General features: G+C 61.4%; 79 protein-coding genes and 4 pseudogenes. 32 read left to right on the plus strand and 51 right to left on the minus strand.

All coding sequences use genetic code 11. From position 1 onward, the window contains the following. The 3 genes from Q1B16_RS20095 to Q1B16_RS20105 all read left to right on the plus strand — a co-directional run. A partial coding sequence (locus tag Q1B16_RS20095) for a hypothetical protein (RefSeq protein WP_299793428.1) occupies positions 1 to 641 on the plus strand: 641 nt, incomplete at its 5' end. Between the two features lie 393 nt (positions 642 to 1034). After that, positions 1035 to 2189, plus strand: coding sequence for a dsDNA nuclease domain-containing protein (locus Q1B16_RS20100; RefSeq protein ID WP_299793430.1), 1155 nt, complete (start codon positions 1035 to 1037; stop codon positions 2187 to 2189). Positions 2190 to 2236: 47 nt separating this feature from the next. After that, the gene (locus Q1B16_RS20105) at positions 2237 to 3931 is read left to right on the plus strand and encodes a hypothetical protein (RefSeq protein WP_299793431.1); all 1695 of its coding nucleotides are present in this window, start codon (positions 2237 to 2239) and stop codon (positions 3929 to 3931) included. Positions 3932 to 4191: 260 nt separating this feature from the next. Here the strand turns inward: Q1B16_RS20105 and Q1B16_RS20110 are convergent, their stop codons facing one another. From Q1B16_RS20110 to Q1B16_RS20130, 5 genes are all read right to left on the minus strand, one after another. Continuing rightward, positions 4192 to 6192, minus strand: a complete 2001-nt coding sequence (locus tag Q1B16_RS20110) for a type IV secretory system conjugative DNA transfer family protein (protein WP_299793434.1) — start codon at positions 6190 to 6192, stop codon at positions 4192 to 4194. Between the two features lie 8 nt (positions 6193 to 6200). Continuing rightward, entirely contained in the window at positions 6201 to 8534 is a 2334-nt protein-coding gene (locus Q1B16_RS20115) for a relaxase/mobilization nuclease domain-containing protein (RefSeq protein WP_299793436.1), read from the minus strand. Further along, complete coding sequence (locus Q1B16_RS20120) at positions 8521 to 9114, minus strand: helix-turn-helix domain-containing protein (protein WP_050672728.1); 594 nt, start codon at positions 9112 to 9114, stop codon at positions 8521 to 8523. Before Q1B16_RS20120 ends, Q1B16_RS20115 begins: the two co-directional genes overlap by 14 nt. 515 nt (positions 9115 to 9629) lie before the next feature. Continuing rightward, positions 9630 to 9836 (minus strand): hypothetical protein, encoded by a 207-nt coding sequence (locus Q1B16_RS20125; protein WP_007120662.1) that lies wholly within the window; start codon positions 9834 to 9836, stop codon positions 9630 to 9632. Between the two features lie 534 nt (positions 9837 to 10370). After that, on the minus strand, positions 10371 to 11300 hold the full coding sequence (locus Q1B16_RS20130; RefSeq protein WP_299793441.1) for a DUF2493 domain-containing protein: 930 nt from the start codon (positions 11298 to 11300) through the stop codon (positions 10371 to 10373). Between the two features lie 837 nt (positions 11301 to 12137). Here Q1B16_RS20130 and Q1B16_RS20135 point away from each other — a divergent pair. Beyond that, positions 12138 to 13106 (plus strand): AAA family ATPase, encoded by a 969-nt coding sequence (locus Q1B16_RS20135; protein WP_299793443.1) that lies wholly within the window; start codon positions 12138 to 12140, stop codon positions 13104 to 13106. 8 nt (positions 13107 to 13114) lie between these two features. Then, the gene (locus Q1B16_RS20140; protein WP_299793445.1) at positions 13115 to 15445 is read left to right on the plus strand and encodes a S8 family peptidase; all 2331 of its coding nucleotides are present in this window, start codon (positions 13115 to 13117) and stop codon (positions 15443 to 15445) included. A 134-nt stretch (positions 15446 to 15579) separates the two neighbouring features. Here Q1B16_RS20140 and Q1B16_RS20145 read toward each other — a convergent pair whose 3' ends face one another. The 18 genes from Q1B16_RS20145 to Q1B16_RS20230 form a co-directional block, all read right to left on the minus strand. Continuing rightward, positions 15580 to 15933, minus strand: a complete 354-nt coding sequence (locus Q1B16_RS20145) for a rhomboid family intramembrane serine protease (protein WP_299793447.1) — start codon at positions 15931 to 15933, stop codon at positions 15580 to 15582. A 377-nt stretch (positions 15934 to 16310) separates the two neighbouring features. Further along, positions 16311 to 16847, minus strand: a complete 537-nt coding sequence (locus Q1B16_RS20150; RefSeq protein WP_299793449.1) for a hypothetical protein — start codon at positions 16845 to 16847, stop codon at positions 16311 to 16313. Between the two features lie 155 nt (positions 16848 to 17002). Next, positions 17003 to 17731 carry a DUF736 family protein gene (locus Q1B16_RS20155; RefSeq protein WP_299793451.1) on the minus strand — a complete coding sequence of 243 codons (729 nt, stop codon included), beginning with the start codon at positions 17729 to 17731 and terminating at the stop codon, positions 17003 to 17005. A gap of 124 nt (positions 17732 to 17855) precedes the next feature. Further along, the gene (locus Q1B16_RS20160) at positions 17856 to 18158 is read right to left on the minus strand and encodes a hypothetical protein (protein ID WP_299793454.1); all 303 of its coding nucleotides are present in this window, start codon (positions 18156 to 18158) and stop codon (positions 17856 to 17858) included. 99 nt (positions 18159 to 18257) lie between these two features. Further along, positions 18258 to 18719: a hypothetical protein gene (locus tag Q1B16_RS20165; RefSeq protein ID WP_299793457.1), complete on the minus strand. Its 462-nt coding sequence runs from the start codon at positions 18717 to 18719 to the stop codon at positions 18258 to 18260. 1 nt (position 18720) lies between these two features. Further along, positions 18721 to 19107: a DUF6878 family protein gene (locus Q1B16_RS20170; protein WP_299793460.1), complete on the minus strand. Its 387-nt coding sequence runs from the start codon at positions 19105 to 19107 to the stop codon at positions 18721 to 18723. Positions 19108 to 19228: 121 nt separating this feature from the next. Next, positions 19229 to 23491, minus strand: coding sequence for a bifunctional class I SAM-dependent methyltransferase/DEAD/DEAH box helicase (locus Q1B16_RS20175; protein WP_299793463.1), 4263 nt, complete (start codon positions 23489 to 23491; stop codon positions 19229 to 19231). 102 nt (positions 23492 to 23593) lie between these two features. Continuing rightward, a complete protein-coding gene (locus Q1B16_RS20180) occupies positions 23594 to 23746 on the minus strand; it encodes a StaA (RefSeq protein ID WP_299793466.1) in 153 nt (50 codons plus the stop codon). Further along, complete coding sequence (locus Q1B16_RS20185) at positions 23736 to 23900, minus strand: hypothetical protein (RefSeq protein ID WP_299793469.1); 165 nt, start codon at positions 23898 to 23900, stop codon at positions 23736 to 23738. Before Q1B16_RS20185 ends, Q1B16_RS20180 begins: the two co-directional genes overlap by 11 nt. A gap of 95 nt (positions 23901 to 23995) precedes the next feature. Then, positions 23996 to 24514, minus strand: coding sequence for a type II toxin-antitoxin system YhaV family toxin (locus Q1B16_RS20190; RefSeq protein ID WP_299793472.1), 519 nt, complete (start codon positions 24512 to 24514; stop codon positions 23996 to 23998). Further along, positions 24511 to 24837: a type II toxin-antitoxin system PrlF family antitoxin gene (locus Q1B16_RS20195; protein WP_299793475.1), complete on the minus strand. Its 327-nt coding sequence runs from the start codon at positions 24835 to 24837 to the stop codon at positions 24511 to 24513. The genes Q1B16_RS20190 and Q1B16_RS20195 overlap by 4 nt, the downstream gene beginning before the upstream one ends. Before the next feature lie 124 nt (positions 24838 to 24961). Next, the gene (locus tag Q1B16_RS20200) at positions 24962 to 25615 is read right to left on the minus strand and encodes a hypothetical protein (RefSeq protein ID WP_299793478.1); all 654 of its coding nucleotides are present in this window, start codon (positions 25613 to 25615) and stop codon (positions 24962 to 24964) included. Next, positions 25615 to 26208 carry a regulator gene (locus Q1B16_RS20205; protein ID WP_299793481.1) on the minus strand — a complete coding sequence of 198 codons (594 nt, stop codon included), beginning with the start codon at positions 26206 to 26208 and terminating at the stop codon, positions 25615 to 25617. Before Q1B16_RS20205 ends, Q1B16_RS20200 begins: the two co-directional genes overlap by 1 nt. A 74-nt stretch (positions 26209 to 26282) precedes the next feature. Continuing rightward, on the minus strand, positions 26283 to 28265 hold the full coding sequence (locus Q1B16_RS20210; RefSeq protein ID WP_299793484.1) for a ParB/RepB/Spo0J family partition protein: 1983 nt from the start codon (positions 28263 to 28265) through the stop codon (positions 26283 to 26285). A gap of 155 nt (positions 28266 to 28420) precedes the next feature. After that, entirely contained in the window at positions 28421 to 28810 is a 390-nt protein-coding gene (locus Q1B16_RS20215; RefSeq protein ID WP_299793487.1) for a DUF3768 domain-containing protein, read from the minus strand. 87 nt (positions 28811 to 28897) lie between these two features. Continuing rightward, complete coding sequence (locus Q1B16_RS20220; protein WP_281843974.1) at positions 28898 to 29107, minus strand: DUF6330 family protein; 210 nt, start codon at positions 29105 to 29107, stop codon at positions 28898 to 28900. A 23-nt stretch (positions 29108 to 29130) separates the two neighbouring features. Beyond that, a complete protein-coding gene (locus Q1B16_RS20225) occupies positions 29131 to 30069 on the minus strand; it encodes a zincin-like metallopeptidase domain-containing protein (RefSeq protein ID WP_299793493.1) in 939 nt (312 codons plus the stop codon). A 40-nt stretch (positions 30070 to 30109) separates the two neighbouring features. Continuing rightward, positions 30110 to 30505, minus strand: a complete 396-nt coding sequence (locus tag Q1B16_RS20230; RefSeq protein WP_299793496.1) for a hypothetical protein — start codon at positions 30503 to 30505, stop codon at positions 30110 to 30112. A gap of 468 nt (positions 30506 to 30973) precedes the next feature. On the opposite strand from Q1B16_RS20230, the gene Q1B16_RS20235 reads away from it, so the two are divergent. Then, entirely contained in the window at positions 30974 to 31324 is a 351-nt protein-coding gene (locus tag Q1B16_RS20235) for an MbcA/ParS/Xre antitoxin family protein (protein ID WP_073037527.1), read from the plus strand. Next, positions 31324 to 31836, plus strand: coding sequence for an RES family NAD+ phosphorylase (locus tag Q1B16_RS20240; protein ID WP_299793505.1), 513 nt, complete (start codon positions 31324 to 31326; stop codon positions 31834 to 31836). The genes Q1B16_RS20235 and Q1B16_RS20240 overlap by 1 nt, the downstream gene beginning before the upstream one ends. Positions 31837 to 32009: 173 nt before the next feature. On the opposite strand, the gene repC is transcribed toward Q1B16_RS20240, so the two are convergent. The 4 genes from repC to Q1B16_RS20260 all read right to left on the minus strand — a co-directional run bounded on the left by repC (position 32010) and on the right by Q1B16_RS20260 (position 36721). Then, positions 32010 to 33065: a plasmid replication protein RepC gene (gene repC, locus Q1B16_RS20245; RefSeq protein ID WP_299793507.1), complete on the minus strand. Its 1056-nt coding sequence runs from the start codon at positions 33063 to 33065 to the stop codon at positions 32010 to 32012. A 237-nt stretch (positions 33066 to 33302) separates the two neighbouring features. Further along, a complete protein-coding gene (gene repB / locus Q1B16_RS20250) occupies positions 33303 to 34271 on the minus strand; it encodes a plasmid partitioning protein RepB (protein ID WP_299793510.1) in 969 nt (322 codons plus the stop codon). Next, positions 34271 to 35470 (minus strand): plasmid partitioning protein RepA, encoded by a 1200-nt coding sequence (repA, locus tag Q1B16_RS20255; RefSeq protein WP_203212424.1) that lies wholly within the window; start codon positions 35468 to 35470, stop codon positions 34271 to 34273. Before repA ends, repB begins: the two co-directional genes overlap by 1 nt. Before the next feature lie 342 nt (positions 35471 to 35812). Beyond that, complete coding sequence (locus Q1B16_RS20260) at positions 35813 to 36721, minus strand: recombinase family protein (protein ID WP_299793524.1); 909 nt, start codon at positions 36719 to 36721, stop codon at positions 35813 to 35815. Between the two features lie 126 nt (positions 36722 to 36847). On the opposite strand from Q1B16_RS20260, the gene Q1B16_RS20265 reads away from it, so the two are divergent. Both Q1B16_RS20265 and Q1B16_RS20270 read left to right on the plus strand, forming a co-directional pair. Beyond that, a complete protein-coding gene (locus Q1B16_RS20265; protein WP_299793527.1) occupies positions 36848 to 37105 on the plus strand; it encodes a type II toxin-antitoxin system ParD family antitoxin in 258 nt (85 codons plus the stop codon). Continuing rightward, complete coding sequence (locus Q1B16_RS20270) at positions 37102 to 37437, plus strand: type II toxin-antitoxin system RelE/ParE family toxin (protein ID WP_299793530.1); 336 nt, start codon at positions 37102 to 37104, stop codon at positions 37435 to 37437. Before Q1B16_RS20265 ends, Q1B16_RS20270 begins: the two co-directional genes overlap by 4 nt. Before the next feature lie 6 nt (positions 37438 to 37443). Here Q1B16_RS20270 and Q1B16_RS20275 read toward each other — a convergent pair whose 3' ends face one another. Then, positions 37444 to 38541 (minus strand): tyrosine-type recombinase/integrase, encoded by a 1098-nt coding sequence (locus Q1B16_RS20275; protein WP_299793533.1) that lies wholly within the window; start codon positions 38539 to 38541, stop codon positions 37444 to 37446. 125 nt (positions 38542 to 38666) lie between these two features. Here Q1B16_RS20275 and Q1B16_RS20280 point away from each other — a divergent pair, with 125 nt between their 5' ends. The 3 genes from Q1B16_RS20280 to Q1B16_RS20290 all read left to right on the plus strand — a co-directional run bounded on the left by Q1B16_RS20280 (position 38667) and on the right by Q1B16_RS20290 (position 41542). Then, entirely contained in the window at positions 38667 to 39620 is a 954-nt protein-coding gene (locus Q1B16_RS20280) for a DUF1403 family protein (RefSeq protein ID WP_299793536.1), read from the plus strand. After that, the gene (locus Q1B16_RS20285) at positions 39617 to 40216 is read left to right on the plus strand and encodes an SMC-Scp complex subunit ScpB (protein ID WP_299793539.1); all 600 of its coding nucleotides are present in this window, start codon (positions 39617 to 39619) and stop codon (positions 40214 to 40216) included. Before Q1B16_RS20280 ends, Q1B16_RS20285 begins: the two co-directional genes overlap by 4 nt. A 210-nt stretch (positions 40217 to 40426) precedes the next feature. Next, positions 40427 to 41542: a Fic family protein gene (locus tag Q1B16_RS20290; RefSeq protein WP_299793545.1), complete on the plus strand. Its 1116-nt coding sequence runs from the start codon at positions 40427 to 40429 to the stop codon at positions 41540 to 41542. A gap of 201 nt (positions 41543 to 41743) precedes the next feature. Here the strand turns inward: Q1B16_RS20290 and Q1B16_RS20295 are convergent, their stop codons facing one another. The 4 genes from Q1B16_RS20295 to Q1B16_RS20310 are packed head-to-tail and all read right to left on the minus strand — an operon-like array spanning position 41744 to position 44638. Beyond that, positions 41744 to 42682, minus strand: a complete 939-nt coding sequence (locus Q1B16_RS20295; RefSeq protein WP_299793552.1) for a glutathione S-transferase family protein — start codon at positions 42680 to 42682, stop codon at positions 41744 to 41746. Between the two features lie 12 nt (positions 42683 to 42694). Beyond that, positions 42695 to 43558: a VOC family protein gene (locus Q1B16_RS20300; RefSeq protein ID WP_299793559.1), complete on the minus strand. Its 864-nt coding sequence runs from the start codon at positions 43556 to 43558 to the stop codon at positions 42695 to 42697. A 60-nt stretch (positions 43559 to 43618) separates the two neighbouring features. Beyond that, positions 43619 to 44041, minus strand: a complete 423-nt coding sequence (locus tag Q1B16_RS20305) for a DoxX family protein (RefSeq protein ID WP_299793562.1) — start codon at positions 44039 to 44041, stop codon at positions 43619 to 43621. A 21-nt stretch (positions 44042 to 44062) separates the two neighbouring features. Beyond that, positions 44063 to 44638: an NADPH-dependent F420 reductase gene (locus tag Q1B16_RS20310; RefSeq protein ID WP_299793566.1), complete on the minus strand. Its 576-nt coding sequence runs from the start codon at positions 44636 to 44638 to the stop codon at positions 44063 to 44065. Positions 44639 to 44770: 132 nt separating this feature from the next. On the opposite strand from Q1B16_RS20310, the gene Q1B16_RS20315 reads away from it, so the two are divergent. The 7 genes from Q1B16_RS20315 to Q1B16_RS20345 all read left to right on the plus strand — a co-directional run bounded on the left by Q1B16_RS20315 (position 44771) and on the right by Q1B16_RS20345 (position 52326). Further along, positions 44771 to 45661: a LysR family transcriptional regulator gene (locus Q1B16_RS20315; RefSeq protein ID WP_299793569.1), complete on the plus strand. Its 891-nt coding sequence runs from the start codon at positions 44771 to 44773 to the stop codon at positions 45659 to 45661. Between the two features lie 273 nt (positions 45662 to 45934). After that, positions 45935 to 46771: a MurR/RpiR family transcriptional regulator gene (locus Q1B16_RS20320; protein ID WP_299793572.1), complete on the plus strand. Its 837-nt coding sequence runs from the start codon at positions 45935 to 45937 to the stop codon at positions 46769 to 46771. A 23-nt stretch (positions 46772 to 46794) separates the two neighbouring features. Then, a complete protein-coding gene (locus Q1B16_RS20325) occupies positions 46795 to 47916 on the plus strand; it encodes a hypothetical protein (protein WP_299793576.1) in 1122 nt (373 codons plus the stop codon). Between the two features lie 83 nt (positions 47917 to 47999). Then, positions 48000 to 49745: an iron ABC transporter permease gene (locus tag Q1B16_RS20330; protein ID WP_299793622.1), complete on the plus strand. Its 1746-nt coding sequence runs from the start codon at positions 48000 to 48002 to the stop codon at positions 49743 to 49745. Positions 49746 to 49754: 9 nt separating this feature from the next. After that, entirely contained in the window at positions 49755 to 50813 is a 1059-nt protein-coding gene (locus Q1B16_RS20335) for an ABC transporter ATP-binding protein (protein WP_299793625.1), read from the plus strand. Beyond that, positions 50813 to 51412 carry a histidine phosphatase family protein gene (locus Q1B16_RS20340; protein ID WP_299793628.1) on the plus strand — a complete coding sequence of 200 codons (600 nt, stop codon included), beginning with the start codon at positions 50813 to 50815 and terminating at the stop codon, positions 51410 to 51412. Before Q1B16_RS20335 ends, Q1B16_RS20340 begins: the two co-directional genes overlap by 1 nt. Continuing rightward, the gene (locus tag Q1B16_RS20345) at positions 51412 to 52326 is read left to right on the plus strand and encodes a calcium/sodium antiporter (protein WP_299793630.1); all 915 of its coding nucleotides are present in this window, start codon (positions 51412 to 51414) and stop codon (positions 52324 to 52326) included. The genes Q1B16_RS20340 and Q1B16_RS20345 overlap by 1 nt, the downstream gene beginning before the upstream one ends. Positions 52327 to 52802: 476 nt before the next feature. Here the strand turns inward: Q1B16_RS20345 and Q1B16_RS20350 are convergent, their stop codons facing one another. The 4 genes from Q1B16_RS20350 to Q1B16_RS20365 all read right to left on the minus strand — a co-directional run bounded on the left by Q1B16_RS20350 (position 52803) and on the right by Q1B16_RS20365 (position 56473). Then, positions 52803 to 54107: a TRAP transporter large permease subunit gene (locus Q1B16_RS20350; protein ID WP_299793714.1), complete on the minus strand. Its 1305-nt coding sequence runs from the start codon at positions 54105 to 54107 to the stop codon at positions 52803 to 52805. Positions 54108 to 54169: 62 nt separating this feature from the next. After that, on the minus strand, positions 54170 to 54724 hold the full coding sequence (locus Q1B16_RS20355; RefSeq protein WP_299793633.1) for a TRAP transporter small permease: 555 nt from the start codon (positions 54722 to 54724) through the stop codon (positions 54170 to 54172). Positions 54725 to 54911: 187 nt separating this feature from the next. After that, positions 54912 to 55925, minus strand: coding sequence for a TRAP transporter substrate-binding protein (locus Q1B16_RS20360; protein WP_299793636.1), 1014 nt, complete (start codon positions 55923 to 55925; stop codon positions 54912 to 54914). Between the two features lie 17 nt (positions 55926 to 55942). Next, positions 55943 to 56473, minus strand: coding sequence for a gluconokinase (locus tag Q1B16_RS20365; RefSeq protein ID WP_299793639.1), 531 nt, complete (start codon positions 56471 to 56473; stop codon positions 55943 to 55945). Positions 56474 to 56581: 108 nt separating this feature from the next. On the opposite strand from Q1B16_RS20365, the gene Q1B16_RS20370 reads away from it, so the two are divergent. Then, positions 56582 to 57601 (plus strand): LacI family DNA-binding transcriptional regulator, encoded by a 1020-nt coding sequence (locus Q1B16_RS20370; protein WP_299793641.1) that lies wholly within the window; start codon positions 56582 to 56584, stop codon positions 57599 to 57601. A gap of 216 nt (positions 57602 to 57817) precedes the next feature. Here Q1B16_RS20370 and Q1B16_RS20375 read toward each other — a convergent pair. The 5 genes from Q1B16_RS20375 to Q1B16_RS20395 form a co-directional block, all read right to left on the minus strand. Then, a protein-coding gene (locus Q1B16_RS20375) for an IS630 family transposase (RefSeq protein ID WP_299793644.1) occupies positions 57818 to 58776 on the minus strand; the annotation gives its coding sequence in 2 pieces (ribosomal slippage) (positions 57818 to 58432 and positions 58435 to 58776; 957 coding nt in all). A 199-nt stretch (positions 58777 to 58975) separates the two neighbouring features. After that, positions 58976 to 59329, minus strand: a complete 354-nt coding sequence (locus Q1B16_RS20380) for an RbsD/FucU domain-containing protein (RefSeq protein ID WP_299793647.1) — start codon at positions 59327 to 59329, stop codon at positions 58976 to 58978. 59 nt (positions 59330 to 59388) lie between these two features. Further along, entirely contained in the window at positions 59389 to 60429 is a 1041-nt protein-coding gene (locus Q1B16_RS20385) for a substrate-binding domain-containing protein (protein WP_299793650.1), read from the minus strand. Positions 60430 to 60454: 25 nt separating this feature from the next. Beyond that, entirely contained in the window at positions 60455 to 61465 is a 1011-nt protein-coding gene (locus Q1B16_RS20390; protein ID WP_299793653.1) for an ABC transporter permease, read from the minus strand. After that, positions 61462 to 62979, minus strand: coding sequence for a sugar ABC transporter ATP-binding protein (locus Q1B16_RS20395; protein WP_299793656.1), 1518 nt, complete (start codon positions 62977 to 62979; stop codon positions 61462 to 61464). Before Q1B16_RS20395 ends, Q1B16_RS20390 begins: the two co-directional genes overlap by 4 nt. Positions 62980 to 63109: 130 nt before the next feature. Between Q1B16_RS20395 and mtnK the strand changes: the two genes are divergently transcribed. Genes mtnK through Q1B16_RS20420 form a run of 5 tightly spaced genes read left to right on the plus strand, consistent with a single transcriptional unit; the run spans position 63110 to position 68245 of the window. Beyond that, positions 63110 to 64369 (plus strand): S-methyl-5-thioribose kinase, encoded by a 1260-nt coding sequence (gene mtnK, locus Q1B16_RS20400; protein ID WP_299793659.1) that lies wholly within the window; start codon positions 63110 to 63112, stop codon positions 64367 to 64369. Beyond that, a complete protein-coding gene (mtnA, locus tag Q1B16_RS20405) occupies positions 64366 to 65469 on the plus strand; it encodes an S-methyl-5-thioribose-1-phosphate isomerase (protein ID WP_299793662.1) in 1104 nt (367 codons plus the stop codon). The genes mtnK and mtnA overlap by 4 nt, the downstream gene beginning before the upstream one ends. A 3-nt stretch (positions 65470 to 65472) precedes the next feature. Then, entirely contained in the window at positions 65473 to 66477 is a 1005-nt protein-coding gene (locus tag Q1B16_RS20410; protein WP_299793666.1) for a sugar-binding transcriptional regulator, read from the plus strand. Further along, positions 66474 to 67166: a class II aldolase/adducin family protein gene (locus tag Q1B16_RS20415; RefSeq protein ID WP_299793669.1), complete on the plus strand. Its 693-nt coding sequence runs from the start codon at positions 66474 to 66476 to the stop codon at positions 67164 to 67166. The genes Q1B16_RS20410 and Q1B16_RS20415 overlap by 4 nt, the downstream gene beginning before the upstream one ends. Next, complete coding sequence (locus tag Q1B16_RS20420) at positions 67166 to 68245, plus strand: aldo/keto reductase (RefSeq protein WP_299793672.1); 1080 nt, start codon at positions 67166 to 67168, stop codon at positions 68243 to 68245. Before Q1B16_RS20415 ends, Q1B16_RS20420 begins: the two co-directional genes overlap by 1 nt. Here the strand turns inward: Q1B16_RS20420 and Q1B16_RS20425 are convergent. The 6 genes from Q1B16_RS20425 to Q1B16_RS20450 all read right to left on the minus strand — a co-directional run bounded on the left by Q1B16_RS20425 (position 68242) and on the right by Q1B16_RS20450 (position 74443). Then, complete coding sequence (locus tag Q1B16_RS20425; protein ID WP_299793675.1) at positions 68242 to 68841, minus strand: dihydroxyacetone kinase subunit L; 600 nt, start codon at positions 68839 to 68841, stop codon at positions 68242 to 68244. The two genes, Q1B16_RS20420 and Q1B16_RS20425, sit on opposite strands and share 4 nt — an antisense overlap. After that, entirely contained in the window at positions 68838 to 69839 is a 1002-nt protein-coding gene (locus Q1B16_RS20430) for a dihydroxyacetone kinase subunit DhaK (RefSeq protein WP_366140177.1), read from the minus strand. Before Q1B16_RS20430 ends, Q1B16_RS20425 begins: the two co-directional genes overlap by 4 nt. Positions 69840 to 69868: 29 nt before the next feature. After that, positions 69869 to 70879, minus strand: a complete 1011-nt coding sequence (locus Q1B16_RS20435) for an ABC transporter permease (RefSeq protein WP_299793681.1) — start codon at positions 70877 to 70879, stop codon at positions 69869 to 69871. 7 nt (positions 70880 to 70886) lie between these two features. Next, a complete protein-coding gene (locus Q1B16_RS20440) occupies positions 70887 to 71888 on the minus strand; it encodes an ABC transporter permease (protein WP_299793684.1) in 1002 nt (333 codons plus the stop codon). After that, positions 71885 to 73381, minus strand: a complete 1497-nt coding sequence (locus Q1B16_RS20445; RefSeq protein WP_299793687.1) for a sugar ABC transporter ATP-binding protein — start codon at positions 73379 to 73381, stop codon at positions 71885 to 71887. The genes Q1B16_RS20440 and Q1B16_RS20445 overlap by 4 nt, the downstream gene beginning before the upstream one ends. A 72-nt stretch (positions 73382 to 73453) precedes the next feature. Continuing rightward, entirely contained in the window at positions 73454 to 74443 is a 990-nt protein-coding gene (locus Q1B16_RS20450) for an autoinducer 2 ABC transporter substrate-binding protein (RefSeq protein ID WP_299793690.1), read from the minus strand. A gap of 224 nt (positions 74444 to 74667) precedes the next feature. On the opposite strand from Q1B16_RS20450, the gene Q1B16_RS20455 reads away from it, so the two are divergent. The 6 genes from Q1B16_RS20455 to Q1B16_RS20480 are packed head-to-tail and all read left to right on the plus strand — an operon-like array spanning position 74668 to position 81259. After that, positions 74668 to 75642, plus strand: coding sequence for a sugar-binding domain-containing protein (locus Q1B16_RS20455; RefSeq protein WP_299793693.1), 975 nt, complete (start codon positions 74668 to 74670; stop codon positions 75640 to 75642). Further along, positions 75642 to 76490, plus strand: coding sequence for a sugar phosphate isomerase/epimerase (locus Q1B16_RS20460; protein WP_299793696.1), 849 nt, complete (start codon positions 75642 to 75644; stop codon positions 76488 to 76490). The genes Q1B16_RS20455 and Q1B16_RS20460 overlap by 1 nt, the downstream gene beginning before the upstream one ends. A 20-nt stretch (positions 76491 to 76510) precedes the next feature. Beyond that, the gene (locus Q1B16_RS20465) at positions 76511 to 77524 is read left to right on the plus strand and encodes a thiamine pyrophosphate-dependent dehydrogenase E1 component subunit alpha (protein ID WP_299793699.1); all 1014 of its coding nucleotides are present in this window, start codon (positions 76511 to 76513) and stop codon (positions 77522 to 77524) included. 5 nt (positions 77525 to 77529) lie between these two features. Next, positions 77530 to 78510, plus strand: a complete 981-nt coding sequence (locus Q1B16_RS20470) for an alpha-ketoacid dehydrogenase subunit beta (RefSeq protein ID WP_299793702.1) — start codon at positions 77530 to 77532, stop codon at positions 78508 to 78510. Further along, on the plus strand, positions 78507 to 79730 hold the full coding sequence (locus Q1B16_RS20475; protein WP_299793705.1) for an acetoin dehydrogenase dihydrolipoyllysine-residue acetyltransferase subunit: 1224 nt from the start codon (positions 78507 to 78509) through the stop codon (positions 79728 to 79730). Before Q1B16_RS20470 ends, Q1B16_RS20475 begins: the two co-directional genes overlap by 4 nt. Before the next feature lie 29 nt (positions 79731 to 79759). Then, entirely contained in the window at positions 79760 to 81259 is a 1500-nt protein-coding gene (locus Q1B16_RS20480; RefSeq protein WP_299793708.1) for an FGGY-family carbohydrate kinase, read from the plus strand. Positions 81260 to 81318: 59 nt separating this feature from the next. On the opposite strand, the pseudogene Q1B16_RS20485 reads toward Q1B16_RS20480, so the two are convergent. The 4 genes and pseudogenes from Q1B16_RS20485 to Q1B16_RS20500 form a co-directional block, all read right to left on the minus strand. After that, positions 81319 to 81888, minus strand: a pseudogene (locus Q1B16_RS20485) (IS30 family transposase); the annotation flags it as partial. Positions 81889 to 81903: 15 nt separating this feature from the next. Beyond that, a protein-coding gene (locus Q1B16_RS20490) for an IS3 family transposase (RefSeq protein ID WP_299793711.1) occupies positions 81904 to 83051 on the minus strand; the annotation gives its coding sequence in 2 pieces (ribosomal slippage) (positions 81904 to 82776 and positions 82779 to 83051; 1146 coding nt in all). Positions 83052 to 83104: 53 nt separating this feature from the next. Next, positions 83105 to 83431, minus strand: a pseudogene (locus Q1B16_RS20495) (helix-turn-helix domain-containing protein); the annotation flags it as partial. Positions 83432 to 83496: 65 nt separating this feature from the next. Further along, positions 83497 to 84309, minus strand: a pseudogene (locus tag Q1B16_RS20500) (IS30 family transposase); the annotation flags it as partial. A 91-nt stretch (positions 84310 to 84400) separates the two neighbouring features. Here Q1B16_RS20500 and Q1B16_RS20505 point away from each other — a divergent pair. Next, positions 84401 to 84787: pseudogene (locus Q1B16_RS20505) on the plus strand (transposase); the annotation flags it as partial. Positions 84788 to 85116: the final 329 nt, after the last annotated feature.

Consider the following 85116-nt stretch of genomic DNA (forward strand, 5'->3'; position numbering starts at 1 on the left):
TATTTGTTCGTCGTCTTGCTCATGATGCTCCATCCTACTCAAGAGTTGGAGCCTCCGGCAAACCCGGAGCGGTTCAGATCAACGCCATCACCGCAGACTGGGCACGCACGGATGTAATCATCCTGAAGCCGGAACAGTTCGCAGCACACAATCAGTCAAGCCTTCGACCTCTCTTCGATCATGACGGTCTTTACGACCAGCTACCGAAAGAGCGACCACAACCACAGGCTTCACCGGCACGCCTGTTCCGTCAGATCGAGGAGTTCATTCGCATACTGGGGCTTCTGCATCTTGCAGCGGGCCGCGAAGAATACATCAACGGTGTCGCGGGTATCTTCCACCTGCGCACCAAACTGATCGACCTCATGGTTGAAGAAACCGCTGCGCCGGATCGAAGCGGAGCGCTTCACTTGAACCGCCTGCTGACCGAAGAGCAGAAGGCGTTGATTACCGCCTTGCCCGCGCCTGTCGCAGAACGGGAGGCGATGATTACAACACACCTTGCCTATGCGAAGGCCTATTTGCCGCGCGCGCGGCAGCTCGCGAAACAGCGCGATGTGGAATGGCCTGAACGGTTCGAAGCCGCAACCTGGGGCAAGCTGAACGAGGCTTTGGGTGTTGAGCGGCCCTATGAATCGTAATGTTGGGTTCGTGAGTAGATTACTTTGTAAGGTACATCGCGCGCAGCACGACCCTAAAGCTGACATTCGCCGCGATGCGGAAACCGAGAAATATGGGCTCTTCGCGGTCATTAGATCGGTCGCAGCATGTTCGATGGCCAGGCCATCCATCCCTAGCAGGTACGGCCCAGAGCCGCCTTCTACCCACCGGCCAATGCCGCGCCGCAGCTTCACCAGACCGGCCATTCGTCCATGGCGCAGCATTTTCGAAGGATGAAGAATGGCCATCGGACTTTCGAGTCGTGCTTGTTATCGTAGGTAAACACTGATCACGGCCTAAGGCGGTCTGTGAAATTGCACTCGACACATCATGTGCGATTTTGGTTGGCGGACTAAATGTAGCAGGTTGCCTCAATGGGCCTTCTAGATGAAGTGAGGCTCTTGTCAGGGTTGAAATTTTCGGCAATGGTTCGTGTAGCTATTTTGATGTGCGAAGGAAGCATTTTTTTGCCCAACCTTAAGCAAAAGCTGGCAGCCACCCAGCCGCGAGAAGATAGCGGTGCGCCAACCAATGCCCGTTATCACTTTCAGGCGCTGTGTGGTCTTGTATTGGTTTTGGAGCGCCATAGGCTAGATGGCGACTACGCTTTAGTCTTTGAATTCCACGATGACATTGCGCTGTTTGACGATTCAATTGATCCGCGGAGCGTCAAATTTTATCAGGTTAAGTCTAAGAAGAGTGGACATTGGACTCCTGCCGCTTTGACAAAACGCGATACTAAAAAGGGCGAAGAATCTTCTTCGTTTCTAGGCAAAATGTATCAAAATTTTGTCGCGTTTGACGGTGATGTTGAGTCGAGCACATTCCTCAGCAATGCTCCCACAAACTTTGCTCCAACAGATAAACAAAAGTTCTGCCTTAAAGAGTGCGATAAGGCTGACTTGCAAAAGATAGTTGAGAAACTGGAGAAAGAGTTTGGCGGTGAAGATACAATAAAGAGTGAGCTTCTTTGGATTGAGAAATCTGACTTAAGCCTTGAAGATGCAGACAACCATGCCAAAGGTAAGCTTGAAGCATTTGTTGTCGACAGCCTTGGGGAGGTTGAGTTTTCTCTGTCTGCGCTCTTCAAGGCCGTTTCAGACGAATGTACCACCAAAGCACGCGCCACAAAAATCGATTTAGCTGACTACGACAACGTCGTTGCTCAGCGCGGAATCACCCGTAGAGATACAGACAACTGGCTTAAAACAGTGTCTGCAACCGTTGCGTGTCCCAAATGGGAAGAGATTGCACCAGAGATCAACTTGCCAGCGCCAAAAAAGCTACGTTTAAGGCGTGAGTGGAACAGTTACCGCGTTGCTGTGCTAAACCCAAACAAAGCTGTGCGGAAGGTGAGGAGGTTGATCGCAGTCCACCTTCAGGAGCAAAGTGGAACGGACATGGACTTGAACGCAATGCTGGCAAGTGTTTTCGACGCACTTGGAGGCAAAGTGCGTGCAGAGCTCAAAATGGCATCAGACGAACGCATAAAGGCGATGATCTTATATGAAGCGTATTCAATCGAATAAGTTAGAAAACTACAAATCTTTGATCAGGAATTTGAGGACCAAGCGGCATGAAAAAGCTGAAATTCAAAAGACTTTGGCTGCTATCAAATCAAGAAAAGAAGGCCAGAGTTGAAGATTTTAGCCAAGCTGCAACAGCTGTCGTAGCGGACAACGATTTTGGCAAGTCTAGCTTGATCAAATCGCTCTACTCTTCTCTTGGAGCGGATCCATCACGCACGCCAGAAGCTTGGAAAAACGCAAAGGTTGAATCACTTCTGGAATTTGAGATCGACGGCAATTACTACTTTATCCTGAGGCAGGCGGGCCGCTTTGCGTTGTTTGAGCAAGATGGATCGCTGATCTGGACTGCAAGTTCGATAGTTAAGGAGTTAGGCGCAAAAATTGGTGAGCTACTTGATTTTGAGATTGTGACAAAGCTCAAAGGAGGCAGTAATGCGGTGCCTCCTCCAGCTTTCTGCTTCCTTCCCTTTTATCTTGATCAAGAGAAGGGCTGGGTAGACACATGGGCGTCATTTTCAGGTTTGGACATGGTGAGCAGTTATAAGGATGACATTGCTCGCTATCACACTGGAATACGCCCCAAGGAATACTACCGTGCGAAGGCACTAAGAGATGAATCTGCGGCTGCACGAAATGAGCTAGCCCAAGAGCGTACCGCTTTGTCTAAAGCGAAGAAGCGCTTTAGCGATAAGCGTAAAAAGATGGGTATCGCACTGGACGTTGGAGCGTTTGAAGACAGAATCAAAGCATTACTGAAAGAGCAAAACGGCCTTCAGAGCAGCTATGATGAAATACGTGGTGAAATTGGGCAATTACAGTCGCAGAGAGCCGCCTATCAAGAGGAGGTAGAAATAGCCGCGAAAGTGCTGTCTGAGTTGGAAGCAGATATCAAGTTCTCTCAAAAACTAAGCGAGGCTGAAATCGTTTGTCCAGTGTGCAGCACGGTGCATGAAAACGACTTTGCCAACAGGTTTGGGCTTCACAATGACGCTGAAGCTTGTCGAATTGTTCTCGTCGAAGCGAGAGCTAGGGTTCAAAGGCTTGACAAAGATATAGACGCAAAGCTCAAAGCTATACCCACGCTTGATAAACGTATTGAGCGGATTCAGGAAATCCTGGAAGAGACGCGTGGCGAGATCAAGCTTGGTGACATGTTGCGCGACGAAAGTGAACGCATCGTTGACGATACCTTTGAGCAAGAAGAACGTTCTATTGATGGCGACATAGGGGTATTAAACGATAGGATCTTAGAGGCTAAAAAGGAAATGAGCTCTTTTGACAAGAAAGAGCATAAAGAGAAAATAATAAAGTTTTATGCAGGAAAATTGCATGAGTTTTGCACGAAACTAGGCATTGAAAATGTTCCTACGAATATGTGGGACAACATTCGCCCAACAATCAAAGAGACTGGCAACAGAGCTCCACGCCTACTGTTGGCATACAATTATGCTGTTTTGCACACGATCCATGAGTTTTCTACATCGTGCTTCTGCCCAATTGTTGTTGACACTCCCCTCCAACAAGACCCTGATCCCAAGAATGCAGAAAAGATGATCAGGTTCGCCATCAATGACCGCCCAAAAGGAAGTCAGTTAGTATTGGCTACTGGCAGCATGCAGGGCGTTGAGTTCTCTGGACGAGAGATAAACCCAGAAACCAAGGAGCAGCTTCTTCGAGCTGATCAGTATGAAGCCGTACGCAGGCATATGCTGCCTTTCTTAAACGCCATTTTGGAGCCGTAAGTTCTTTTCTTGTAGTTTCAAACTTTAGACTTGATCTGACGGACACCTCAGCGACGAGGCCCAAACGTTGCCTTGGATCATTTGCTGTATTCTGCAAAGCTTATCTCCTGCACATAGCTGCCACTGGTGCAAGTTCCCACGAGACCTGCAGCGCGGTGGTTCCTCGAGTGGCTGCGTTCTTCAAAATGAGGCGCTTGGCGAGCGGATGCAGAGAAAATCGGCATTCCGCCATCCCTGACAGACACGCGATGCCCACCACCCTAATGAGCAATCAGCCTTTCACCATCCTCCTCCCGCAGCATCGCTTCCATGTCATCCAAGCCATCGACAACAGAATGCATCTGCGCCTCATCATCCACGCCGACTGTCTCGGCATCCGCAACCTGGCCGCCAAAATCCATCTCCATCTGACGCTGTTCCTCGGCGACAACTGCTTGAACGACGGGCGCAGTCTTCTTTGGGGCGACATGGGTTTGCTCTGACGATTGGCCTTCAGCAGCCTGGCGTCCGGCCACCACATCGGTTTCAGTTCCACGGGGCCCGTCCGGTGGCGGCGTCATCGGCATGGCGCGCATACTCAGCGGCAGATCGCCCTGCGGTCCACCTCCCCCCAGCTCCGGAAACGGCAATTCGCCCGTCTGCGCTGCATGGATTGCCTTGAACAGCCGGTCGTCGAAATACTGAATCCGCTTCGCACGGACTGGCATCTGGGCATCGATCACCATGACGATCTCGTCGAGCGGCAGACGGCGCGCCTCATCTTCGGGCAGCAAAGAACTTTCTTCGGTCCGTGTGGACTGGCTGCGTCCTTCGAAGGGGTTTTTGCCGATGGACTGAGACCGCGTGACCACGGTCTTGGTGGTCTTGCCGACCGCCTTGCTCAGCTCCTCGACTGTCTTCTCATCCGAAGGCGTGAGGTAGAGCTTTACGCCCGCATTGCCCTGCAGGGCGCGACGGGTGTTTTCGCCATAGATTTCATCGAGGGCGGGGATGGTCTGCGTGACGACGGCCAGATGACCGCGATAGGTCCGCAGGGTCTCAATGCTCTCAACCACGATAGGCATTTTGCCCAAACGGTTGAACTCGTCGAGCATGATCATCACGGGCCAAGGCTCATCCTGCCCGGGGTCCTTTTCCTGCATGGCCGAGAGGAGATCAGAGAAGAAGAGCCGGATCAACGGCGCAAGCGGCCTCACCATCAACGGCTGGACCACGAGATAAACCGAAAAGGGCTTCTTGCGGATCGTCCGGAAATCAAAATCCGACACCGCCGTTGCCTCATCGATCGCAGGGTTCTGCCATTGATCGAGCCCCGAGGTCATCAGGAGCGAGACGTATGACGTCAGCGTGTCGTTGTTGGTTGAGGCCAGCCGCGTGAAGATCAGCTTGGCCGCCCGGTTGTCGACCTCGTGGCCCCGCGCCAAATACTCCTTCTGCTTGTTCCCGCCCGAGGCCGCGATGCGGTAAATCTCGCCCAAGGTCGGGCGCTTGCGCTGGAAGGCCAAGAGCCCTGCCGCCACGAAGAGATCGATCCCGCCCTTGAGGAGGCCGTGCACCCGGTCGTTGTCACTCTGCAGAAACAGCGTCGCCAAGAGCTGCAGTTCCATCTGCTGGCGCGCAGGATCTTTCAGCTCGAAGATACGCAGGAGCGGGTTATAGCGATGGGTGCGCTTGCCCTCCCAATCGGTGGGGGCAAAGCGATAGACCTTGTCGCCCTGGGCTGCGCGGTGCCGCGCCGTGGCCTCGAAACACTCGCCCTTTACATCGAGCGTCACGGCAGAGCCTTGCCAGGTCAGCAGGTTCGGAATGACAAAGCCCGTGGTCTTGCCGCGGCCCGTGGGCGCCACAATCAGCGCATGCGGGAAGACCTTCGAGCAGATGTATTTCGCGCGGGATTTTGGAGAGCCAAGTTTGCCGAGGATGAACCCGGTCCCGGGCGCCCCGAAGAAGCCATTGGCCTTCATCTCGCGCGCGGTCTGCCAATGGGTCTGGCCAAAGCGTGTGAGGGCGGATCCCGATAGGGCAAGGCTCAGCATAAGGCCCGCGGCGGCGAAGCTGCCGATGATCAGGTGAATGAGTTGGGCATGCTCCGGGCGGCGGTCCAGGATCGCCATGTAGTTCTGCGCGATATAGGCAAAGTCGATCTCGGCCCCAAAGCCGAGATCCTGGTAGGTCAGCACCGCCGAGGCGATGGTATAGCCCATGGCGGCGGTTACCATCGTTACAAGCAGGACGCCCGTGGCGATCCGCGCTTTTCCCATGGACGCGCTCAATGGACCTGACCCCGCTCGGTCTCGCCATCCACGTCTGTCGCGCGGTGTTTTTCGTATTCGGCGTCAGCGAGTTCATCGACCACCTGGCGCAAGGCCTCGGTGTTGGCCGTCGCGGCATCCGATTGCAGGTAGACCTTGGCGACATAAAGCCGGTCGAGGCGGTCCTCGAGAACCTTGTCCAGCGCATCGGCATCGCCGGATGTGAGCCGCTCGAGTTGACGGTCATCCAGCACCCGCGCGATCTCGTCGCGGAAGGCGTCCCGCTCCGCCTCGATCTCGAAGGGCGCGGACAATTCCCCCGCCCGCTCATGGTCCAGGACACGCGCAATCTCGTCTGCAAGGCGGTCGGCACGGTCAGACTGCGGCGCAGTTTCACCGCGGGCTGCGAGGAGTGCGTCGCGCGTGCCAACCCCAAGCCCCTCGCGCATCTCGGTTTCGCGGCGGACCTGATTAATGGCCTCCGTGTCCCGGATCTCGACGACGGCCGCATAGGTCGCGCCAAGCCCGCGGGCGAGGTGGGACGGCATGTCCGGATAGCGCGCGCGCAAGTCATCCGCGACCGAATCTGCAAGGGGCGTGCGGACATCGCGTCCCTCCATGATGCGGTCGACCTCGCGGGTGATCTCGCTGGCGCGGGCCGCATCGGTGATGGTCTCTCTATAGGGCTCAGACCGGTCGATCACATCGCCAGGACGTGCGAGCAGGTCCGGGTGTGCCTCGAGATACGCGCGCTGCTCCGTCTCGATCCGGCGCTCCGCCCGCGAGACAACCTCCCAATCCCGGTCCTCGATCTGCTGCGCTGTCAGGCCGTCTGCGCGCATCTCCTGACGGATTGTCCCTTCCATCGCCCGCACCGCGCCCTCATGATAATGGAACCGCTCGCTGTCCGGTTCCGCTTCCATGACACCATCCCGGCGCAGCACCTGTTCGCGTTCCAGCAGCGTGCCGAGCGCGACATGCACATCGTTGAGAATGTCGCGGGCCTGTTCCAGATCGGCGCGGCGCTCGAGGTTCAGATCGCGCGCCTCAGCTACTTTGGAGAGATCATTGGCGATCCATTGATGCTCGAGCGCTGCATTTGAGGCGCCCGTCTCGATCCGGGCCACCACTTCCGATGTGCTGATGCCGGTGCCCCGTAGTGCCGCGTCAATGCGCGATCTCAGGTCGGGCTCGGCCAGTCGCTCGCGCTGGCTGGCGTCGATATTGGCTTCCGAATAGATCCCGCCCTCCGAGGGGGTCTCTGACAGCGTGGATGATCGCAAACCGAGAGGCTGCATGTGCTGGACCTGCGTCTGGATCTCGATGAGACGTTTTTCCAGCACGGGACGTTCCGCGTCAGACTTCTCGGCGATCATGCCCTGCACCCGCGTGAGCTTCTCCGCATAGAGGCTTCTCAGATCCTCGAAGCTTTGATCCTCGGCCATATACACATCTCCTGTTCGATCCACCTGCCCGCCCCGCGCCAGCACCTCGCCCGCGCGGAAGAGGGCTGCGGCAATATCCTCGCGGGCTTCGCGGGAGGCTTCCGCGGCAAGCGAATGGTAGACGGTTCTGGTGTTGGCGATCTCCGCCAGCGTCCGCGCCAGGTCCTGCCCCACACGTTCGCGCTCGCGGGGCGCGCGACCCTCGTCCTTGGCCGCGTAGACCTCGCTGGTTCGGGCTGGGTAATGCACAACCCCGCGATCCACCCGGCGCGTGGCCTCCAGGCGCACGCCATACTTTTCGGCCTCCTCGACCATGGCGAGGCGGAAGTCGTCATAGTTGAAGCGATGGTTGCGCCCGAGGAAGAAGAACTCGCCTTCCTGCGAGCGGCGGTTCAGCACCAGATGCGCATGGGGATGATCGCGGTCCTCATGCACCGCGATGATGTAGTCGAAGTGCCCTTCGTCGGTCTGGAAGAACCGCTCTGCCACATCCGTTGCGATATCGCGCACATCCTCACCGCGCGTGCCGATGGGGAAAGACATGAGCATGTGGGTGGTCTGCCCGAGCTTGGGCTTGAAGCCCGCATCCCACCGCTTGGCAAAGCGCTCGGTGAGGTCCTTGATGTCCTTCGCCTCAAGCCTCGCCTTGCCATCCAGAAACCCGCTACTGTCCACGATATGGGTGGACTTGGTGGTGAGGTACTCGAGCTGGTTCATCAGTTGCGACTTGTTGTGCGTCCCCCCGCCCCGGATCGCTTTGAAGACCGCTGGCCGATGCCCCGCTGCCGCGCGCACAAGCTGGGTTTGCTTGGCCACATGCAGGCCCTGCATCGAGCCGCGGATGCGGCTCCAGCCGTCCCGGAAGACCTCGCCGGTGACGGCGTCGACAGCATCATTCAGCCGCATGGGCAAACTCCCTCAGTGCGGCAGTGGCTTCGAGCTGCATCGCGTCCCGACGGCGGCGCAGGAGCAAGTCGATCTCGTCGGCGGAATCGAGGATGAACCGCGCCAACCCGCGCATCTGCGCAAGGCGCGGCTCAGAAAACTCGGCACGCGTGCCACCATCAGCCCCCTGCCCCTGCCGGTTGGCCCGGGTCATCTGCTTGGCGATCTGCGCGACCCCATTGCCAACCTCGTGCAGCGAGGCGCGGTAGCGCGCCATTTCGACCGCCATTTGCGCGTCCGGAACGAACACCCCGCCTGCGGCCTGAATGAGCCGCCGCAGCCCCTCGGCCCGGCTCTCGATCCCCGCCTTCGCCAACACCGCATCGAGCGCCTCAAGCTCCGCAGCGGTGACCTTCACACTGACTGCTGAAACCGGGATCGCGGCATCTGCCTGGCGCTCTGCACTGGCTTTGAGCGTGTACTGGATCGCCCGGGGGGACACGCCAAACCGCTCCGCCAACACGGATGTCGATACACCTTCCGCAGCCTCGCGAACGATCTCCATGCGCTCCGCATCTGTGAGACGTTTTGAACGAGACATGCGAAGAAAGACCCCCTATTTCCTGCCACCTTCCACCAAGGCTGCCTCCACATTACGATAATATAACAAGCTGTCAATTATATACTTACGTCGCATTCAGGCTCAGGCAGCCTTGGTGTCCGCTTCCCCCGCGGCCCGCAGGGACGCGGCTCTGCCGACCTCACCACCGGGCGACACCTGTCCTAGGGATCCGGTCCGCCAGCCCCGCCCGAGGCTCTGGCCGAACACGCATGTGTTCGGACGGAACCGCGGGCGGGCGCAAACCCCACCGACAGGGCGGACAGGCAGGGTCAAGGAGGGCCAGATTTGGGTTCCCAAATCTCTGCCGCAAAAACCGGGAGGCCCTGGCCGATAGGTTTTTGTGGATGGCCCCCTTGAGGCTGACTGGCCGGTCTGTCGCGGCCTGGTCATTCCGGGCGGAGTGCGTCCGTTGAACGCGCAAGGACCAGCATCCCTGGAACAGGGATCGGGCCGCCCCAAGATCGTCCTGGGGCGACCCATCCTCGCCAGAGGATTTAGTCCTGGGGATCTTTCGCGCTCGGCGGGAACATCACCAGCTCCGAGACCGCGACCGGAAAATCGAGCTTGAGGCTGAAGAACTCCGAGCCATCCCCGTTGCGGGTGTTGCGGAACATCGCGCCCACGCGCTGAAAACGGGTGCGCTCCTGGCCATCGGTATCGGTGAACTTGACGGGAACGGTGGCGACGTAGTGGTTGGTCATTTGGGTTACTCCTTATTGCGATGAGGATCACCCAGCACGGGGGGAAGAGGACCGGTCGCAAGCGCAAATGCGGAGGGTCCGCGGCCCCGCCGTGGAAGCCGTATTTGTGCTTGCCGAAGCGTGAGCTGAGGGCACGAACGGGCCGACCCCGTGCGATCCACATGCATAGCAAAAAGGAGGGACCCGAATGACCTCTGCCATCACGCAGTCGCCACCATCCGCGTCCACGTCCTGCCGAACCTAGCCGGGGTGCTGATGACGCCCGCCCGCGTGGATGCGATGTTCCGAAACACCACCCGAGGGTTGTGCAGGTATTTAGCCTCATGTGCGACGTCTCGACCCCTCGGTCTTGCGCTGCTGACGATGTGCGAGGTGCGCACCATCCCCAGCCCCTACCGATGCGGATGGACCGAACTCAGACGGACCGGGTAGAGCGATGACGGTGCTGGCCGCCGCGAGTTGCTGATCAAGTGTGACCGATCGCACGCGCCATGAGACATGACGAAAGGGCCGCCCGAAGGCGACCCTCTCAATTCACTTCTCCGCAGACCTCTTCGCCGGGTCAGCAACCCGCATGACCGTCAGGCCTTTTGCCTCCGCCTTCTGCCCGAGGTTCAGCGCGACTCCGTTGCCGCCAAAGAGTACAACCCCCGTCGCCGCGAACTTGTCGTCCAGCATTTCGTCATTGCACTTGAACGGTGCCGCCCGCCCGTGCGCGGACCAGCGCGGATCGAAGCGCGCCTGTGCTATCCCGCGTGCCCGGGCCCACCGAGCCGCGATCATCTCCGCGCCGTGCTTGCCACCCTTGTGGCAGAGGAAGATCTCCTGGTTGCGGTTCTGCTTGATCCGTTCGCGAACCTTGTCGAGCGTGTTGAAGATCACATCGACATCGGTCCAGTCGGTTGCGCCCGAGACGATCAGGGGCACGCCCTCGACTTTCGACTTCTCGGCGGTTTCCCGGTCGTGCTGCTCGAGAAGCTGCTGCGCCTCGAAGACAGCGCCTGTCTCCTGCGCCCGGACGCTTGCGCGCGACCCGGCTGCCGGGATGAAGGCGTGGCCCGTCTCGATCTCGTAGCATTCCGCCGCTGCCTCGCTCATCACCTCGATGGCGCCGTCGATCTCGCGCAGCTGCAGAAAGCGCGCCTGCGCCTCTTCGAGCGCGGTCTCGGCGATCTCCGATCCGTCATGGGATTTTGCCAGCGCGCCGATTTTGTCGGCGGTGCGGTCGATCTCCTTGCCAAGTGCCACCTTGCGGCGCTGTAGGATCGTGGCGAGCCCATGGGCCAGCGGTTCGATTTCGCCTTCAAGGCCGGTCGCGCGCAGCGGACCGAGCAAAGCCTCGAAGCTCTCGCGGATGATGCGGTCGGTCAGGATGTGATCCTCGGGGATCGGCAGCTGTGCGTCCTTCTCGGTCAGTCCGAAAAGCTCAATGGTCTCGTAGGTGTTTGCGGTGTCGTAAGCCATGTCTGGTCTCCAGTGTTCGGTTCCAAGGCCACCACGTGAGTGTGGGGGCATGGCCGAATGCCTGGTTTCCGAATCTGCACGGGTCAGGGACGGCGCAGCCGCCGGCTTGCCGGGCGCAAAAGTTTTCCGCGCGCAGCATCTGACACTTGCGCGCCCTCACGCACGAGACCGCCCCGCGCCACAGACCCCGCCCTCGCCGAAAAGTTTTGCGATCCTTGACGCGGGCTGATTTGGGGGCCATCCGGAGGATATGCTTCCACGCTCATGTGTGTGTGTTTAGACGGTAGGTTTGCCCGACCCGAGCAGGCAAACGGCCCGACCGGACGCGGGAGACGGATGAAGCGGCGGGATCGTTTTGCTCCGCAAAACAGACCTGAGCGCAATCCGGCGGAGCGGCCAGGGAGAGACGTGCTCGCGAGGCGGGCAAACCGGGATGCCAGGCGCAACGCCGCGGTGAGGCCGCATGGCCGAATGCGCGACGGACCGAAGGGCCGTTCTCCCCTGCGACACGCGCAGCCGAGCTGGGGAGCCGCAAGGCTCCGGCCAAGGTTGATGTGCGGGCGACGCCGCTGCCGACTATAGGTATTGCTTGTCCGGGCATTCGACTTAAAGGGCGGGCGGACGTTCGCTGCGGCAGCGAAAATAGTGAAGCAGGTCAAGAAAACCGGACGTTTGCCGTAAGATTTCGAACTGATTGATGCGCCCTCAGCCTTTCTCGACACCGTGGCATTCCAACCCGGCTTTATCCAAATCAAGCGTCAAATTCGGTAGCGCTCGTCGCAATACTCGGCTACGATTTTACGAAAAGCAGGTGGTTGCATGGCACGCGGAGAACTGATGAAAAAGCTGTTGTCGAGCTACGGGCGCGACGATGAATTCCGTGGTGTTGTCGAACAGATCATCTCCGAAGAGGAAAAAAAGAACAACCGAGTGCTAGCACGGTCACTGCGCAAGGCACTGGATGGACTGACGACACACCCGCAAGCCAAGGGTCTTTCTCCTTTGGTGCCGTTCCCAGACGAGGCCGGAGAGTTCATCCAGCGGATCGAACCCGTTCATACGCCCGATGACATCATCCTGACTCACGATAACATTGAGCTCTTCACTGGGCTACTGGATGAATTCCGAAAGTCCGAAACGATCAAGCGCCACGGGCTTCCCGTGCGTTCCAAACTACTGTTCTGCGGGCCACCTGGAACGGGCAAGACATTGTGTGCTGAGGTTTTCGCCGGCCAGCTGGGATTGCCGTTTTTCTTTGTCAAACTGGACAGCCTCATCTCTTCATTTTTGGGCGAGACTGCCACCAATATTCGCAAGACCTTTGAGTTTGCACGCCGCCAGCCATGCGTACTTTTTTTCGATGAATTTGACGCGATTGCGCGGTCGCGGGAAGAAGGCAACGATCACAGTGAACTGAGACGCGTGGTCAACAGTCTTCTGATCTTCATCGATCAGATACAGCCAGGTGGCTTTCTGATTGCCGCCACCAACCTGGACGCTCACCTTGATCCCGCCATATGGCGACGCTTCGATGAAGTAGTATGGTTTGACCATCCCGACGAAGCAATGGTCCGCAGGTATCTCACCAATGCGCTGAAAAACACCGAAACGGAGTTCGAAGCAGAGGATTTCGTTCAGAGCCTAGCTGATTATTCCTATGCCGAGCTTGAAAAAATTTGCAACCAGGCCAAGAAAATTTCTCTTCTTGATCGCCGAAAAAGCATTTCAAAGAAAGACTTTCGTGATGCCATCCGTTACGCTGAACGCCGCAGGATGCGTTTAAGGAAATTATCGAACAACCAGTGAGGCCACTGTTGGCACAATACGATCATCTGCAACTGGTCAGAGCGAAAGAGCCTTTTGCACGCCGAAAAGACGGCAGACCCGGTCCAGCGCCCAAGCCGGGAAAGGGTCACGGAGGGCAAATACGGCGCGAAGCCGATGATGCGGTCGCACGTCAACGCGCCATCCGCCCTCCCCAATTTGTCGATCCATCCCTGATTCTGAAAGTCCACATGCATGGACTGGCCATGGTGGGAGACTGGGAACAGCTTGGACTCACGTTGTTAAATACAGACGATGACAACAATATCGTCTTGTTTTCTTCAACAGATGAACTGAGCGATTTTCGCAATAGGCTGGATGCCTATGAGGGACCAACATCTGCAGGTCAGAAGAATCCGAGCTACTCCGGTTTTATCAACCGTATCGGTAGTATTAGCACACTGGAGCCGCGCGACCGTCTCGGGATCAGGATCAAAGAAGCCGGTTTTACGGAGGTTTCTGATCTTCAAGACGGCCAAGAGTACATACTCGATGTCGAACTTTGGGAGTTCGGGACGCAGGCTGCGCGTCGTCGAAAGGCAGAAGAAATCATCGCGTTCATTGAGGAGCAGGGTGGAGAGCCATACGACCACTATTCTGGGCCATCTATCACGATGATCCGGGTCAAGGCTTCAGGGCAGTCCATCAGACCGATTTTTTCTGTTCCTGAAGTAGCTTTTATTGACCTTCCACCGGAGCCGGACATCGAAGCCAATCAGATCGTCCAGTTCGCGCTAGATGATGTTCCGCCCGTTGCGCCTCTTGACCCTGATCTGCCAATCATTGCTGTGTTGGATACGGGCGTGAACGATCATCCATTCCTCGCGGATGCGATCGTCGCGCGCGAGGCCTTTCCCAGCGAGCTCGGTGAAGCAGATATTGCCGGACACGGGACGGCAGTGGCCGGTGTTGCCGCGCTTGGTGATTTAAGGTCGCAGCTCGACGGAACCTCTTTGCAACGTGTGGCGAGAATTATCTCGGCAAAGGTGGTAACGGACGAGCGGAAGTTTTTTGATCGTCGGACGCTGCCGAGCCAGATGAGACAAACGATCCAGAGCCTAAATGCAAGTCATGGATGCCGGATATTCGTGATCTCTCTCGGCGACACGAAGGCTAACTTTGAGCAAGGACGCGTTGGTCCTTGGGCAACGACGCTGGATGAGTTGGCACGTGAGTTGAACGTCCTGATCTTTGTGTCAGCGGGAAACCGGCCCCCTCGTGGCGGTACATCAGTTGAGCAAGGCGTGACCCAATATCCGGGCTATCTCCTTGAAGTCGCAAACCGTGTATGTGAACCTGCTGGAGGCGCAAACATCGTGACGGTTGGTGCATTGGCTCATGCAAACGGCATTGGCCCTCAGCATGAATTTGATGCGCATATTCAGCCCATCACCGAGCGAGATGAACCTGCACCTTTCACGCGCACTGGCCCAGGCGCCGGAGGCATGACCAAACCTGATTTCGTCGACTATGGCGGGACAATGGTTTTTGATGCCGTGGCGAGGCGTTTGCAGACGGCCCCTCATCTGGCGACGGCAGGCCTGATTACAACAAACCACGATTTCTTGCGTCAATTGCTTACAAGCAAAAGCGGCACGTCTTTCGCCGCACCGATGTTAGCGAACAGGGCTGCGCAGTTGGTCAGACGTTTCCCCGGGGCATCAGCCAATCTGATCAAAGCGCTTCTGGCGAATTCCGCGACTGTTCCAGAGGCTACCACTCGACGACTGTTGGCTCTTGATGCGCGTGATCATTCAAGAGTCCATGGTATTGGCCTCGTCGACACCTTGCGTGCGGCCTACTCGGATGATCACCGCGTTGTTTACTTCGTGGAAGACAGTCTGGAACTGGACCATTTCGCAGTCTATCGGGTGCCAATACCGATTGAGTTTCAGACAGGAGGAAAACGCACTATTCGGGTTTCTCTGGCGTATGATCCTCCGGTGAAAAGAACCCGCGCAGAGTATATCGGCACGCGTATGAATTTTCGCCTTATTCGGGGCTGCCCGGTCGATCACGTCTTCGAGTATTTTCGCTCGCGGGTGGGAGAGGGAACGGATCCCCCAGAGATGGCGGGAAAATATGATTGTGATCTGGTGCCCAAGAAGAACGCTCGCGACAAAAACACAATCCAAAGCGCCTCGATATCGTTCTCAGCCGACACAACACAATATGGCGGTGAATATCATCTGGTAGTACGTTGCGTGGGTGGCTGGGCTATGGATCAGGAGATCCGTCAAAACTTCGCGCTGGTAGTCGAACTGGAGCACCATGCTCAAGTGCAGCTGTATGCAAGGCTACGGCCGAGATTGCGGACCTGAAGACCCCGACATTTTCTAGCAATTGTTGCGCGTCTATCGGTAATCTTCGGACTAACAAACGTCAGCTTCGAGCAAGCCGCGCTGCGGCGAACTTTGCGCTCATCGAACGGCCGGAATCGGCCGAGTGTACGGCTTCAGTCCAGATCGACGCTGCCGAGGCGCGGCACATGGACATGCGTCCGGACAAGGACTGCAGCTGCAGCGCCCGCGATGGCGCCGAAGAGATGCGCCTCCCACGAGACGCCGGGTTGGCTCGGAAGAACGCCCCAGAGAATGGAGCCATAGAGGACACCGACACCCAGTGCCGCGCCCAGCGTGATCGGGGAGCGATCCACAAGACCGCGCGCGATGAGGAAGCCGAACCAGCCGAAGACCAGCCCTGACGCTCCGATATGGATGGCGGAGCTTCCGAACAGCCAGACAAGACCGCCGCCGAGGCCGATCACCACGGCGTTCACCGGCAGCAAAGCTCGCGTGGTCGTTGCCACCAGCAGCCCCCCCCATCACCAATAGCGGCGGCGTATTGGCCATCAGTTGCGAGAAGCTGCCATGCAGGAGGGGCATAGCGATGACACCATCCAACCCGCTGCCGTGCCTGGGGATCAGGCCGAAGGCCGGGTTCAGGCCGTAGCCGGTGATCCAATTGACAACCTGAACCGCCCAGAGCAGCGCGACAAAGGCTGCAAGCGCCGCGGTGCGCCGGAAGAAGACGCGCATGTGATCCCGGTTCATCATGTTGGCGACAGTAGTCGTCCCCACAGCGCCTTCAACGGCTTTCGCGCGCTGCACAGGGTGCCACCTCCGGGAAAGGGGGTTCGCGGCGGCCAACCTCGGTAGGGCTCAAGCCAAGAGAATGGCTCCGATCTTACACGGTGTTCCCAGGCCGCAGCGGCATGATTTCACGCTCGGGGCGCTTCAACGCTTCGGCATATTTGCGGGCATTGTCATCGATCGTGCTGTGCCAGAGCTTCGAGACGAACGCCTGGGCGTCTTGCACCGTCATGTCCTTCAGCGAAGAGGACAGCGCCATGAAGAGCTCATCCTCGCTGATCGCGGCGGCATAGTGCATGGCGTCCGCGTAAAATGATGGATCGTTCAGAACCTGCTTGCTCAGGGGCATCCGCGCGAGGTTCTCTTCCGGGATCGCCATGAAGATCGTGTCCTGCAGGTCGGTCAGATAGGCGCGGCGCGATGTGGACACCGGCTTTCCCGCCGCCTTGGCCTCCAGATATGCCTGCCTTGTCCTGTCGAGCTTTGCCCTTGCATGGGTCATGATGACATCACGCTGTCGTTCAGGCAGCGCAAATCCGGTGCAACGCTCGATATGAGCAATAAGCTCTTCAACCTCGGCGTCTACATCAAAGCTCTCGAACCACGGAGCTTTTCCCAGTCTCGCTACCATGTGCCCACCCTCGACCATTCAATAATATATTATCGTATATCATATTCAGCAGATCGCAAGCAGATGTGTGCGTCGTGCAGCCAGACATGGAAAAAGGGGAACCGTGGTCCCACGGCTCCCCTTTGGGCTCAGATCGTCTCCCCCTCGCGCGCCGATTAGGCGACCAAGGACAGCCCCGTGCCTGCATCCTGCGGCTGCTCACCGCTGTCGATGAACGGGATGATCGAGAAGGTCTGCCCGCCGCGCTGCTCTTCGTTCTGCACGGCGTTGACGCGCAGGTCGCCATCGGGCGTGTTGATCAGCAGCGACAGATAGTCATTGCCCGTGCGGCTGCTTTTCGCCATCCAGGCCGAGCCGACGCGGATCGGCGTGCCCCGGGGCGAGCTGACCTCGATCCGGTAATCGGGGTGGGTCTCCTCGGATTTGTAGCTGTTCTCGATCAGTATGAACTCCAGATCGAACATCATGTTGGCGATGTAGCCGGTGAAGGCGTTGTCAGCGTCCATGGCGGTGAGCTCGCCCGAGATCGAGCCGGATTTCATCAGGCCGTTCGAGACCAGCGGGATGATCTCGAACGCGCCGCTCTGGGCCGCGCGCGCCTCTTTCGTCTGCACCGCGTTGACCCGGAACGGGCCCAAGCCGACATCGATCTGCATCGAGATGTAGGGGTTGCCGCTGGTATTGCCGGTCTCGTTCCAGGCCGTGCCGATGCGCACCTTGCGGCCCGATTTGTTAATCGCCGTCACGTCGTAATCAGGGCTGCGTGCGGACATCTTCGGGCGGGTTTCAAGCTGGATGGCGACATCGAAGCGCGTCGAATGGATCATGCCGGTGTATTCGGCGGCTGCGGTTTCGGCATTGCGGGTGAGGTTTCCTGCGAACATGGGATGGTTCCTTTTGGATTGGCCGGTGCCTGACGTCCTTGCCAGCGCATCCGGGATTGCTTTCTCGACCCCTTGAGGGATCACAAATCAGAAAGCTTGCTTTTCTTTCAGCCCCGCCAACTGGTCAGAGCTGCCGTCCGAGTGGGAATGCACCCGCGCCTCCGGGTGCTGCGCCCCTCCCCTGCCCGTCTGGTCTTGATTGGCTGCCCGGATTTTCTGCGGCGTCCTTCGATTGCGCGATGAAGAACTCCGCCTCTTTGCCATTCAACCGGTGCCCGCCCCGGTCGGTCAGGCCGATACAGCTGCCGTTCGGCACATAGGTGATGAGGTACTGACCGAGCCGGTCCTTGTGGACAACGTAGCCGGTATTGGCCCAGTGCACGGTCTGGCCGGCATCGACGGCGGCCTTGATGTCTTCGAGTATCATGGGGTCCTCCTCAAGAAGAGTGGTGGGAAAAGATGCAAGAAGCCCGGTCGTCCAACCAGGCTTCCGTGCGGCATTCATTTGGCAAAAAGCCGGGTTCTGTCAGGCACCTTGCGTGGCTTGCATCGCGCGCGCAGCCATCCAATCCTTCAGGCCAAGAACCGTTCTTCCGGCGACGACCTCGGAGGCCCAGGCAAGCCTTGGGTCGCCGCAGGGCTCGGAGCCGGTGTGCCGGTCGATATGGCCGTTGGCCATCCATGGCTCGGGCTGGATCCGTCGCAGCCAGTCAGCCATGCTCGGGATGCGGCCCTGGCAGTCTTCACGGATATGCTGCTCGCCGATCCAGCGCACGGGTATGTCCCGACCAGCGCTATTGGTCAGGGTCAGGCCGAAGACACGTTCGGCTTCAAACAGGCCTTGAGCATGATGGCGCATCGCTCGGTGCGTGAAGAGCGCGAGGTGCTCTTTCGAGGCATCGAACCAATCGTGGATCGCCTGATAGTCAGACGGCACCCCGCCGAATTTCCGGGCAGAGCTTTCAGCATGATGAAGCGGATGGGCCATCTCACAGTCCTTCGTCATAGCTGTGCGCGCATTCAACGTAGCGGTCCGCATGATCGAGGGTGATGCTGTCGCCCGTGATGTCCCAGGTCAGCGTGCCGTAGCCGCCCTCGTTGTTCTCGAACCCCGGGTGATGGTGATAAGCGAGTGACCAGGCGAAGTCGCCAACCTCTGTCAAAAGCGCCTCCGGCAGTTTGACCTCCGCAGGCTGCACATTCACGTCCTCGACATTGCCAGAGTCGCCATAGCCTTCGTATTCGGCGGTGACCTCGCTGATGCCAAGCGCGCGTAGTTGCGTAAGCAGCTCCGCTCGGGATGCTTTCAGGGTGGTTTCGCGCTCTGCGCGCCACTGAGCCGCCATTGCGGCATAGTCGATCTGGGGATTGGTCATGGGTCCGTCCTCTTGTCTGAATTTGGGGGGCCGGGCGTGGCATTGGTCAGCCCCCTCCCGGAAAGCGCAGACCGGTCAAATCCAGATCCGCGACGACCGACCCAAAGCCCGCTTTGACTTTTCAGGCGGCTTGGTCTGCCGTGATGGCAGGCCTCTGCCCCACGATCCGGGCCAGAATGCTTTCCGTGTCGATCCCGTCCCCATGCGGCAGGAACACCCGCAGCTGGAAGACGATGATCTCAGTGAAACAGCCAAGCGCTTTGAGGCTTTCGATCATACCCCGATCCGCACCGCCCAGCTCGAGGCGCATCTCGCCTGCGACGCGGCGACGGGTCAGGGTCAGACCCCGGCCCAGATCGACAGATACGGTGGTGCCGAGGGCGGCGGTCAGAATATCCTCCGGTGTTTGCGGATTGGAGACGAGGAAGCGGGAGCGCAGCGCGGCCGCCCCTTCTTCGCTCAGCGTGCGCCCGATCATCGCCGTCGCCCCGTCCGGCGTGACCCGGTAGATACGTTCATTGGTGGTCGGAATATCCTTCCAGATCGGCAGCAGCAGCCCGATCAGCAGGTAGAGCTTGGTCGTGGTGGTCTTGGGAAGTGCAGCGGCCTCGGCATCCCAAAGCCCTGCAAACTCAGGCTTGCCGATCTCTTCCCAGGCCGAGGACTCGAACCGCGTCTCCTCGAGGTAGCTCGACCCATTGGGCCGCACCGCCTTGCGCATCAGCGTGACGATGTCCTCGTCATACATCTGCATGGGCCGCGCCGAGATGAGAGCCGCGCGGCCGGAGGCGCGATTTACCATGGGTAGCTTGTCGGGATTGCGCGAAATGGCCTCTTCGGCACTAAGGACGTGGACCGGGTCGGTGACCTCCAGCCCGATGATCCGCGTCACCGCGCCGGATTTCGGGCAGGTCCAGAGATCCTCTGTGGAGACCTGCTCGATCCTTTCGCCACGCAGGGTTTCCACGCCGAGATCGAGCGTACCCGCTGCGCGCGCCCGTTCAGTCTGATCGGCAATCCGCCTCATGAACTCGGCAAAGAGCGCGTTCTGCATGTGGATGGGAAGGGCCAGAACCCGGTTCAGAAACCGCTGGATCGGGGGAAGCTCCTCAAGGAGAACCCCGTCCTTGTCGATCAGTCGCAGGGCCGTCCAGTCGGTGAAGCTCTCGTAGCTCATCGCCTCAGCGCGCCCGGCGGCAAGATCGGCGAAATACCCGCGCAATGCCGCCCGCGCGATCGGGCTTTCGAGATTGTCCTCCTCGCGGAACATGCCTTGCGAGCCGGTTTCGCGCTGGCCCTTGGTCAAGGCTCCCAACTGGTCGAGGCGTTTGGCGATTGTCGAGGTGAAGCGCTTCTCGCCATGCACATCGGAGGTGCAGACCCGGAAGAAGGGCGCACTGACCTGGGCCGAGCGATGCGTGCGGCCGAGCCCCTGGATGGCCGCATCGGCGCGCCAGCCGGGCTCCAGCAGGTAGTGCCGCCGCCGCTTCTGGTTTTTCGCGGTTTGCGCCGCATGATAGGACCGACCCGTGCCGCCCGCGTCCGAGAAGATCAGGATATCCTTCTCGCCGTCCATGAAGGCTTGGGTCTCGGAGGAATTGCTGCTGGCCGAGCGTTTCTCGATGAAGAGGTGTCCATCCTCGGCCTTCAAGGGACGGATCGAGCGCCCGGTCACTTCCGCCACGGCCTCGTCGCCAAAGACCCAGAGGATCTGATCCAGCGCCGAAGGGATCGGCGCCAGCGTCATCAACTCCATCATGGCCGCGTCGCGCAGGGCGAGCGCCTCGCGCGAGACGACCAGCGCGCCAGTTTCATCGCGGAGCGGCTCGGCCACCATATTGCCGTCGATCTCGACCAGCTTTTGCGCATGGATCGGGAAAGCCTGTTCGAGGTATCCCAGGACGTAGTCGCGCGGCGTTAGCGCGCCCTCGACGAGTTCATCCTCCGGGTCCATCGTCTCAAGCCGGCGTTTCAGCAGGCTCTCACCTGTCGAGACCACCTGGATGACGCAAGCCTTGCCCGCCGCCAGATCTTCCTCGATGGCGCGGATGATGGTCGGAGCTTTCATACCCATCAGGAGATGGTTGAAGAAGCGCTGCTTCGTGCTTTCAAACCGGGACTTGGCCGAGGCGCGAGCGGCCGAGGCATTGGTCTCTCCCGAGGCGTCGTTGACGCCGGTCGCTGTCAGCGCGGCCTCGAGATTGTGGTGGATCGTGCGAAACGCACCCGCATAGGCGTCGTAGATCTCGATCTGGGCAGGGGTGAGCGCGTGCTCGAGCACGTCATACTCCACGCCATCGAAGCTGAGGGCGCGGGCCGTGTAGAGACCGAGCGTCTTGAGATCACGCACGACCACCTCCATGGCGGCGACACCGCCTGCTTCCATCGCCGAGACGAAACTCTCGCGGCTCGGGAAGGGGTATTCGGGCCCCAGCCCCCAGAGACCGAGACGCGCGGCGTAGGCGAGGTTGTGCACGCTCGTGGCGCCTGTGGCCGAGATGTAGAAGACACGGGCGCGCGGGGCCGCGAGTTGCAGCCGGAGGCCTGCAAGGCCCTGCCGCGAGGGTTTGACCCCCCTGCCCTGCTCTGACCCGGCCGCATTCTGCATGGCATGGGCCTCATCAAAGGCCAGCACGCCGTCGAACTCCGCGCCCATCCAGGCGAGGATTTGGCTCAGCCGCGTGGTGCCGCATTTGCCCGCGGAGCGCAGCGTGGCGTAGGTGACGAAGAGGATACCGTCGCCCATCGGGACGGGCTGGTCCGGTTTCCATTTGGAGAGCGGCTGGATGTCGGCGGGCGAGCCGCCAAGATCGGTCCAATCGCGGATCGCGTCCTCGATGAGCGTGGCGGATTTGGAGACCCAGATGGCCTTCCTGCGTCCGGCCAGCCAGTTCACGAGAATGAGCCCCGCGCATTCGCGGCCCTTGCCGCAACCGGTGCCGTCCCCGAGGAAATAGCCGAGGCGATAGGCCCGTGCATCCGGGTCATCATCGGCGCGCGTCAGCTTGGTCTGGTCGTCATCGATCGTGAATCGACCGGGCAGGTCGCGCCCATGGGCATCATGCGCCATGATGATGGTTTCCAGCTGCGCCTTGGAGAGATGTCCCTCCTCGATCAGTCTGGCAGGCAGGCGCAATTCCGCACTGGCCGTGCCTGAGGGCACCGGCGGTGCGACAGAGGCCATGGCGATGCTTTCGACGAGTGGCGTTGGATGTTCCTGCGCGCCCGCGATCTCGATCCGCTGCGGACGGTAGCGCGCATAGATGTCCGAGATCGGGGTGTTGTCGCGCGGGATATCAAGGCTCGTGAAAACTAGCGGGACAACGGCATTGGCCCGGGGTTTGGAGGCGGCGACAGGCGCAGCGGCGGTCTTGCGCGGAGCAGAGGATGGAACGGTCGGCCGAGCATGAGGGATCGCCGCTGCCTGTTGTACGGGGCGCATCTCGGGCCGGGTTGCGGCCACGGCGTCGACAAAAGGAAGGGCTTCATCTAAGTCCCGGACACTGGCGCGGATCATCTCGCCGTCTTCCTGCACCTTGTCGAAGACCATCAGCTGGGTTTCCACAGTTGTGCCGAGCTTGCGGTAGACCTGTCCCGGCATCGTGAGGGCCAGGCGCGGCGTCAGGAGACCGCAAGCGCGTGACCAATGCGCGGCATCGCGTTCGGGCGTGAACCCCGGCGGCATAATCGCCACAAGCCGCCCGCCGGGTGCCAAGCGCTTCGCGGCCGCGATGAGATGTTTGGCGGCGATGTGCTTGTCTCGGGAGCGATCGACCGAGGAGGCGAAGGGCGGGTTCATCACCGCGACGTCGGGTAGAACCGGCGACTGCAGCAGATCGTCGATATGCTCGCCGTCATGGCCCGTCACATCGCCGCCAAAGACCGCGCACAAAAGGCGCTGGCGAAAGGGGTCGATGTCGTTGAGCACAAGCGTGGCACCAGCCCGGGTAGCGAAAGCAGCCAGGGCACCGGTGCCAGCCGAGGGCTCCAGCACGGTCTCGCCCTTGCTGATCGCCGCCGCCCGCGAGACCAGCGCCGCAAATGGCAGCGGCGTGGAAAACTGCTGCAGCCGGATCTGCTGCTCTGACCGGCGCGTTTCCGTCAGGAGCCGTGAGGCAAGCAGCTTTGCAGCGGCGATATCACCTGCCGCGCCGTCCCCACGCAGCAGCACCTGGACAGCCGCAGCCTGCATCAGGTCATATGCCATGCGCCAGTCCCAGGCACCGCCAGCATCGCTGCCATGAAACGTCTCGCGCATGATGCGCGCGAGCGCTGAGCTACGCAGGGGTTGATGGTCGATCTCCGCGCCGATTTCCGCCAGCGCAGTGGCGAGATCAGCGTTGGAGATTGAAAGAGTCGGGTTCGCCGTTTTGGGCTTGGTCATGGGGATTTTCCTTTGGATCAAGGTCTGAGTTCCAAAGGACAAAAAGCCCTCTTTTGCTTTTCGGGGTGATGAGGTCAGACCGCGCTGACCTCCAAGGCTTGGTCAGGACTTGGGTTCGACCTGCCGCTTCGCATCAATCAATGCCTGTGCGGCCTGCATCACCTGAACCTGTGAAGTTCCAGCGTGTGCATCCTCGAGCGCGGCCTTTACCGTCATGCGAAACCACGCGTCATACGCATTCGCTTCAGCGGCCACGGACATACTCCTCGAGATCCATATCCAGCAGCTTGCCGAGGTCATCGGGCATGTCTGCAACGCGCACAGAAAATTGCGAATGCTTCCATTTCATCCGAGATGCGCCTTGCCCACCAGTGCCGAAGTACGGTTCTTCCTTACCCGTTGGGTCCATTGCGCTTTCTCCGACTATACTATGGGTCGATGCTACATCACCCAGAGTGGTGCCGTAACCGGCAAGGCCGTAAGGTTCACAGCTAACCGGGCCACTTACCGATCGGGCGCCGCTTCGACAGCCGTCTCGAACCGCTTGTCCGCCGCCGCAGCGTCTTTCAAGAGCACGTCGAAATTGTCAGGTGGATTTCCATCTTCCAGCATCCCTTTGAACGTCGCATAGGCATCCGTCTTGCTGCCGTAGGCGCGCAGAGTCTTATCGTCGTTCACCCAGGCCACCAGGATGACCTTGGCATCGCTGTTGAAGCGGTAGAACAACCGATACTTCTGGAAGAATTTCGCCCGGAACCAGTGCTTGCGATGATCGCCGAGCGTGCCGCCTTGCCGGAAAGCGGCGGCACCCGGGTCCGCCGGTATGGCCTCGGTGACCAGCTTGAAGATGGCTGCCAGCCGTTTCGTGGGGTTTTTCTTGCGCCAGGTCTTTGGATCGCGTGCCTTACGCGCTTCAACCTCCTCGATCAGCCCTTCGAGCTGGTCCAGAAAGAGCGGATGCGCATAGATCGACCATCCGTTTACGACGAGGGGCGCTTGGGCTGGCACGCTATCGCCGCTCATTCATCCTCGAGCGATAGCGGCGCATCGAGATCGACGTCAACGTCTCCGACCAGTGCTGCTAGACGGCCATGCAAAGCCCCATTGAACGCCCGAATGCGGTCCGGATGCGCCTTGATATCGGCCTCGACAAAATCGAGAAAGGCGCCGAGCGCAGGATCATCCTCGTCGCTGCGCACGGGCTCGATATAGACCCTGCCACTCGGCTCGGTGCAGTAGCGAATCTGGTCGCCCTTGCCCAGCTTGAGCTGTTTGCGCACACCCGCCGGCACGGTCGTCTGATACCGATCCGTGAGTTTCGAGACATCTTGTGCGAGCGCTGTCATGGCAGTCTCCTGAAAGAATGGGGTCTTTGCTGCCTGCGATAGGTAATGCATTTGCATTGCCCTGTCAAGATAAGCCGCAGGATCTGCTGTCGCCGGCAGGTCGATCAACGGTTCGGCACAGCACCTATTCTCGCCCCGCCAGGAACTCCGCCAGCACTGGGCTGACCGCGCCCTTTGCGGAGCTGAGCAGCTCCGAGCCCGCAAGCGAGGCCTTCGAGAGACGTACGAGCCCACCGGTTTCCTCGATGCGATAACAGCGACGCTTTTGCCGCCCGCGCCTGTAGTGCGTCGCGGTGACGATCTGGCAGGTGCTGCCGTCGGTCAGGGTCACAGGTGCTGCAAGCTTGATCTTGTCGCCTTCGGCATAGTCCGGGATCGCAGCCCAGTCCCGGCAACGCTGGCGCCAGGCATGGGCGTAGCTGGCCGGGTCTTTCAGGTCGGAGAGGAGCTCGATCAGCCCAAAGGGAGCGCGAGACTCGTTCGAGCCAGCGCTTTCCTCCATATCCTTGTAGCCCCAGCAGCCATCATCGTATCGGGTGAGGAAGACAGCCCCGAAGGTGATCGAGCCGTCAGGATCGGTGACATAGGTTGCGTCTTCGACAGGGGTGCCGTCGAGACTTGTGACCTTTGCCGCCGCATACCAGGTGGAGCCAACCTTGCAGGCCTTGACCAGTTCGGTCTCGCGCGTGTCGCCCTCGAAGGTGCAAAGCCGCGTGATTTCCGCCTTCTCATCCGCGTAGGATTTGACGCGACGGTCCGTGTAGAAGAGCCAACCCATCACGCCACCCTCCGATCATCGAGTTCCATGAGCGCATCGAGCGGCACGCGATAGGGCTGCATGGCGTCGAAATCCTCGCAATTGCCGCAGTTCTGCACGATCGCGAAGGTGTCGCAGGCATCCTTGAGGATGACCCGGAAGGTGCCGCCGAGCCCCGAGGGCACCTCGTAGGTCCCGCCGATGAGATAGTCCGAGGCCCGGCGCACGAAGACGCGGATGCTGTGGCCATCGGTGGCGAGGCGGATGGCCCACTGCCCTCGGTCGATAAGCACCTGCACATCGTCGAGGATGTCGGTGTAGAACTGGCCGGTCAAATCGCGAAACGCCATGCGGCGCTGCGCCATCCAGTCGGTGTCCCGAAACGGGTTCATGCCATCGGCGAAAGCAAAGGACGGATCGGCCTGCTCGGTCGTGACGATGCGGGTGGTCGTGCCATCGATGCCATTCGAGCGCAGATGCACGCCGTTGCCGATGATGAGGATCAGGGCCGGCCTGTCCACGGGTCCGTTCCAGTTGGGCAGGAAGGTCTTGCAGGCGCGCGCATGGGCGATCTGCGCCGCAACTGCGGAGGCAGAGAACTTGAGAATAGCCATGGGGATGTCTTTCTGTTCGGTTTGGAAGAGGGTCGACCCGCGCAGGGAATGCCTCGCGCGGGTCGCGTGATGGCTCAGGCCGCTTGCGCGAACTCGCCGTCAGGTTCCGGGGTTTCCGTGATCGGCGCCGTCTCATCACAGGCGCCACCGGCGGTCTGCATCATCGGCGGGCACCAGGCGGCAACGGCAGCGCGCTGCGCGTCCGTGAGTGTGGCGAAGGGTTCGGCAAAGAGCTTGTCGCAGAAGGCGACGATTTCCTTCTTGCTCGACGAGGCCAGCGTCACCGCCTCCTGGGCGAGACCCAGATCCTCGCCGAGGATCTTCAAGAGCCAGGCCTTCTTGAAGCGGTTGAAGAGCGCCGCGTTCGGCGTCCAGTGGGCGCGAATGTTGGGCATGATCTCGATCTCGAAGTCATGCATCAGGCTGTCGCGCTGCCGATCCCGGGCAAAGCAGGACTGCGTGGTGCTGGCCGTCGCATAGGCGACGAGTTTGGCCTTCTCGCCTTCCTCGAGTGCGCGAAACGCCGCGAACTGATCCGCGGGCGGGCGGGTGTCATCGAGCCACGAGAGGTCAAGCGCATCATGCGCCACCGCCGCCTGCTCAAGCGAGGTGCCATCGATCTCGTCCATCTTGGCGTGGCTGCGGTATTCCTTGCGAGCCTCTACCTTGATCGCCTGCGTGACGCTCATGCCGCGACCCAGAACGTCGCTCACCAGCTTGAAGAGCGTCAGATCGAGCGTGGCCTCCGGATGCAGCGCCATCGCGGCGCCAAGGGCCATTGCCCGCTCGGTCTTGAGGTCCTCGGCCAGCGAGGCCGGGTAGGTGATCTCGCCGGGGTCCGGGGCCTCCTCGCCCGTTCGGTTGCTTGAAGAGCCACGCCCGCCCTCCTCTTTCGCGGTGTCCTCCGGGCGAACGAGGCCAACATGGAGCGTGGTCTGACCACCCTGCCACGACGCGATCACTCCAGATCGCGCCAGGTCCTCGGCGCTGTAGGCCTCCTGCAGATCGCGCGCTTCCTCTTCCAAGGTGTCCACGCGCTCGTAAAGGGCGTTGTAGGCGTCGTCTTCGAGCCCCTCGTCCTCCATTTCGAGCTGCAATTTCTCAAGCTCGGCGGTGATCTCGTCCACGCGCTTCTGGGCAGCCTCATCGGGCTCGATCGGGCCGGGATAGACGCGGCCGTAGTCCGCCATGGTCGCGTAATCGTAGCGGACCATCGCATCGGCCCAGGCAAAGCCCAGCTTCATACGGGCCTCTTCGGCGGCGGCGGTCAGTTTCTCGAGCAGGATGGTCTCGACCAGCGCCGCATCCTCGAGCACGGAATGCTCTTCCAGAAGGTCAGCCGCAACGGCGCCGCCCCGCGCCTCGTAGTCCGCGCGCACGAAGGCTCCGATATCGTCGCTGACCTGCACGCCGCGGGACTTGAGCGCCTGGCGGACCGTATAAGCCTGCAGGTAGCTATCTTCCTTGGTGAGCGCCTCGAAGACCTCGCGCTGCACCTCCTGGCTCGGATGCTCCGCAAAGGCCTTCATCGTGTCGAGCGTGATCGTCTTCGCCCGAGCGGCGGCGCGGATGTCGGGATGGATCAGACCGTAGCGCAACCGGCCTTTCACGGCGGCGATCGTGGTGCCGAAGGTCTTGGCGATGGTCTCGGGCGTCTGACCGTCGAACTCCATCATCCGCGCAAAGGCCTCGAATTCGTCGATGGCATTCATCGGCGCTTGGGTGATGTTCTCAGCAAGCGACAGCGCCGTCGTCACGTCGCAGTCTTCCGGCACGAGGCGGCAGTCGATCTTGGTCTTCGCGGTGAAGCCCTTCGCCGCCTTGTCGGCAACCAGTTCCTTCAGCGCGGCGTTGCGCCGGCCGCCAGCGAGCACGCCGTATTTGCCGTCGATCTTCTGGACCAGGAGCGGCTGGAGCAGGCCCAAGATAGCGATACTGGCCTTCAGATGTGCGATGTTCTCGGGGTCGTAGGTTTCCGGAGAGTTGCTGCGCACATTGGCGGGATGCGGAACCAGATCGCCGATGGCGACTGTGAGAGGGGCAAAGCTTGTGGTCATGGGATATCCTTCCAGGTGGGTGAGATGCGGCCTGCGCGCTTGCGCGTGACCAATCCCCGGCTTCAGGGATCACCACGACAAGAGGCCCGCTTTCCCTTTTGAGGGGTCAGTAGGCCTTCATCGTCTCAGATGTCAGGGGGGAGGAGTCCCCTGCCCTACCAGTCGCGCGCCAGCATGATGGTCAGCACGCGCATGGTGGTCGCGGGATTGTCCGGGGCCTCAGCCCCGTAGCGGAAGTCGGAATCGGCTTCGTACAAATCCAGTTTCCAGAACACGGTCTCGCCCCGGATCTCGAACGCCCCGAAATCATGCCATCCTTCGGGATCGTTCTCGGGCTCGAAGGTCTCGAACATGCCCGTGGCCTTCACCGCCTCGGCCATGAAGCCGTCGCCAGCCTCCAAAATCGAGCGGGTGACATGCATGCGGCCCTGTATGGGCTGCGCGGGCGGCACCCCGAGGCAAGCGAGCTTGCGAAACGCGTCGTTCTGCGCGGCGATCACACTCGGATCAGAGCGGTCTGTCTGGGGTTGTGCGGTGCTGGTCATGGGGCATTCCTCTGTGAAGTTGAAACACCCATCTCAAAGCCTGCTTTTTCTTTTCCGCCTGGCGGCGGGACCGAAGCAGAAGGTGCCCTACCCGAACAATCCCTTAGGTCTGTAATTCGGGTTGGGGATGGTTTCGATCCAGCCGCCCTGCTCCTTGATGGTCTCAAGCGCTGCCGAGAGTGGATAGGCACCCTCGGACGCGCTCCACCAATAGGCACTGCGCTTGAAGGTGATGATCTTGCGGCGGCCGTCAGCGAAGCAGGCCACCCGCAGCGTCTTGGGTTCCTTGCGTGGCATAGATGTCTCCGTTCTCGCTGTGGTCAGGCAGCCTCGGCGCTGCGCCCTGCCCTGCCTGCCTCCGATCTGGCGATCAGATAGTCGCAGGCGCGCTGTGCGTCCGCGGCGTGCTTGAAGATCGCACCCTTGTCCGACCGAAGAACGCGCAACCAGTTGTGCAGGTAGGCGGCATTCATCTCGAGCGTATGCGCCGTGAAGCCGAGCGTCTGACCCAGGAACACCGAGGTCAATTCCGCGACGATCTCCTCTCGCGCATAGGATGTGTTGCCAAACTTCGAGAACCCGAAATCGCGGTTCAGTCGATGGGGGGCTTTCGTGGCATGGGCCAGCTCATGGGCCCAGACCCCGTAGAAATTGCGCGGGTCCTGGAACCGCGTGAGGGACGGCATGTAGACCTTGTCCACGGGCGGCAGGTAGTAGGCTTCCGTGCCGGTAAAGACGGTCGTGATGTCGATGGCGTCGAAAAACGCCTGCATGTGCGGGATGGGCTCGGACGGCGGATGCTCGGGCGCGGGCTCCGGGTCGGGGTGGAAACTGTCGGGCAGGCCCTCGATCTGACAGGCATTGAACACGCGGTAGGATTTCTGGAAGCGGAAGATGCGGGCTTCCTCAGAGCTATCATCCCCATCGCTGCGACTGTCCTCATCGGCGGCGTTCGTCCGGCTTTGTCCGTAGTAGACGACGACAGACGACTTCTCGCCCTTGCGAACCTTTGCGTCCAAGGCATTGGCCTGCGGCAACGTCATCCAGAAGGGCGAGCTGTGGCCCGCCATCACGGTGCGCATCGTCAGCAGGAAGTTGTTGACCCCTTGGTAGGGCTCACCGCCCACGCGCAAGGGTCGAGAGCTGCCGCCTGCGGTCCAGGGCTTGCGCCAGGGCAGGACGCCGCGCTCAATGATACGGATGATTTCGTTTGTGATGACCTCGGATGCATCGAATTTGGGCGTGCGGGATCGGGCCATGAATGGCCTCCTTTCGAGTCTTGGTGAGAGGAAATGGTCATCAGATTGACTGACGGGACCGCGGATCGTTGGTGATGCTGGCACCGAGCTTTACGACCATGTCGATGTAGGTGGTCAGCGAGACGGACCTGCCAGGACCGCAAGGGTCAGGGTCCACAGATCCGTCCTGCGCCACCCGCGGCAGGTTCGCAAAGGCGATGACATCGGTGACGGGTCGGAGATCGATGAAGGGCGTCCCTCGTGCGACCGCAAGAGCGGCCAACGGAAAGCGCTCGATCGGCGCGAAACTCGAGACGGTGGTCCAGCCGAGATCACGCAGGACGATCTGGCGTTCGAGCCGTTGTGCCAGCGCCGTCTGACCAGTCCGGCGCAGCTCTCTATGCCGCCACCAAGAGGCTGCGGTTGCGCGGAGCACGCGCAAGACACCTGTTTGCATGGGAATGCCCTTCATCAGGAACGGCAGACCGGAACCCGGCCCGGACCCGTCCGAGGGACCCCCAAGGGCCCTCATCCGTCAGTCACAAAACCCGAAGTCCACTTTCCCTTTTCACCAGCCAACTGGTCCCGGGTAACTGGTAACTACCGAGGGTCCGAAACCACCGCAGATCCCAGTGACTGCATGCAGTAAGTGCCGGTTCCGGTCCAAGATTGGCAAGCCATATCTGCAACCCCTATCCGACTGCCACAGTCTTTGTTATATTATCAATAACTTATCCGATTTTCTCGATCGGCAAGGAACGCTCCTAATGCAACTTCTCAGACCCGAAAATCAGGATTTCCGACGTTCAGAGCAATGCAGCGTTTCGGAAGAGCATGGGAAACGAAGTCACAGCACCTCCTGACAGCTTGAATTTCAGCAATATTGCCGCTATATACCGTCAGTATCACTGCAGGAGCATAGATCATGCACATCACGAACTTTGCTGAAGCCGGGCAATTCGAACCGCGCAAGATCGCCGCAGCGTTGCGCACATCAGCAGAAGAGATCGCATTGACCGTCGGCTTGGGCAAAGACGCGTTGCAGAGGCGAGCCCGCATCGGTTCGGACAAGACGCAGCGCCGCCTGCGCGAATTGGTAGAGGTGCTGAACAAGGTCGAACCCCGCTTCGGCTCGGAACTGATGGCCTATGCATGGTACCGGTCAGAGCCCCTGCCCGGCTTTGATGGCCGGACAGCCATGCAGCTGGTTCAGGAAGGCAAAGCTCAGCAAGTTCTGGAATACATCGACGCGGTCGATGCGGGCGTCTTTGCCTGATGCCGCTGAAAGATGGGCGCTATACAGGACCACTCTATCGTGCACTGAACCCGGTCTATGCGCGTGAACCTCTGTCCGGACGAGGCGCTGAACTTTGTGGAGGGCGCTTTAATGCCAAGGGCACCCCTGCCCTCTACACCTCGCTGGATCCCGCGACCGCTCTTAGAGAAGCCAACCAGGTCGGCAGCCTGCAACCCACGATCCTGGTGTCCTACAAGGCCGACCTTGGGCCTATTTTCGATACCCGCGATCAGGATGGACTTGACCGGTATAACGCGACCGAGGCGATGCTTGCCGACCCTGCATGGCGCATGAAGATGCTCGATGGCCTACTGGTGCCGACACAGGATTTAGCACGCGCCCTCATAGCGGATCGGTTTGCGGGGCTTCTAATCCAGAGTTTTGCGAAGGGCGCGTCATCATCGGACTTGAACATCGTTTTGTGGGCCTGGACTGACAATACCGGTTCTTTGGAAGTGGTGGATGACGAAGAGCGGCTGTCACGCATGTGAGCTGTGAGAATTGGTCTTTCATTTGTCCACCGCGGTGGACTTCGGTTGGCCTAAGGCAACCGGTCTGACCACACGGTATCGACCTAGCGGGTTTGGCTCGGTGGCTTTGATGCACTTGGAGAGACGGTGCATCATGGGAATAGTTACCGGGCAGAAGTCCACCGCGGTGGACACTAGGCGGTTTGCATAGAAGTTTTGGACAGACGCGTGATCAAAGCCATTGGATCAAACTGGGCTTGACGTTGGCCCAAGGTGATACTGTGAAAATACGCTCCAAAGTCCCTGATGCGTTTTCCAAGCTGCAGCATGATGAAGATCGCGCATGACGCTTTCTGAGCTCCTACAGCTTCCTTGGCTTTCTCGAATGTTTCTGGGTGAATGCCCATCATGGGTGCAAGTGTTCGAGCATGGTTTTCAATGTCCAACCAGTTTCTAAGCCTCTCTGTGGAGAATGATGTAGCTTGATCGCAAACTGACGTCAGCAAGTCTGGTTTCAGAGCTTCATTGTCTATGTTGCTATCTAAATCTTTCTTTTCTTCTTCAGACTTAGATTGGTGCCGGACAGTTTGTCCGTCATTGGCGGGCAATTCCATAGTTTCTGGCGGGTCATCTGGGGTATGCAAACTCTGGCATTCTCTGTCTGTGTCTGCGAGCAGCGCGTGGTATTCAGGGAGGCTCAGCTTCCTGCGTAGAGCTTTCCGTGCGTGGTTGATGAATGTGTTGTTGGGATCATGCTCTTCCAGATGGGCGAGCTTTGTAAGGATCTGTTTGCGGACAAATATCCGATCCCGCCGGTTATTTTCCATCTCATGTGCGATGGCGATAAGCTCGCTCGCACGTTGGAGGAGGGGGGTTAGAGACAGTCCATAACTGATGCACTCCCCGCCGGACGAGCGAACGCGGTAGCGCTTTCGGTTCGAGCTGTCATTGCGCTTGATGAAACCGAGTTCGACGAAGCGGTTGATGTGTCTGCGGAGTGTCCGTTCGTCGATTCCGCCGACGCGCTGGCAAATGGAGTCGTTGGACGCGAAAACCGTTTCGCCATGGCCGGGCTTCAAGAAACTGAGCATGGCTTGAAGTGTTTGGATATGGCCAGGACGCAGACCGAATACGCAACGTGCATCTCTAAGTGCCCTGAAGATGGTCCAGATGTCGGTTTCATCCGCAGAAGTTGAGCCGCGTGATGCATCAGCACCAGCGGTTCTGATCGATAGTTTTGTAAATGCCATGGTTTGTTCACGACGACCGTTCGGCCTACAGCTTCCCAGTCTCTTCCCGAGATTTCGCTCAGGAGAAGGCAATAAAAATCCGTCCACCGAATCGGTGACTCTTGACCGGTTTGCTGGAGGTTGCTACATCATGAGTGCTAATCGAATGATGAGGGCTCTCCAGGGGAAACTTTGGGGGGCTCTTTTCTTCTGGCCTTCGCTTTTCTCCTCTGCTCGCGTTACTCTGTGTGGCTTGGGCTAGGACCCAGAGCCGCTCTCATTCCGCCACTGTTCGAAGAGCTTCAAAAGCGCTGCCTCCGCGCGCTCTTCGATCCATTGGCCGAATTCTGGGTTGTCTTTCTTGGCGATCTTGATGGCGATCGTTTTCTGATCGATTGTCAGCGTTCCCACAGAGCTACCGTCCGCATCTTTGACGACGGACGTTAGGCTACCGTTGGCTTGCTTCTTGTCGCTACGTGCCTTGTTCGAGCAAGCCGAGTAGACTGCCTGAAACTTTTCCGCGCTTGGAGTGTCGTCGGGCAGGGCGGCAATCACCTCTTTGGCCGTGTTCACCAGATCTATCTTTTTCGAGAAAGCAGCCAGGTCACCCCATTGCCGTCGTCCGATGCCATGTGCCGGCCCTATCAGCTGTACAAGCCCTTCTGGCAGTTGCTCTATGACGACGCGATGGTTGGACACGCCCTGCCGTGTCAAGCCGAGAGCATCCTGGATGACGTTTGGCTTGTAACCTGATTCCTGCATCTCTTTGATAAAAATAGATTTCTCAATAAAAGACGGGTCTAGTCGGAGGTTGTTCTCTTGGCCCTGTGCTATCAGAGAAGCGTCGTCATCCAAGGTCCGAACGATCGCCTTGACCGTTCCGCCGACCATGCGGATCGCTGCAAGCCTGCGTCGTCCGTAGATGATGCGGTATCTGTCCGGTTGCGCTGACGGACGGACCATAATTGGTACTTGTTGCCCATGCTTGCGAATGCTTTCGGCCAACTCATCAATGCTGGAATCCTCCAGCACCAACCGATCGCGCAGGCCATCCATATCAATCTGGTCGGGGTCGATGTCACGGATCGAATTCGCGGTAATCTCGCGCAAAGAGTCGCGCAATCCGCCAACAGAACCTGGCAGTTTTGCTGCCTTTGATGGGGTAGGGGAGGGGGCCGCGCTCTCCTTCTCTTCCTTTGGTGGCTGATTGAAGATGTTTCGGGCCATCAGCGACGCCCCCATGCCATTTGGATTGTCTGTTCCAACTCATCGCCAACGCCGTTCACGCTGGTCAAAGCGCGATCAATCGTTTTTCTGATGAATTGGCTAGGATCAACTTCGTAGACGGTTTGCTGGGTCATACCAGCGTCCGAGATTGCCGTAGATTTTAACATTGGTTCAGTCATGACTTGTCCGGCCAAGATCGATCTCAAGTAGCCCGCCATTTGCGTCTGGGGCCCGTCCGACGGTTCGTATCTCGTGATCAAGAACTTTACGAAGTCCCAGGTAACGCGCCGGCCAATGGCTTCTTCCACGGCCTTGACCGTTTCCGAAGCAAGTTTCAGGAACTGGCTCATGGAAGCGATGTCGAGCATGCCGGGTACCACGGTTACCAAAAGCCCCGTCGAGGCTGCCAACGCCGTAAGGGTCAAAAAACCAAGTTGAGGTGGGCAGTCGATTAGGACGATGTCGTAATTCGCCTCTACTTCCTCAAGCGCTAGGGCGAGACGCTCCGCAAATATGGGCTGCACCCGGCGAGCAAGGGCGTTTGCCGTCTCGGTTTCGTATTCCGAGAGCATTAGACCCGCTGGGACCATATCGAGCTTATGGAAGTAGGTTTTTTGGACGACGGCTGAGAGCGGAACTTGCTCCTCATATCTCAGGGCATCATAGATTGTGCCGCCTTCGGCGAACTCGAGCTCGGGCCGAAAGCCGAAAAAGGTGGTCAGACTTGCCTGCGGATCGAGATCCAAAACCAATACTCGGTAGCCTCGCAAGGCATACCGTTGTGCAAGATGTATCGTTGCTGTCGTTTTTGACGATCCGCCTTTGAAATTGACGACAGATATCACCTGGAGACGATCGCCCTCACGTCGACCAGGGCGGTAGTTTTCTGCGTTCTTTCCAGTGCGCCCCAGAATATCGCGCAACTCATCAATCTCTTGGGCTGTGTAGAACCGGTGTCCGCGGTTGTCTGTATGCACTTCCGGGAAGCTGCCGTCCTTGTGCCGGTTGCGCAGGTTAGATGTGCTCACGCGCAGGAGGCTGGCGACCTCGGTAGAACTGAATCGACGCAGGGACTTTCGTTCTTCGGGCTCGAAAGCGATCTTCATCTGGCGATCCAAAGACTCAGCCAGATTGTCGGCAAATGCTCCGATGTCGGAAGAGCCTATGCCTTGCGCGTATCCAACGTTACGATCATCCATATCCTGCCGCCCACTCTCGGCCTCTGTTGAGGCTCTTGGTCATTCTGACGGTGTACAGCGTATCTGACGCGTTTTGCCGTCAGAATGGGAATGCCACGATCCAGTGAGTCCGGCAAGAGGAATCTAGATGTAGTGTGAAAGTTATCCACAGCACCAATACGTTCAGTCGCATCAGGATAGCCTCAAACGTTTGATTTTATTGCATTAAGTCAACGTGATCGCGCTTCAAGCTACCAATCCGAATTGTTTGGATGATTTCAGCTAAACCCATGCGACCAATAGCACAATCGACCTTCTGACGGCGTCTGGAGCGATAGATTCAGTTGGATGAGTCCCTGCTAGCTACAGTCGGGAGTGAGCCGATTCTGATGAAATTAGACCAAGTCGCTCCGCTCGTTCCAACAGCATCCTGACGGAGGACGGTTGCCAGCTGGTGCGGCCTCGAGGGGTGCGCTCACGCATGGATTCCAACTGGTCGCAGATCGCTTGTAGCGTGATATCCGGGTCCGACCCTTTGATGGCCGCCACGATGGCCGGCAGGCGGTCATCGGTCTCGCGCCGTCCGGCGCGGCCAAGCACTGCATCGGGCAGGAACCCGTCGCGAACATAGGCCTTCACGGCACGGAGCAGTCGGCTTTGTGTCCAATGGCGATCTGGGGGCAGGGGGCCATTGATGATCCGCAGGACGTCCTCCCAAGCCATATCGGGGCGCAAACGGCGCACATGGGGCACCCAATCCTGCGCAGTTTCGTTCAAGCGCTCCATATAGCCGTCCTGTCGCGCCAGCCGCACCTTGCGCAGCGCAGCGGGATCCTTGGCGCGCAGCCCAGGATTGCCACCAACGCGGCCCTTGGCGCGCGCAGAGACAAGCCCGGCCTTCGTGCGCTCACGTATCAGCGCGCGTTCGAACTCCGCCGCGGCGCCCAGAACCTGCAATGTGAATTTTCCTTGAGGGGAGGCGGTGTCGATGGGGTCCTGCAGCGAGCGGAAGAAAGCTCCCTTGGCCTCCAGACGTTCGATCACCTCCAGCAAGTGTGACAGAGATCGCGCAAGCCGGTCGATCCGCACAACGACCAGCGTATCGCCGCTCTGGACGCGTTCGAGCACGCGTGCCAGCACCGGTCGCGCGCGATTGCCGCCTGAGGCGTGCTCTTCAAAGATCTCGGCACAGCCCGCCGATTGCAGCGCCTCGGACTGGGGCAGGGGGGTCTGATCCTCTGTGGAAACACGGGCGTAGCCTATCAGGGGCATGAAAACGGGCCGTTTGCAATTTTATGTATCACCAATAAACGACCGTTTGGCGACGGCGGGTTAAGGCTCCCCAACATTGACCGAAACCTCGCATTGGCATATATTGCCAATAAGGAGATGTATTCCATGGTGACACGCAACGTTGTTCTGACTGAAACCCAGGACCAGCTGGTTCAGGCTCTGGTCGCGTCCGGCCGCTATCAGAATGTGAGCGAGGCTCTGCGCGCGGGGCTGAGATTGCTTGAGCAGGAAGAGGCTCAACTAGTCGGCATTCGGAGCGGCCTTTTGGAAGGTCTTCAGCAGGCAGAACGCCGTGACTTGGCCGAAGGGAGTGGGGCGGATGCGGTTCGCCGGGCCTTTGCGAGGGCACGGACAACGTCATGAGTCGATCTTTTCGACTGACACGTCGTGCAGAAGAAAGCCTCGTTGAGATCGCCCTCTGGACCATCGAGACCTTCGGACCGGGTCAGGCGGATATCTACGAGGCGGAACTCCTTTCCCGTTGTGATGCTATCGTGAATGGCCAGGCACATAGCCGAAGCTGTTCAATTCTAGTCGATGACGCTGCAGACCTCAGATACTTGAGGGCAGGGGAGCATTTTCTGGTATTCCTGGATCGGCCTGAGGAGGTCATCATTGCCGATATCCTGCATTCCCGCAGCGATCTGCCGCGTCACATTGCGGCTCTGACAGCACTCAGACTCAATGACAGTTGAACTTATTCAAAGGCCCGCGGCCTTGGTCAGGTTCACCCGGAACCGGTCGCGGCGGCGCTGGTAGCGGCGAGTCATCTCGGCGGAGGCATGGCCTAGCTGCTTTTGGACATAGCGTTCATCGATCTCGGCCGAACTGGCGAGGCCGGCGCGCAGTGAGTGACCAGAGAAGAGGGCGAGGCGGTCTTTCTCAGGCAGGTCCGACCGGATGCCGGCGTCAAGGACGGTGCGCTTGATCAGCCGAGCGACATGCTTGTCGTTGAGCCGTGCATCGAGGGCGCGCTTGCCATCGCGCGAGGTGCCGACGAAGACCGGACCGAAGTCGATCTTCGCAAAGTGTAGCCATTGCTCGAGCGCGTGCACGGGGCAGGTCTGGTCCCTGGAGCCGCGGCCAATCTCGACTTCGCGCCAGCCAGTCTTGGCATTGAGGGTGAGCAGGGCACCCATGTCGAAGATTTCGATCCAGCCGCCAGAATCCGGTGTGTCATCCTTGTGAACGTCGAGGCTGACGATTTCCGAACGGCGCAGACCCCCGGCATAGCCAATCAGTAGGATCGCCCGATCTCGCAGCCCGCGCAGGTCGAAGGGCAGGGTGGCCACCATAGCGAGGATGTCTTCCGGCAGGATCGCTTCTTTCTGCTCGGGAGGGCGTGCGTGCTTGCGCTTGATCCCGGCCAGAACCGTGGCGATATGACGGTTCTTGCGATCAAGCGAAAAGCCGCGTTGTGCGTAGTTCCAGGCGAGACCCGAGAGGCGCCGGTCGATGGTGCTGACCGATAGGGCAGGGGAGGGGCCGGACCTGGAGGCCAGATCGGCGAGATACAGCCCGATCATCTCGGGCGAAGGAGGCAGGGGCTCTGTCCCCTTCAGCCGACACCAGCGCGTGAAATGCGCCCAGTCCTTCGCATAGGCCTTCAACGTGTTCTCCGAGGCCGATTGTCTTGCGTAATCCCGTGCGGTGTCGACCAGCCGATCCAGCCTGCCGGAGCCGGCAACAAACGAAGGGAGTGTCAGAGCATCGCTGGCAGACGGATCTCTCTCGTCATCTTCGTTGGGTGAGGGGCCGTTTGGTAGCTCCGAGTGCGATTTTTCGTGGTTTTCTGGCATGTCTCCCAGCATACTTTTTTATGTCCGATAATGCAAACTTATTGGACACAGCGAAGATCAGCGAAGCGGGGCGGTTTCTACATCATATTGTGGACGAAAGCGCCGTGAGAGACTAGTGTTGTGGCATGACATATCAGCCCGCCACCATCTCGAACGACCTGACTACCCTACCGCAGCTTCCGGGATGGGTCACCTCAGCACGGGCAGAAACCCTTGAAACTGTGGCCTTTCGGTTGGGGGCGGCTCTCACGGTGCTCGATCAGTTGGTTTCCGATCCGCGGCATGGTGTGCCGGTGAGGCTGCTGGCCAATCGGCTGGCGCTGAGCGCGGCAACCGCCACCTCAAAACTGGAAGGACGGCTGGCGCGGGAGGCGGATATCCGGGATGCCTACCACCTAACGCCGCCCGGTGAGGCGCGGGGGCCCGATGGCGATCTGCTGGCCTTCTGGCGCGCGGCCGGTCGGTTGCGTTCCGGTGGGGTCGGTGCAATCGCCGATTTAGTTGGAGCGGAATTCGCGAGCTTCGTAGGAGTCTGGCTCGATGCGGGAATGAAGCGGTCCCGGACCGATGGGCCGCTGGTGGGCTGCGTCGCCGTCCTACGTGCCGTGCTCGAGGTCGACGACCGGGCGGAGCGGGTCGCCTGCCTGTTCTCAGATGTTGTCCTGGCGCGGACGCTGAACTGGAAATTCGTGCTGCCGGTTTCGGCACAGCACCTCACAAAGACGGCGCTGCGGGAGCTGACCGCAGAAAGGGAGGGGGCCGAGCTGGCTGTTCAGGTACGAATCCTCGAGTGCATCCAAGAGACGATCCAGTTGGCAACGGACGTCGCCCGCCGCGCCACCGCCCTTCGCAGTGTCGCCCCCAAGCTGAGAGCGAAAGGATCGGACGCAGCGGTCGACCTGTTCCTGACCGAGGATGCCGTGGCCCCGTCGTCCATGCTGTCGCCGCGCATTCGAGGAACCAACATTCCCATGACCGATCGGGCGGCGCGGCGGTTCTGCGACCGGTTGGTCGAGTTGGGTGTCGCACAAGAGCTAACCGGACGGCCGACGTTCCGGTTCTACGGGATCGCGCCATGACAGTCGCGACCCGGAAACGGAAATCCGCGGAGGAGGGCGGCGCCGTCTTCGATCGGGAGTTAGACGATCTTCCGCAAGAGCTACGCTGGCGGGAGTGGATGGTGCGGATCGAGGCGGTGCTCTTCGCCAGCGCGTCACCGGTCGGCCGCGACGACCTGGCACGCGTGGTGGGGCAGGGGGCCTCGGTGGAGATGTTGATCGACGATATCCGGGCCGAGTTGACCGGCCGTCCTTACGAACTGGCTCAGGTACCGGGTGGATGGATGTTCCGGACCAAGACGCAGTTTGCTGACGCCATTCAGGCCGCTGCCGACCTGGGCGATCAGTCGCTGGCCTTCACCGAGATGGAGATGGGCGTGCTTTGCGCCATCGCCTATCATCAGCCCATCGACCGCGCCGGCCTTGCAGACATCTTCGGCAAGGAGGTCAGCCGCGATCTGTTGGGCCGGCTGCGCCACAAGGAGCTGATCGCAAATGGTCCGCGGTCGCCGCGGCCGGGGGCGCCGCATACCTTCGTGACGACAGATACGTTTCTAGTGACCTTCGACCTGCAGAGCCTGCGGGACCTCCCGGAGCTTGAGCTATCGAAGCCTTGATGTCCGAAATATGCAGTAAACTTCGGACACTTAACGTCGCCCGCTTTCAATCGGCCGGGCTTTGACTCTCAAACAGTCGGCGACTTGTCCGGAGCGCAAGTCCACGGGTATCAGAGTGCAACACGGCGTTGTGCGCTGTGAGGCATAGAATTGACTTCTATAACTCAAAAATCTTCTATATGTGAGTTATAGAAAGGAGTTCTATAACTCATGGCATGGAACTGGCAGGTACCGGGTTGGCCGGATTTCCAGTATGACGAGGCCGCACTGGCACCGCTTGAGCAGCGTTTCCTGATGTCGTCGGGCGAGGTCTTGGGGGCTGTCCACCATGTGAACCCGTCCGAGCGTGATCAACTCCGCATCGACCTGCTGAGCGATGAAGCAATGAAGACCAGTGCCATCGAGGGCGAGATGCTGGATCGGCGCAGTGTGCAATCCTCTCTTCGCCGCCACCTTGGATTGGAACCGGACAACTATCCGAACAAACCCCGAGAGCAAGGTGTGGCTGAGATGATGGTTGACGTTTACTCGACCTATGCCGAGCCCCTTACGCACGAAACCCTGTTTCGGTGGCATGAGATGCTTCTTGCCTTCGACAAGCGTCTGGAGGCCATCGGGTCATACTGGCAGCACGAGGATGCCATGCAGATCGTCTCGGGGCGTCTTGATCGCCCGGTCATACATTTTGAGGCCCCGCCATCTGCCCAGGTGCCGGAAGAGATGAACCGATATGTCGACTGGTTCAATCGGACAGCGCCAGATGACGAAGAGCCCTTGCCAGCATTGACGCGCGCCGGTCTCAGTCACCTTTACTTCGAAAGTGTCCACCCGTTTGAGGATGGGAATGGTCGCCTGGGCCGGGCCCTGGCCGAAAAATCCCTGGCTCAGAACATTGGGCAACCGAGCCTCATCGCGCTGGCCTTCACCATCGAGCGAAAACGGAAGGACTACTACGATCAGCTTGAGCGGCACCAGAAGACGCTGGATGTCACTCCTTGGCTGGTCTGGTTTGCAGAGGCCGTTCTCGAAGCGCAGCAAGTTACCCTCGACCGCGTGGGCTTCTTCATTGCCAAGGCGCATTTCTATGACCGGCATCGCGACGCGCTGAACGAAAGACAGGCCAAGGTGATCGAGCGGATGTTCCGGGAAGGGCCGGATGGGTTCAAAGGTGGGCTGAGCGCGGAGAACTATATTTCGATCACGGGGACTTCCCGCGCGACGGCAACAAGGGATCTCCAGGAGCTTGTCGAGAACGGTGCCCTGACGCGCACCGGCGAACGCCGATACACGCGGTACTGGCTCAAGCTTGAGGAGATGGGCGAATAGTGCATCGTCGGCAGGGAAGGGCGGAGAGCTGACCTTTGCTGCAAGTGCGATACGACGCCGTCGGTGATCTAATAGCGGACATTCCCGGATTGCCGTAGCCGATCTCATTGCGGCCTTCGCGATTCGAGTGATCAGTGTCCGGCGGGGCTGGCGCCCCCCGCCCGCGCCAGGGGGCTGAATCCTGATGGCCGACCGAAGCCCTCAGCCGACGGAGCATTCCGGCCCGAGAGGCACGATGCCGGTGGGGTTCAGCGCCTTGATCGAGTAGTAGCCGCGCTTGATGTGGTCAATGCGGACCGTATCGCGCACCCCGGGGACAGCGAGGATACGGGCCTGGTAGCGGCTTAGGGCAGGGTAATCCGCGATGCGGCGCAGGTTGCACTTGAAGAGGCCGTGATAAGCCACGTCGAAGCGCACCAGCGTCACGAAGAGTCGCACATCGGCCTCGGTGAAGCGACCTCCCAAAAGGAACCCGCGACCGTCACCGAGGCGCTCCTCGAGTTCATTGAGCATTGCGAAAACCTCGCGGAATGCTTCCTCGTAGGCGACCTGCGTGGTGGCGAAGCCCGCGCGGTAAACGCCATTGCTCAAGCTCGGATAGATGCGGTCGTTGAGCACGTCGATCTCCTCGCGGAGGTCCGCCGGATAGAGATCGATGCTATGGTCGGCCAGATCTACGAAACCAGAGTTCAGCATCCGCAGGATATCGGCGGACTCGTTATTCACGATGGTCCCGCGCTTCTTGTCCCAGAGCACCGGCACCGTGGCTCGGCCCGAGATCGTCGGGTCGGCCCGGGTGTAGATTTCTTGCATGTAGGACGCGCCCTCGGCCTCGGTCGGATCGCCGAAGCGCCAGCCCTGGTCGGAGAGTTCCGGCTCGACGACGGAGATCGAGATCACGTCCTCGAGCCCCTTCAGCTTGCGGGCGATCAGCGTCCGGGACGCCCAAGGGCAGATCAGCGCCACATAGAGGTGGTAGCGGTCCGGCTCGGCCTTGAAGCCGCCCTCGCCGGTCGGCCCGGCGCTGCCGTCAGGTGTGACCCAGTTGCGGAAGCTGGAGGTCTGGCGGACGAAGCCGCCCTTTTCGTCCTTGGCCTGGACCGGCTGCCAGTCGGCAACCCATTTTCCGTCTCGAAGCATGGTCGTCTCTCCTCAGGTCCTGAGCGTGATGGCGGTGCCCCAGGGGTCGTGTAGGGTCAGGCCGTCCTTGTTCGTGATGCCGGCAATACCGGCGCTTTCGGCGCGTACGGCAATGGCCGCGAGGTCTTGCGCGTTCCGGACGACAATCTCGACGGCATCGAGGCCCGCCATGCCTTCGGGGCGTTTGCCCGCCCGGCGGCTGTTCCAGACATTGCCGGCAAGCTGGTGGTGGTAGCCGCCGCTGCCGTAGAAGCTGGCGCCCGGATAGCGCGCCGCGATATCGAGGCCGAGCACGTCGCGGTAAAAGCTATCGGCCTCGCCCGTGTCGCCCACCTGCAGATGGACATGGCCGATGCTGCCGTTGTCGGGGAAGCCTGACCATTCTGTGCCTTCGGCGCTTTGCAGCAGGTTCTGCAGGACCAGCGGGTCGGTGCTCATCCGGATCTCGCCGCTCTCGCCGTGCCAGGCCGAGACCGGGCGGTCGGCATAGACCTCGATGCCGTTACCCTCGGGATCGGCGAGGTAGAGCGCCTCGCTGACGATATGATCCGAGGCCCCATGGAGCGGCACGCGCGCCTCGGCGGCGTGAGCGACCCAGCGCGCGAGGTCGGATCGGGTCGGCATCAGGAACGCGGTGTGAAACAGACCGGCCTGCCGCGGATCGAGCGGGGAGAGTCTCGGGTCGCCCTCGAGTTCCAGAAGTGGCGTGCCGGCGGCGCCAAGAGTGACGCGATGGTCGCCGGTCGAGACCGGGCTGAGCCCGAGCACGCTCTGGTAGAAGGTGGAGACCGCATCGAGATCACGCACCTTGAGCCGGCCCGTCCCGATGCGCAGCGGTGCCGCATGCATGTCGAAGTCGTCGTTGGCAATGGTCATGGAGGATCTCCTTGGGAAAGAGCGCGGCCGCGGGAGGGTCCCCGCGGCCTGCAGGGGAGGTCAGGCGAACTGGCCAAGTCGACGGTCGAGCTCCGGCACGCGCAGCGCGAAGGCTCCGCGCCCCAGTACGGCAACGACGCCTTGCACGACCGCCCAGAACAGCGGGTATTCCCAGCCGCCCCCTTCGTTCGAGAAGCTCCAGCCGAAGCCGGAATGCGCCCAGGTCGCGCCCAGGAGGAGGGGGATCAGCGCGATGGAGACGAGGCGGGTGCCGAGGCCGAGGATCAGGGCGATACCGCCCGCCAGCTCTGCGATGATCGTGAAGTAGGCGAGCGCGCCGGGCAGGCCGAGGCTTTCGAAGAAGGCGACGGTGCCGGGGATCGTGAAGGTGCTCACCTTCATCCAGCCGTGAGCGAGGAACAGGACGCCGGTCGAGATGCGAAGGGCTGCGGCGGCGTAGTCGGTATTGGTTTGCGTGGTCATGTCAGATGCTCCGTGGCGGTGTCAGGAAAACTGCCAGCGCGGCGCGATCCCGGTGCCGTGACCGAAGACGTAGCCGAACTGGATGTTCAGGAAGCCGATGGGCTCGAGGTAGCGGGCGTTGGCGAGCGGGCCGGCATCGACCGGCTCGAGGCCGATCTCGGCGGCCAGCGCCTTGACCGTCTCGCGCGCTTCGTCGTCATCGGCGGCGACGAAGGTCTGGATCGGCTGGCCATTCACCTTGAGGCCCGTGCCGTAGTGCTGCGCGAAGATCGTGTTGAAAGCCTTCACCACCGTCGCGCCGGCCAGCCGGGACGCGATCTCCTCGGCGGCCGAGGTCTCGTGCCCGACCTGGAGACCCGAGAAGTCCTCGGTCACCGGGTTCGAGACATCGATGACGGCCTTGCCGGTGAAGTCGGCCTTGCCGGCCAAATCGGCCGCGGCGCCGTAGGGCGTGGCCAGGACCACCAGCTCCGCCCGGGAGACGGCGGCAGAGAGGTCGTCGTTGCGGCCGATGGTGGTCACCTCGTGGCCGGCCTGGCCCAGCACCTGGGCGAGCCCGGAGCCGACGTTTCCTTTGCCGATAATTGCGATACGCATTTCATTTCTCCTTCGCTTCGCCACCCTCGGGGCGGCCTGTTGATCACTGAAGCGAAAGTAAGGCTTCCCAATATTCCATAAAATGACGATGTTATAGAATGACTGTCGCGATTTTGTTCTCAAAGGGCGCCCATGGATATCGTTGATGAACTCAAGGCTTTCGTGGCCACAGCACGGACCGGCTCCTTCACCGCAGGGGCCGAGCAGCTGGGGGTTTCCAACCGCCTGACCTCGAAATACGTGGCCGAACTGGAGGCGCGCCTCGGCACGCGATTGCTCCAGAGAACGACCCGGAAGGTGGGGCTGACGCCAGCCGGCGAGGATCTCCTCGCGCGGGCGCCAGCCATCCTCGATGAGCTCGATGCTCTCCTGGGTTCGGTGTCGGAGGGGTCGCGCGGCCTGAGCGGAATCATCCGGGTCTCGGCGCCAGTGACCTTCGGCGAAGTCTACGTGACCGGCATGCTGGCCCGGTTCGCCGAAGCGCACCCGGATCTGACGTTCGACCTGAGGCTGGACGATCGCTACGTCGACCTGGCCGCCGACGGCATCGACCTGGCGTTTCGAATGGGCGTGTCGGAGACGCTTTCACTCAAGACGCGCAAGCTCGGCACGTTTCATAGCTCACTGGTCGCGCATCCAGACTACGTGAATGAGCACGGCTACCCGCGAGCACCAGATGATCTCTCTCGGCACGCCTGCATTGTCGATACCAACCGACGCCAACCTCATAGGTGGACGTTCAGTAAGGACGGCACTGAGGTCGTCGCCCAGGTGCGGGGCCGGTTCCATGTGAATTCGGCCCGGGCGGCAATCGAGTTGGCCTCGGCCGGCATGGGGATTGCCTATGCGCCGCGGTTCGCGATCGCCGACATGCTGGACACTGACTGCCTCGTCCCACTGCTCGAGGATTTCGACATGGATGGGGGACCGGTTACCGTCGTCTATCTCGAAGGTCGGACCTTACCTCGAAAGATACGAACCCTCATCGACTTCGCTGCTGAGGATGTTCACGCCATGCCTTGACGTGCCAAGAGAAGTAATTTTGGTCGGGTCAATAGCACCGACATGAATGGCACCTTCGGGTAAGTTGTGACGCAGCGATAACCTGCCTGATGAAGGTCTGGTCTGGGCCGAACCGCGACATCGACCATGATACCGCCTTATTGTCCCTCATTCCGAACACGTCCGAAGCAGGTGTGTTCGCGATGCTGATACTATTTCATCGGCGTTCCGCAAGCCTACTTGCAGATATAAAGGAATCATGCAAGTATTCCTGCAAAGAGGATTGAAACTTGCATGTCACTCATCGAAAAGATTTCTGACCAGGCGCCAAGCCTGACACCAAGCGAACGCCGGCTTGTCGAGACGGTGATCGAAAGTCCGACAGTGGCGGCTCTGGGGACTGCGGGCGAATTGGCCAAGTCGGTTGGGGTTCACGAGGCGACCGCGTCGCGCCTGGCCAGGAAGTTGGGGTTCGACAGTTACTCGGCCTTCCGGGAGGCGCTGCGCGAGGAATTCATCGCCACCCGCGAAACCGCCACTCGGTTCGAAAAGACGATGGCGGGAAGTTCGTCGGACACGATCCTCGGCAAGCTGATGCAGGACGAAGCAAGAGCGCTGGCGCGGATCGAGGAGTTCATCAGCCCCGAGCAGATCACGACGGTCGCGGACTTGCTTATGGGCGCGCGCCGCATCTTCATCTATGGCTACGGCAATGCCGAAGTTCTGGCGCTGATGATGGTCAAGCGGTTCCGCCGGTTCGGTCGCGATGTACACCAGCTTGAAACCGACCCGCGCGGCATGGCCGAGCAGATGCTGGGGCTGGGTCAGGGAGATGTCATCCTGAGCTTCGCCTTCCGCCGTCCGCCGCGGGGCTACGTTGCGTTGATCGAGACGGCGCGCGAGGCCGGTGCGACCACGATCATGATTTCGGGCCAGTCGGGCGCGTTGCTTGCGCCCCGGCCCGACCACCTTCTGGCCGCGCCGAGGTCGGGTGACCCCGACGCGTTTCAGACCCTGACCGTGCCGATGACGGTGTGCAATGCCATCGTCATCGCGGCCGGTCTCACGGCGAAAGAGGAGTCGCTGAAGAAGCTCGAACGGCTGGGACAGCTGATCGAGCGGTTCGAATAACGAAGGACCCAAGGGAGGATCACATGAAGGTTCTGACTGCAACGCGCCTCGGCGCGATCGGTATTCTCATGTCCACGGCCGCGCTGGCGCAGGACGATCTTGACACCATGACCCCGGAAGAGCTGCTGCCTCTGGCCCAGGAGGAAGGGACTGTCACGGTCTATTCCTTCACCAGCCGGATCGGCAGGGTGGAGACAGCCTTCGAGGAAGCCTATCCCGGCATCGACCTGCAGGGGTTCGACATCTCGTCGACCGAGCAGATCGCGCGCCTGACGGCAGAGGCGCAGGCCGGCGTGACGAATGCGGACATTATCTACGTCTCGGACGTGCCCGTTGTTCTGCCCGCGCTGCTTGAGGCCGGGATCATCGCCAACTACGTGCCGCCCCGTGTGGCCGATCGCGTTCCGGCCGAGTTCCAGTCGCCGCTTCTTGCGCAGCGCCTTTCAACCAAGGTCCTGATGTACAACGAGGAAGCCAACCCGGACGGCTCACCGGTGACGAACCTGTGGCAACTCACCACAGATGACTGGCGCGGCCGGGTCGTCATGGTCGATCCGCTACAGCGTGGCGACTACCTAGACCTGATGACGGAAATCGTGCTGCGCTCCGGTGAGATGGACGAGGCCTACGAGGCGCAGTTCGGGCAGGCCATCGATCTCGATGGGGCGGCGAATGCGGGTGAACGCTTCATCATGGACCTTTTCGCCAATGACCTGATCCTCGTTGGATCGACTGATGACGTGAACATCGCGGTCGGTGCAATCGGGCAGGAGAACCCGCCTGTTGGCTTCACCAGCTATTCGGACCGCCGCGACAATGAGGACGAGGGATGGGCGCTCCAGGTCGCGAACGGTGTCGAGCCCGCTCCGGGGATCATCTTCCCGGCGATTCTGGCCTTGTCTACCGAGCCGAACAACCCTGCTGCAGCGCGGTTGGTGATCGACTTCCTGATGGGAGACGAGACAGAGACCGGCGGTCCAGGCCTCGCGCCGTTCTATGTCGCAGGCGACTACGTAACCCGCACCGACATCCCTCCGCATCCCGACGCCGTGCCGCTCGACGATTTCACCGCCTGGCGGATCACCCCGGCGGAAACAGCCAAGATCCGCGCCGAGATCGGCGACCTGATCCTGACCCTTCAGTAAACGGGGCCTCCCTGGTGGGGGCGGGCGTGACGTAGCGACCGCCCCCGCATTATCATGATTTTAATCTACAGAGGTGACCTCGGATGGTGGATACAGCCATGAGTGGGCAGGGACGGCGCGTGTTCTTTCGACAGGGAACCGTCCTGAAGACAATGGTTCTGGCGATCCTGATCGCACTGATCGTTCTGCCCCTCCTCAGAACCGTGCTCTTCACGTTGCAGCCCGGCACAGTCGGCGCCTGGTCGGATGTGCTCGTTGGACGGCTCTCGACCAACCTCTTCTACAAGCCGCTCGGCAACACGCTGCTCATCGGTGTCGTTGTGTCAGCGGGCTGCGTGCTCATCGGTGGATTTCTGGCCTGGCTTGTTGTGATGACGAACGTTCCCTTCCGCAAGACTATCGGCGTGATGGCGACGCTGCCGTTCATGATTCCATCCTTCGCCGCGGCGCTGGCTTGGGGATCGCTTTTTCGCAATGATCGCGTCGGCGGTCAGGTCGGCTGGTTGCAGGGCTTGGGCGCAGACATCCCCAATTGGCTGGCCTGGGGCATGGTGCCGACCCTGATCGTTTTGACGCTGCACTATTTCAGTCTTGCCTTCACGATCATCGCCGCCGCGCTGGCGACCGTGAACTCGGACCTCGTCGAGGCAGCCCAGATTGCTGGTGCCAAGGGGAGGCGCATCCTGATGGGGATCATCCTGCCAGTGACGACGCCAGCGATGGTAGCCGCCGGGTCGCTCTGCTTCGCCGGAGCGGTGTCGAACTTTGCGACGCCTGCGCTTCTTGGACTGCCGGTCCGGATGCAGACTCTCTCTACCCGGCTTTTCGGTATGATCGAGGTGGGGCAGGTCGGACGCGGCTATGTCATCGGCATCCTACTGGTGCTGATCTCGGGCGCCTTCCTCTGGGCGGGGAACCGCATCGTCTCAGGGCGGCGTTCCTACGCCACGATCACCGGCAAGGGCGGGCGGGCCAAGCGCTTCGACCTGCGCAGTGCGCGCTGGCCGCTCTTCGCGGTGGCGATGGTAATCCTTCTTAGTTCCACAGTCGTGCCGGTCATCGTGCTGACCGCATCGAGCCTCGCGCCCTCTTCGGCCAATCTCTTCTCGGACTGGACGCTGCACTACTGGATCGGGCAGAGCGACCCGTCCTTCGCCCAGGGCATCCCGGGCATCGCCTACAACGAGGATATCGTGCGCGCACTGACGATCACCCTTGCCCTCGGCTTCGCCGTCGCTTTCACCGGCATGGTCGTGGGGCTCCTGGCCTCCTACACAACGGCGCGTTACCGCGAGGGGTGGATGTCGGCCGCCATCACGCAGGTGAGCTTCCTGCCGCTTCTGGTGCCCGGGATCGCCTTCGGCGCGGCCTATATCGCCTATCTCGGTGCGCCCATCGGACCCTTCCCGGCGCTCTACGGCACTTTCGCGCTGCTGGTCATCGCCGCCACGGCCTACCTGTTGCCGTTTTCAGTGCAGACGGGGCGCGCCGTGATCCAGCAGGTTGGCGGAGAGCTTGAGGAGTCGGCCCGCATCACCGGGGCGAGTTTCGCCCGCAGGCTGACGCAGATCACCGTGCCGCTGGCGATCCGGGGTCTGGCGGCAGGCGGTATCCTGATCTTCGTCAAGATCATCCGCGACCTATCGCTCGTTGTACTTCTGTTCACCCCGACGATGCCGGTCCTGTCGGTGCTGGCCTACCGCTATGCGTCGGAAGGCTTCGGCCAGTTCGCCAACGCAATCACGGTCGTGATCCTGTTCCTCTCCATTGCCGCGACGCTCATCGCGAACCGGCTGCAATCGAAATCCCAGCCCTGGCTGCAAAACTGAGGGTATCCCATGCTGGAAATCCAAAACCTCGTGAAACGCTTCGGCTCGTTCGAAGCGGTCAAGGACGTCTCGATCTCCGTCCCCGACGGCGCATTTCTCGTGCTGCTCGGACCGTCGGGCTGCGGCAAGACTACGCTCTTGCGCATGTTGTCGGGGCTCGAACTGCCTTCGGCGGGGCAGATCGTTTTCGACGGCCAAACCGTTTCGGACGGTGATCGCAATTGGTCTGTCGATCCGGCCAAGCGCAATTCAGGCCTCGTCTTCCAGTCCTACGCGCTCTGGCCGCACATGTCTGTCCAGGGGAATGTCGAATGGCCGCTCAAGGTCATGAAGATGCCCAAGGCCGAGCGCGCTGCGCGGGTCGCCGAGGTGCTGAAGCTTCTCGACATTGGACAACTGGCCGACCGTTACCCGAACGAGATCTCCGGCGGCCAGCAGCAGCGCGTGGCCATCGCGCGGACCATCGCGCCGAAGCCGTCGGTGCTGCTCTTCGACGAACCGCTCTCGAACCTCGACGCCAAGCTTCGGGTCGAGATGCGGACCGAGTTGATGAAGCTTCATCGCGCGACGGGCGCGACAACCGTCTACGTGACCCACGACCAGATCGAGGCGATGACCATGGCGACCCATGTCGCGGTGATGAACCAGGGGCGTGTCCAGCAGTTCGGCACGCCCGCCGACCTCGTCGATCATCCCGAGACGGCCTTCGTCGCCACCTTTGTCGGCACGCCGCCCAACAACATGGTGCCGGTTGTGAAGAACGGTACCGGCTACAAGGTCGGGGGGCGCCACATGCCCGTGATTCCGCCAGCCGATGACTGCCTGGCGATGTACCGCGCCGAAAAGATGACCCTGAGTGAGACAGAGGGCGAAACGACCCTCCCGATGGAATTGGTCGAAACGAGCGCCATCGCGGGGCGCACGATGGTCACGGGACTTCGTGATGGCCTGCGTCTGACCGCCATCGTCGACCGTCCGCCCGCGGCCCGGATCGGCGAGACGGTCCAGTTCCGTCTGCCCGAGCGGCCGGATAGCTGGTTTGGGCCCGACGGCGAGAGGATCGGCTGATGCGGCTGCTTCTCGTGCGCCATGGGCAATCGGAATGGAACGCGGACCATCGGTTGCAAGGTCAAGCCGATATCGGCCTGTCAGACGTGGGCAGGGCGCAGGCAGACGCCCTGCGGCCGGTTTTCGAGAAGATCGGCCCTTGCCGCACTGTGGCGTCCGATCTCAAGCGTGTCCGCGAAACCGCCGCACGCATCGGTGCCGAGGCGCCCCGCCACACGATGGGTCTGCGCGAGATCGACGTCGGAGACTGGACGGGTCGTCCGATCGCGGAGATCGTGGCCGAAGACGAGGCAGCTTATCTCGGTTGGCGCGCCGGAACCGTTGCGCCACCCCGCGGAGAGGCATGGGGCGACTTCGTATCGCGCGTCTCGGGGATCATCGAGCGGGAGCGGGAGAACCCTTGCGAGAACCTCCTCGTGGTCTGCCATGGAGGCGTGATCCGGGCGCTGCTCCAGAACTACGTCGGACTGGCACCCGCCCACATCATCCCTGTCGCCCCGGCAAGCCTTAGCGCGTTGCGCCTCGGCAACGGAAAGCCGCCGCGGCTCGAACTCTTCAATTACCGCCCCAACGATCTGGATTTCGGGGCACCCGACTGATGGGTCTGGATATCCTGTTTCTCAGCATCGGCGGCGCCTTGCTGTTCTACGGCGGTGACTGGTTGGTGGACGGTATCGAGGGGATCGCTGCGAAGTATCGACTCCCGCCCGTCCTCGTGGCGTTCGTGGTCATGGGGTTTGGAACCTCCGCACCAGAATTCTTTGTCGCGGTGGAGGCCACTCTGTCGGGCGCGCCCGACATCGCGATGGGAAACGTTGTCGGCAGCAACATCGCAAATCTGCTCCTGGTGCTTGCGGTAACGGCCCTGATCATGCCGCTGGCCATCGACCGAAACGTCCTTCGGATCGATGGCGGCGCGATGCTGTTGTCCGCCCTGGCGCTCGGTGCGGTCGCAGCGGACGGTATGGTTTCTAGGAGCGACGCACTCCTTTTGATTGCAGGGATGCTCGGCTACCTTGGTTTTCGATACTGGACGCTTCCGATGACGGCCACGGTGGATCATGATCCAGCGCAGGGTTATTCTGCATCGGTTTTCAGATGTGTCACGGCGCTGGTTGCCTTGCCAGCTGGCGCCTATCTTTTCATCGACGGCGCGGTCGGAATTGCAAAACTAGTTGGAGTGTCTGAAACGATAATCGGACTGACCGTCGTGGCACTCGGGACATCGTTGCCGGAAATGGCATCCTGCGTGGCGGCGGCCTTGCGAAGAAAGTCCGACATGGTTCTCCGCGGCATCCTCGGGAGTAACGTCTTCAACGGCACCATTGTCTTGGGAAGTGCCGCTCTGGCCGTTCCTCTGCCGGTTTCGCCAGACTTCACGGGGTTCTGGATCCCGGTGATGCTTGTCGGTTCCGTGATAACTCTGATCTTCCTTAGGTCCGGGTTCGTGCTAAGCCGTCGCGAGGCCTCGATCATGCTCATTGGATATTTCGCGGTGTTTCTGTCCATTTGACTTGCGAAAGTCGGGATTTGCAGGCTGAAGCATGAGCCAAAGACATTTTCTTGGGCGCGTTGCACGACAATGGGACGCATTGTCGCGTTCTAGACGTCTCTGTAAATTCGATACCTCTCCAATGTCCGCTATGGGGGCTGCACATGCAGCATACATCGCCGTTGTTGAAAGTCGGCTTTGGGCCGGCCAGGGCGTGAACGCGGACGTGCTTCTCTGTATTGGCCGGAAGTCCCTTATGGGCCGATCAGGAAAGGGTCTTAACTATCGTTCGATTTGATGGGGTCGATACTTGTTTTGTACCGTCGACTTTTTGGCGCATAGCTGGGTCAATGGGTGCTTTGAGCGGGGCCAGTCATCACGGCTTGCCCAGAATGCCTTTCCGCAACTTTCCCTTTCGACCTTTCGAAGTGTAAAACCTATCGGTCGGCTTAGGTCCGAATGACCAAGTTAATTCGATGCAGTTGAAGGCTCGCTCTCTAACGCAGGATCGTGGTTATGCCAGGGAACGCAACGAGAACGCCGACTGCAAGGATCTGAAGCCCGATGAAGGGAAGGAGTGCGCGGAAGATCTCTCCCAGTGAAATGTCCGGCGGCGCCACGGATTTGAGGTAGAAAGCCGCGGGACCAAAGGGTGGTGACAGGAAGCTCACCTGCATGTTCATAGCGAAAAGAACGCCGAACCAGATCGGGTCATAGCCGAGTTCCTTCACGATCGGAACGAAGATCGGAACCGTCAGAAGCGCGATGCCTACCCAGTCGAGGAACATGCCGAGGACGAATAGCACCAGCATCATGAAGATTATGATGATCGTCGGATTCTCGGAGATGCCTGTGATCATCGACTGGACGAAGCGCAGGCCACCCATGAGGTTGAATACCCCGACCAGTGCCGTGGCTCCAATGCCGATCCACACGATCATGCCGACCGTCGCGAGGGTCTGCTTTGCCGCGCCGGAAAGCAGCGACCAGGTGAATTCGCCCCGGATAATTGTCGAGAGCGTGACACCGAGCACGCCCACAGCGGATGCTTCGGTCACCGACGCGATACCGCCGTAGATCGAACCCAGAACGAAGATCACAACGAGGACCGGCAGGAAGACCCCCTTCAGCAGGCGGAGTTTCTCCTCACGCGGGATCGACCCCGCTTCGGGGATCGGGGCGACGCTGTGATCGGAATAGGCGCGCACGAGGACATAAGCCACGTAGAATCCCGCCAGCATCAGCCCCGGCAGGAAAGAGGCTGTGAACAGCTCTCCGATGGAAACGTTCGCCGACAGCCCGTAGATGATGAGAACGATCGACGGCGGCACCATCGTGCCGAGCGCGCCGCCTGCACAGCAGACACCGATGGCCAGCCGCCGGTCGTAGCCGAGCCGCAACATTTGCGGCAAGGCGATCACACCCAAAAGGACGACCTCGCCACCGATGATGCCGGACATCGCGGCCAGGATCACGGCCACGATCAAAGTCTGGATCGCGATCCCGCCGCGCAGGCGTCCGCCGACCATCCGCATCGCGTCGAAAAGGTCACGCGCGATGCCCGAGCGGTCGAGGATCGCGGCCATCAGAACAAACATCGGGACCGAGACGAAAACGAAGGAATTGACGAAGGAAAAGATCCGGCTGCCGATCAGCGAAATCCCGGCCGGACCGAACCAGCCCAAGAGGAAGATCAAGGCCACCAGCAGCGTCACGAACGCCAGAGGCATTCCCGTCAGCAGGAGCAGCATCAGCATCGCGAACATTACGATGGTGGCGATCTCGATACCCCATTCCTTCATGTCGGGCAGAAGGTAGGACAGCGCCACGAGCAGAGACTCGGCGCCGGATGTCAGCAGGTCGATCATGTGTTGCGCCCCCGCGCGTAGCCCCAGGCGAGCCGTGCGAATTGCAGCGTCAGCAGCACCATGATGATGAAAAGAAAGAGCTTCACGAGGCCCGGTGTCGGCGGGTTCCAGGCGCTTCCGGTGGTGTCGAAACGAAAGCTGCCGCTCGGCGTGAACATCGCCGACTCCGCTACCTGCCACGAGGCAAGAGCGAAGATCGCGCAGGCCACCGCATTCACGATCGAAAGCACAATGTTCAGCGCGCGCCGGGCACCCGGAGAGAGCGCGTCGTAGATCAACACGACCCGGATATGCCGGTCCCGCGAGGCCACGTAGAGGCCGCCGAAAAGAAAGGTGACGGCAGTGAGGAAGATCACGCTCTCATGGCCCCAGATCGTCGGCCGATTGAAGCCATAGCGCAACGCAACCTCGATGATCAGGATGACGGCCGACGCGAGGATGGCCAAGGCGAAGACACCGCCCAAAGCGTTGACGGCGCGTCCGAGCGCGCCCGCCTCGGGTATCGCGCCGGGATCATCGTGCGCCGGGGTTTCCGGTGTGGTGTCGTCCATGTGTTCCTCCCCATCGCACTGTCGGTGTTGCTTACCCTTCGGGCAAAGGCCAGTTGCGCAGGACATTTGTCGAAGGCAGCGAAAATGCCGTCGTCGGCCTCGTACGCATCGAGCGTTGTGCGGTCGCCAGTTTTGGCATGACGTTCCGGAAAGGCGCCCGGTTCCGGGCACCTTTCCAGTGCTTCGATCACTCGCTGATCAGGCCGTTTTCACGAAGATAACCGGTCAGCGTGTCGAACACCATTTTGGCGTTCTCCGACCCGTCTGCGACGGTTTCCCACTCGCCCATCGCGATCGAACGGAAGGCAGCGCGTTCTTCGGCTGGCCAATCGTGGACCGTCACCGAGCCAGACGCTTCGGCTTCCGCAACCGCGGCCTCGTCGGCCTCGCGCAGTGCCGCGACCTGCATGTCCGCAAAAGCCTCGACGCTTTCGATCATGACCTGCTGCAGGTCCTCGGGCATCTCGTTGAAGCGCTCGCGGTTCATCGAGACCTCGACGAGCGGCATCGAGTGGAAGCCCGGGTAGACCGGATGGCTGGCCACGTCATGCAGACCCTGCGCCTGGTTGGTCGAAAAGACAGAGTAATCCGCAGCGTCGATCACACCCTTGTCGAGCGAGGTAAAGACCTCTGAACCCGGGAGATTGACCGGAGCCGCACCGGCGGCGGCGAAGACCTGCTGCACAAGACCTTCTGGCGCACGCATCCGCAATCCCTCGAGATCAGCAACGCCGTCCAGCGGAACGTCGGAGACGAAAGCCTCCAGGCCCGGCGTCGTGGCGCCAAGGAATTTCAAACCGTAGGGTTCCAACAGGCCGTCCATCATCTCACCGCCCGGACCTTCGCGCATGAAGGCGAACATTTCCTCCGGTGCGGACCAAGCGCCAACTGGGTTCGCGATCAGGCCGAAGGCGGGATCCTTGCCAGCGAAGTAGGACGTATCGGTGATATGACCGTCGAGCAGACCCGCCGCGATGGCATCCTGCGTTTCGGTATGCGCCACGATCGACTCGACCGGCAACAATTCAACCGACACGCGGCCATCCGACATTTCGGAAACCATTTCGGTCCACTGCTGCTGAAGCTCGAAGTTCGGGTTGCCCGCCGGATCAGACGATTGGAAGCGCAGCTCGAAATCCTGCGAGAGCGCGCCGGTGGCGGCAAGTGCCGCGACTGCCGTGGTGAGAATGAATGTCTTCATGAGGTTTCTCCCTTTAATCAGGTTACGCGTTGGAGATGCCGACGCCTGATTTCGTCGGCAGCATTTCGGGCGATTTGATCGACCGGTGATTGGATATCGAGGATAACCGGGGACTCGTCGGCACCCGGTGGTTCAAGATCGGCGAGCTGGCTGTCGAGAAGCCCCGGCCGCATGTAGTGGCCACGTCGATTCGCAAGCCGCTCTGAGATGACGGAATGCGGTGCGGTCAGGTACACGATCTCGAACGGACCGCCACGCCGCCGCAGCGTGTCCCGGTAGCTTAACTTGAGAGCCGAACAGGCAAGCACGACCGGCCCGTTCACCCGCTCCTCGGCCAGACTGTCGCCCAGGGCGTCGAGCCAGGGTTGCCGCATCTCGTCGGTCAGGGGGATGCCCTGTGACATTGCAGAGATATTTTCCTTCGGATGATAGTCGTCCGCCTCCAAATATGTCGCGCCAATTTGTTCGGCGAGCCGGGCAGCAACGCTCGACTTGCCTGAACCACACACACCCATCACGAGAACGGCAGGATTGATCATGTCTATCATTCCGCCGCCTCCCTGTTCGCCGGTGTCTGATCGCTCCTAGGGGCTAATGGCAGCGCTATCATTTGTCAATTACTTGTCAGATTTACTTTACGTGGTAACATAAACCTTATGAATAAAAGGGTTCGATCAAGTGGGCGGCCAACGCTGACGGATGTCGCAGCGAAAGCTGGTGTTAGCGCGATCACTGCGAGTCGTGCGCTACGGGACCCACAAAAGGTAAGCGCGCGCACGCGCGCAGAGGTGGAACGCGCCGTGCGCGCGCTCGGCTATGAACGCGATCCGGTCGCATCCATCCTCGCGTCTGGTCGCTCCGACACGGTGGGTCTCGTTATCCCGTCGGTCACAAACAACGTCTTTGCCGACCTGCTGCGCGGCGTCTTCGATGCTCTTGACGGGACAAATCCGGTCCAGATCGGTAACTTCCGCTATTCACCGCTGGCCGAAGAAAAACTCCTCGCGACCTTCAGGTCGCAGCGGCCTGCGGGGCTCATCGTGGCTGGGACGGATCAGTCGCCGGAGGGCCGCGCGATCCTCGAGGACATGGGCTGCCCGATCGTGCAAGTCATGGATGTCAGCGACGATCCGGTGGATATGCTGGTCGGGATCGACCATCACGCCGCTGCGGGCCTGGCGGCCCGGCATCTGGCCGAGATGGGCTATCGTCGGCCAGGGATCCTGACCGCCCGGATGGACCCGCGCACCCGCAAACGCGCAGCGGGCTTCGAGGCGGCCGCGACTGGCTTCGATTCCCATCGCCGTGTCACCACACCTGCTCCGTCTTCGGTACAACTCGGCGGCCGGATGCTGGTAGATCTTCTGTCGAGCGCACCGGATACGGACGCGGTGTTCTGCATCAACGACGACCTCGCGCTCGGCGCGCTGTTCGAGGCGCAACGCATGGGGCTGTCGGTCCCCGACCAGTTCGGGATCATCGGCTTCAACGATCTGGAATTCGCTGCCGCCGCCGAACCGGGGCTGAGCTCTGTCTACACGCCACGCGCCGAAATGGGGCGGCGTGCCGCTGAACTGATCCTGTCGCGCCTGCGCGGCGAAAGCCACGAAACACCAATTCGGCTGGACTGCGCGCTGCGCCCGCGCGCCTCAACCGCCCGGGGCAAGATGAAATGAAAATCACGGGCTCTGGGTGGAGGTACATACCGATGCGGGCCTCATTGGGCAGGACCCGCTCCGGATCGAGGCTATCGCGCGCAACCTGACGGGATACCTGTATTTCGGCACGGCCGGGGCGGAGGTGCGGGAAAACTCTGCCATCGATATCGCGCTGTGGGACACTTCGGGTTTTGAGTATGCCCATAGCTCAACGAGAGCTAAAGCGTCACGCCTTTAACCCGAGACATATCCAGCAGCCTTGAAGTAGTTCCAACATTCTTGCTCCGAGTAGAGGTCGCAGACATGGCCGATTGCTTTGAACATTTCGGTGAATGTCCTCGCGCCGATCCGTCTGAGTTTGGCCTTGAGCTTAGAGAAGGCGATTTCAATGGGGTTGAGGTCGGGGCTGTAGGGCGGCAGGAACAGGAACCAACACCCTGCATCCCTCATCGCCCTGGTTGCGGCGGCGTTCTTGTGCGTGGCCAGGTTGTCCAGAATGACCACGGTGCCGGGGGTCAATTCCGGGACCAGCACTTTCTCGACATAGGCCGCTAAGGCGGGACCATCCATTGCCCCCTTGATGACCCAGGGTGCGATCATGGCATCGGCGGTGAGCCCCGCGATGAAGGTTTGTGTCCCCCACGACCCGAATGGGGCGTCCATGACCAAGCGATCCCCACGCGGTGCCCATCCCCGCAACCGGGTCATGTTCGTCTTCACGGACGTTTCGTCAATGAAGACAACGCGTTCTGGGTGCGCTGACACAGCCGGGATACGGTGCCTGAACCAGTCATCGCGCTGCCGCCTTACCTTAGTGCGGCGACGCTCGGCAGCTACCAGCGACTTTTTTTGTGCGTGTAGCCGAGCTTGCGAAGGAACTTTCCGATCGCGTTCGGGTGCGCGCACACACCGGTCGCGTCGTGCAAGGCAGACGCCAGTTCCGGCATCGTGATGTCGCGGTCCTGCGCAATGACCTCGGCGAAGAAGGCGCGATGCGGGTCAAGCTTGCCCTTGCCTTTGGGCCGACCTTGCGGCGCAGCTTGGGCCTGACCTGTCCGGCGGATCGCCTGCCCCCAACGCGCCCCAGTGGCAGGCGACACCTTCAGCCGCAACGCTGCCGCACGCCCGCTTAACCCTTCTTCAATCAATCTCTGAAACCGCGCCCGAGGAGCTTCCGGTAAAGGTGCCGACATGATCCATCCTCCCAAAAAGGATGAATCACAATTCAGCTCTCATGGGAATCCCAACGATTCAGGTTTTTGGCGGGGCGCTTTAGCGGTAAATTTGATGATCCGCGAGCATCAAAAAAATCACGCCCTTGCGCAAGATGAAGCAGCCGAAGGGACGATCTTCGCTGCACTGGACAATCGCAAAACCTGTCCGCGCGCGCCTTTAGAACGCCTGACGCTCGAGGCTTACCAAGACGCCACCGTCCGGCAAGCGCGGTGTCAGAAGATCCCACACTGCCCAATGGACGTCGGACAGGGCGTCGGGTTCATTGTCAATCTCCATACGCAGCGCCGAATGGGTGTGGAAATTGTCTAGTGGCATGAGTTGGGTGATCAGGTCAGCCACCGTGGTCGCGTCATGGCCGGGGTATTGAATCACGTCGGTGACAAGACATCCTGCTGCCGACCATGTTGCCGGATAGTTGCGGTCCGCAATCACGATCTCGTCGCCATGTCCCATCCGGGCAAGTGTATAGGGCAATTCGGGCGTCGTGCGAGGGTCGAGTCCGATCAGCATGTTCGTTCTCCGAACGGGATGTAGGCCGGCCCCGCGTTTGCAAGGCCGGAGCAGTTAGTTCAACGGGCCGGCAGGGGCATCCAGTCGGCCATTGCCACATCGGCATGCTGAAATTGCGGCATCTTGGACCCAAGGTCTTCCATGTTGCGGATGTCGTTGTCGTTCAGGAACGTCTGCGTGATAAGTGTTGGCGGAACTATCACTGACGCTCCGGGCTTTTCACCTGCAAGCATCAGTGCCAAAGCACGCACTGAAACCTCGCCCACCACAGCGGGGTTGGTTGCTACGGTCGCTTTCCAACCGCTCCCGGCTTCGCGCATCAAAGCGATGTCTGCAGTCGATATATCGGCGGAATAGATGCTCAGGTCTCCACCGATGCCCAGCTCGTCTGCGGCGATCTTCACCCCCTTGGCGAACTCGTTATAGGGCGCGAAGAACACCGAGATGTTCGGATTGGCCTGCAACGCCGCGCGCGCCTGGTTGGCGTTGGCATTGGCGATCGGGTTGTCGAGCGTGCCGATGCGGGCTGCCTCGGTGATGCCGGGATTGGCTTTCTTCACCTCTTCCCATGCGACATGCCGCCGATCCAGCGGGGCGATGCCCGGAACGTAGACATAGCCTGCGGCAAAGTTGTCGCCGTTATCCGCGATGGCCTGTTCCAGTGCCAGTTTGCCCAGCAGGTAATCGGACTGTTCGATCTGCGGGATGGCGTCGTTTTCGACGTTCACGTCGAACGCCACGACCTTGATCCCGGCGTCTACCGCCCGCTGCGCGGCTTCGCGCATGGATTCGGTCAGGCCGTGCTGGATGATGATCCCGTCCACGCCAAGCGCGATGGCCTGATCGACCATGTCGGCCTGAAGCGCCGCATCCTGACGGCTGTCGAGCACGCGCAGGTTGACGCCAAGCGCCGCCGCCTGGCTTTCCACGCCGGACAGATAGGCCTGGAAGAAGTCTCCCGTGGAAAGGTACCGCACCAGCGCGATGGTCACGTCGCCGGGATTGTCCAATGGTGCAGGGGCGTCCTGCGCTGTTGCCGCGCCCGCGCCAAGCGCGAGGCTTGCCACGCTCGCAAGGGCCATGAAGTGACGTCTCAGCATATCGAGTCCTCCCTATCGCTGATGATCAATGCCTCGTGCCGGTACGGCGCGAGGACAGGTAAAATGTGAACACAAGGGCGCCGACAAGAACGGCCCCCTTGACGAAATCCTGGGTGTAATAGGGCGCGTTCATCATGGTCATTCCTTGCAGCAGGATGCCGACGAACAGCGCCCCCATTGCGGTGCCGAAGGCGTTGGGCCGGGCCGCGCCCAGAACCGCGAAACCGATGAGCGCGGCCGCCACGCTGTCGAGCAGCAGGTTGTTGCCGCTGGCGATATCGCCCCGCCCCAGCCGCGCCGCCAAAAGGATGCCCCCGATCGAGGCGGTGACGCCGGAAATCATGTAGGCCACGACCTTGTAGCGGTTGACCGGCGTCCCCACGAGGCTTGCCGCGCGGGCGTTCGACCCGATGGCGTACATCAGCCGCCCATGCCGGGTGAAGCCAAGGAACAGCCAGATCAGCACGGCGATGGCGACAAAGATCACCACCGGCATCGGCAACAGCCGGTCGATGACCACGTCGAACCGATGACGGCCCAGCCACAGGAAGGCCGCCGAGAACGTGCCTTCGGCCACGGTGCCGTCCGTCAGCGTCATGCCGGTGGCGATGGAGTTGCCCTGGGTCGGGATGCGTTGCAGCCCGATCAGCAGGAACATCATGCCCAGCGTCGCCAACAGGTCGGGCACCCGGAATTTCACGATGAGCAGCCCGTTGATGAACCCGACCAGCGCGCCCATGCCAAGGCAAAGGGTAACCGCGACAATAGCAGGATGTTCAAGGATCACCATCGAATAGGCCGACAGCATCAGTGCCGATGTCGCCACTGCACCAATGGACAGGTCGAACCCGCCGACGACAAGCGTACAGGTCACACCCAGCGCCAGGATGCCGGTGATCGCCACCGATTGCAGCACGAACGCGGCGGATAGCGGGCCGAAGAAGCCCGGTGCGGCGATGCTGAAATAGACGATCAGCCCGAAAAGCAGGATCAGGAAGCCATAGCGAATGGAAAAATTGAGGATCTTGTCGTTCATGGTGCCGGGCCTGCTGCGGTCGGTCTGGCCCCGGAGATGTCCGAGACCAGCGCGGCGAGGTCGACATTCCGATTGGCGTGTTCCCCGACGATTGCGCCTTCGTTCATCACAACGATGCGGTCGGCGATTTCCAGCGCCTCGTCGATCTCGGCAAGAAAAACCAGCGTAGCACGCCCTTGTGCCGTGGCGCGGATGTGCCGCCCGATGTCGCGTCGCGCGCCGATATCCACGCCCTGAAACGGCTCGTCCAGCAACAGCACCCTGGCCGGTTCCAGCAGCCAGCGGGCGATCATCACTTTCTGCTGGTTGCCGCCCGACAGAGTGTTGATGCCATCGCCGACCGATTGGCAGACGATGCCCAACTGATCCACCATCCCCTGCGCCGTGTTGCGTTGCTGGCGGGGTTTCAGGAACGATCCGATGCTCAGGCCGCGCAGGAAGGGCAGGGTCATGTTGTCGGCGATGTCGAAGGCCGGGATCACTGCATTCGTGGCCCGGTCCTTGGGCGACATGAACACCCCTTGCGCCACCGCGTCCTCGACGGAACGGGGCGCATAGTGTTGACCATTGATACGGATCTCTCCGCCGTGAGACGGCGCGATGCCGAACAGGATCTCGGCGAGGCGGCTTTTGCCGCTGCCCAGCAATCCGACAAGCGCCACCACGTCCCCGTCATGCGCCGTCAGGCTGATCGGGGCCGCGCCGTCGAACAGCTGCAGATCGTGCAGTTCAAGCACCGGCGTGCTGCCGTTTTGCACCGCGACATCGACCTCGGTCATGCGGTGGCCCAGCATCGCGGTCACCGCCGCCTCGTAATCCAGCGGCTTGGTCTCGAACACACCCGAAACCGCGCCGTCGCGCATCACCACGATGCAGTCTGCGATGCGGCGGATGTCGGACATGCGGTGCGAGATATAAAGGATCGCCACACCCTGCGCGCGCAACCGGTCGATCAGGGCGAAAAGCCGGTCTGCCTCCGTCGCGGAAAGCGACGATGTCGGTTCATCCAGGATCAGCACCTGGGGCGCGCGGGCCATGGCGCGGGCGATGGCGATCATCTGGCGGTCGGCGACCGCCAGGTCCGACACACGTGCGCGCAGATTCACGTCGATGCCCATCGCTGCGGCAACCTTGGCCGCTTCGGCGCGCAGGTGGCGTTCACGCACGAACAGCCCGTGACCGCGTTCGACCAGACGGTCGAGCATCAGGTTGTTGGCCACGTCCAGATCGGGGATCACACCGTCGTCGATGGATTGGTGGACGGTCACGACCCCCTTGCGGATCGCGTCGGCGGCATCTTCCGGCTCGAATGCCGTTCCGGCTAACGTCATGGTCCCGCCATCGCCGCGATGATGGCCGCAGATCACCTTGACCAGAGTGGATTTCCCGGCACCATTTGCGCCCATGAGAACGGTCACCGACCCCGGTGACAGGGTCAGGTCGATTCCCCGCAACACATGGTTTTTTCCGAACGATTTTTGCAATCCGTTCACTTTGAGTGCGTCACCGGCCACCCGTTTTCTCCCCTTGGTGGCGCGACGGTAGGCGTGGCGGAATACATTTGTCAAATGATTTGACATAAGTATAATCGCGGGGATACGCAAAGACGAAACAGCGCGTCAGAGCAAGCGGGGGAGGTCACTGATGAGCGCAGGCACGGCGTATGAATCCCTGAGCGTGGACACATTGCCGGAGCGGCTGAAGGCCGTTTCCGCCCTGGCGGACCACGTCGGAGAGGACGCAACCGCGTGGCAGGTTCAGGAGGTCGGGGACGGCAACCTCAACCTTGTCTTCATCGTCACCGGCCCCAAGGGCAAAGCCATCGTCAAGCAGGCCTTGCCCTATGTGCGCCTTGTCGGCGACAGCTGGCCCTTGCCGCTCTACCGCGCCTTTTTCGAGTATCACGCGCTGACACGTCAGGCCGCCCGCGATCCGGGGTCGGTGCCAAGGGTCTACCATTTCGACGAGGCGCAGGCGCTCATCATCATGGAGTATCTTGCCCCGCATGTGATCCTGCGCCGCAAGCTGATCGCGGGCGAACGGGTGGCCGGGCTGGCGGAATTCCTGGGCCGTTTCTGCGCGCGCACGGCGTTCCGAGGATCGGAGCTGTCACTGGCCAGCGGCGACAAGAAAGCCGATGTGGCATTGTTCGCAGGCAATGTGGAGATCCCCGCCATCACCGAAGCACTGGTGTTCACCGATCCCTATTTCGATGCCGAGATGAACAGCCATACCACGGGGCTGGAACCGGTCATCGCCCGGCTGCGCGGCGATGTGGCGCTCAAGGTCAGGGTGCAACAGGCGTTGCAACGGTTCGTGTCGAACACCGAAACCATGCTGCATGGCGATCTGCATTCCGGCTCGATCATGTCCACGGACAGCGACAGCCGGGTGATCGACCCGGAATTCGTGCAATACGGACCGATGGGGTTCGATATCGGGATGCTCTGCGCCAATTTCCTGATGGCCTATTTCAGCCAGCCTGCGCATCGCGTGGCTGATCTTGCCGACTATCAGGATTGGATCCTCGGCGTGATCACCGACACCTGTTCGGTTTTCGAGGCCGAGTTCCGCCATCTGTGGGCAACCGAACGCACCGGCATTCTCTACCCCGCGTCGCTGTTCGAGGATCAGGGGCACGACAGCACCCCGGCCTGCGATGCGGTTCTGAAAGGGTTGTGGCGGGATGCCTGGGCGGTGTGCGGGATCGAGATGCACCGCCGCTGCCTCTCGCTCGCGCATAATGCCGATTTCGAAGACATTGCCTATGTCGCGCTGCGGGCCCGGCTTGAGGCGCGCAATCTGATGATGGGGGCCGACCTGATCCATTCGGCCGAAAGCCTTGCCGGTGCGACGGCTGTGTGCGCACTTGCGCGCGAATATAACGGAAAGGACGTCTTATGAAGATCGACGGCACGCATTACCGGTCGCTGTGGTGGAACTCGGACAAGGACGTTCTGGAAATCATCGACCAACGCTGGTTGCCGCATGATTTCCGGGTGATCCCGGTGGCGACGATGCAGGACTTCGCCAATGCAATCACCCAGATGCGCGTCCGGGGCGCACCGCTGATCGGGGCGACCGCGGCCTATGGCATGGCGCTCGCGATGGCCGAGGACGCGTCGGATGCCAACATGGATGCGGCCTGGACCTTCCTCGAGAAAACCCGCCCCACCGCTATCAATCTGCGATGGGCGCTCGACCGCTGCCGCGCCGTGCTGCGCCCCTTGCCACAGGCCGACCGCTCCGCGGCTGCGCTGGCGCTGGCGCATGAGATCTCGGACGAGGATGTGGAGATCAACCGCCGCATCGGCGAAAACGGACTGGCGCTCATCCGCGAAATCGCCGCGAAGAAGCCGGCGGGCGACGCTGTGCGCCTACTGACCCATTGCAATGCCGGTTGGCTGGCCACGGTGGATTGGGGTACGGCCACGAGTCCGATGTACCACGCCCATGACGCAGGCATCCCGCTGCATGTTTGGGTCGATGAAACTCGACCGCGCAACCAGGGCGCGCTGACCGCGTGGGAACTGGGCAAGCACGGCGTCCAGCACACTTATATCACCGACAACGCGGGCGGGCATCTGATGCAGCACGGGATGGTCGACATGGTGATCACCGGTACCGACCGCACCACGCGGCAGGGCGACGTTTGCAACAAAATCGGCACCTATCTCAAGGCGCTAGCTGCACGGGACAACGGCGTTCCGTTCTACGTGGCGCTGCCATCCCCGACGATCGATTGGACGGTGCGCGACGGCGTGGCCGAGATCCCGATCGAGGAACGCGACGCACAAGAGGTCACCCATGTGCTTGGCGTCACGGAGAGTTGCGAAATCGGCTCCGTTCAGGTCACGCCCAACGGAACCGTCGGGAGCAACCCGGCCTTTGACGTTACACCTCACCGCCTGGTTACAGGCCTGATCACCGAACGTGGCGTCTGCGACGCGTCCGAGGCTGGATTGGCGAGTCTCTTCCCGGACTTTGCCAAGGCGGCGGAATAGGCCATGCCGCTGTCGGTCGGCTCTCTTAGCAAGACGAAGGGCGGTGTCACGGACCCGGGGCGCGTCTCCCCGCGTGAAGAGACAAGCTTCGTGGAGGCCGCCTGGCTTTATTACCATGACGGGCTGAACCAGAACGAGATCGCCGAGCGGATGCGGATCAGCCGTGCCTCGGTGGTGAACTACCTCAACGAGGCGCGCGCCCGCGATTGGGTGCGGGTTCATCTGGACAGCGATGTGTTCCGGGGGCACCGCCTTGCCGCAGAGCTTTGCGCGGTCTACGGCCTGACCGAGGCGCTGGTAGTGCCGGACGATCCGGCGGACAGTCAGGCGAGTATCGGACGCGTGACACGGGCCGCCGCCGACTGGCTGCCCCGCCTGCTCGAACCCGGTGACCGGCTAGGCGTGTCCTGGGGGGCGACCGTGTACCAGATGGCGCAGCAGATGCCCTACACGCCGGTGCCTGACCTGACGGTGATCCAGCTTCTGGGATCGCGCCCTGCCGCCCCCGGTTTCGAGGCTGAGGCCTGCACGTCCATGCTGGCGCATCGCCTGGGTGGGCAGTGCATCAACCTGCATGTGCCGCTGGTCCTGTCCAGCAAGGCCCTGCGCGATGCGCTCTGCGCCGAACCCGTCGTGTATGACCAGCTCGAGGCGCTGGCGACCTGCAACAAGACGGTTCTGGCCTGCGGCACTTGCGACACCGACGCCCACGTGGTGCGCAGCGGCATCCTGACCGCCGAGGGCATCGCAGCCTACCGGGACAAGGGCGCGGCGGGGGTGATCTGCGGCAGGCTGATCGACGCCGAGGGGCGTCCCGTCATGGCCGATGTCGAAGAGCGGATGATCGGCGTGTCGCTCGACCGGATGCGCGGCAAGGAGATGGCGCTGCTGGTCGCGGCGGGCCCGGGCCGCGCCGCGCCGGCCAAGGCGGCGATCAAGGGCGGGTTCGTCACCCATATCGCCACCAGCACACGGGTTGCCGAAGAGCTTTTGGAGATGGCCACATGAGACCAGCCCCGCCGCTGCCCGACACGACCGAGACCCGGGCGGCGCTGATCGACGCCTGTTTGTGGATGAACGAGCGGCATCTGAACCAGGGCACGTCGGGCAACATCTCGGCCCGGACTGCTGGTGGTATCCTGATCACCCCGTCCGGCGTGCCTTACGAAGACCTGACGCCCGACGCGCTGGTGACTATCCCGATTTCGGGGCTGCCTTCGGGCGATGGCCCAAAACCTTCCTCGGAATGGCTGTTCCATCAGGGAATGCACCAGGCCCGTCCCGACATGCCGGTGGTCCTGCATGCGCATCCGCCCTATTGCAGCGTCCTTGCGGTGCAGCGCCGGCCGATCCCGGCCTGTCACTACATGGTCGCGGCCTTTGGCGGCACCGATGTGCCTCTGGCCGATTACGCGCTCTTCGGGAGCCCCGAGCTTTGTGCCAACATGGCCCGGATCATGGCGGACCGGCATGGCTGCCTGATGGCCAATCACGGGGCCACGGTGCTGGGTGAAACCGTGGCCAAGGCGCGCTGGCGGCTGGAAGAGCTGGAAACGCTGGCGCGGACCTACCTGTTCAGCAGCATTGGGGGACAGCCGCAGATCCTGTCCGATGCGGAAATCGCCGACGTGCTCGTGGCCTTCGCCGAGTACGGGCCGCGTCATTCGAAAAATCAGAACGAAGAGGGGAAGATGTGATGAAATATCGAACGCTGGGGCGGACGGGGCTGAAAATCTCGGTCATCACGATGGGTACTTTCACCTTCGGCGGTCGCGGTGCCTTCGGCCGGACGGCAAGCCAGGACGTGTCCGACGCGCGGCGGCTGGTTGACACCTGCATCGACCACGGCGTCAACATGTTCGACACCGCCAACATGTATTCCACCGGGCTGTCGGAAGAAATTTTGGGCGAGGTGCTGGAAGGCCGATACGACGATATCCTCGTCACCTCCAAGGCGCGGATGCCCATCGGCGACGGACCCAACGACGAGGGCGTGTCGCGCTGGCACCTGATCCGCGAATGCGAACGGTCGCTGAAGCGGCTGCGTACCGATCACATCGACCTTTACTACATGCACGAATGGGACGGGTTGACCCCGGTCGAGGAAAAGATGGCGGCGCTCGATACGCTGATCCAGCAGGGCAAGGTGCGCTATGTCGGCTGTTCCAACTATTCGGGTTGGCAGGTGATGAAATCGCTGGCCGCCGCGCCAAGCCATGCAAGCCGCTTCGTGTCTCAGCAGATCCATTACACGCTCGAGGCGCGGGAAGCGGAATACGAATTGTTGCCGCTGTCGGTGGACCAGGGGCTCGGCGTGCAGGTCTGGTCGCCCCTGGCCGCCGGATTGCTGTCGGGCAAGCACCGGCGGGGGCAGGGACCTGCCGAAGGCTCACGTCAGGCCGAGGGGTGGAACGAACCCCCGATCCGCGACATGGACCGGCTTTGGAACATCGTCGATGTGTTGGTCGAGATCGGTGAGGCGCACGGGGTCGAGGCGGCGCAGGTGGCGCTGGCCTGGCTGTTGACCCGACCGGCGGTGGCGTCGCTCGTGGTGGGCGGTCGGACCGCGGATCAGTTCGTGCGCAATTTCCGCGCCGTCGAGCTGGTGCTGTCCGAGGATGACCTCAAGCGCCTGAACGATGTCAGCCGCCTGCCGCTGATCTACCCGTACTGGCACCAGCACAACTTCGCCCGCCCGCGCTTTGGCACAGCCGACCAGGCGCTTCATGCGGACTATCCCGACAGGCACTACGGCGGAGAGGATTCGCTGGTCTAGCGCCCCACCGCCGCCCTGACCACGGATTGCATCGCGAGCATTCCGGGATCGTCCATGCCGATGCTCTTGTCGCCGAAGATGCGGGCACGGCCCACGGTGGCGGGTTTGTCGCGGAACGCGTCCAGCGCGCGGTCGACGGCGTCGGCGGCGGCGCTGGCCTTGTCATCGGCATCGGCGGTGGCGCGCGCCATGTAGTCGAGGCTGTCGAGCACGGTCTTGCCACCAAGTTCTGCCTTGCCGCGCTCTTGCATCTTGTCGCGTGCGCCCGCGATCAGGGCGGGGATGTCCGCGTCCTCGATCTGGGTCTGGCCGCGCAGCGTCTTGGCGGCGCTCATCAACCCGGTGGCCATGAGCGTGCCATAGGACGACCCCGAGGATTTGGTGAAAGCCTGTGCGCATTGAAACAGCGCCATGCCGATATCGTCGGGCAGGTCGTCCTTCATCGCCACGATGGCGCGCATTCCCCGTGTCATGGTGACACCGAGATCGCCGTCGCCCAACGCCCCATCGGCGGCGTTGAGCCGGTCGAAATCGCGCTCCATCGCCGCCGCGATCCGGTCGATGGCGGCAAGGAGCGTGTCGCGGGTGACCGTCATCCAACCCTCCAGAACGCGCAATCGCAGGGCGCGGTGAGCAGGTTTTCCATCTCGTCGTCGAGCTTGCACAAGGTAAAGGACACCCCCGCCATTTCCATCGACGTGGCGTAGCGGCCCACCAACGGCATGACGATGGCGGCACCTGCGTCTTCGAGCCGGGATTTTACCATCCGGTAAAGAATGTAGAGTTCCTCGGGCGGGGTCGCGCCCAGCGAGTTCACCATGACCGACACGCGGTCGCCCGACGCAAGGGGCATGTCGGCAAGCAGCCGGTCCATCATCTCGTTGGCGATCTGGTCCGCCGTTTGCAGCTTGCCGCGCCAGACGCCCGGTTCGCCGTGGATGCCCATGCCCATCTCCATCTCGTCCTCGGCGATCTCGAAGGTGGGTTTGCCCGCCTGCGGCACGGTGCAGGGCGACAGCGCCGCGCCGATGGAGCGGCAGGCATCGGCGGCCTTCTGCGCCACGGCGGTCACGGCATCAAGGTCGCGGCCTTCTTCGGCGGCGGCGCCTGCGATCTTGAACGCGTAGACCATGCCCGCGACGCCCCGGCGCTTCTGGTGCTCTTCGGGTGGGGCAGAGGCCACGTCATCGGCCAAGAGGACGGTGGTGCAGGTGATGTCCTCGAATTCCACCAGTTCGCCGGCCATGTCGAAATTCATCACGTCGCCGCCGTAATTGCCGTAGAGACGCAGCACGCCCGCGCCGCTGTCGGCGGCGCGGATCGCATCGGCCATCTGTTCGGCCGAGGGCGAGGCGAAGACGTCGCCGATGGCGCAGGCATCCAGCAGCCCGGTGCCGACATAGCCGGTGAACACGGGCAGGTGGCCCGATCCGCCGCCGGTGACGATGCCGACCTTGCCCGTCTTGCCGGGCGTCGCGCGCGCCACGACCTTGCCGCTGTCGCCATGCAGGCGGTAATATTCGGGATGCGCGGCGACAAGGCCCGCCAGCATCTCGTCGACATAATGTTCCGGGTTGTTGAGTATCTTCTTCATCGTGTCCTCCTCGCGGTCAGGATGGGTGGTCATGTCTTGGGTCTGAAGCTGCCGCGCAGGGCGGTGACGGCGTGGGTGTTGATGACCATGACCAGGATCAGCAGCGCCCCCCAGATCAGTTCGCGCGCGAAGTTCGACACCTGAAGCATGTTCAGGCCGCTCGACAGGAATTGCATCGACAACACCGCCAGAACGACGCCGATCACCCGGCCATAGCCGCCATAGGGGTTCACCCCGCCCAGCACCGCGATGAGCACGGCCAGAAGCAGGTAGGACGATCCGTAATCGGCCTTGGCGGAATTGGCGCGGCTCATGACGATGAGGCCCGCTATGGACGAGAACAGCCCCGCGATCACGTAGACCTTGAGCAACATGCGATTGATGTCGATGGCGGCATAAAGCGCGGCCAGGGGGTTCGCGCCGTACATCGTCACCCGCAGCCCGAAGGCGGTGCGGGTCAGGATCAGGTGCAGGACGACCGCCAGAACCGCAAACAGGATCAGCGGCACCGGGATACCGAAAAGGGTCGCGTTGCCGATCAGCGCGACGGTGGACGGAAAGCCCATGACTGCGCTGCCGCCGGTCATGGCGATGGCGAAGCCGGTGAACACCAATCCCGACCCGAGGGTGGCAAGGATGGGCGGCAGGCCGAAGAACGCGACCAGCGCACCGTTCACCAGACCGGCGGTCGCCCCGATGCAGAGCGCGGCGGCAATCGCGATGGCCAGCCAGATCGCCGATTGCGAGGCAGGCATGTCGGCGTTGGAATACTGGGTCAGGATGATCGCCGCCACGACCGCCGACAGGTTCGCGACCCCGACCACCGACAGGTCGATCCCGCCGGTCATCATGGCGATGGTCATGGCCAGCGCCAGGATGGCGAATTCCGGGAACTGGAACGCCATCGAGGTCAGGTTCTGCGTCGACAGGAACCGTTCGGGCGACAGCACCGCCATGAGGCCGAAGACGAAGACGGCGATGACCAGAAGCCGAAATTCCGGTGCGGTGGTGACGTCTCTGGTGGATATGCGTGTGGTCATGCTGCCCTCATCCTGCCCGTGCTGCGGCCCGCTTGGCGCGGTAGGCGGGAACGCCGGTGCCCAAGAGGATCAGGATCCCGATGGTGACCGATTGCCATGTGGTCGGGATGCCGACGACGATCAGGCTGTTCTGCACGATCACGATCAACGCGACGCCCAGCATCGTCCCCGTCAGCGTGCCGTAGCCTCCGATCAGACGCGCGCCGCCAAGCACGACCGCCGCGATCACCGACAGCTCCAGCCCGACGAGCGAGAACGGATCGGCCATACGCCCGACCGAGCCGTGGATGATCCCCGCAAGACCGGCAAGCGCGCCGACATAGACATAGACGAAGAATTGCGTCCATTTCACGTTGATCCCGATGCGCCGCGCGCTTTCGACCGATCCGCCGATGGCATAGATCGACCGGCCCAGCATGGTCTTCTTGAGCATCACCCAGGTGAGCACGATGACGCCCAGGAGCGCCAGCGCGGCCCAGGGGATCGAATAGAAATTCCCCGCCTCGGTGGTGCCGCGCGCCAGCACCCCGCGCGAGAAGTCGCGCATCGACGGTGGCAGGTCCGAGATGCGCTGCGATCCGATGAAGGTCAGAAGGAAGCCGCGAAAGATCGACAGCGTGCCAAGGGTGACGATCAGCGTCGGCAGGCCCAGGAAGGCGATGAAGAACCCGTTGAACGCCCCCAGCAAGGCTCCGAACCCGACCGAGACCGCGAAGATCAGGGGCCAGGGCGCGTCGGGCCAGATGGCGAGGAACAGCACCGTCGACGAATACATCGCGAAGACCGCGATGGCGGTGAAGCTCACGTCGATGCCGCCCGACACCAGAACGAGCATCGCGCCCACGGCGAGGATGCCGATCACGATGGCCGCGCGCAGCAGGTCCGACACGGTCGTGATCGTGAAGAAGCGCGGGTCCGAAATGGTCGCGATGACGCAGAACAAGACGATTACGCCGGCGACCAGCGTTTCGTTGCGTGTCCAGAAATCCTTGGGAAGCCAATTGGTCATGAGGCCAGCCTGTGGGCAAGATCGTCTTCGGTCAACGACTTGCCGTCCAGCGCGTCGATGATGCGGCCCTCGCGCATCACGAGGATGCGGTGGCAGGTCGATAGAAGTTCCGGCAGATCGTCCGAGATCACGATGATCCCGATGCCCTGCCGCGCCAGATCGCGGATGATGTCGTGAATGTCGGCCTTCGATCCCACATCGACACCGACGCTTGGCCCGTTCAGGAGCAGCACGCGCGGCGCACGCGACAGCCAGCGGGCAAGGGCCACGCGTTGCTGGTTGCCGCCCGAGAGCGATTGCACCGGGGCGTTGACGTCGGGTGTCTTGACCTTGAGCCTGCGCAACCAGTCGGCGGCCTCGTCGGCGAGGCGGGTCATGTCAAGAAACCCGCCGCTTGAATGCGCATCGAGCCGACCGACGGCGACGTTGCGCAGAATCGACTGGCTGAGGAACAGACCTTCGGTCAGGCGGTCTTCGGGCACGTAGCCGATCCGCGCCAGGGATGCCGCCTGCGGATCGCCCAGGGGAACGGGCCGGCCCGCGACAGTGATGCTCCCCGCATCTGGAGAGACCAGCCCGAACAACGCCTTGGCAACCGAGGTGCGGCCACAGCCCAGAAGCCCGGTGATCCCCAGCACTTCGCCCGCCATGAGATCGAACGAGATATCGGCAAAGGATCCGGCCTTGGTCAGGCCCTTGACCTGCATCAGCGTTTCCGCACCGGGCGTCACATCGCTTGGCGGCACCTCTGGCACGTCGCGGCCCGTCATGTGGTAGGTGAGCGACTGGGTGTCGAACTCCGACGCGGGGCCTTCGGCGACCTTCTTGCCGTTGCGCAGGACGACGACCTTTTCGGACACGGCCAGCACCTCGCCCAACTTGTGACTGACGAAGATCACCGCCACGCCTTCGTCCTTGAGCATCCGAATGATGCCCTGAAGGCGGCGCACCTCTTTTTCCGTCAGCGCGGTGGTCGGTTCGTCCATGATGATGAGCTGCGCCCTGGAGGCCAGCGCACGGCAGATCGCGACCAGTTGTTTCTGCGCGACGGGCAGCGTTTCCACCCGCGCGTCAAGGTCGATCCGAACCCCGATCCGATCCAGCGCGGCACTGGCGATGTCGCGCACGGCCTTGGCCTTGAAGAACCTCTGATGGGTCGAAAGCTGGGTGGCGAAGGCGATGTTTTCGGCCACGCTCAGGTTCGGAAAGAGCGAGAAATCCTGGAAGATCACCATGACCCCCGCCGCCGCCGAAATGCGCGGGTTCAGATAGGGGCGGTCCTGTCCGGCAATGCGGATGGTGCCTGCCGTCGCAGGTTCGACGCCCGAGATGATCTTGATGAGGGTCGACTTGCCCGATCCGTTCTCGCCCGCAAGGCACACCGCCTCTCCGGGCTGAACGGTGAAATCGACGGAATCGAGCGCCGTCACCCCTGCGTACCGCTTGGTGATGGCGCGCAGGTCGACGAACGCGGTGTCATGGTCTGGGGACATGAACAACCAACTTGAAGTGAGAGTATTCAGGGCGTGGGGACGGCCCGCAGGCCGCCCCCGGATGTGACAGGATCAGAACGGGTATTCGCCCATGTTGTCCTTGTTCACGTTGACCCAGGCCTGGCCGTAGATGACCTTGCCGTCGAGCGACACGCTCTCGTAGCCCGGCAGGCCGAGGTCCATGCCGTCGGTCACTTCCTCGCCGTTCATGACCATCACGGCAAGCTTGTTCATGGCTTCGCCCGCAACCGCCGGATCCCAGAAGCCGATGCCATCGACGGCACCGGTTTCGAGGTACTGACCGGCGATGGAGGGCAGGGAGGTGCCGAAGACGCAGGTGGCGTCTTCCATGCCGCGTTCTTCGATGGCGCGCCCGATGCCCGCCACGTCGGTCGAGGCCGATCCCTGCATCCCCTTGATGTCGGGGAAGGCGCGCAGGACTTCCTGGGCCTTGGAATAGGCCTGTTCGGCGTCATCGAAGGTTTCGTTCTTGTCGCCGACCAGCGTCATGTTGGGATAGTTGGCTTTCTGGTGCGCGATCGCGCCATCGACCCACTGGTTGTGCGTCTGCGAGGTGAGCGAGCCGACGAAAACCGCGTATTCCCCTTCGCCGCCCATGCAGGTGGCAAGCTGCTCCATCAGGTTGGCGCCGAAATCCTCGTTCACGAAGGCTTCGAGATCGTAGACGGTGTTCTGCTGTGCCGCGGCTTCGTGCGTGATGACGGTGATTCCGGCTTCCATCGCGCGACCCAACACGGGTTCCAGCGCCTCGGGCGACATGGGAACGACGGCGAGCGCATCGACGCCCTGCGCGATCATGTCCTCGATCAGCGCGACCTGCTGCTGCGGGTCCGCCTGAGCAGGTCCGACCTGGAATGCGTTCATGCCGGTTTCCTCGGCGAACTTGTTCACGCCCTCTTCCATGCGGTTGAACCACTGGATACCCGCGATCTTCACCACGGTGGCGATGTTCTTGGAATGGCTTTCGGCTGCGACCTGGGTGCCAAGAAAGGCCGTCGAAGCAATGGCGACGCGGGCCAGCAGTGTAAATCTTGTCTTCATGTCTTCCTCCCTAAGCCCGCATTTGCGGGTCGTTTTCCGGCGCCGTTCCGTTTCTCGGCGATCCGACAGAGCAACGTTGCCGCGGACAACCGGTTAGCGGTTTCGACCATGCGTGCAGCGTTCTTTCAACACATGTGCATTGACTGCACGTTTGTGACTATATAAGCACGATAGCCGTGGTCAAGCCATTTTGTCGCAGTAAATCCAGGGGTCGCGGGCGCGCCATGTCGATGCAGAAACGCCAGGCTGATGATGATATCGCGCAGGCCGCGTGGCTTTACTACGTTGGCAATCTGAGCCAGCAGGAGGTCAGCAAGCGGCTGGGCGTCTCGCGGTTCAAGGTGCTTCGCATGCTGGCCGACGCGCGCGAGCAGGGATTGGTGCGAATCACGGTCGAACACCGGACTTCGCGCAGCCTCGCGCTGGCGGATCAGCTGGTCGAGGCGTTCGGTCTCCAGGAGGTGCAGGTGGCCCCGGTCAGGGCGTCGTCGCAGGATGACGAGCTGGCGCGCGATGCGGTGGCGATTCTGGCCAGCGGATATCTCGCCCGCATCGCGGGGTCGGACAGCCGGGCAACGGTGGGTCTTGGATGGGGGCGGACCCTGTCCAGCATGGCGGACAACCTAACTGGTGTGCGCAACAATGGGTTGACCTTTGTGTCGCTGATGGGATCGGTGACCTATGCGTCGCATACCGCGCCGGGCGATGTCTGCGTCAGGCTGGCCGCCCAGACTGGCGGACGCGCGATCCTTATGCCCGCACCATTCGTCACCGACAGCAAGGCGGCCTGCGACGGGATTATGTCGCAACGTCTTGTCCGTGAGGCATTGGACGTCGCGCGCCGCGCCGATCATGCCTTGATGAGCGTCGGAGAATGCCAGGACGGAGCAATTTTGTTCGACAGCGGCATCTTTAGCGACGCACAGATCCGGGAACTGCGCGAGGCGGATGTCGTTGGGGACTGCTGCGGGGTCTTCTACAAGGCGGATGGATCGGTCGCTGATATCGAACTGAACCGCTGCACCCCCTGCGTTCAGCCGAACGACATGGCGTCGATGGATACGGTTCTTCTTGCGGGTGGGGTTGGCAAGCTGGCGGCGACATTGGCGGTGCTGCGCGCGGGGTTCGTGAAAAAACTGCTGGTGGACGAGGGGCTTGCAACAGCTCTCGTCGCGGCGCGAAACAAAGAGAGGGCGTGATGCAAGGCTTCGGTGTGCATACGAGCATGTGGACGATGTCGTGGGATCGCAACGGCTGCGACAAGGCGGTGGCCAAGGCAACGTCTTACGGGATGGATTTCCTGGAAATCGCGCTCCTAGACCCGCACGGCGTGGATGCTCGCCACAGCCGTCAGGTACTCGAGGCCGCCGAGATGCGCGCGGTCTGTTCCTTGGGCTTGCCGCAAGCGGTATGGGCCTCGCAAAACCCTGACGGGGCGGTAAAATTCCTGACCCTAGCGCTGGATCAATGCGCAGCGATGGGGGCGGAGGCGCTCTCAGGTGTGGTCTATGGCGGCATCGGCGAACGGACCGGCCAGCCTGCGACTCAAGCCGAACTCGACAATGTTGCCGGCGCGCTGACCCGCGCTGCGCGCCATGCCAAATCGCTGGGGTTGCAGTTCGGGATCGAACCCGTGAACCGCTACGAGACCCATCTGCTCAATACCGGGTGGCAGGCGGTCGAGATGATCGAATGGATCGGCGCGGACAACATGTTCGTTCACCTTGACACCTATCACATGAATATCGAGGAAAAGGGTATCGCGCAGGGCATCATCGACGCCCGCGATCACCTTCGCTACATCCATCTGTCCGAATCCGACCGCGGCACACCCGGTGCGGGCACCATCGCCTGGGACGAAATATTCGGTGCCCTGAGGGCCATTGGTTTCAGGGGAGGGCTGGCGATGGAGAGCTTCATCAACATGCCGCCCGAAATCGCCAACGGCCTGTCGGTCTGGCGGCCGGTGGCTTCGGGCGAGGCCGAGGTGATGGAGAACGGATTGCCCTTTCTGCGAAACAAGGCCCGGCAATACGGACTGATCTGACCGGTTTCAGAGGAACACCAATGAAAAACACAACGCTGCCAGAGCTTTACAAGGACATGCGCCGCGTGCGGACCTTCGAGGAGCGCGTCGGAGAGCTGTTTGTGCGCGGCCAATCGGCGGGCTCCATGCTGCACCTGTCGATTGGCGAGGAAAGCGCGGCAGTGGGTGTCTGTGCCCAGATGCGCGACGGCGACACCTTCACGACGCATCACCGGGGGCACGGCATCTTTCTGGCGCGCGGGGCCGATCCGAACCGGATGATGGCCGAGATCGCGGGCAAGGAAAGCGGCTATTGCGCGGGCAAGGGCGGCTCCATGCACATTGCCGATATGGGGCTGGGACATCTGGGGGCCAATGCCATCGTGGGCGGCGGCATCCCGGCGGTGGTCGGTGCGGGGCTGTCGGCGCGGCACCGGAACTCCGGCGCCATCTCGGTCGCGTTTTTCGGCGACGGTGCCACGGGGCAGGGCATCCTGTACGAAAGCATGAACATGGCCGCGCTCTGGAAGTTGCCCGTGATGTTCGTCTGCATCAACAACCAGTACGGCATGGGCACCCGCATCGACCAGGCGACGGCGAACCCCAACCTGCATGAACGCGCCCTGGCCTTCGGTCTGGCGGCCCGGACCGTGGACGGGCTTGAGGTCGAGGACGTGGCCGAGGCCGCAGCCGGACTGATCGACGGTGCGCGGGCGGGCAAGCCTGCCTTCCTCGCGGTGGATTGCTACCGCTTCTTCGGGCACGCCCGCAAGGACAAGTCGCCCTACCGCGACGAGGCGGAGGAGGCGGAAGGCCGCAAGAAGGATCCGGTGCTGCGCGCGCGCGACAAGCTGATTTCGACCGGCTTGATGTCCGAGGCCGATCTTGATGCGCTGGATGCGCGTGTGGCCGAGGAAATGGATGCCTCCATCGACTTTGCCGTGGCCGGGAAGGAACCGCAGATGCAGTCGATGTTCCGCGATGTCTATGATCCGTCGCAGCCCGAACCGGAGCCGGTGCGCACCCGGCTCGACCGCATTCTGGCGCAGGGGTAGGCACGATGGCCGTTCAGGAAACAACCTATCGCGACGCGCTTCGTCTGGCGCTGTCCGAGGCGATGACTGCCGACGACAGCGTGATCGTCATGGGCGAAGAAGTGGGCCGCTATGGCGGGGCCTACGGGGTCACCAGAGATCTGATCAAGGAATTCGGCGAAGAACGCGTGATCGACACGCCGATTTCGGAAGCCGCCATCGTGGGCGCGGCGGTCGGGGCTGCAATGACCGGCCTGCGCCCGGTGGCCGAGCTGATGTATGTCGATTTCATCGGCATGACGATGGACCAGCTTGCCAACCAGGCCGCCAAGATCCGGTATATGTTCGGCGGGCAGATCGGCGTGCCGATGGTCTTGCGCACCCAAGGCGGTACCGGGCGGTCGGCAGGCGCGCAGCACAGCCAGAGCCTTGAGGGATATGTGATGCACACGCCAGGCCTGCGGCTTGCCATGCCCGCAACGGTAGAAGACGCCTATCACCTTCTGCGGCAATCGCTGCGGCAGCCCGACCCGGTCTTGTTCATCGAACACAAGGGGCTGTACACGATGAAGAGCACCCTTGATCCCGATGCCGAACCCGCACCCTGGGGCAAGGCGAAGGTACTGCGCGACGGCGCCGATCTGGTGATCGTGACCTATTCCCGGCAGGTGCATCATGCGCTGGCGGCGGCAGAGACGCTGGCATCGGAGGGCATCCATGCGTCGGTGGTCGATCTGCGCACGCTCAACCCGCTTGATTTCGACACGATCCGCCCGCTTGTCGAAACTGCGGGGCGCGCGATGGTCGTCTCCGAAGCGGTGATGACCTGCGGCGTCGCGGCCGAGCTTTCGGCGCGCATCACCGAGGAATGCTTCGACTTCCTTGAAGACCCGGTGGTGCGGGTGGCGGGCGAGGACATCCCGATCTCGGTTTCGCCGCTGCTTGAGCAGAACTCGGTCCCGACACCCGACCTGATCGTCGAGACCGCGCGAAAGATGTTCGCATGAGCACGCCCACCCGATTGACCCTGCCGATGCCGCGCTTGGGCGAGACGATGGAAGAGGGCACCATCGCCGAATGGCTGGTCCGGCCCGGCGAGCCGTTCCAACGCGGCGATCCCTTGCTCGAGGTCGAGACCGACAAGACGATGGTGGAATACCCGGCGCTTGGCGATGGAACGATTCTCGAAACTCTCGTGGCCGCCGGGGATGTGGTAGAGGTCGGCACGCCGATCGCGGTGATCGAAACCGCCGACGTCTGGGACGGGATTGACGGGGAGGACGACAAGAGGCCGGATCCCGAACCAGCCGCCGCGCCGCACTCTGATGCCGCGGCGCCATCTCCGACGCCCGACACTCCCCGCCTTCGCGCCACGCCCTTGGCGCGGCGCATCGCGAAGCATAACGGGATCGCGCTTGACGACATCGTGGGCACGGGACGGCGTGGGAGAATCGAGGCCCGGGACGTGCAAGCCCTGACATCGACCGCGCCTGCGGCTCCCGCCGTGATCAAGAAGGCGCCGGACCTGACCGCGCCGGTTCTCTGCGTTCACGGCTTTGCCGGGCTCGGTTCGAACTGGGCTGCGCTGCGGGCCATCCTGAACCGGGCGGGTCTAAGGTCTGACGCGCCCGATCTGCCCGGACATGGGCGCAACTCCGAAAAGGCGGCAGACATCGGATCGCTCGTCGATTGGCTGGACCGGCGCCTCGCGGACCAGTCCGCGCCGGTGCACCTTGTCGGCCATTCGCTTGGCGCGCATGTGGCGGCGCAGGCGGCGCTGCGGGATGCGTCGCGGGTGGCCCGCCTGACGCTGATCGCGCCCGCCGGATGCGGGATCGAGATCAACGGCGCATTCCTGTCCGGCATGGCCTCGGCCCCCGGTGTCGGGGAATTGTCGCACCTGATGCGGCTTCTGGGTCCCAGGGCCGCGCAGATGGACACCTCGGCTCTGACCGCGATGGCGCAAGAGCTGTCCGGGATGCGGTTGACCGCCCTAGCGCAGGCGGCAGCCCGGGGGGATGTGCAGCGGATGGACACGATCGGCCCGCTTCGGGCGCTTGCGGGTCGGGTGCCGGTGCGTGCGATCTTCGGTCTGGGCGACCGCATCATCCCCCGCGATCACGCCTTCCACTTGCCGCCCGCCGTGGCCTGCCACATGGTAGAGACCGGGCACATGCCGCATTGGGACGCAACAGAGGAGGTGGCGTCCATCATCGCCGCACCGTGACACGACGCTGACCGAGGGAGGATGGGAGTTTGGCGTATTTTCTTGCAGCCGATGGCGGAACCGAAAGCCTGCGGGTGCGCATCTACGATGTGACCGGCACCTGCGTCGCCTCTCATGCCGAACCCTACGAAACCACCTTTTCGCCGGGCGCGCGCGCCGAACAGAACCCCGAGGACTGGTGGACCAGCCTGTGCAAGGCCACGCGGGCTTCCCTGGCCAAAGCGGGGCTTTCGGGCGACCGGATCGAGGCGATGGCCTATGCCACGACCAGCTGCACGGTGGTCGCGCTCGACAAGGCGGGCAAGCCCTTGCGGCCCGCGTTGCTGTGGATGGACGTTCGCGCCGACAAGGAAGCCGAGGCTGTCCTGGCCACTGGCGATGCGCGTCTGCGACTGAACTCGGACGGGGCGGGGCCGGTTTCGGCGGAATGGATGATCCCCAAGGCGCTTTGGATCAAGCGCAATGAGCCACAGGTCTTTGAGGCCGCCGCGACGATCTGCGAATACCAGGATTACCTGACGCTGCGCCTGACCGGCGAACGCTGTGCGTCGCTCAACAATGTCGGCTTGCGCTGGCACTATGCGAACCGTGATGGCGGCTGGGCGAAAAGCCTTGTGGCCTCCCTTGGCATGGCCGATCTCGTCGAGAAATGGCCGTCGCGCGTCGCCGCCCCCGGCGAGGTCGTCGGCCCCCTGACATCCGACGCCGCCGAGGCGTTGGGCCTGACTACCCGGACCAAGCTGGTTCAGGGCGGGGCGGACGCGTTGATCGGGATGATCGGTCTGGGCGTGTCGCAGCCGGGGCAGCTTTGCCTGATCACCGGGTCGTCGCATCTTCAGTTCGGTGTGACGGAACAGCCGTTTCACGCACCAGGCATGTGGGGGGCCTATGCCGATATCGTCTACCCGGACCGCTATATCATCGAAGGCGGTCAAACATCGACCGGGTCGATCATCAACTGGTTACGCCGTTTCGTCGGCGGAGACCTGGATTTCGACGAAATGAACCGTAAGGCCGCGTCGCTGCCGCCGGGGGCCGAAGGTCTGATCGTGCAGGACCATTTTCAGGGCAACCGCACCCCCTATACCGACGCTCAGTCGCGCGGCGCGATCACCGGGCTGACGCTCGCGCACGAGCCGCATCACGTGTTCCGCGCGATCATGGAAGGTATTTCGATGGGCACTCGTGCCATCCTCGACGCTTTTTCCAAAGGTGGGTATGCGGGCACTGAGATGGTGGCGGGGGGCGGGGCGACGAACTCTGATCTCTTTATGCAGATCCACGCTGACACCGCAGGCATCCCGGTGCGTATCCCTGCATCGACCGATGGCCCAACCCTCGGTTCAGCAATTCTCGCCGCTCATGGTGCAGGGCATTTCGCGAGTATCGACGAAGGGATTGCCGCGATGGTAAGACCGGGACGGGTGATCGAGCCAAACCCGAAGGCTGTTATCGCATACGAAGAAATCTACGCACGCTACCTTGCGATTTATCCAGCCCTCAGAGACGCGCTTGTGCAATCACGGTGAAGCGCCGATTCCGGTGTGTCCTTTTATTCCAATCGGCTCCGGATTTCTATCAGCTTGCCCTAACAAACCTCTGCGGGCTTGTGATACCAGAGATAATTGCGCGGCGTTAATTGAGGCGTGTGCAAATCGACCTCAAGCATCGATTTGTCAGCGCCGTCGGTTCGGTTGAGCGAGGCAGGTACTTCCGCAGCCTGTTGTTCGTATTCTCGACGGTGCCTTTCTGGTAAGGTGCTTGCGGATCGCAGAACCACGCGTCCGCGCCGATCCCGGCCTTGAGAAGCCCCCAGGCCGAGAACTCGGTGCCTCTGCCGAACGTGATCGACTGGCGCGCCTCGGCGGGCGGGGGAGCCAGCCCTAAATCACCGCCTCCATAACAGGCTTGGATTGGCGATCCTCGTTTCGCGTGACAACGGCAAAGCGGCTGACGCCCCCGGGCCTGGGTGTGTGAGACTCTTGCCGTCAAGGATATGCGTGCGTTGCTCGCGACGATAACCCCGCGGCCGACGGCGGCGACGATGCTCCGGCAGATGACGATAGAATTGTTCATCACGACCATCTTTGGAATAGGCGAAACGATAGATCGTCTCGTGGCTCACGCGGATCGGGTGACGCTCGTGGACTTGCCCGGCAAAAGTGGAGAGCGTTTAGCTCACTTTCCGTGCCTTTCGCTCAAAGGCGATGGGGCTCTGGAAGCCGAGCGATGAATGCCGCCTGACGGGATTATAGAACCCGTCGATGTATCTGGCGACGGCGTTTTCAGCCTGGGCGCGTGTCTGCCATGCGACCGGCCAGATCAGCTCCGACTTGATGGTCTTGAAGAATGTTTCGACCATCGCGTTGTCGTAGCAGTTCCCGCGCCCGCTCATCGAGATCAGTATGCCGCGTTTCCGGAGCAGCGCCTGATAGTCCATCGAGCAGTATTGCGACCCGCGATCGGAATGATGGACCAGCCCTGGCGCAGGATTGCGAGCGACCAGAGCACGGCGCAGGGCGTCGACGGCGAGGTCGCGCTTCAGGCGGTCACTCGCGGCCCAGCCAACGACGCGCCGCGAGAAGAGGTCGAGAACGATGGCGAGGTAGAGCCAGCCCTCTGCCGTCCAGATGTAGGAGATGTCCGCCCCCCATTTCCTGTCTGGGCCGTCCGCCGTGAAGTCCTGCGCCACCAGATTGGGGGCGACAGGCCAGGCATGTTCGCTGTCCGTCGTGCGCTTGAAGCGCCGCTTCTGCCGCGCGATCAACTGGTTCTCTCGCATCAGGCGCGCCGTGCGATGCCGCCCGATCTCATGGCCTTCATCGACGAGATCGTGGTGCATGCGCGGGCTACCGTAGGTGCCGTTCGACAGCGCGAAGGCCGTCCGGATATGCGCCAGAGAGACCATGTCCTGCTGCTGACGGCGACAGGCCGGTCGTTTCTGCCAGGCGAAAAACCCGCTCTGGCTGACCCCGAGGGCGCGACACATCCGACTGATCGGGAAGCTGGCCTTCTCCGCTTTGATGAAGCCGAAGGTCATCGACTTCCCTCTTTCGCGAAGAAGGCCGTGGCTTTTTTTAAGATGTCGCGCTCCTGCTTCAGGACCGCATTCTCACGCCGCAGTCGCTTCAGCTCAGCATGGAGATCGACCGGTGCTTCACTCGGCTCACTGACATCACGCTCCTGGCTCAGCCATCGTGTCAGCGTCGATAACCCGATGCCCAGATCCTCAGCGATCTCCCGCCGCGTCCTGCCGCTCGTCAATGCCAGTCGCACCGCTTCACGCCGAAATTCCGGCGTCGGCCTGTTTCCGTTTCCCATAGAACACCTCCTAGTTCCTCAGTTGGTGCTCTCCACTTTTGCCGGGCAAGTCCATCGAGCCGCATTCGACCTGCGATCTGCTCTGGCGACCAGCCAACCTTGAGCCGATCTTCGATAGCCTCTTTGAGTTCAGGGTGAACGATCATCTTGCGTTGAACGGCGCGGCGCTCCTCGTATTTGTCCTGAGCGACAAGCGCGTGATAGCCGTTCAACTCAGGCAGCTCTTCGTCAGTGTATCGGTTCCGCTTGATATCGCGGTAGATCGTGGAAGGGTCGCGACCCAGTTTATCCGCGATCTCAGAAACCGGCATTTTGGCTCCAAGCCACTTTGCAAGCTTGCGTCTTTCGTCCAGCTTCAGGTGACAGTGGCGGTTTCCCATTCGTTATACTCCATGCAACTCTCTGTATTCGTACAGAAATTGCACTTCGTTTGTGAATCCACGTTCTGGTACGGCGCTTGCGGGTCGCAGAACCACGCATCCGCGCCGATCCCGGCCTTCAGATGCTTCCAGCCCGAGAACTCGGTGCCGCGGTCAAATGTGATCGACTGGCGTGCATCAGCGGGCAGGGGAGCCAGGCCTTGGATCAGCGCTTCCATGATCGGTTTAGATTGACGATCTTCGTTGCGCATCACGACGGCATAGCGGCTGACACGTTCGACCAGGGACGTCACGTTCACCTTGCCATGCTCTTTGCGAAACATCATCAGATCGCATTCCCAATGACCACACTCGGAGCGATCTGCCACATGCTCAGGCCTGTGAGACAGGCTTTGGGCGTCGAAGATGTGAGTTCGGTTATGCCGCCGGTGCCCGCGCGGCCTGCGGCGTCGGCGGTGCTCCGGCAGATGGCGATAGAACTGTTCCTCGCGACCGTCTTTGGAATAGGCGAAGCGGTAGATGGTCTCGTGGCTCACGCGGATCGGGTGGCGCTCCAACCGCATCCGCCCTGCGATCTGTTCCGGCGACCAGCCAGCTTTTAAACGGTCTTCAATGGCAGCCTTCAGTTCGGGATGCACGATCATCTTGCGATGGATCGCGCGACGTTGCTCGTACTTGGCTTGCGCCGTCATGCAGTAGTAGCCGTTCAGCTCCGGCAGTTCCTTGTCCTCATAGGTATTCCGCTTCAGCTCGCGATAGATCGTCGATGGCGCGCGACCCAACCGATCCGCAATCTCTGGAACCGGCATTTTTGCTTCTCGCCACTTGTCGATCTTACGGCGTTCTTCCAAACTCAGGTGAGGGTAGCTGCGTCCCATTCATAAGCCTCCGTGCAACGTTCTGTTTTGATACAGAATTTGCACTTCGGATGTGAATCCACCGCTACAGGCCTGTGGCACGTGTAATAAAGGTTATGTTATATTCAGAAAGAAACTGACCCGACTACAGTTCCAAAAAATGCTGTCAGACCTGCCGCCTTGCATCGTTGCCATGGAAGCGTGCAGCTCCGCCCATCACTGGGGGCGCTTGGCCCGCGCTACCGGTCATGACGTTCGGTTGATCCCACCGCTGTACGTCAAACCATTTGTAAAGCGACACAAGAACGATGCCATTGATGCATAGGCGATTGCCGAAGCGGCCTCTCGGCCGTCGATCCGAACGGTTGCTGTGAAGGACGAAGACCAGCAAGCTCAGGCGGTGCTCTTTCGCACGCGCGAGCTTTTCGTGCGGCAACGCACTCAATTGATCAATGCGGTACGGGTACATCTAGCAGAATACGGGATCATCTTGCCCCAGCAGCGGCGCAACGGGCACGCCTTCGCATTACGGTGCCGGACTGAATTGGACGCTGCACCATTGGACGTCGCAAACATCGTGCATGCGTATCTGCGCTAGATCGAGAGCGTCGATACTGAGGTCGCCGCTCTCGATGTGAAGATTGAGAAAGGCGCGCTGCGAAACGACCGCGCATGGTGGTGGCCGTTGCCCTGGCCAATCGGATGGCACGACGGCTTTGGGCAATGCTTACCAAAGAGTGCGACTACGACAGTAAGCCTCCGGCGGCGGCCGTCTGATTTCGGGATCGATCCGATGGTAAGTCCGACCTTATGTCCGACTTTATCAAC

Source organism: uncultured Marivita sp. (assembly GCF_947488135.1).
GTDB lineage: Bacteria > Pseudomonadota > Alphaproteobacteria > Rhodobacterales > Rhodobacteraceae > Marivita.

Bases quoted from the DNA above. Each gene is read 5' to 3' on its own strand.
- Q1B16_RS20100 (WP_299793430.1), top strand. From the start codon at position 1,035: ATGGGCCTTCTAGATGAAGTGAGGCTCTTGTCAGGGTTGAAATTTTCG.
- Q1B16_RS20105 (WP_299793431.1), top strand. From the start codon at position 2,237: ATGAAAAAGCTGAAATTCAAAAGACTTTGGCTGCTATCAAATCAAGAA.
- Q1B16_RS20110 (WP_299793434.1), bottom strand. From the start codon at position 6,192: ATGGGAAAAGCGCGGATCGCCACGGGCGTCCTGCTTGTAACGATGGTA.
- Q1B16_RS20115 (WP_299793436.1), bottom strand. From the start codon at position 8,534: ATGCGGCTGAATGATGCTGTCGACGCCGTCACCGGCGAGGTCTTCCGG.
- Q1B16_RS20120 (WP_050672728.1), bottom strand. From the start codon at position 9,114: ATGTCTCGTTCAAAACGTCTCACAGATGCGGAGCGCATGGAGATCGTT.
- Q1B16_RS20125 (WP_007120662.1), bottom strand. From the start codon at position 9,836: ATGACCAACCACTACGTCGCCACCGTTCCCGTCAAGTTCACCGATACC.
- Q1B16_RS20130 (WP_299793441.1), bottom strand. From the start codon at position 11,300: ATGGCTTACGACACCGCAAACACCTACGAGACCATTGAGCTTTTCGGA.
- Q1B16_RS20135 (WP_299793443.1), top strand. From the start codon at position 12,138: ATGAAAAAGCTGTTGTCGAGCTACGGGCGCGACGATGAATTCCGTGGT.
- Q1B16_RS20150 (WP_299793449.1), bottom strand. From the start codon at position 16,847: ATGGTAGCGAGACTGGGAAAAGCTCCGTGGTTCGAGAGCTTTGATGTA.
- Q1B16_RS20155 (WP_299793451.1), bottom strand. From the start codon at position 17,731: ATGTTCGCAGGAAACCTCACCCGCAATGCCGAAACCGCAGCCGCCGAA.
- Q1B16_RS20160 (WP_299793454.1), bottom strand. From the start codon at position 18,158: ATGATACTCGAAGACATCAAGGCCGCCGTCGATGCCGGCCAGACCGTG.
- Q1B16_RS20165 (WP_299793457.1), bottom strand. From the start codon at position 18,719: ATGGCCCATCCGCTTCATCATGCTGAAAGCTCTGCCCGGAAATTCGGC.
- Q1B16_RS20170 (WP_299793460.1), bottom strand. From the start codon at position 19,107: ATGACCAATCCCCAGATCGACTATGCCGCAATGGCGGCTCAGTGGCGC.
- Q1B16_RS20175 (WP_299793463.1), bottom strand. From the start codon at position 23,491: ATGACCAAGCCCAAAACGGCGAACCCGACTCTTTCAATCTCCAACGCT.
- Q1B16_RS20185 (WP_299793469.1), bottom strand. From the start codon at position 23,900: ATGGACCCAACGGGTAAGGAAGAACCGTACTTCGGCACTGGTGGGCAA.
- Q1B16_RS20190 (WP_299793472.1), bottom strand. From the start codon at position 24,514: ATGAGCGGCGATAGCGTGCCAGCCCAAGCGCCCCTCGTCGTAAACGGA.
- Q1B16_RS20195 (WP_299793475.1), bottom strand. From the start codon at position 24,837: ATGACAGCGCTCGCACAAGATGTCTCGAAACTCACGGATCGGTATCAG.
- Q1B16_RS20200 (WP_299793478.1), bottom strand. From the start codon at position 25,615: ATGGGTTGGCTCTTCTACACGGACCGTCGCGTCAAATCCTACGCGGAT.
- Q1B16_RS20205 (WP_299793481.1), bottom strand. From the start codon at position 26,208: ATGGCTATTCTCAAGTTCTCTGCCTCCGCAGTTGCGGCGCAGATCGCC.
- Q1B16_RS20210 (WP_299793484.1), bottom strand. From the start codon at position 28,265: ATGACCACAAGCTTTGCCCCTCTCACAGTCGCCATCGGCGATCTGGTT.
- Q1B16_RS20215 (WP_299793487.1), bottom strand. From the start codon at position 28,810: ATGACCAGCACCGCACAACCCCAGACAGACCGCTCTGATCCGAGTGTG.
- Q1B16_RS20220 (WP_281843974.1), bottom strand. From the start codon at position 29,107: ATGCCACGCAAGGAACCCAAGACGCTGCGGGTGGCCTGCTTCGCTGAC.
- Q1B16_RS20225 (WP_299793493.1), bottom strand. From the start codon at position 30,069: ATGGCCCGATCCCGCACGCCCAAATTCGATGCATCCGAGGTCATCACA.
- Q1B16_RS20230 (WP_299793496.1), bottom strand. From the start codon at position 30,505: ATGCAAACAGGTGTCTTGCGCGTGCTCCGCGCAACCGCAGCCTCTTGG.
- Q1B16_RS20235 (WP_073037527.1), top strand. From the start codon at position 30,974: ATGCACATCACGAACTTTGCTGAAGCCGGGCAATTCGAACCGCGCAAG.
- Q1B16_RS20240 (WP_299793505.1), top strand. From the start codon at position 31,324: ATGCCGCTGAAAGATGGGCGCTATACAGGACCACTCTATCGTGCACTG.
- repC (WP_299793507.1), bottom strand. From the start codon at position 33,065: ATGGCATTTACAAAACTATCGATCAGAACCGCTGGTGCTGATGCATCA.
- repB (WP_299793510.1), bottom strand. From the start codon at position 34,271: ATGGCCCGAAACATCTTCAATCAGCCACCAAAGGAAGAGAAGGAGAGC.
- repA (WP_203212424.1), bottom strand. From the start codon at position 35,470: ATGGATGATCGTAACGTTGGATACGCGCAAGGCATAGGCTCTTCCGAC.
- Q1B16_RS20260 (WP_299793524.1), bottom strand. From the start codon at position 36,721: ATGCCCCTGATAGGCTACGCCCGTGTTTCCACAGAGGATCAGACCCCC.
- Q1B16_RS20265 (WP_299793527.1), top strand. From the start codon at position 36,848: ATGGTGACACGCAACGTTGTTCTGACTGAAACCCAGGACCAGCTGGTT.
- Q1B16_RS20270 (WP_299793530.1), top strand. From the start codon at position 37,102: ATGAGTCGATCTTTTCGACTGACACGTCGTGCAGAAGAAAGCCTCGTT.
- Q1B16_RS20275 (WP_299793533.1), bottom strand. From the start codon at position 38,541: ATGCCAGAAAACCACGAAAAATCGCACTCGGAGCTACCAAACGGCCCC.
- Q1B16_RS20280 (WP_299793536.1), top strand. From the start codon at position 38,667: ATGACATATCAGCCCGCCACCATCTCGAACGACCTGACTACCCTACCG.
- Q1B16_RS20285 (WP_299793539.1), top strand. From the start codon at position 39,617: ATGACAGTCGCGACCCGGAAACGGAAATCCGCGGAGGAGGGCGGCGCC.
- Q1B16_RS20290 (WP_299793545.1), top strand. From the start codon at position 40,427: ATGGCATGGAACTGGCAGGTACCGGGTTGGCCGGATTTCCAGTATGAC.
- Q1B16_RS20295 (WP_299793552.1), bottom strand. From the start codon at position 42,682: ATGCTTCGAGACGGAAAATGGGTTGCCGACTGGCAGCCGGTCCAGGCC.
- Q1B16_RS20300 (WP_299793559.1), bottom strand. From the start codon at position 43,558: ATGACCATTGCCAACGACGACTTCGACATGCATGCGGCACCGCTGCGC.
- Q1B16_RS20305 (WP_299793562.1), bottom strand. From the start codon at position 44,041: ATGACCACGCAAACCAATACCGACTACGCCGCCGCAGCCCTTCGCATC.
- Q1B16_RS20310 (WP_299793566.1), bottom strand. From the start codon at position 44,638: ATGCGTATCGCAATTATCGGCAAAGGAAACGTCGGCTCCGGGCTCGCC.
- Q1B16_RS20315 (WP_299793569.1), top strand. From the start codon at position 44,771: ATGGATATCGTTGATGAACTCAAGGCTTTCGTGGCCACAGCACGGACC.
- Q1B16_RS20320 (WP_299793572.1), top strand. From the start codon at position 45,935: ATGTCACTCATCGAAAAGATTTCTGACCAGGCGCCAAGCCTGACACCA.
- Q1B16_RS20325 (WP_299793576.1), top strand. From the start codon at position 46,795: ATGAAGGTTCTGACTGCAACGCGCCTCGGCGCGATCGGTATTCTCATG.
- Q1B16_RS20330 (WP_299793622.1), top strand. From the start codon at position 48,000: ATGGTGGATACAGCCATGAGTGGGCAGGGACGGCGCGTGTTCTTTCGA.
- Q1B16_RS20335 (WP_299793625.1), top strand. From the start codon at position 49,755: ATGCTGGAAATCCAAAACCTCGTGAAACGCTTCGGCTCGTTCGAAGCG.
- Q1B16_RS20340 (WP_299793628.1), top strand. From the start codon at position 50,813: ATGCGGCTGCTTCTCGTGCGCCATGGGCAATCGGAATGGAACGCGGAC.
- Q1B16_RS20345 (WP_299793630.1), top strand. From the start codon at position 51,412: ATGGGTCTGGATATCCTGTTTCTCAGCATCGGCGGCGCCTTGCTGTTC.
- Q1B16_RS20350 (WP_299793714.1), bottom strand. From the start codon at position 54,107: ATGAAGGAATGGGGTATCGAGATCGCCACCATCGTAATGTTCGCGATG.
- Q1B16_RS20355 (WP_299793633.1), bottom strand. From the start codon at position 54,724: ATGGACGACACCACACCGGAAACCCCGGCGCACGATGATCCCGGCGCG.
- Q1B16_RS20360 (WP_299793636.1), bottom strand. From the start codon at position 55,925: ATGAAGACATTCATTCTCACCACGGCAGTCGCGGCACTTGCCGCCACC.
- Q1B16_RS20365 (WP_299793639.1), bottom strand. From the start codon at position 56,473: ATGATAGACATGATCAATCCTGCCGTTCTCGTGATGGGTGTGTGTGGT.
- Q1B16_RS20370 (WP_299793641.1), top strand. From the start codon at position 56,582: ATGAATAAAAGGGTTCGATCAAGTGGGCGGCCAACGCTGACGGATGTC.
- Q1B16_RS20380 (WP_299793647.1), bottom strand. From the start codon at position 59,329: ATGCTGATCGGACTCGACCCTCGCACGACGCCCGAATTGCCCTATACA.
- Q1B16_RS20385 (WP_299793650.1), bottom strand. From the start codon at position 60,429: ATGCTGAGACGTCACTTCATGGCCCTTGCGAGCGTGGCAAGCCTCGCG.
- Q1B16_RS20390 (WP_299793653.1), bottom strand. From the start codon at position 61,465: ATGAACGACAAGATCCTCAATTTTTCCATTCGCTATGGCTTCCTGATC.
- mtnK (WP_299793659.1), top strand. From the start codon at position 63,110: ATGAGCGCAGGCACGGCGTATGAATCCCTGAGCGTGGACACATTGCCG.
- mtnA (WP_299793662.1), top strand. From the start codon at position 64,366: ATGAAGATCGACGGCACGCATTACCGGTCGCTGTGGTGGAACTCGGAC.
- Q1B16_RS20410 (WP_299793666.1), top strand. From the start codon at position 65,473: ATGCCGCTGTCGGTCGGCTCTCTTAGCAAGACGAAGGGCGGTGTCACG.
- Q1B16_RS20415 (WP_299793669.1), top strand. From the start codon at position 66,474: ATGAGACCAGCCCCGCCGCTGCCCGACACGACCGAGACCCGGGCGGCG.
- Q1B16_RS20420 (WP_299793672.1), top strand. From the start codon at position 67,166: ATGAAATATCGAACGCTGGGGCGGACGGGGCTGAAAATCTCGGTCATC.
- Q1B16_RS20425 (WP_299793675.1), bottom strand. From the start codon at position 68,841: ATGACGGTCACCCGCGACACGCTCCTTGCCGCCATCGACCGGATCGCG.
- Q1B16_RS20430 (WP_366140177.1), bottom strand. From the start codon at position 69,839: ATGAAGAAGATACTCAACAACCCGGAACATTATGTCGACGAGATGCTG.
- Q1B16_RS20435 (WP_299793681.1), bottom strand. From the start codon at position 70,879: ATGACCACACGCATATCCACCAGAGACGTCACCACCGCACCGGAATTT.
- Q1B16_RS20440 (WP_299793684.1), bottom strand. From the start codon at position 71,888: ATGACCAATTGGCTTCCCAAGGATTTCTGGACACGCAACGAAACGCTG.
- Q1B16_RS20445 (WP_299793687.1), bottom strand. From the start codon at position 73,381: ATGTCCCCAGACCATGACACCGCGTTCGTCGACCTGCGCGCCATCACC.
- Q1B16_RS20450 (WP_299793690.1), bottom strand. From the start codon at position 74,443: ATGAAGACAAGATTTACACTGCTGGCCCGCGTCGCCATTGCTTCGACG.
- Q1B16_RS20455 (WP_299793693.1), top strand. From the start codon at position 74,668: ATGTCGATGCAGAAACGCCAGGCTGATGATGATATCGCGCAGGCCGCG.
- Q1B16_RS20460 (WP_299793696.1), top strand. From the start codon at position 75,642: ATGCAAGGCTTCGGTGTGCATACGAGCATGTGGACGATGTCGTGGGAT.
- Q1B16_RS20465 (WP_299793699.1), top strand. From the start codon at position 76,511: ATGAAAAACACAACGCTGCCAGAGCTTTACAAGGACATGCGCCGCGTG.
- Q1B16_RS20470 (WP_299793702.1), top strand. From the start codon at position 77,530: ATGGCCGTTCAGGAAACAACCTATCGCGACGCGCTTCGTCTGGCGCTG.
- Q1B16_RS20475 (WP_299793705.1), top strand. From the start codon at position 78,507: ATGAGCACGCCCACCCGATTGACCCTGCCGATGCCGCGCTTGGGCGAG.